Source organism: Streptomyces sp. NPDC021080, assembly GCF_044333225.1.
Lineage (GTDB): Bacteria > Actinomycetota > Actinomycetes > Streptomycetales > Streptomycetaceae > Streptomyces.
The window spans coordinates 397,042-509,257 of the sequence record NZ_JBIRQM010000001.1 but is presented as its reverse complement, the minus strand read 5'-3'; the positions used below and the strand labels follow the sequence as shown (position 1 = coordinate 509,257).

Genomic DNA, 112,216 nt, shown 5'->3' with positions numbered 1-112,216 from the left:
CCGGCCGTGGGATCAGCCGCTGCGCGGCGGCAGCCGGTGCAGGGTCACCTCCGTGAGACGGCCGTCGTTTGTCACCGTCGCGGTCATGTACGTGCAGGACGGCTCGCGGCGGCGGTCGGTCGGCGAGCCGGGGTTGAGCAGGCGCAGGCCGCCGGGCGCGGTGCTGTCCCAGGGGATGTGGCTGTGCCCGAAGACCAGGACGTCGAGGTCGGGGAAGCGCCGCGCGCAGCGCTGTTCACGGCCCTGGGCGCCGCCGGTCTCGTGGACGACGCCGAAGCGCAGGCCGCCGAGCTCGGCACGGGCGGTCTCGGGGAGGCGGGCCCGCAGGGCGGGGCCGTCGTTGTTGCCGTACACCGCGACGAGCCGCCGGGAACGGGCCTCCAGCAGGTCCAGGGTGGCGGTGTCCACCCAGTCCCCCGCGTGGATGACGACATCGGCCGAAGGGAGTTCGGCGAGCAGCGCGGCGGGGAGTTCCCGGGCCCGCTTCGGCAGGTGGGTGTCGGACATCAGCAGGAGTCGCACGGTCCCACCTTGCCGACGGGGCGCTCGCCGCGTGGGGCGAACGCTCGCCTCGCCGGGAACGCTCACCTCGTCAGTCGAGCGCGATCTCGCACCACACCTGCTTGCCGCCGCTCACCGGCACCGTGCCCCAGGTCGCCGACATCGCCTCGACGAGGAGGATGCCGCGGCCCCCGGTGGCCTCCCAGCCGATGCTGGTGGGCTTGATCGGCGTGCGGGGCGAGTTGTCGGCGACCGCGATGCGCAGGCGGTGGTTGATGAGGGTGAGGTCGAGCCTGACCTGGCCGTCGGTGTGCACCAGGGCGTTGGTGACGAGCTCCGAGACGATCAGCAGGGCGGCGTCCATGTGCGCGTCGACACCCCAGGTCCGCAGCGCGCGCCGGGTGTAGCGGCGGGCGTGGCGGACCGCCTCGGGGACCCGCCACACGGTCCAGCTCTCGCGCAGCGGCAGTACCTCCATGCCGTCGTAGCGCATGAGCAGGAGGGCCACGTCGTCGCTGCGGTTGGCGCCGGTGAGGAGTTCGTCGGCGACGAGACCGAGGTGGGCGGGGTCGGAACCGGACAGCCCCTCGGCGAGCCGTTTCAGGCCGTCCTCGACGTCGACCTCGACGGACTCGACCAGACCGTCGGTGGTCAGGGCGACGATCGTGCCGGGCTGGAGCCGCAGCGGGCTCATGGGGAAGTCGGTCTCCCGGATGACGCCGAGGGGCGGCCCGGTCTCGGACTCGGGGACCTCGGTACGGCCGTCAGGGTGGCGCAGGACGGGTGGGATGTGTCCGGCGCGCACATACCAGGCGGACCCCTCCTCCATGTCGATGTCGACATAGCAGCAGGTGGCGAAGAGGTCCGTCTCCAGATCGAGCAGGAGCCGGTTGGCGTGCGAGACCACCACGTCGGGCGGGTGGCCCTCGACGGCGTAGGCGCGCAGCGCGGTGCGCATCTGGCCCATGACGGTCGCGGCGGAGGCGTTGTGCCCCTGGACGTCGCCGATGACGAGGCCGACGTGGTTGTCGGGCAGCGGGATGACGTCGTACCAGTCGCCGCCGACGTCCAGGCCGGAGGTGGTGGGGAGGTAGCGGGCGACGGCGACGGCTCCGGGCAGCCGCGGCAGCCGGCGCGGGAGGAGGGTCCGCTGGAGCATGCCGATCAGTTCGTGCTCGGCGTCGAAGGCGTGGGCGCGCACCAGGGCCTGTCCGGCGAGGCCCGCGGAGGCGGTGAGCAGCGCTCGCTCCTCGGGGGCGAACTCGTGCGGGGTGTCCCAGCCGATCAGGCATGCGCCCGCCATGCGGCCGCCGGCGGGCAGCGGCAGGACGGCGAGGCCGCCGGGGCCGACCTCGGAGAGCGCGGGTTCCAGGTCGGCGCCGGCGGGCCAGATGGCGGGCCGCCCCTCGTTGAGGGCCGCCGCGAGCGTGGGCATGGCCCGGACGGGGGCGTCGGGCCACTCCGAGCGCCATTCGCTGCGCCACAGTTCCGGCCAGAAGTCCGGCTGGGGAGGGTCCAGGAGCGTGACGACGAGCCGGTCGCCCTCCAGCTCCGCGACGGCGATCCGGTCGGCCTGGAGGGGCTTGCGCAGGGCGGCGACGACGGCCTGGCCGACGTCGCGGACGGTGCCGGCGGTGGCGAGGGCGGCGGCGAGCCGCTGGACGCGGCCCACGTCGTTCAGGCCGGAGCGCAGTTTGGAGGCGTCGGAGACGGTGCCCACGAGCCGTGCGGGGCGGCCCTCGGTGGAGGGCAGCAGGCGGGCGCGCAGCCGGAGCCACTTGTGCCCCCCGGACGGCTGGCGGATGCGGAACTCCAGCTCGCGTTCGCCGATGGACATGTGGTCGGGTTCGACCGCGGACATCAGTGCCGGGAGGTCCTCCGGCACGGCCAGCGACAGCAGGGTCTCGACCTTGCCGTCGAAGGCGGTGGGGGACATCCCGAACAGGTCGAGCACCTCGTGGTCGATCTCGACGTGCCCGGTGTCCATGGCGAGGCTGAAGGAGTTGGCGGGCAGGTCCGCCGTGTCGTCGGGCGGCGGTGCCGGCGGGCAGACGACCGCGTCGGTGATCAGCCCGAGGCAGGCCCGGTCCTCGGGGCCGAAGCCGTCGGGGCGCTCGCTGACGGCGACGAGGCAGCCGTGGTCGGTCAGGGGCAGCACGGCCAGGGAGAAGTCCAGGGAGGACAGCCGCCGGGCGTCGGCGCAGTGGGCGAGCTCCTGTGGTCCGAGGAAGCACGCCAGTCCCGAGCGCAGGGCCTCGGCGGCCGGGGACGTGCCGGACAGGGGGTAGCTGTCGCGGAGCCCGTACAGCGTCCTGGGCACCCCCGCGGACTCGGCCAGATGCAGTTCACCGCCGCTCACACTCGGTGAGTACACGGCGGCCACGGTCGCACCGGTGAAGACGAGTGCCTGTTCGAGCAGGCGGTGCAACCGTTCGCGCGGGTCGAGATCCGCGGTGAGCGTCTTCAGGGCAAGTTCGGCACGCGACGTTCTCGTTCCGCGTTCCGCAGCACCCTCACTGACCACGCCGTCATTACAGCGCTTCCCGGGCTCCGGCGCAGCCCCTGTGACGGCTCCGAACGCGTCGTGCCCGGGGTGGAGCCCGTGCGGGACAGCCGATCGAACGAAATCGAATCCATCGTGATTCATGCGTTTCACACAGTGCTCTCAGGGCCGAGGTGACGGTTCGTGTTCCGGCGGGCGGGGACGCGGGTCGCCGGGCCGAGGGGGCGGACCGGCTCGCCGTGCGCGATGGGCTTCCAGGGAGGAGCCTTGATCCCTGGAGGTGCGGAGGCCGTGGACGGCCCCGCGAGGAGGTGGTCGCCGTGTCCGAGGGACTGGAGGCCGCGCAGGCACCGGCCGGCCGGCCGGCCCCGGTGGGACGTCCGCTGCTGTCGCTGGCGCTGGCCGCGATGCTGGACGACGTGCACGCGCACTCGGGAGCCGTCTATCTGCTGGCCTCCCAGGAACCGGTACTGGAGATGGCGGTCTCCGCCGGGCTGCCACGGGCCTTCGCCGCACCGTGGGAGCGCGTGGGGCTCAGCGCGCCGATCCCGGTCGCCGAGGCGGTACGGGAACGGCGGCTGGTCTGGGTGGGGGGCGAGCACGAGATGGCCCGCAGGTATCCCCGGATCGCGGTGGTGCTCCCTTATCCCTTCGCGCTCGCCGCGCTTCCGGTGGCCACGGCGGGCACCGTGTACGGCGCCGTCTACGTGACCTGGCCCGGTTCGCACCCGCCGGACCTGTCCGACCGGGAACGCGAGCGCCTCACCGCGGCCTGCGACCGGCTCGCGCTGCGCCTGGAACGGGCCGCCGCGGAGAACCGGCCGCTGCACCCCGAGCCCGACCTGCTCGGATCGTCCGCCACGGTGCCGGGCGGCATGCTCGGCTCGGTGGAGGCCACGCGGATGGTGGGGCGGCTGCCGTACGGGCTGTGCTCGCTGGATCTGCACGGACGGGTCGGTTTCGCCAACGCGGCGACGGCCGAGCTGCTCGGCGTGCCCGTCAGCGGTCTCCTGGGCACCCAGCTGTGGGCGGCCGTGCCCTGGCTGAACGACCCGGTCTACGAGGACCGTTACCGGGCGGCGCTGATCAGCCAGCACGTGACCTCGTTCGTGGCGCTGCGCCCGCCGGGCGACTGGCTCTCCTTCCGCCTGTATCCGAGTACGAACGGGCTGAGTGTGCGGATCTCGCGGGCCAGGCCGGTGTCGGAGATGACGCGGGCGGGACCGCAGCGGCGCGACGGCAGCCCGCGCCTGGTGACGATCTCCCACGTGCTGAGTCTGGCGAGCGCGCTGACGGAGGCGGCGGGCGTGCAGGACGTGGTGCAACTGGTCGCGGACGAGATCTCGCCCGCGGTCGGCAGCCAGTCCCTGGTCGTCCTCGCCAGCCGGGCCGGGCGCATGCACGTGCTCGGGCACCGCGGCTATCCGGACGCGCACGTCGTGGAGCGCTTCAACGGGCTGCCGCTGAGCGAGCCGACCCCGGGCACCCAGGCGCTGAACACGGGTGTGCCCGCGTTCTTCGACTCGCGCGAGCAGTTGGAGCGTCTCTATCCGTCGCAGAACGCCACACCGGACGGCATGGGCGCGTGGGCGTACCTGCCGCTGGTCGCCTCCGGACGGCCGGTGGGCACCTGTGTCCTCGGGTACACGCAGTCCCATCACTTCGCGACCGACGAACGGGCGGTGCTGACCAGTCTGAGCGGGCTGATCGCCCAGGCGCTGGAGCGTGCCCTGCTCTACGACGCCAAGCTGCAGCTGGCCCATGGCCTGCAGGCGGCGCTGTTGCCGGCCTCGCTCCCGCCGCTGGCCTCGATCGAGGCGGCGGCGCGCTATCTGCCGGCGACCCAGGGCATGGACATCGGCGGGGACTTCTACGACCTGGTGCCCTCCGACGGCCGGGCGGCGGCGGTGATCGGGGACGTGCAGGGGCACAACGTGACGGCGGCGGGGCTGATGGGGCAGATCCGTACCGCGGTCCGTGCGTACACGGCGGTCGGCCAGGCACCGGAGGAGGTGATGGGGAGCACCAACCGGCTGCTCATCGACCTGGGTGCCGATCTCTTCGCCAGTTGTCTGTATCTGCGCCTGGACCCGGCGCGCGAGGTCGCCGTGATGTCCCGGGCGGGGCATCCGCCGCCGCTGCTGCTGCGGCCGGACGGCAAGGTGAAGGTGCTCGACCTGGCCGGCGGGCCGCTGCTGGGGATCGACGCCTACGCCGTCTATCCGACGACCGAGGTGCCGCTCGTCCCCGGGTCCGTGCTCGCCCTCTACACCGACGGCCTGGTCGAAACACCCGGCGTCGACCTCGAGGACGCGCTCGCCGACCTCGCGCGGCGGCTCGCCGCGAGCGGGCACCAGCCGCTGGACGAGCTGGCCGACACACTGCTCCAGCAGGGCGAAGAAGCCGCGCAGGACCGGCCCGACGACGTCGCGCTGTTGCTGCTGCGGGTACGGCCGCGCGGCGGGACCGGCGCCGTATGAGGAGCGGTCCGACCCTCCCGCCGGAGGGCCGGACCTGTCCACTGTCGACCGGAATTCCCTGTTCCGTTGGCCGCTCAGTGGTTCTTGATCGCCGGGGTCACCGGCATCACGGCGTGGAAACGAGGCCCGAGCCGTCACCCGACGCCGCGGCCGACTGCTGGGCCGCCGCGCCGGACTTGTGGTGCTTCCTGTGGTGGCGCGTGCCGCTCTGGCCGGTGCCCGCGCCCGCCTGGTCGCCGGCGCCCGCCGCGTCACCGGCGCTCGCGCTCGGGTCCGCCACGTCACCGGTGCCCGGGTCGGCCGCGCTCGCGCTCGGGTCGACCGCGCCCGGATCGGCCGCGCCCGGGTCGGCCGCGCCCGGGTCGGCCGCGCTCGCGCTGGGGTCCGCCGCACCGCCTGCGCCCGCGGCGCCCGCGTCACCGGCGCCCAGCGTCGCGCCGACCGCCGCCAGCGCGGTGGTGACGGGCTGGAAGAAGGTCTCGCCGCCGGCCGTGCAGTCACCGCTGCCGCCGGAGGTCAGGCCGACCGCGCCGCCGTCCTGGGTGAACAGGGAGCCGCCGCTGTCGCCCGCCTCGGCGCACACGTCGGTCTGGATGAGGCCCGTGACGGTGCCCTCCGGGTAGTTCACGGTGGCGTTGAGACCGGTCACGTTGCCGTTGTGCAGACCCGTGGTGCTGCCCATCCGGAAGACCTGCTGGCCCACGGCGGCTTCCACGGCCTGGTTGATCTGGACGCTCTGCCCGTTGCCGACGTTGACGGCGCTGTTCGTCTGCGTCGCCGGGTCGTCGTACTTGACGAGGGAGAAGTCGCCGGCACCGGGGAAGGTGGCCTGGTCGACGGTGGCGATGGAGGCGCCGGTCTGCGAGTCCGACCACTTGGCGGCGGCGACACCGCAGTGGCCCGCGGTGAGGAAGGCGGGGGTTCCGTCGCCGGCGGTGACGTTGAAGCCGAGCGAACAGCGCACGTTGCCGCCGAAGATGGCGTCGCCGCCGTCGACGAAGGTCTTGAGGGTTCCCGCGGACTTCGAGAGGGTCGCGACGCCGGAGCCGAGGCCCTTGACGGTCGACTCCACCGTGTTCCACTTGTCGCCCGTGACGGTGGAGTCCGCGGTCACGCGGATCTCGTTGGTCTTCGGGTCGACGGACCACGCCGTGCCCGGGATCGACGCGTCGGCCTTGAGGGTCTTGGCGGCGGTCTGCAGCGCGGCGGTGCTGTTCTGCACCTGGTGGGCCACCGCGCCGGCCTTCTCGATCTGGTCGACGGCGTTGCTGTCGTTACCGACGACATTCACCACGAGCTGCTTCCGCTGCGCGTCGTAGTACGAGCCGGCGAACGTGTCACCCAGTTGGGTGGCCAGCATGGAGGCGACGTTCGAGACATCGTTCGCCTTGAAGGTTCTGGGAGTGGCGGCATCCCCGTTCGACTGCGACGCGTTGGCGTTGGGCAGCAGCAGAGCCGCCGCTCCGAGCGCCGCGACGCCGCCCACCGCGATAGCGGCCTTGCGCTTGGGTATCCGTTTGTGACTCAACTCTTGACCTCCTGGGGACGGGGTCGATGCCGCGTCCGGCAGCTGACTAGGGGGCGCCTGCTTGCCTGTTGATACGCATGTGCCGCACGGGGTGTTCAACTGCCATTGCAAATTGCGGAAGTTGCTTCGCCATAGCGGCCGATTGCGGAGACAACCGGGCCATTTCCTCCGTGGGCGGATCGCCGGGCACGGGCAGGACCCGGGCCGAGGCGGACCGCCGGACCCCAAAGAGACCGCCGCTCTCACGCGGCCGGCCCGACGGCCGGAAGGGGAACAATGCGCCGTATGACATTGACCCTCGCGGAAGCCGACAAGATCCTCGCCGACAACTTCGCCCCCTGGGTGCTCGACCTCGGCCTGTCCGTCGCGGAGCTGGACGAACACCGCGCGGTCCTGCGGCTGCCGTGGTCCGCACGACTGGCCCGCGAGGGCGGCTCCCTGTCGGGCCAGGCCCTGATGGCCGCCGCGGACACGGCGACGGTCATCGCGGTCTCCGCGGCCCGCGGCGCCTTCGTCCCCATGACGACCGTTCAGCAGTCCACGAGTTTCCAGCGGGCGGTGACGGGCTCGGACGTGCTGATCGAGGCGGTCCTGACCAAACTGGGCCGCCGCACGGCCTTCGCGGACATCACCATGACGGCCGAGGGGTCGGCGGAGATCGCCGCGCGGGCGAGCACGGTGTACGCGATCCTCGACTGAACGGCCCCGACGGCCGCCGTACCCGCCGCACCACTCCCCCGGCGGGTACGGAACGCCACCGTCCGGCGACGCTCCGTCGACGATCCGCGGCGGAATCCCGGATTCAGGGAATCTGCACAGCCCATGCCCGGCAAGGTCACCGCCGTGCGGGGATCTGCACACGCGCGCGCCCCCCTGTGCACCGATGGGCCGGGACTGTCCGATTCGGCGCGGGAGTGGCAAGAGTCCGGGTGAACCGATGCCGCGCAGCATGTGAAGAAGTGGCCGCGGCGGCGTGTGCGCCCCTGCACGCTTCCCCGCGTATGGAGCACAAACCCGCAGGTGAGAGCCCTGGTTGAGTGGAAGCGCGCCGCACGGCCGTGCTTTGATCCGTGGCACCGCGGGGGTCGCAGCTCAGCTCCCGGGAGCGGGCCGTGTCCCGCGGTGGCGGCCGTCGTCTGTCCCCCAGAGGGGGCCGCTTCTCCCCCCCTTGTGAATATCCATATGAAGGGAAGTTCCACCATGAACTCCACCCCCCGTGTCGAGACCGCCGAGATCTCCGACGCCGACCTCGACAACGTCTCCGGTGGCCTCTCGCTGAACGCCGTCGGCACCGCCACCGGTCTGGTGGACGGCGTTGCCCCGGTCTCCGGCGTCGTGGGCACGGCCATCGGCACCGTCGAGGGTGTGACCGGCCTGAACACCGCCCCGGTCACCGGCCTGGTCGCCGGTCTCTGATCGCGTTTCACGCCGCCGAGTCCCGGAACCGCCCCACAGGTTCCGGGACTCCCGGGTGCCGTGAGCCTCTCGAACAGGTGAGAAGGATCCCGTGCAGTTCCGCCGACAGGCCCTCGCCAAGCTGCGGTCGCCCGAAGAGCTCGACCTTCCGGTGCGCTTCGCCCGCCCGCAGGGCCGGCTCGCCCTCGCCGTGACGGTCCTCGCCATGGCCGCCGCCTCCGTCTGGGCCGTGACCGGCACCGTCGTCTCCACCGTCGGCGCGCCCGCCGTCCTCACCCACGCGCAGGGCAGTTACATCCTGCAGAGCCCGGTCGCCGGACAGGTCACCGCGGTCCTCGCACAGGAGGGCGAACGGCTCCCCGCGGACGCCCCCGTACTGAAGGTGCGTACGCGGCAGGGGCGGACGTCCGTCGTGCGCACGGTCGCCGCGGGCCGCGTCACCGCCCTGTCCACCGCCATCGGCGCGATCATCTCGACCGGCGCGAACGTGGCCGCCGTGGAGAAGGTCGCCCACTCCGGCGACCCCCTGTACGCGACGGTGTACGTCCCCGCCGGGAGCGCCGCCGCCATTCCCGAGGACGCCGCCGTCGACCTCACCGTCCAGTCGGTGCCCGCCCAGCGGTACGGAGTGCTGCGCGGCCATGTGAAGTCGGTGAGCCGCACCGCGCAGACCCGGCAGCAGATAGCCGCCTACCTGGGTGACGCCCAACTGGGCGAGCAGTTCAGCGAGAAGGGCAGGCCGGTGGCCGTGCTGGTCCGGCTCGACCGGTCGTCCGCCGGCCGCAGCGGCCTGAAGTGGTCGTCCGCGGACGGGCCGCCCTACGCGCCCGACTCCATGACCCTGGCCACGGCCTCGGTCCGCCTCGCCGGCCGGCGCCCCGTCGACTGGCTCCTGCCGTGAGCCCCGCGCAGAAGGCCCGCGGCGGACGCCGCGCCGCCGCACCGGCCCGGCGCGGCGTGCCGAGGTCCCGGATCAAAAGCGTCCGCACCCCCACCGTTCTCCAGATGGAGGCCGTGGAGTGCGGTGCCGCGTCCCTGGCCATGGTGCTCGGACATCACGGCCGGTACGTCCCGCTCGAAGAGCTGCGCATCGCGTGCGGTGTCTCGCGGGACGGTTCGCGCGCGAGCAACCTGCTGAAGGCGGCGCGCGGTTACGGGCTGACGGCCAAGGGCATGCAGATGGACACGGCCGCGCTCGCCGAGGTGCGGGGGCCGGCGATCCTGTTCTGGGAGTTCAACCACTACGTCGTGTACGACGGCATGGGACGCCGTCTCGGACGCCGGGGCGTGTACGTCAACGACCCGGGCAAGGGCCGTCGTTTCGTGCCGATGGAGGACTTCGACACCAGTTTCACCGGAGTCGTCCTGATCATGGAGCCGGGTCCCGCGTTCCGCCGGGGCGGTCGCAGGCCGGGGGTGCTGGGCGCCATGCCGGCCCGGCTGCGCGGCACTTCGGGCACGATGCCCGCCGCCGTGCTGGCGAGTCTGCTGCTGGTGGTGGTCGGCGCGGCCGTTCCGGCGCTCAGCCGGACGTTCATCGATCAGTACCTGATAGGCGGTCAGAGTTCGCTGCTGGGCGTGCTGTTCGCGTCGATGGGCACCTCGGTGCTGCTGACGGTGGTGCTGACCTGGCTCCAGCAGGCGAACCTGCTGCGCGGCCGCCTCATCTCCTCCACGCTCTCCAGCGCCCGGTTCCTGCGCCATCTGCTGCGGCTGCCGGTCACCTTCTTCTCCCAGCGCAGCCCGGCCGACCTCGTGCAGCGGCTCCAGTCGAACGACGCGGTGGCCGAGACCCTGGCACGCGACCTGGCCGCCGCGGGTGTGGACGCGGTCGTCGTCGTCCTGTACGCCGTGCTGCTCTACACGTACGACCCGCAGCTGACGGCCGTCGGCATCGGTGTCGCGCTGCTCAACGTGGTGGCGATGCGCGTGGTGATCCGGCTGCGCGCGACCCGCACCGCCAAGCTGCGCGCCGACACCGCCCGGCTGACCAACACCGCCTACACCGGCCTCCAGTTGATCGAGACGATGAAGGCCACCGGCGGGGAGGACGGCTACTTCCGCAAGTGGGCCGGACAGCACGCCACCACCCTGGACGAGCAGCAGCGCCTCGGGGTGCCGAGCGCGTGGCTCGGGGTCGTCGCGCCGACGCTCGCGACGCTCAACAGCGCGCTGATCCTGTGGATCGGCGGCCTGCGCGCGGTCGAGGGGCAGGTCTCCGTCGGTCTGCTGGTCGCCTTCCAGGCGCTGGTCACCCGTTTCACCGCGCCGGTCACCCGGCTGAGCGGTGTGGCCGGCCGCATCCAGGACTTCGCGGCCGACGTGGCCCGGCTCAAGGACGTGGAGAACTTCCGTGCCGACCCGCTCCACACCCGCCCGGGCACCGGCGGGTCCACCCGGCGCCTGCGGGGCCATGTGGAGCTGGAGAACGTGACGTTCGGCTACAGCCCGCTCGACGAGCCGCTGCTCACCGGGTTCTCGCTGACGGTCGGCCCGGGTCAGCAGGTCGCGCTGGTCGGCGGTTCGGGCAGCGGGAAGTCGACGGTGTCCCGGCTGATCTCGGGCCTGTACACGCCGTGGGAGGGCACGATCCGCATCGACGGCCGGCGTCTGGAGGACATCCCGCGCGGAGCGCTGGCCTCGTCCGTGTCGTTCGTGGACCAGGACGTGTTCCTCTTCGAGGGGACGGTCCGCGACAACGTGGCGCTGTGGGATCCGTCGATACCCGACGACGCGGTGGCCGCCGCACTGAGGGACGCGGCGCTGTACGACGTCGTCGCGCGCCGTCCCGGCGGGATCCACGGCCGGGTCGAGCAGGACGGACGGAACTTCTCCGGCGGTCAGCGCCAACGCCTGGAGATAGCGCGGGCGTTGGTGCGCAGTCCCAGCATCCTGGTGCTCGACGAGGTGACCAGCGCCCTGGACGCGGAGACGGAGGCGACCGTCATGGACAACCTGCGTCGGCGCGGCTGCGCCTGTGTGGTGATCGCCCACCGGCTCAGCACCGTGCGGGACAGCGACGAGATCGTCGTGCTCGAACACGGCACGGTCGTGGAACGCGGACGGCACGAGGCACTGGTGGCGGCGGGCGGCCCGTACGCCGTTCTGGTCGGGGAGCGTTGAGATGACCACGGTTCACGAAGGCGTCCACGAGCAGGACGTGGTGCTCGGCGCGCTCGGCGGCATGGGGACCCCCGTTGGCCGTGCGGGACTGAGTCGCCTCGATCTGGAGGGTCCACAGGTCCTGTGGCTGGTGGTCGCGGGCGCCATGGACCTGTTCGCGGTCGACGCCGCGCAGCAGGGTCACTGGCATCATCTCGGCCGGCTCGAAGCGGGTTCCCTGCTGCTCGGTCCGGTGACGGGTCCTCAGCACACGCTGGTGGGGCGGCCGTTGCGCGGCTGCGAGCTGCGCCGGATCGCTCTGCGCGAGCTGCACCGGCCGGCCGAGGAGGCGACCTGGTCGTACGACGCGTACGGCAACCCGCAGTTCGTTCCGCCGGTGTCGAGCCCGCTGGAGCACGCCCTCGCACTGGGCGTCGGACGCGGTCTCTCCGTCCTCCTCCAGGCGCCGACGGCCGCCGGGAGCGCTGCGGCGCCCGCCGACGACGACGTGTTCTGGATGAACGTCCCGCCGGGAAGCGTGCAGTTCGGCGCGCTCTACGGGGCCGAGGCCGCGGCCGATCTGCTGATGGATTCCGGTGTCTGGCAGGGCATGGTCGACCAGCAGTACCGGCTGCTGTCCACGCTCGACCGCTGGATCGAGGAGCTGGAGGCCGGTCACGAGGACCGCGCGGCGGCGGGCATCAAGGCCGGTGAGGCCGTCCGCGACCAGGCCGACCGGACGCTGCTCGCCTCGATCGGCAGAAGGCCCGGGAAGCGCCCGACCGCGGCCGAGACGGACGCCACGTACGCGGCCTGCGAACTGGTCGCCCGCGCGGCCGGGATCACCCTGGCGGAGCGGACCGGCGGCGGCACGGAGAGCGACCGGCTCGACCCCGTCGAACGGATCGCGCTCGCCTCACGGCTGCGCACCCGTGCCGTACGTCTGGACGGGCGCTGGTGGCGCGACGACATCGGCCCGCTGGTCGGCAGGCGGGCGGTGTCCGGCGCGCCGGTCGCGCTGCTGTGGCGGCGCGGCGGCTATGTCGCCGTGCAGCCGTCGTCCGGGCGTCGGACACCGGTCGAGAGGGCCAACACGCCGGAATTCGAGCCGCGGGCCGTGATGTTCTACCGGCCGCTGCCCGAGCGCGGGCTCGGCCCGCTGCGGCTGCTGCGGTTCTGCCTCGCGGGCACGGGCGGGGATCTGCGGAACCTCGCGGTCGGTTCGCTGGTGACCGTGGCGCTCGGCGCGCTGGTGCCGGTCGCGACCGGCCGCGTGCTCGGCAGTTACGTCCCCAGGGCCGAGCACGGTCTGATCGCGCAGGTCTGTCTCGCGCTCATGGTCACGAGCGTCGTGTCGGCGGCGTTCATGCTGCTGCAGAACCTCACCCTGCTGCGGATGGAGGGCCGGATCGAGGCGAGTCTCCAGCCGGCGGTGTGGGACCGGCTGTTGAGGCTGCCCACCTCGTTCTTCGCCACCCGCTCGACCGGCGAGCTCGCGAGCGCCGCGATGGGGGTGAGCGCGATCCGCCGTCTGCTCGCGGGCATCGGCCCCACGCTCGCACAGGCGGGCACGGTCGGCGCGATGAACCTGGGCCTGCTGCTCTGGTACAGCGTGCCCATGGCGCTGGCCGCGATCGGCATGCTCGTGGTCGTCGCGGGCGTGTTCCTGGGGCTCGGCCTGTGGCAGGTGCGCGGACAGCGCCGCCTGGTGGTACTGGGCAACAAGCTGAACAACCAGGCCTTCCAGACCCTGCGCGGTCTGCCCAAGCTGCGGGTCGCGGCGGCCGAGAACTACGCGTACGCGGCCTGGGCGGGCGACTTCGCCCGCAGTCGTGAGCTCCAGCGGCGGGTCGGCCACGTCAAGAACCTGACGACGGTGACCGGCGCGGTGTACCTGCCGTTGTGCTCCCTGCTGATGTTCATGCTGCTGGCGGGCCCGGCGCGCGGTTCTCTGTCGGCGGCGGACTTCCTCACCTTCAACACGTCGATGACGATGCTGCTGACGTCGGTCACCCAGATCACCGGCGCGCTCGTCTCCGCGGCGGCCGCGCTGCCGATGTTCGAGGAGATCAGGCCGGTGCTCGACGCGACGCCCGAGGTGCGCGGGGCGAGTACGCGTCCCGGTGTGCTGTCCGGCTCGATCGAGGCACGGCGGCTGTCGTTCCGGTACGCCGACGACGGTCCGCTCGTGCTCGACGACGTGTCGTTCGCCGTCCGGCCGGGCGAGTTCGTGGCGATCGTGGGCCCGAGCGGCTGCGGCAAGTCCACCCTGCTGCGGCTGCTGATCGGCTTCGAGAGGCCGGTGTCGGGCAGTGTGCTGTACGACGGCCAGGATCTGGCGGCCCTCGACCAGTCCGCCGTGCGGCGGCAGTGCGGTGTGGTGCTCCAGCACGCGCAGCCCTTCACGGGCTCGATCCTCGACTGCATCTGCGGCACCGAGGCGTACACGCCCGAGGAGGCGATGGAGGCGGCCGGGATGGCGGGCCTGGCCGAGGACATCGGGCGGATGCCGATGGGGCTGCACACGCTCGTCGCGGACAGCGGCGCGATCTCGGGCGGCCAGCGTCAACGCCTCATGATCGCCCAGGCGTTGATACGACGGCCGCGCATCCTCTACTTCGACGAGGCGACCAGCGCCCTGGACAACGCGACGCAGCGCACGGTGATCGAGAGCACCAGGGCGCTCGACGCGACCCGGGTGGTGATCGCGCACCGGCTGTCGACGGTGCTGGACGCGGACCGCGTCATCGTGATGGAGAACGGCCGGATCGCTCAGCAGGGCCCGCCCGCGCAGCTGCTGGCGGACACGGGCGGGCGGCTGCACGAGCTGGTGCGGCGACAGCTGACCTGAGCGGTCGGTCCGCTCCCGGGACCGGGGCGCCGACGGGGACGGACGTCACACCCGGCCGCCCGGTGCCGCGACAGACACTAGCGAAACGTTGCCGTTTCGCTCGACAGGGTCTAGGGTCGGATCGTCGATGTGTACGAAACCGTTTCGTTTACGTGCACGCACCGAGCGACTTCCCCGGAGTGCTTCTGCCATGTCCCAGACCCTGACCAAAGGCACCGGCGCGGGTGCCGCGGACACGGCGTCCGCCGCCGCGTCGAAGCGCCGGTGGTGGATCCTCTCGATCATCGGCATCGCCCAGCTGATGGTGGTCCTCGACGCGACCATCGTGAACATCGCCCTGCCCTCCGCCCAGGCGGACCTCGGCTTCTCCGACGGCAACCGGCAGTGGATCGTCACCGCGTACTCGCTCGCCTTCGCCTCCCTGCTGCTGCTCGGCGGGCGCATCGCCGACCTCTTCGGCCGCAAGCCCGCCTTCCTGGTCGGCGTCGCCGGATTCGCCGGTGCCTCCGTGCTGGGCGGCGCCTCGACCGGATTCGGGATGCTGGTCACCGCGCGCGCCCTGCAGGGCGTGTTCGGCGCCCTCCTCGCCCCGGCCGCCCTCTCGCTGCTGAACACGACGTTCACCGACGCCAAGGAGCGCGCCAAGGCGTTCAGCGTGTACGGCGCCATCGCCGGAGCGGGCGGCGCGGTGGGCCTGCTGCTCGGCGGTCTGCTGACCGACGCGCTCGACTGGCGCTGGACGCTGTTCGTCAACCTCGTCTTCGCGGTCGTCGCCTTCGCGGGCGGCTGGGTCCTGCTGAGCGGGCACCGCGACGCGGCGGGCTCGAAGCTCGACCTGCCCGGCACCCTCCTGGTCTCCTCCGGCCTCTTCTCCCTGGTCTACGGCTTCTCCAACGCGGAGACGCACCACTGGAGTTCGCCCGCCACCTGGGGCTTCCTCGCCGCGGGCGGCGTCCTGCTGGCCGCGTTCGCGTGGTGGCAGACCCGGGCCGCGCACCCGCTGCTGCCGATGCGCGTCCTGCTCGACCGCGACCGGGCCGCCTCGTTCCTCACGGTCCTGATCACCGGCGCGGGCATGTTCGGCGTCTTCCTCTTCCTCACCTACTACCTTCAGCTGAACCTCGGCTTCAGCCCCACCAAGACGGGTGTGGCCTTCCTGCCGATGATGGCGGCCCTGATGGTCATGGCGCAGATCTCCACCACCGTCCTGGTGCCCCGGATCGGCCCGAAGGCGGTCATCCCCGCGGGCTTCGCGGTCGCCGCGCTCGGCATGGCCTGGCTGACCGGCATCGGCGTCGGCTCGTCGTTCTCGACCGACGTCCTGCCGCAGCTGCTGCTGATCGGGGCCGGTCTCGGCATGGTGATGCCGCCCGCCATGTCGCTGGCCACCAGCGGCATCGCTCCCGAGGACGCGGGCGTCGCCTCCGCGACCGTCAACACCATGCAGCAGGTGGGCGGTTCGATCGGCACCGCGCTGCTGAACACGCTCGCCGCGAGCGCCGCGACCAGCTACCTCGCGGGCAAGGACGTGACGAACAAGCTGGTCCGGGCGCAGTCGACGATCGAGAGCTACACCACCGCCTTCTGGTGGTCGGCCGGCTTCTTCGCCGCGGGAGCGCTCATCGCGCTCGTGCTCTACCGCCGCGGCACGCAGACCCAGGACCCGGACGCCGCACCCGTCGTCCACATGTGACCGGGTCCTGAGCCGGTCGCCGGGTCCTGACCCGGCGACCCGTCGGGCCAGGGGCCGCCGTCCGCAGGGAGACGGCGGCCCCTGGCCCGTCACCGGTGACGGGCCACCCGGGAGACGGGGCCCACCTCCCGCACCGTTTCGCCCGGCGCCCGGACGGGCCGGTACACGACCAGCGCCCGGTACTCCTTCTCCAGCCTCAGCCCGGCCGCGCCGGTACGGGGTTCACCGTCGAACGCGGTGGCGTCCACGCCGAGGATCCCCTCCAGCTCCACCCAGGGAACCCGCTCCGCCTCGTAGACCCGTGAGTGCTCCAGGGTCCCGAGGGCCGCGGCGGCGACCGCACGGGTGCGGGCGAGACGGCGGCCGGCGTCGACCAGGCGCACATCGAGCAGGTCCTCGTCCAGCCGCGGCCGGAAGGCGGGGGCGAGTCCCTCCGGTACGTAGTGGCCGTTGCCCGCGAGCAGCAGCCACAGGCGACGGGGCCGGCCGTTGACGTTCAGCTCGACCGGGCGGGCGGCGCCGAGCACCCGGGCCAGGGCGACGGCCACCGTCGGAGCGCCGGCCCAGCGCCGCTCCAACCCCGCCCGCAGCCGCATGAGTTCGGGGTACGGCCCGATGCTGAACTCGTTGAGGAACCAGGTGTCCTCTCCCGTCCCCGAACGGGCGACGCCGATGTCCACCGACACCGCCTCGCCGCGGGCGACCGCGACGGAGGCGGCCTCGAAGTCCGGGACGCCCACGTCCAGCGCGAAGCGGTCGGCGGTGCCGTCGGGGAACACGGCCAGCGCCAGCCCCCGTTCGGCCGCCGCGCGGGCCGCGGCGCCGATCCTGGCGTCGCCGCCGCAGACACCGAGCGCGCCGCCGGTCTCCACGGCCCGGTCGGCCGCCGCGGCGAGCAGCTCCGCGAAGTCGTCTCCGGAGCCCCGCTCGATCACCTCGGCCTCGGGCAGCAGGGCGCGCAGCCGCCGGGCGTGCAGCGACGGCGCACCGGCCGGGCCGTCGACGAGGACGACCAGCCCCTTGCCGAGCGGCAGCGCGGGCGCCCGCGCGGCGGGCCGCTCCCGCTCCGGTACGACGGTGCGCGGGGGCCACCATCGGCAGGTGAGGGCGGCCGCGCCCGCGCCGATGGCCACGCCGGCGAGGACGTCTCCCGGGTAGTGGACCCCTACGTAGACACGCGAGAAGGCGACGGCGGCGGCCACGGGCGCGACCAGGGCGCCGTACCGCTTGGACTCGAGGGCGACGGCGGTGGCGAAGGCCGCGGCGGAGGCGGAGTGTCCCGACGGGAAGGAGGTGGTGTGCGGCTGCCGGGCCAGACGCCGGATCGTGGGGACGCCTTCGAGCAGCGGGCGGGGGCGGCGGGCGCTCCACTTCACCAGCGTGTTGACGGTGAACGAGGCGATCGCCAGCGAGCCGAGGCCGCGCAGCGCCGCCCGGCGGCCGGCCGGTCCGCCGGCCAGGCCGATCCCGGCGGCCACGCCGAACCAGAGGCGGCCCTGGTTGGCCGCGTGGCTGAGCCGCCGCAGCGCCGGATCAGCCCCTGGCACCCGAACGGTGGCCACCCGTGTGAACAGCCGCTGGTCCCAGTCGAGGAGTGCACCCATGCTCCACCGCTACTCCACCCCGGCCGCTCGCGCATCCCGGGTGACCCGGAACGGTGACCCGGGCGGGCCGCGCGGCGCACGGACCGCTCCGGCGTGGTACGGCACGGGTCCGGGGACGGGCCGGGCGTCCGCCGTGCCCGGGACAGGCCGGGGCGTCCGCCCCGTCGTCCTCCAGGGGCGACGCCCGTACCGCCGCCGGGCGGCGGCTACACGCGCACATGCCGAGGGCCGGTCGACGGCCCCACTCCGTCTGACCGGCCCTCGGTGCGAAATCACATGGCGCCTCGCGACGGGGTCCGCACTCCCCAGCTACGGATCCCGGTCCATGTCCACGACGGCCACGCGATCCCGGTCTCTCAGAACGCGAAGACCGTCATCCCGTAGGAGTTCTTCACGCACTCGTTGGAGAAGGTGTGCTCGTACGCGACGCGCTTGCCCTGCCAGACGCCTTCCACCGTGACGACCACGGGGTCGTACTGCCTGGTACAGAAGACATCGCTTCTGGGTGTCAGCGCATCGAAGTCACCCTTGGCCGCGCGGAGTTCGGCGCAGGCGTCGGCCGCGGCGGGATGGGTCCCGGAGGCCGTCGGGGCGCAGTTGAGGGTGACCGCACGTTCCGGAGTCGCGACGGCCGCGGTCTGGCCGTGGCCCGTGGTGAGCACCAGGGCGGAGGGGGCGTAAAGTCCCGACGGGGCCGCCTGGGCGGACCCGAGGAGGGGGCCGCAGACGGCGGTGGCCGTCAGGGTGAGAGTCGCTGCCCAACGCGCGGTGTTCGGCATTGTGTGCATCCTTCCGCTCGATCGAATGCGATACCGGCTCGGTCGGTGCCGGTTCGGCGAGCGCGAGTCTGCCGAGTCCGCACAGGAAACACACATCGACCCCACACGTTTCGGTAACTTTGAGTATTGAATCAGTGGCTCGAAGTCACAGAATTCGAACGCCTGAAGCCCGTAACAGAGCGCCCGGCGATGACCACGGGCAGCCACCTGGCCGGAAAGACACGGCTCAGCAATAGGCCTGAAACATTCCGCTTGAACCGGCATGCCGCCTCGACTTCCGCTGTCGGCGGACTTCTCCGGCACCCCTTGCACGGGGACCACAAGCGAGTAATCGTTATTACATGATTACATCGGAGCAACGCGAGAAGCTGCGCGGCTGGTTCGCCGGCCGCCTGCCCGACGATCTCTTCGAGAGCCTGGCGGAGGTGACGGCCGACCGTGAGGAGATCACCGTCATCGGCCGCATCCACGAGCCGAAGCTCTCCGAAGGCACCTCGGACGCCGAGAAGGAGGCGGCGCGCCGGGCCCGTGTCCAGGAGTTCCGCGAGCGCACCCGCGAGGACCGCGTGGAGGTCGCCCGCGAGGCGGAGCACCGCTTCGGCAAGAAGGTCTCCTGGGGCGTGGAGTGCGGCACCGAGCGCGCCCTGTTCACCCATGTCGCCGCGCCCGTCATGACCCGGCTGCGCCAGCCCGAACGCGAGGTCCTCGACACGCTCGTCGCGGCCGGGGTCGCCCGCAGCCGCAGCGACGCGCTGGCCTGGTGCGTCCGTCTCGTACAGCGGCACACCGACGACTGGCTGGGCGAGCTGCGCGACTCGCTGGAGCATGTGCAGCGGGTCCGCGCACAGGGCCCGGACACCGGGTCGGGGGACTCTCCCGGCGACGACGGGGAATGACCGGGCCGGCCACGCCGTGCGGGGGCACCGGGCCACGGAGGCGTCACATGCCGTCCGGGCCCGCCCGGAACCCCCGGTCGCGGATCGTCCGGGCGATGTCCAGGGTGAGCCGGTGCCAGGGGTCGCGGGGGTCGCGGCCGGTCAGCTCGTGGATCCGGCGCAGGCGGTAGCGCAGGGACTGCGGATGCAGGTGCAGGGCCCGCGCGGCGGCGTTCGCCGAGCCCGAGTCGAGGTACGCCGTGAGGGCGTCCAGCAGGTGCCGCCGGCCGGTCTCGGCGAGGGGTCCGAGCACCAGCCGCGCGATGTGGTCGGGTGCGGAGGCCGGGCGCCCGGCGAGCAGCGCGAGGACCTGCGCGTCGGCGTCGGTGAGGACGTGCCCGGGGCGATGGGCGTGGGCCGGGGCGGTGTCCAGCGCGTCGGCGGCGAGCCGGTGCGCGAGCGCGATCCGGTCCAGGCTCTCGCCGGTGACGACGCACCCGCGCCAGGACCGTTCGCCGAGGACCGCGCCCACGCGCGCCGCCGCCGCGAGCGGCAGCAGCAGGACGGCCCGGGAGCCCCGTACCGTCGCCAGGGACGTCACCTCGCCCCCGGGGCCGGCCAGCGCGTCGAGCAGGTCCGTGGCCGTCCCGTGCGCGGGATCGGGCCGGTCCGCGGCGGTGGGCTCCGCCACCAGCAGGCAGCAGGGATCCGGGAGCTGGACGCCCAGCCGGGCGGAGCGGTCGGTCAGCGCGCCGACCGAGGCGTGCCGCCCGGCGATCAGGTCGTCGAGCAGCAGCCGCAGCGCCCGGGTCCGGTCGCCGGCCAGGTCCTCACTGGTGGCGGCGTACGCGGTGGCCATCTCCTCCGAGAGGGTGTCGAGGCTGACGAGGAGCATGCGGGCGAGCGCGAAGGCGTCCTCGGCGCCGAGGCCGGGCGCGCGGGCGGCGACCTCGTCCGTGAGGACGGTGCCCGCGACCCGGTAGGCGCGCAGCACCGCCCGCACCGGGCGTCCGTCCGCCGCGCGGGCCGAGGCGATGCCCCGGAAACGCCGCAGATCGGCCGGCCCCAGCGTGCCGTCGGTGGCCCACAGGTGGAGCAGCCGCTCCAGGCCCCAGGCCGCGATGGCCCGTACCTCGGGCAGCCGGCTGTCGTCGAGCGCCGCGTACACGGGGACCTGCTCGTTCACCGCCGCGACGATCGCCTCCACGACACGCGGGTCGGCGACCATTTCCTGCCGGACGCGTTCCCGGATCCCGGACGGCTTGTTTGTCACACCGTGATGATTCCAGCCGCACGTTGTGCGCACCACGGTGGACGGGACTTGTCACTCTCGCAAGGATCGACCTCGTACAGCGCGGTCTTGGGGACGAGAGGCGGGACGTACGGATGGCGAAGCACTGGGCCGACTTCCAGTACGAGATCTATCTGAACGGGATGACGGGTGCCGTGCCACGGCTGCCCACCGATCTGACACGGCTGGAGAAGCTCACCGAACAGCGGTTGGGCCCCGGTCCGGTCGGCTATGTGGCGGGAAGCGCGGGCAACGGAAGTACGGCGCGCGCCAATCGTGACGCCCTGGACCGGCGCCGGATCGTGCCCCGCATGCTGCGGGACGTCCACGACCGCGACCTGTCCGTCGAGGTGCTGGGGCGGTCGCTGCCCGCGCCGCTGGCGCTCGCGCCGATCGGCGTGCTGTCGATCATGCATCCGGACGCGGAGTGCGCCGCGGCGCGGGCCGCCGCCGCGCAGGGCGTGCCGTACATCCTGTCCTCGGCCTCCAGCACCCCGATGGAGCAGGTCGCCGAGGCCATGGGCGACGGCGAGCGCTGGTTCCAGCTGTACTGGGCGAAGGACCGCGAGGTCACCCGCAGCTTCCTGGACCGGGCGAAGGCGGCCGGGTTCACCGCGCTGTTCGTCACGCTCGACACCCCGCTCCTTGCGTGGCGCCCGCGCGACCTCGACCAGGCGTACCTGCCGTTCCTGCACGGCGTGGGCACCGCCAACTACTTCTCCGACCCGGCGTTCCGGGCGGGTCTGGCGAAGCCGGTGCACGAGGACCCGAACGCGGCCGTGATGCACTTCGTCAGCATGTTCGCGGACCCCGGCAAGACCTGGCCGGATCTGGCCTTCCTGCGGGAGAACTGGGACGGGCCCATCGTCCTCAAGGGCATCCTGCACCCGGACGACGCCCGGCACGCCGCCGATGCCGGCATGGACGGCGTGGTGGTCTCCAACCACGGCGGCCGGCAGGTGGCCGGGTCCGTCGCGGCGGCCGACGCGCTGCCCCGCGTGGCGGCGGCGGTGGGCGAGAGGCTCACCGTGCTCTTCGACAGCGGCATCCGCACCGGCGACGACGTCTTCAAGGCACTCGCCCTCGGCGCGCGGGCCGTGCTCGTCGGACGTCCGTACGCCTACGGGCTCGGCCTCGACGGGCAGGCGGGCGTCGAACACGTCGTCCGCTGTCTGCTCGCCGAGTTCGATCTCACCCTGGCCCTGTCCGGGCACGCCCGCCCGGCCTCCCTCGGCCCCGACGACCTGATCGAGGACAACGCATGACCGTCACCAAGAACGTGCTCGCCGTCGTCTCCCCGCACGTGGGCGGCCGTACGGCGGGAGCGGCGCTCGCCACGCTCTTCCCCGGACAGACCCGCGTCACCGTCGTGGAGGCCACCGACGAGGACCCCGTCGCGCTGCGCGAGGCCCATGTCGTGGTCACCGGCCTCGGCCCGGTGAGCGCCGAACACATCGCGGCCGCACCGGACCTGGAGCTGATCCAGTGCGCGAGCCACGGCTTCGACTACGTCGATCTGGACGCGGCGCGCGAGCGGGGCGTGCCCGTGTGCAACATCGGTTCCAGCGGCGCCGAGAAGCAGAACGTGGCCGAGCAGACCTTCGCCCTCATGCTCGCCCTGGCCAAGCAACTGGTGCCCGCCCACACCGCATTGACCGAGGCGGACTGGGCACTGCCGCGGCTCCAGCAGTCCATCACCGAACTGTCCGGCAAGACCCTCGGCATCGTGGGACTCGGGCACATCGGCGAGGAGGTCGCCCGGCGCGCGGTCGCCTTCGACATGAGCATCGTGTACGCCGGTCCCACGCGCGCGTCCGCCGAGACGGAGACCCGGCTCGGCGCCCGCCACGTCGAACTGGAGGAACTGCTGCGCGTATCGGACTACGTCACCCTGCACGCGCCGCTCACCGGGGCGACCCGCCATCTGCTGGACGCCGAACGGCTCGCGCTGCTCAAGCCGACCGCGTTCGTCGTCAACACCTCGCGGGGCGCCCTGATCGACCAGGACGCCCTCGCGGACGCGCTGCACGCGGGCACCCTCGCCGGGGCGGGTCTCGACGTCTTCGACCCCGAACCGCCCACCCCGGCCCTGCGGTTGCTCAAGGCGCCGAACGTCGTGCTCTCCCCGCACGTCGCCGGTGTCACCCGCGAGACACTCGTACGGATAGCCCTGGCCGCGGTCCAGAACGCCGCGGACTTCATCGCGGGCAAGCCGCCCCAGGACGTCGTCTCCTAGCCGCGGCACAGCCGTAGATGAGCTGTAGCCGCACGGCGGACCGGGGCCCTGCCTAGGGGCGCTCGGTCCGCCAGCGCTGTATGTCGGAGTAGTCGCGGACCTTGACCACGATGTCGGCGGCGGGGTCCGTGGACGCGGGTGCGACGGCCAGTCCGCCGCGGCCGCGGGACAGGAGCTCGCCCTCCGCGGTGAGGCTGTAGCGCTGGTCCTCGCGCTGCTTCGCGCCCTCGCCGGCGCACCGGTCGAGGAGCAGGACACCGTCGTCCGAATGCGCGTCGAGGCACAGCCCCGCGTCGGCGGCGCTGCGCAGCAGTCCGTCCCGCTCGTGGACCCATTGCTGGGTCGGGGCGGACGAGCACGCGTCCAGCGTGGCCTCGGCTCCTTCCACGGCCCGGCCGCCCCTGACGTCGAGGCACAGGCCGGCGTCCACGTTGCGCAGCCGCCGGGCGTGCTCGTCCTTGACGGACATTCCGGTCGCGGTGGGCCGAGGGGACGTCCCGGGCCGGACCTGGGAGTCCTGGGTGGGTGACAGGCTCCGGCTGCTGCTCGCGCCGATGGAGGCGGCGGTGTCGGTGCCGCCCTCCTCGTTCGGCCACAGGCTGACCGCGAGGACGGTCGCCAGCAGGGCGGCCGACAGTCCGGCCCCGGTGACCAGCGCCTGCTGGGACCCCTCCGCGGACCTGGCGGCCCTGCGCCCCGTCGACGCGAACAAGGGCTGCTGACGACGCCGCGCGCCCGTTCCCGGGCGCCCGCCGCCCGCCGGGCCCGCACCGCCCTCGGAGTACCCCTGGCTTCCGAGAGGTCCGTCCGTGCCGGGCCGCCCGAGGTCTGCCGGGCTCTCGCCGGCCTCCGGGCGCACGTCCTCCCCGGAACGTCCGCCCCTTCCGGCTCGCTCGCCGCGCGCCGGACTTCCCTCGTCCGGGGAACGCCCGTTCTTCCCGGGGCGCTCACCGCCGCGCTGCCGTCGGCCGCCGAACACGGAGACGCTCCGGGACCGCAGCACCTGCCGGGCGCGAGGTCGGCGGGAGTCGAAATAGCGACGGGCGCCCCAGCCGAGCACGGACTCGGCGATCAGGACCCCCAACCCGCCCTCGAAATGGCCGAGTTGCGCCGCCGCATGGCGACAGTAGGAGCATTCCGACAGATGCTGCCGGACATCCGGCAGCAAGGCCCCGCCGCGCCGGATCTGTATGTCGAGGAGCCGGTTGTGGAAACGGCATTCCCTGGTCGGGGCGAATTCCAGATGGGCGCGCAGGCAGCCCTGACGGAATTGCTCACGGGCCTGTTCCCAGGCGGCGACCGCGACGGGCTCGTCCATGCCCAGAAGACCGGCCGGAACGGACAGCGACTCGTCCTCCACCTCCGTATGCCACAACAGGCAGCGGGCGGCGCCCGGAAGAGCGAGGAAAGCGTGTTCGGAGAGCGTGCGGTTCTCGGCCGTCATGGACTTCGCCGCGCGCATACCGCGGCCCCCCGCGGGTTTCCTCAGCGCCGGCAGCGCCTCGCACATCCGGTCGTCCGCCGCCCAGTTGCGGACCGTGTCGCGTACGGCCACCAGGAGCCGGGGCCGCAGCGCGAGAGCCTGCTCCCCCTCACCGAGACCGTCGAGGACGTGATGGAAGGAAGCCTCGGTGACCATGGAGGCGACCCGCGACGACGTGGCGAGACAGATCACCGCGTAGTCGTACGCCGGCCGCCAGTGCCGGGCCGTCAGCAGGGCGACGGCACGGGCGGCGTCGTCCTCCGCCCCGTCTCTCAGCACAGCGGCGAGGTCCTCGTCGGGCTCGCCGAAATATCCGCCGGGCGGACGGGCGGGCGGCGGGGGGTGGGGGCTGCGCACGGGAGCGGGTTCCTTCCGAGGTGCAAGGGGGCACACAGGACGTGCTTGCCCGTCGAAAAGGAGTCCCGATTGGTGTGGACCTTTTGACGGAGCGCCGGGAAAACGGCCGGGGACGAAGGCCGTGCGGCGACCGTCGCTCAGGGAGCCCCTTGAGCTCGTCGACAGCCGGGAATGGCGAACAGCGATTCAGACCCCGCCCTTGACCAAGCGCGGGAGGCTCACCCTCGCACAACACACTCGTCAGCAACAAGGCGCACGGGCAAGATCAGCCTTATTGAAAGACTGTCAAAAGCGACCGGCTGTCCGGCGGGCCCCACCGGCTTTCCCTTATCCTGTGCGCCCCGTGTGAACCGTACGCACTCACCGGGTTCTCGCGCACGCTCCCCGCGCACCGGGCCCCGTAGTCCACTGGGACCGGCCCTTCTCGAAGGCCCCGCGCGGGACGGCGGCTCTCCCACGCGAAACCGGCCGCCGACCCCGTTCCTCCCGCCCTCGGTCGGCGGCCCCGGGAAGGCCCGGCGCCCCTCACCGGTCCGCCCCTCACCGGGCCGGCCGGCGCCGGGCCCGAACCCGCTCGCACGAGCCCCCGCGGCCGAGAACGCCCGGTGCGACCGGCGGTCCCGTACGCATGGCCGTCCGGGCCCTCCGCGTTCGACGGTGCGCACGCCACCCAGCCACTAGTCTGGAACCCGGACGACGCGCTTGATCACCGTGAGTGTGCGTACAAGGGAAAGTGGCGACGATGAGCCCGGTCCACCCTCTCGACGAGGCCGCCACCGCACGGGCGGTCATCGACGGGAACGGCACCCTGATCCACTGGAGCGAGGGCGCCCGCCGGCTCCTCGGCTACACCTCCGAGGAGGTCGAGGGCCGCCCGGCGGCGGATCTCCTGGCCCCCGGGAGCACGGGCCCGCGCCCGGAGGCCGGCGGCGACCGCCGCAGCGGAGTGCTCGATCTGCGCCACCGCGACGGCCCCGTCCTGTCCGTATGGCTGCTCGCCCATCGCCTGGAGCGGAGCGGCGACTGGCTCGTGCTCACCCCGCTGGAGGGCCGGGAGCCGCGCACCCCGGAGGACCCGCTGGCCGTCGCGGCCCTGGCCCAGGCACCCTGTGCCCTGGCCGTCTACGACGAGCGGCTGCGGCTGTACGGCTTCAACGACGCGATGTCCGAGGTGATCGGCCTCCCGGAGGAGCGCATCCGGGGCCTCAGGGTCTCCGAGATCGGCTCCCGGCAGGTCGGCGAGCTGCTGGAGCGCGAGATGGCCGAGGTCATCGCCTCCGGCCGGGGACGCGACGTGGAGACGTACGCGCGTGCCGGCGGCGAGGACCGGGCGCACCACTGGCTCGCGCGGATCGCCCCGCTGACCGACACCCACGGACGGGTGATCGGCGTGTGCGTGGCGGCGCACGACTTCACCGAGAACTACCGGGCCCGCGAGCGGCTCCAGCTGGTCAACGAGGCGAGCGTGCGGATCGGCACCACCCTCGACGTCACCCGCACGGCGCAGGAGCTGACCGAGGTCTGTGTGCCCGCACTCGCCGACTTCGTCAGCGTCGATCTGCTGGACCCGCCGGAGGACGGAGAGGAGTACCGCATCGGGCCGCCCGCCGCCCCGGTCACGCTGCGCCGCGCCGCCCACCGGTCGGTGAACGCGGGCGATCCGGAGGCGGCCGTCGCACCCGGCGAGGTCGACGTCTACCCCGCGTCCTCGCCGCAGGCCGGCTCGCTGATCGCCGGCCGTCCCCTTCTCGTGCCCGACGCGGCCGGCGCCCCGGGGGAACGGCCGGGACGGGACGGACCGCGCGGCGAGCACATCCGGGAGTACGGCGTCCGCGCCACCATGGCGGTGCCCGTCCGGGCCCGCGGCCGGACCCTCGGGGTCGTCGTCCTCAGCCGGTTCCGGCGGCCCGACCCCTTCACCGCCGACGACGTGCTGCTCGCCGAGGAGGTCACGGCCAGGGCCGCCGTCTGCATCGACAACGCCCGCCGTTTCTCCCGCGAGCGGCAGACCGCGCTGGCGCTGCAGCGCAGCCTCCTCCCCCAGTCCCTCCCCCGGACGGCGGCCCTGGAGGCGGCGTCGCGCTATCTGCCCGCGGCGCGTGCCGGGGTCGGCGGCGACTGGTTCGACGTGATCCCGCTGTCCGGGATGCGCGTCGCCATGGTCGTCGGCGACGTCATCGGCAACGGCATCCAGGCCTCGGCGACGATGGGCCGGCTGCGCACCGCCGTGCGTACGCTCGCGGACATCGATCTGGCCCCGGACGAGCTGCTCACCCACCTCGACGACCTCGTCCTACGGCTGTCCGCCGAGGCCGGGGCCGAGTGGACCGCCGGAGAGGTGGGCGCCACCTGCCTCTACGCGGTGTACGACCCGGTCTCCCGGCGCTGCACGCTCGCCAGCGCGGGGCATCCGCCGCCCGTCGTCCTGCCGCCGGACGGACCGTCCCGGCAGATCGACGTGGCGCCCGGGCCGGCGCTCGGCCTGGGCGGGCTGCCCTTCGAGTCGGTCGAACTCGACCTGCCCGAGGGCACGGTGCTCGCGCTGTACACCGACGGCCTGCTGGAGAGCCGGGACCGGGACGTCGACGCCGGCCTGCGGCTGTTCTGCCGGGCGCTGGAGGAGTCGTCGCGGAATCTGGAGGGGGCGGCCCACGCGATCCTCCAGGCGCTGCTTCCCGCGGGCGGCGCGCCGGACGACGTGGCGCTGCTGCTCGCCCGTACCCAAGGGCTCGCCGCGTCCGACGTGGCGACCTGGGACATCCCCGCGGACCCGGCCCTCGTCGCGCCGATCCGCAAGCAGGTCTCCGGCCAGCTGGAGGTCTGGGGACTGACCGTGGCCACGTTCACGGCCGAGCTGGTGGTGAGCGAACTGGTCACCAACGCCATCCGCTACGGCGAACCGCCGATCCGGCTGCGGCTCATCCACGACTCCGAGACATTGATCTGCGAGGTCTCGGACAGCAGTCACACCGCGCCGCACCTGCGCCGGGCGAAGACCTTCGACGAGGGGGGACGCGGCCTGCTCCTCGTCGCCCAGCTCACCCAGCGCTGGGGCAGCCGGCACACCCCCGAGGGCAAGACCATCTGGGCGGAGCTGTCCCTCCTCGGCGAGGAATGAGCTCCGCTCGGGAACCAGCCGACGAACACTGAGCCCCGCTCGGGGGCCGGCCGTCGAGGAGTGACCTCCGCTCGGGGACCCGTTCGGCGGGGCGGCCGTCCGGGTAGGAGGACGGGCCGGACGGCGAGGCGAGGGGAGGGGGTTCGCGGGCGGGCGCCGCCCCGTCTGATGTGATGGAGGGCGCCGTTATCACCGCCCGGAGGAACACCATCCTGAACAGCCCGCTCGTCCAAGGCGTCCCCGGCGCGACCGGCACCCTCGCGAAGACGCTCTCCGTCGCTCTCGGCACCCCGCTCGCCGAGGCGCTGTCCGTCGTCCTGCTCGCGGCCGTCCTCGTCTGCGCGGTGGTACGGCCGTTCGGCTGGCCGGAGGCGGTCGTGGCCGTGCCCGCCGCGGGGCTGGTCCTGGCCACCGGGGCGATCTCCTGGGACCACGCCCGCGCGGAGGCGGCCCATCTGGGTCCGGTGATCGGCTTCCTGGCGGCCGTCCTCGTCCTGGCCAAGTTCTGTGACGACGAAGGGCTCTTCCAGGCGTGCGGCGCCTGGATGGCCCGCTGGGCCGCGGGGCAGCCGGGCCGACTGCTGACCTCGGTGTTCGTCCTCGCCTCGGCGATCACCGCGGTCCTCAGCCTGGACGCCACCATCGTGCTCCTCACGCCCGTCGTGTTCGCGACGGCCGCACGGATGGGAGCCCGCCCGAAGCCGCACGTGTACGCGTGCACCCACCTGTCGAACACCGCCTCGCTGCTCCTGCCGGTCTCCAACCTCACCAACCTGCTCGCGTTCACCGCCAGCGGCCTGAGCTTCACCCGGTTCGCCGCGCTGATGGTGTTGCCCTGGCTGGCCGCGATCGGCGCCGAGTACCTGGTCTTCCGGCGCTTCTTCGCCCGTGACCTCGCGGCGGGCGCGTCCTCCCCGCGTGCGGAGGAGGCGCCCGAGGTACCACTGTTCGCCCTGGTCACCGTGGGCTGCACCCTCGCCGGTTTCGTCCTCGCCTCGGCCGTCGGCATCGACCCGGCCTGGTCCGCCGCCGCGGGGGCGCTCGTCCTGGCCGGACGGGCGCTCGTCCGCCGCCGCACCACCCCGCTCACCGTGGTGCGCGCCGCCGCTCCGTCCTTCCTCGCCTTCGTCCTGGCGCTCGGCATCGTCGTCCGCGCGGTGGTCGACAACGGTCTGGCCGGCGCCCTCGACGACCTCCTTCCGACGGGCGGCTCGCTGCCGGCGCTCCTCGGTGTCGCCGCGATCGCCGCCGTCCTGGCCAACCTGATCAACAACCTGCCCGCGGTCCTCGTCCTGCTCCCGCTGGCCGCCGACTCGGGCGCGGGCGCCGTGCTGGCCGTCCTGCTCGGCGTCAACATCGGACCCAATCTGACGTACGCCGGTTCCCTCGCGACGCTGCTGTGGCGTCGTATCGTGCATCAGCACGAACACGGCGTCGACCTCAAGGAGTTCACCCGGCTGGGTCTGATCGCCGTACCCGCGGCGCTGGTCCCCGCCGTACTGGCGCTGTGGTTCTCGCTCCACGTCATCGGAGGCTGATGGGCATGCGGGTGGTCGTCTGGCTGGTCGAGGGAACCTGGCCCGCGTGCGTGGACGCCGTACGGACGCACGCTCCCGGTGCCACGGACGTGGTGCTGCTGCACGTCACGGACCCCGCCGTGCCCGGTCTCGCGCACGGCGCCTTCGCGGGGCTCCTCGGACGCGGACGCTCCGAACCCGATCCCGGCGACCTCCTGGAGACCCTCGGCACGGTCTCCGCGGCCGAGCTCCTCGACGCGGCGGCCCAGCGGCTCGGCGGCCCGGCGACCCGCCTGGAGCGCACCGGACGGGTGGAGCGGGAGGTGGTCGCCGCGGCCGAGGGCGCGGGTCTGCTGGTCCTGGCCCGCGACGGCGACCGCAGCCGGCTCGGCCCGCACAGTCTGGGACCCGCCGGTCGCTTCGTCGTCGACCACGCCCCCTGCCCGGTGCTGCTCGTCTGGCCCGAACCGGCACCGGACGTCACGACGCTGCCGCCCCCGCCCCCGCACGGGCCGCATCCGCCCCCGCCGCCCCGTCCCCCGCACCCTCCGCACCACCCGCGCCCCTGAGGTCGCACGTCCGGCGGACGCGGTCGCCGAAGAGCGCCTTCGGACGGGGCCGGCACTTGACGAAGTCGGGCATGCACGATTTGATCCTCTGCGTGCCGTGGTGCGACCCGGCACGCAGAGGTGCGCCCAGCCGGTAGCGGACCAGGTTCAAGTCCGGCCAAAGTCGCCAGGATCGCTCGAAGCGTCCGAGGCGGGGACGTACTCGCGATTTGATGGAGCGGACATGCCCCCCGTCAAACGTGTTCTCCGCACCGGAGTTCTGGGCGCGGTCACATCCCTGGCCACTCTCCTGACGCTCACCGGCTGCGATGCCGGCAACGACACGAGCTCCGCGCCGAAACCGTCGCCCGGCCCGCACCGGACGGCGACCTCGGTCGAACTCCCGCCGCCGCACGCGGGGTTCGACTACCAGATCGGCGGCGCCTATCCCCCGGCCGCCGATGTCCGCATCGTCAGCCGCGACCGTTCCTCCTCACCAGCCCGGGGCCTGTACAACATCTGCTACGTCAACGCCTTCCAGGCCCAGCCCGAGGAACGCGGGCAGTGGCCCGCCGACCTGCTGCTGCGGGACGGCGACGGCAAGGTCGTCGTCGACAAGGACTGGAACGAGGCGCTCCTCGACATCCGGACACCGGACAAGCGCCGGCGGGTGGCCGCGCGGGTCGACCGGTGGATCGACGAATGCGCCGACAAGGGATTCGACGCCGTCGAGCCCGACAACTACGACAGCTACACCCGCTCCCGAAAGCTGCTGACCGCGGACGACGCCACCGCGTTCATCACCCTGCTCTCACGGCACGCGCACACCCGGCATCTGGCGATCGGCCAGAAGAACACCGTCGAACTCGCGGGGCTGAGGGCACGGACCGGGCTCGACTTCGCGGTGGCGGAGGAGTGCGGCGAGTACGACGAGTGCGGCACGTACGCGAAGGCCTTCCACGACCGGGTGGTGGTGATCGAGTACACCGACAGCGGCCTGCGCAAGGCCCGTTCGGCCTTCGGCGACCGGCTGAGCATCGTGCGCCGGGACGTGATGGTCTCGACGCCCGGCAGCGCGGACTACGTCCGCAGGACGCGCTGAAGGGGGCCGGGATGACACACGTGATCGCGCGGCGCCGGCTGCTCCTGGGAGCGGCGGCCGCCGGGGCGCTGGCGGGCTGCGGCGGCCCCTCGGACGGCGTCGGCGCCGACGGCAGGGTGACCGTCGAGCTGTGGCACGGCCAGAACGACACGGCCAGGAAGGCCGTGGAGGCGCTGGTCGCCGAGTTCAACCGCACCCATCCCCACATACGGGTGGACAGTTCGGGCGGCGGGGTGGTGGCCGACGCCATGCTCCAGAAGGTGACGGCCGCGCTCGCCGCCGGCTCGTACCCCGACATCGCCTACATCTTCGGCTCGGACCTGGCGAGCGTCGCCCGCAGTCCCCGGGTCGTCGACCTCACGTCCGCGCTGCGCGGGGGCAGCCCGCCCTGGACCTCCTTCTGGGCACCGGTACGGGATGCGGTCACCGTCAACGGCAAGGTGCGCGCCGCCCCGGCGGTGCTCGACTCGCTGGCCGTCGTCTACAACAAGAAGCTGTTCCGGCAGGCCGGGGTCCCCTTCCCGAAGGCCGGCTGGAGCTGGGACGAGTTCACCGACACCGCGCGCAGGCTCACCGACTCCGGACGCGGGACATTCGGCACGGGCTGGCCGGGCACCGGCGACGAGGACACCGTCTGGCGGCTGTGGCCGATGATCTGGGACCTCGGCGGCGAGGTGATCGCCGCCGACGGCAAGCGGATCGGCTTCGCCGGGCAGGGCGCCCGGGCCCTTTCGACGCTGGCCCGGCTCGCTCACGACAAGAGCGTGTACGTCGACCCGAAGCCCGGCAGCGAGCAGATGTACCAGGTCTTCCTGAGCGGCCGGATGGCGATGGTGGCGACCGGTCCCTGGCAGCTCCCGGACGTCATCACCGCCAAGGTCGACTACGGCGTCGTCCCGCTGCCGACGTACAGCGGCAGGCCGATGACCATCTCCGGGCCGGACACCTGGACCGTGTTCGACAACGGCTCCGCCCGGTCCCGCGCGGCCGTCGAGTTCGTGCGCTGGATGATCCGGCCCGCGCAGGACGCCCGCTGGGACATCTCGGCGGGCAGCCTCCCGCTCAGCTCGGCCACCGCCCGCCGCCCGGAATGGCGTGAGCACTCCGCGACGACCACCGGGCTCGGGGTGTTCACCGGCACGCTGGGCTCCGCCCGGGTCCGGCCCGTGCACGCGGCCTACCCGCAGATCTCCCAGGCCCTCGGCGAGGCGATCGTCTCGGTCCTGCTCGGCAAGGACTCCCCCGCCCACGCCGTCCGCCGGTGCGCCGACACGGCCGACGCGGCCCTGCTCATCCCCCGGTGAACCCGGATCGTCCCCCGATGACCTCGGCTCCCCGCTGACCTCGACTTCAGACGTTCCCAGCTGACTTCCAGCTGAAGGAGGCCGTCATGTCCGTCCTTCCCCGAGCCCTCACCGTCGTACAGGGCCCCGCGGCGAACCCGGCCGCCGCACGGCGCGCCGCCCGCCGCCGCGGCCGCCGCGAGAGCGCCACCGCCTGGGCCTTCATCAGCCCGGCGGTCGTCGTGATCCTCGGTCTGAGCATCGTGCCCGTCGTCTGGTCGCTGCTGCTCTCCTTCCGGGCCGACGACCTGGTCACCCCGGGCCGCTGGGTCGGCCTCGACAACTACCGGGCGCTGGCCCAGGACCCCACCTTCCGCACGGCCGTCGGGAACACGCTGCTGTACACGGCCCTGTACGTGCCGCTCAGCCTGGCCGGCGGGCTGGTGCTCGCCCTGGCGCTGAACCGCCGTATCCGGTTCATCGGCCTCTACCGCACGCTCGTCTTCGTCCCGTTCGTGGTCTCGGCGACCGCGCAGGGCGTGCTGTTCTCGTTCATCCTCGACCCGGAGTTCGGTGTCGCGAACTCCCTGCTGCACAAGCTCGGACTGTCCCCGCAGGGCTTTCTCACCGACCCTGACCAGGCGATCTACCTGCTGGTGCTGATCTCGCTGTGGAGCGGCGTCGGTTTCTGCGTCGTCGTCTATCTGGCCGCGCTCCAGGACGTGCCGCCCGAACTCGTCGAGGCCGCGCGGATCGACGGGGCGGGCCGCGGGCGGGTGCTGCGCCACATCGTCCTGCCGACGCTCACCCCGGTCACCGTGTTCCTGCTGCTGTGGCAGCTGATCACGGCGCTCCAGGTCTTCGACCTGATCTATGTGACCACCAAGGGCGGCCCCCTCGGTTCGACCGGCGTGGTCGTCTACTTCGTCTGGCAGCAGGCGTTCCAGACGTTCACGGCGGGCTACGGGGCCGCGGCGGCGTACGTCCTCGCGGTCGCCCTGCTGGTGGCGGGCGGGGCGCTGCGGCTCGTACGGCGCCGGCAGGAACGTACCGAAGGAGCGGTCCGATGAGTGCACCCCTCACCTCCCGCAGGCCGAGCGGCTGGCATCTGCTGCTGGCGCCGATGGCCCTGTGCTTCGCGCTGCCGCTGGTGTGGCTGGCGCTCAGCTCGGTGATGTCCGACGCGGAGATCAACCGGTTCCCGCCCGCGCTGTGGCCGAAGGGGATCGATCTCGGCGGCTACCGGTACGTGCTCGGGAACGCGATGTTCCCCCGCTGGTTCGCCAATTCGCTGATCGTCGCGGTCGCGGCCGTCCTGTCGAACCTGCTGCTGGGGGCGCTCGGCGGCTACGCCTTCGCGCGGATGCGGTTCGCCGGATCTCGGGCGCTGCTCGCCCTGATGCTGGCGACGATGGTGATCCCTTTCCAGCTCACGATGATCCCGACCTTCCTGGTGATGAAGGAGCTGGGGCTCATCGACACGCTCGGCGCGCTGATCGTGCCGTCGCTCGTCACCCCGTTCGCGGTCTTCCTGTTCCGGCAGTTCTTCCTGGCGCTGCCCAGGGAGATGGAGGAGGCGGCCTGGATCGACGGGTGTTCACGGCTGCGGGTGCTGTTCTCGATCGTGCTGCCGCTGGCCCGGCCCGCGCTGGCCACGGTCGCCGTGCTGACGTTCCTGAGCACCTGGAACGACCTGTCCTGGCCGCTCATCGCGATCAACCACGACACGCAGTACACCTTGCAGCTCGGTCTGACGACGTTCCAGGGACAGCACCACACGCGGTGGTCGGCGGTGATGGCGGGCAACGTGATCACCGTGCTGCCCGTCCTGGTCGCGTTCCTGCTCGCGCAGAAGACCTTTGTCCAGTCGCTCACTTCGAGCGGCCTGAAGGGCTAGGACACGATGACATCCTTCGATCTCCTGGTCGTCGGCGACGCCAATCCGGACGTCGTCGTCGGCCCGCTGCGCGGCCCGCTGGAGTTCGGGCAGCGCGAACAACTCGTCGAGCACGCCGGGTTGGTGCTCGGCGGCTCCGCGGCGATCATGGCGTGCGGGGCCGCGCGGCTCGGGCTGCGGGTCGCCTTCGCAGGCCGGGTGGGTGACGACCCCGCCGGTTCCTTCGTGCGCGAGGCGCTCGCCGCGCGCGGTGTCGACGTGGACTGCCTGGTCACCGACCCGGTCAGGCCCACTCCGCTCACGACGGTCGTCATGGCGGAGGACGGGGACCGGGCCGTCCTGACGGCACAGGGCTGTCTGACGGCCACCGGTCCCGAGGACGTGCCCCGGGACCTGATACGGGCCTGTCGGCACGTGCACGCGGCCTCGTTCTTCCTGATGCCCCGTCTGGCACGCTGTCTGGCACCGGTGTTCGGGCTGGCGCGGGAGAGCGGTGCGACGACGTCGCTCGACACCAATGACGACCCGGCAGGGCGCTGGGACCCCGGACTCCTGGACCCGGTGCTGAAGTTCACCGATTTCCTGCTGCCCAACGCGGCCGAGGCGTCGGCGCTGTCCGGGGAGGGCGAACTCGTCACGGCCGCCGCCGTCCTGGCCGGCCGGGGACCGACGGCCGTGGTCAAGGACGGCGCGAACGGGGCCCTCGCCCACACCGGGAGCCGGCTGACACGCGTGCCGGCCGTGGCCGTCGACGCCGTGGACACGGTCGGCGCGGGCGACAGCTTCGACGCCGGGTTCGTCGCCGCCACCCTGCGCGGACTGGACCTGCGCTCCGCGCTCACGGTGGCCGCGGCCTGCGGTTCGCTCTCGGCCCGAGCCCACGGCGGCACGGCGGCCCAGCCCACCTGGGACGAGGCCCTCGCGGCGGCCCGCGCGGACCTCCCGGACGGCACGGGCGTCCCGCCGGGCGCGAACGCCCCGGACACCGCCGAGGACCCGGCCGTGCCACGAACACCCCGCAACCGCGAGACCAGGAGCCGTTCATGACCGACGTCACCGCCCCGAAGATCGCCTTCGTCGGAGCCGGGAGCGTGGTGTTCACCCAGGGCCTGCTGGCCGACCTGTTCACGTTCCCCGAACTCGCGCACGCGCGGATCGCGTTGCACGACATCGACCCGGAACGGCTCGACACGGCCGAGAGCGCCGCCCGGTACATCGCCGGCGTTCGCGGCGCGAAGCCCACGATCACCGCGCATCCCGACCGACGGGCGGCCCTGGAGAGCGCCGACTTCGTCATCAACATCGTCCAGGTCGGCATGGATGCCGCGACCCGCACCGACTTCGCCGTCCCCGCCCGCTACGGACTGCGCCAGACCATCGGCGACACCCTCGGCATCGGCGGGATCTTCCGTGCCCTGCGCACTTTCCCGGTGCTTCGCTCGCTCGCCTCCGACATGACCGAACTCTGCCCGGACGCCCTGCTGTTGAACTACACCAACCCCATGGCGATGAACGTCCTCTATCTGAGCCGCATCGCCCCGGAGCTGCGCGTCACCGGCCTGTGCCACTCGGTGCACTGGACCGTGCACGACCTCGCCCAGCTCGTCGGGGTCCCCTTCGAGGAGGTCACGCATCTGGCCGCCGGGGTCAACCACCAGGCGTGGGTGCTGCGTTTCGAGCGTGCGGGCCAGGACCTCCACCCGCTCCTGGACGAGGCCATCGCCAAGGACCCCGGGCTGCTGCGCCGGGTCCGCGTGGACATGTACCGGCGCCTCGGCCACTACCCCACCGAGACGAGCGAGCACTCCTCGGAGTACGTGCCGTGGTACCTCCACCACGACAGCGAGATCGAGCGGCTCAGGCTGCCGGTGGGCGCCTATCTGGAGATCATCGAGGAGAACGCCGCGAGCTACCGGCGCACCCGTGAAGCCCTCGCCTCCGGGGTGCCTCTCCCCGTCGAGGGCACCTTGGAGTACGCCCCGCAGATCATCCACAGCACCCTGACCGGCACTCCCCGCACGATCTACGGCAATGTGCCCAACCGCGGCCTGATCGACAACCTCCCGGCGGACTGTGTCGTCGAAGTCCCCTGCCTGGCGGACGCGTTGGGGGTGCAGCCGACCCGTGTCGGCGCGCTGCCCCCGCAGTGCGCCGCACTGAACAGCGCGTACGTCTCCGTCACCGACCTGGTGGTCCGCGCCGCCACCGATCACGAGCCGCGCCACATCCGGCACGCCGCGATGGCCGACCCCGCGACGGCCGCCGCGCTGCCGGTCGAGCGCATCTGGGACCTGTGCGACGACCTCGTACGGGCGCACGGAGATCTGCTCCAGCCCGAGCTGAGAATGCTGTTGGGTCACTGAGGCGGAGCCCTGGGGGCGGGGGCGAGGAAGCGGGTGGGGGCGTTCGGTTCTCCGGCGCGGGCGGCGGTGCGCGCCGGCCGCGCCGGCCCCTCCTCGCCCCCGCGCCCCTGCCCGGCCCGGTCCAGGTTCACCGGCGGATGTCCGTTCATCGTCACCCCTAGCGGGTGAGGCCGCGGGCGGCCTGCTGTCGCACGCTCGGTGGTGAGTGGCTGCGGTCGCAGCCCGTGCAACGGAGGTCTCGCCATGGCAACCACCCAGCATCACACCCACTCGAGGGCCACCATGACGGCGGCCGGCGGCTTGACGATCTTCGCCTCGGTGATGCTGTTCGTCTCCGGCGTCCTGGACATCCTGCGGGGCATCATGGCGGTCGCCCAGGACGACGTGTTCGTCACCAGCCCGAACTACGTCTTCAAGTTCGATCTGACGAGCTGGGGCTGGATCCACCTGGCGCTCGGAGCGGTCGCCGTGGTCGTGAGCCTCGGCCTGTTCACGGCGGCCACCTGGGCACGCGTGACCGGCGTGGGCATCGCGGCACTGCTGATCATCGCCAACTTCCTCTCCATCCCCTACTACCCCGTCTGGTCGCTGACCCTGATAGCGCTGTACGGATTCGTCATCTGGGCGCTGTGCGTGGTGAAGCCGGACGAGGACGGCATCTAGAGGGCTGCATCAGAGGACGGCATCCAGAGGTGGCGGACGACGGAGCCGGCCCGCACCGGCCGGCTCCCGTCCCGACGGGTCCGCGGGCTCACAGCAGATGCAGGTCGCGGGCCCGTCGTACGGCCTCGCCCCGGCGGGTGGCGGCGAGCTTGCGGTAGACGCTCTTGAGATGGGTCTTGACCGTGTTGACCGACAGATGCAGGTCGGCGGCGATCTCGTCCCTCGACATCATCTGCGCCAGACGTTCCAGCACCTCCTGCTCGCGCTCGCTGAGCGGTTCGACCACCGCGGCGATCTCCCGTTCCCGGTCCGGCCGCAGGGCCGACCCGGCGGGGCGGACCGTGGCCGCTTCCGGGAGCCACTCGTGCCCCTGGGCCAGCACGGGCCGGTGCCGCACGAAGGTGCGCAGCCAGGGGCCGGCCTCCAGGAACGGCCGTCGCAGGTGCTCGGGTCTGGCCGTCCGCAGGGCCCGCGCCACCAGCCGCTGGGCGGTGGAGTCGTCGCCCAGCGCGTCCGCGGTCTGCGCCCGCGCGAGCAGCACCCGCACGGCGATGCCCGGACCCTCGTCCGGCTCGGTGGAGAGCGCGTCGAGCAGGGCGCGTGCCGCCTGGCGGTCACCGGTGGCGAGCCGGGCACGGACGGCGGCCACCGTGGCCTCCGGTCCGGTCGCCCCCTCCTCCGCGAGGATCTCGACCGCGGCAAGCGGTTCGCCCAGGGCCAGATACGCGGTGGACATGGCCAGCGCGGCCCGGTCGCCGACCCACGGCGAGGGCTCGACCCCGTGCGGCGGGCGCTTCAGCTCCTGCAGGACGCGCAGGGCCTCCTTCGGATGTCCCTTGGCCAGCAGCAGGCGGGAGCGCAGCAGGACCAGACCCGCCGTCGCGACGGGATCGTGCGAGGCCGCGCTGGACACGGTCGCCTGGTCCAGGTGGGTCTGCGCGGCGGCCAGATCGTCCCGGTCGACGGCGACCGCCGCCAGGACGAGCTGGGCGACCCCCGTCCGGGCGGCGGGCGGCAGGCCCGAGCGCTCCGCCCCGGCGACCGCCGCCCGCGCGTGCGACTCCGCGCGGCCCGGCCGGCCGCACAGGAGGTCGATCAGGGCGAGCCGGCTGAGGGACTCGTGCCGGGGGTACGCGGTCGACGGTCCGTCGTCGACCTGTGCCGCGGCGGACAGCGAGGTCCGGGCGTCGTCGAACCGTCCCGCCCACAGCTGTGCCGACCCCAGGTCGGTGAGCATGAGGGCCGGCAGCTCCGGATGCCGTTCCAGCCGCTCGGCCGGGAGGGACAGTTCCGCCGCCGTCATGTCCTCGGCCGCCGCCCGCGCCCGGTCGGCCGAGCCGGTCAGCCGGGCGGCGAACACCCGCAGCAGCGCGTGGCTCAGCCGCAGGGCCGCCGTGCCGGCGGCTTCCTCGCCGGCCAGGTTCTCCCCGGCCCGGCGCAGGTACTCGAGGCCCCGGTCGACGTCGTGGCGTACGAGTTCGCGGGCGGCGCGCACCAGACAGGCGGCCGGTCCGGCCGCGTCCGGGGGCATGGCGGCGAAGAGTCCGTCGAGGCGCTCGGCGTCGAGTCCCGTCAGCAGTTCCCCGATGGCCAGCTCGTCGACGAACCGGTCCGCCGCGAGCTCCCATTCGCCCGCCCCCGCCGCGTGCGGCAGTGCCTCCGCCAGCAGTCCCGCCCCGCTCAGCCAGCGGGCGGCCCGCCGGTGCAGCTCCGGCTCGACACCGGGGAGCCTGACCCGCAGGTGGACCCTGAGGATCTCCGCGAACAAGGGGTGCAGCCGGTACCACGAATGGCCGATGGCCTCGACGAAGGCGTTGGCGTGCTGCAGCCCCGCCAGGATGGCGTCCGCGTCGTCCCGGCCCGTCAGGGCGTTGGCGAGGTCCGGGTGGATCTGGTCGAGGATGCTCGATCGCAGGAGCAGGTCCTGTGTCTCCTGCGACTGCGCTTCGAGGACCTCGGCGAGCAGGAAGTCCGCGAGCGTGCTCTGGCCCGCCTCGAAGTTCTCGATGAAGGTGTCCGGATCGTCGACGTGCTGGGCCGCGAGGATGCACAGGCGCAGTCCGGCCGCCCAGCCTCCGGTCCACTCCGTCAGCGACCGGGCGCCGTCGTCCGACAGCCGGATGTCGTGCCGGCTCAGCAGGGCGGCCGTCTCGCCCGGGACGAAGGCCAGGTCGGCACCCCGGACCTCGGCGACCATTCCGGCGGCGCGATAGCGGTGCAGGGGCAGTTGCGGTTCCGTACGGCTGACGATGACCAGGCGCAGTCCGCCGCCCGCGTGGCGCAGGACGAACTGGAGCTCGTCGGCGACCTCCGCCGAGGCTCCCACCCGGTCGAACTCGTCGAGCACCAGGATCACGGGTTCCGCGCGCTCGCTCAGCCAGGCGGCCAGCCGGGTGAGCAGCGAGTGGTCCACGTCGCCGGGGCTGGACGGGCTGCCTATGTCGTCCGGAACGGCCGCTCCGTGCCGCCGCAGGGCTTCCAGCACGTACGTCCAGAAGATGCCGGGACCGGTGTCCTCGTGCTCCACGGTCAGCCAGGCCACGTCGTCCGGACGGTCCCTGGTGGAGATCCAGTGGGCAACCAGGAGCGTCTTCCCCGCGCCCGCGGGCCCGTTGACCAGGGTCAGGGGGCCCTGGACGCCCTCGGTGAGGCGTCCGACCAGCCGTGGCCTGCGGACGAAGGTCTCCGTCAGGTCCGGGACGGTGAACCGGACGGCGAGCAACGGGTCGCCACCCGGTGTCAGCAGCCCTGCCATGGGGTCCTGCCTCCGCGGTCTCTCGGCAGCGGCGACGCGTCCGATCCGATGTGGTCCGGGTCCACAGCTCCCTCCCCGGTGTAACCCCCGCACCCTGATCGTCACCCGCTGTCCCGAATGTCGCAAGGCAGGCCGCGGTCCCCCGCCGCGGGCGAGGCGCGGGCTCGGGGCCTCGGGTGCCGTGGGGCGGCGGCGGGTGCCGTGCGAGCGGATCGCCCGGGTGGCGCGGGAGCCCGGCTCCGGGTGCCATGGATGTGCGGTGGAAGCGGAGACGGGCCGGACGACCTGTCCGGCACGGCGGCCTCGCGGGCGAATCGATGAGGTGGTCACCGGTGAAACACTGGCGCGCTCTGGCCGTGCTGGGGACGGCCCAGTTCCTGATGGTCCTGGACACCTCCGTGATGAACGTGTCCATCAGCCAGCTGGTGGAGGACTTCGACACCGAGGTGACCGCCATCCAGGCCGTCATCACGCTCTACGCGCTGGTCATGGCGGCGTTCATGTCCACCGGCGGACGGCTCGGCGACATCCTCGGCCGCCGTCGGCTGTTCCTCGTCGGACTCGTCGTCTACGGCGTCGGTTCGGCCCTGACCGCGGTGGCACCCACCCTGTGGGTGCTCGCGCTCGGCTGGTCGGTGGTCGAGGGACTCGGCGCCGCCCTGGTGCTGCCGGCCATGGCGGCCCTCGTCGCGGAGTCGTACACCGGACGGGACCGGGCCGTCGCCTACGGCGTCATCGGCGGGCTCGCCGGCGCGGGCATCGCGGTCGGACCGCTGCTGGGCGGCTGGGTGACGACGTATCTCACCTGGCGTCTGGTCTTCGCGGGCGAGGTCGTGGTCGTGGTCGCGATGCTGCTCTTCCGCCGGGCGATCCCCGAGTCGCCCCGGTCGGAGCACCGGCCCCGGCTCGACGGCGTGGGCGCCTTCCTGTCGGCCGCCGGGCTGGGTCTGGGCGTACTGGGTGTCCTGCAGAGCGGCACCTGGGGATGGGTGCAGCCCCAGAACCCTCCCTTCACGATCTTCGGCTTCGCCCCGACCCTGTTCGTCGTCTCCGCCGGGGTGCTCGTCCTGGCCGCCTTCGCCAAGTGGGAACGCCGCAGGGAGGAACACGGCACCGACCCGCTGATCCACCTGTCGCTGCTGCACCGGCCGCCCCTGCGCTCGGGCCTGCTGACGCTGGTGAGCCAGAACCTCATCCTGCTGGGGCTGTTCTTCGCCATCCCGCTGTATCTCCAGGTGGTGCAGGGATTCGACGCGTTCCAGACGGGACTGCGACTGCTCCCGGTGTCCGTCACCATGCTGGCGGCCTCCGTACTGGCCTCCAGGCTGGGGCGGGTGATGGGGCCGCGCCGTGTGGTCAGACTGGCCCTGCTGACACTGCTCGGAGCAATCACCTGGCTGCTGGCCACCATCAAGCCGGTCATCGACGACGCCCAGTTCGCCGGGGCCATGGCCCTGCTGGGCGTCGGCATGGGCCTGCTCGCCTCGCAGTTGGGCAACGTCGTGCAGTCCACCGCCGACGAGGAGGAGCGCAGCGAGGTCGGCGGGCTCCAGTTCACCGCACAGAACCTGGGCTCCGCCCTCGGCACCGCGCTGATCGGGTCGATCCTCGTCGGCGCCCTGGCCCACGCCTTCACCACCCAGGTGGCGGAGCACCCGGACGTGTCGCAGGAGGCGCTCCGGCAGACGAGCATCGCGCTCGAAGCCGGCATCAGCTTCGTCCCCGCCGACCAGGTGCGTTCCGCGGCCGAACAGGCCGGGCTGCCGCCGGCCGAGGTCGACGCCGTCACCGACTCCTACGCGACGGCGCAGCTGAACGGTCTGAAGGCGGCGATCCTCGCGGCCGGCGGCATCACGCTCGCCAGCTTCCTCGTCACGACGCGCCTGCCGACCGGGGCGGCGGACCGCACGAAGTCCCCCGGCGACGACGCCCCGGCCGCCTCCCTCGGACAGGCATGAGCGTGCGGGAGGGCGCTCCGGCCCCAGGTTCACCTTCTGCGGGTGAGGGCGGGCGGGACGGCCGGGCGGATGATCGTGGGGAAGGGTGCCGTCCGCCGCCCCGGGCCACCCGCCGGGGAGCCCCGCATGCAGTACGAGATCCGTGTCGAGGGAGATCTGTCGGAGACGCTTTCCGAAGCGTTCCCGGAGATGGACCACGTGCTGATCTCCGGCCAGACCATCCTGTTCGGCCCGGTCGTCGACGACGCTCATCTCTACGGGCTACTGGCCCGCTGCCGGTCGCTCGGCCTGCGTGTCGTGGAGATGCGCCAACTGCCCGGGTGACCGCGAGGATCCGCGCGACCACGAGGATCACCCGTCGGGGGTGAGCCGCCCGGCCCCGGAGCACGGGACCGTGGATGCCGGGAATCCACCCACCTTCCCGTCGGCGGTCCACGACCGGTCCGCTCGACCGCGTGAGGAGGAACCATGACGGAATCGCATGGTTCGGCACCGCACACCGGACCGGACCTCGGGCCCGGCGGCCCGGCTTCCGCGCCCCCCGGCGACCCCGTGGTACTGCTGGACCGCGTCGGCGCCTCCTGGACCTGGCTCCTCGGCTCGGCCGTCGCGACACTGATCCCCGGCATCCTGATCCTGGTGTGGCCGGAGGAGACCCTGCACGTCCTCGCGGTTCTCCTCGGTCTCTATCTGCTGGTGATCGGCGTCTTCCGGTTCGTGTCCGTCTTCGGCCACCGGGAGCAGGGCAACCGGTTCGCCACCCTGCTGATCTCGGTGCTCTACGTCCTGGCCGGCGTCCTGTGCCTGCGCCACCCGATGCAGACCATCGCCGCGCTCTCCCTGATCCTCGGCATCGTCTGGCTCGTGTCCGGCGTGCTGACCGCGTACACCGCCCTCGCCGCCAAAGACCTGCCGCACCGCGGCTTCGTCCTGTGCGGGGCGGCGATCGGCATCATCGCGGGCATCGTCGTACTGGCCCTGCCGACCGAGTCGGCCCGCGCCCTGACGCGGCTGCTCGGTCTGTGGATGGTGCTGATCGGCCTGGTCGAACTGGTCATCGCCTTCGCCTGGCGGGCAGCCCTGCGCCGGGCGGTCGCCCTGACGCCGCGTGACCCGGCCTCCCCCTACTGAGGCGAGGCCGAGACAGAGGAGGCCGAGCACTCCCCGCTCTCCGCACACCGCCGCCCACGATTCCTCGAGTTGTGCGGAAGGCCGGGGCATACTCGTGACTCCCCTGCCTGGGCGCCGGCCGGATCGTCCGGCCGGCGCCTCGACGCGTACCCGAATCCGTGGGCCGCCCGATGAGCAGGCTCGTACGGAGCGGACGTAACAAAGGGCATGCCGACATTCCTGGCCAGCAGGCACGACGAGCGCGTGCCGGTGAACAGCGCGGTGGCGCCGCGCACCCTCCTCGGGCGGCTGCGGCGGCACCGGCGCGCCGTGTTCGTCGTGGCCGTGGCGCTGCTGCTGGTCCAGATGGCCGTCGCCATGGTCACCACGGCCGTGGAACAGACCCCGACGATCGACGAGCCCGTCTACGTGGGCACGGCGACGGTCTACGTCCAGCAGCACGACCTGCGCTACAACCCCGAGCATCCGCCGCTGGGCAAGCTGATCATCGGGGCCGGTCTGCTGTTCGCCCACCCGCACCTCGACCCCGCGTTCCAGGGCGATCAGACGGAGCTCGGACGGCACGTCCTGTACGAGTCCGGCAACGATCCCTGGCGGGTGATGCTGTGGGCACGGTTGCCGGTGATCGTCCTGACGCTGCTGTCCGGTCTGGTCGTCCTCGCCTTCGCCCGTGAACTGGTGGGCCGCACCGGCGCGTCGGTGGCCCTCGCGCTCTACGCGTTCTCACCCGACGTCATCGCCCACGGCTCGCTGGCCACGCTCGACGTGCCCGCGTCGGGTTTCCTGCTGACGTCGGTGTGGCTGGTGTGGCGGGCCAGGCGACGGCCGTTCCTGTACCTGCCCCTCTCCGCGACGGCGCTCGGCGCCGCGGTGGCGACGAAGATGAGCATGCTGCCGGCGATTCCGGTGGTGCTCGCCCTCGCGGTGCTCTCCGTGTGCCACGCGAGCCGCGCGGGCCGCACCGGCAGTGGCGACGGTGGCGACGCACCGGAGAGCCGGACACGGACGGCGGCGAAGGCCCGGCTGCTCGAACTCGCCGCCAGGTCCGCCGCCTCCGCCGCCGGGATGGCCGTGGTGGTGGTCGCCGTGGTGTGGGCGACGTACCTGGCCGTCGATCCCCGACTGCGCTGGTCGGCGCCTGCGGACCTCCCGGCCGTGCACGGACTGCGCGCGTTCCTCATCGACCACCTGCCCGTACCGAGGCCCTACCGGGACGGGATGCGGGTCCAGTTCGGCTTCGAGAACACGACCTGGCAGGGCTTCCTCTTCGGCCACCTCTACCGGGGTTCTCTCTGGTACTACCTGCCGGTCGCGCTGCTCGTGAAGACCCCGCTCGGCATGACGGCCCTGTGGACGGCCGGTTCGCTCACCGTCCTGACCGTGCGCGGGCTGCGCCCCGCGGCCCCGTACCTCCTGGTTCCCCCGGCGCTGCTCCTCGCCTCCGCGATGACCGGCTCCCGCGACCTCGGCGTGCGCTACGCCCTGTTCGTGCCGGTGTTCCTCGCGGTGGCGGCGGGCTGCACGGTCGCGCTGCGCGGGCCTCGGCCGGAAGGGGCGGAGGGCTCGCGCCGGCCCTGGCCGGGTTGGGCCGCGACCGTACGGCGGCCCTGGCCGGGTTGGGCGGCGATCGCGCGGCGGCCTCGGCGGGGTTGGGCGGGGACCGTGACGGCGGGGCTGGTGCTGTTCGTCGCCGTCAGCTCGCTGCTGACGTACCCGTACTACCTGCCGTACTCCAACGAGGCGTTCGGCGGCCCGGAGAAGACCTATCTGCGCCTGCACGACTCGAACGTCGACTGGGGCCAGGACCTCGGCCGCATGGCCGACCGGCTGAAGGAGCACTATCCGCACGAGAAGGTGTGGCTCGTCTACAAGGGCGCCGGTGTGCCGTCCGCGTACGGCATCGACGCGGCGGACCCCCGCACGGTGCCCGTGGCCCGGGTGCACGGACTGCTGGTCGTGTCCGACACCGCGATCGACAAGGCCGACGCCCGATTGAAGTCGCTGCTCACGACGAGCAGGCGGATCGACGAGGTCGGCCACTCGATGACGGTGTTCCGAAGGCCCTGAGCCACGCCGTCGCCACCGGCAGACCTCCCCGGACCATGGGCCCGCTGAACCGAGTCGTCCGAACACGGAGTCGCCGGAACATTGTCGTCGAGACAGCGCCGGTCATCGCTGTACCGTGCGCCTGTCGCTCGCCTCGTGACAGGCGAGCCCCGCGGAGAGACGGAGACGTTCGTGCTGGTCGGGTCGGTGGACATCTACGCGAATCACCCGGTGGTCTTCATCGGGTCCACCGGTCATCTGGAGCTGGACTGGGACGACGGTCCGGCGTGCGGGGACGGCAAACACATCGTCGTCCGGACCCGTGGGCAGGCCGCGCTCACCCGGGTGTCGATCTGGAAGGGCGCCATGCCCGTCATCGGCGCTGTCGTCTTCGACGGAGTGCTCGATGTGGAGCAGTCCCAGGTGTGCGTCGCCGACGTGGAGAACCTCACCCGCTGGGTCACCCGCCTGGTGGCAGCAGGTCCGCAGCGTGTCGTCGTGTGCGTCGACGATCCCGGCCGCGCCTCCCGCGTCCATGTCGGCTTCGGCCTGGGCGATCAGGTACGTGAGCTGACCGCGGTCGCGCGTCACCCGCTGCCGCCCGTCATGGCCGCCCCGGGCGGCTCGCTCCACCGGGCGGATGAACTGGGCCTGATCCTGGACGGCCACGACTCGCCTCTCGCCCGACTGGCCGCGGCGGTCAAAGTCCTTGCGGCACCGATCGAGGACGGGCCCTGGCCACGCCCGTACTACGTCTGCCTGGTGACGGAGTGGCTCCGCGGACTGGCCGCACACGTCCGTTTCGCCCAGGCGGAAGCCCTCGGGCGGGAGATGGCCGACCGTGTGCGGGCCGACCGCGCAGCCGACGCACATGGAATCGATGACGAGTCCGCATGGGCGCTCGCCACCGATGTCATGGGGCGTCTGGGCACTCCCTGATCCTCCCGGACCGTCCCGGGGCCCGGTTCACGAACACATGGACCGATACTTCCGGCCACGATCTATCGGTGTGGCCGGTTTCTGGTGCATGGTGTCCCCGTGGGTTCCGGATCTCGCAGGTGAAGGCCCCCGCTCGGGCCCGCCGTGCTTGTGATCCGTGGAGCCCGCCGCACCTCCCGGCTCCCCACGGGAGGCTCGCGGCACGTCGTCTCGACACGTTGGTAGCCTGCGTCTTCATGATGCGCGCCTGGATTCTGCCGGTACTGCTCGCGGTCTGCGGGGCAGCCGCCGCGACGCGGCTGGTCCTCGACGGGAACCTCGGTACGGCCGCGGCGCTCCTGCTGGTGTTCGTGCCGCTCGCGGGCATGAACTCGCCTCTGGTCTTCCCGAAGTCGATCAGCGCGCTGGAGGCGGAGCGGCGCAGCGCGGCCGACGGCCGGCCGGTCGTCTTCTGGCGGCCGGGCTGCGCGTACTGTCTGCGTCTGCGCATCCGGCTGGGCCGTAAGGCGCGTCGGGCGCACTGGGTCGACATCTGGCGCGACCCGGCGGGAGCGGCGGCGGTCAGGGCGGTGAACGACGGCAACGAGACGGTGCCGACCGTCGTCGTGGCCAGCCGGCCACACACCAATCCCGACCCCGCATGGCTCCGCGAACAGCTCTCCTCCGCCCCATGACCGAGCGGAGAGCAGCGGCCGCCACGACGTGACGTCGGCCCGGCCCGAGGGCCGGCTCCCGGTCACGCTCACGGCTCATGGGTCATGGGTCATGGGTCATGGGTCAGTAGGTCCAGTACCCCTTCCCAGTGGAACTCCCGCCGCCCGGCGTCCTGTTGGTCCTCGCCTGCGTACGGGTCGCCGAAGCGGACGCCCATGTCGCGAAGGCGTTCGACACTGGCCCGGTAGGCGGGGTGAGCCGCCAACGCCTCGTTCACGCACGGGAGTACGGCGATCGGGACGCCGAGTCCGTACGCCTCGCACAGGGTTCCCAGGGCCAGGGTGTCGGATATTCCGGCCGCCCACTTGTTGACCGTGTTGAAGGTGGCCGGCGCGACGGCCACCGCGTCCGGTGCCGGGAAGGGGCGCGGGTCGCCCGGGGCCCGCCAGGCGGAGCGGATCGGGCGGCCGGTCCGCTCCTCGATCTCCGCCGCGTCGATGAAGCCGAGGCCCTGGGGCGTCGCGACGACACCGACCTCCCAGCCCCGCCGCTGCGCCGCCGCGATCAACCGACCGACGCCCTCGGCGATGCCCGCCGCGCACACGACGACGTAGAGGAAGGGTTTCTCGCTGGGTTCGCTCACGGGGGAACCCTATTGACTCCTCCCCAGCTGAAGCAGGGGGGATTCCTGGCTCAGGCTGCCTTTGGGAGCGGCGCTCCCAGAGGGCTTCTGCCATCAGCACCAGCCGGGTTGAGACCAGCCCGGACGAGCATCACGCGGGCGGAGTTCTTGTCCCTGGGGGACACGGCTCCGCACGCGGTGCACGCGTAGGTTCGTTCAGAGAGGGGAAGTGCGTGCTTGGTTCTCGCATCGCACTGTGCGCAGTCCATGGTGGTGTGGGCCGGGTGCACCAGGTGCACGATACGGCCGTGCTTGCGGGCCATCTCGGTCAGCGCGGTCTTTGTCGCGCCGATCGCGGCGTCGGCGGCCTTGCGGGCCATCGTGGACCTGGCGAGGAACTTGGGGCGGAAGTCCTCGACGGCGAACTGGTCGAAGTCGCGGACGATGGTCTTGGCCCACTTGCGGCCGGCGTCCTGGCGCTGCCGGGCGACCTTCTTGTGGACCTTGGCCGCCGCGCGGGACACTGCCCGGTAGCCCTTAGACGCGGCTCTCCCACGCGCGGGCTTCCGCCTGGCCATCTGCTTCTGGTATCGGGCCAGTCTCGCGGCGGCACTCTTCCCGTGCTGCCGGTGGGGGAGGTCGTGTGCGTCGCTGGTGGTGGTGGCTGTCTCCCTGACGCCCCAGTCGATACCGATCACCCGGCCGGTCTCCGGCAGCGGCTCGATGGCCGTCTCGACGACGAACGAGGCATACCAGTGGCCGAGGCTGTCCCGGTAAACGCGTACCGACGTGGGGTCGGCGGGCAGGTCGCGGGACCACACCACGGTCAGCGCGATGCCGCCCGCGAGGTGCAGGCGGCCGTCCTTGAGACGGAAGCCGCGCCGGGTGTAGTTCATCGAAGGCAGCGCGTCGCGCTTGCGCTTGATGCGGGGCATCCCGGCACGCTGCCGCATCGGCAGTTTCGCCTTGATGTCCTTCAGCGCCTTCGCGCGGGACTTGCCGAAGTCGCGGATGGTCTGCTGCTGCGGCACCGAGGAGCCCTCGCGCAGCCATCCCATGGCGGTACGGGCCTCGGTCAGCAGCTTGTCGAGCTGCGCCGGACCACACGTCGCTTTGTCGGCATCCTCGGGAAGTCCCTTGTTCAGGTCGTTGACCTTGCGGGACATGGCCACGCACTCGTTCCACACCCACCGGCACCGCGCCCACTCGACATCCAGGCCGGCACGGGCGGCCGCCGACACGCGAAGGCGGTAGGTGTACCGGGCGTGCCCGGACTCCTCACCCGTTCCCTGTCGTGTCGTCATGCCACCACGGTACCACTACGATTGGGGTATGAATCATGAAGAAACACGCATCACGCTGCGCCTGCCCACCGACCTCCACGCCTGGCTCACGGCTCAGGCCAAGGACAACCGGCGGTCCCTCAACTCGGAGATCCTGCACCGCATCGAGGGCGAGTACCGCGCCGCCGTGGCGGACGCCGAATCGCCCTGACGGCGTTTCGGCTTTCCCTGCCCTGCTCCGCAGGAGTCCGATTCCTCCCCGGCCTGAAGGCCGGGGCATCCTCGGAGGAACCCGGTGAAGATCCGGCCCGACGGGTCGAGGGGCAGAGGCAGAGGCGGAAGGCCAGGATCCCCTGCCTGATGGGTAAGGGAGCCTGCCCTCCTACCGGAGCGGGAACGTCCGTCCGCGTTCCGGCTCCGGGCGCGGGCCGAAGATCCGGCGCTCCGCCTCCTCGATCCGTACGTCGTCGATGGAGGCCTCGCGCCGGGCCATCAGACCGTGCTCGTCGAACTCCCACAGCTCATTTCCGTACGAGCGCCACCACTGGCCGTCGCCGTCCCGGGACTCGTACTGGAAACGCACCGCGATGCGGTTTCCCTCGAACGCCCACAGGTCCTTGCGCAGGGCGTACTCGTGCTCTCGGGCCCACTTGGCGGTGAGGAACTCCACGATCCCGGCGCGGCCCGTGACGAAGGTGTCCCGGTTGCGCCAGACGGAGTCCTCGGTATAGGCGAGCGAGACCTTGTGCGGGTCGCGGGTGTTCCAGGCGTCCTCCGCCGCCTGGACCTTCTGGAGCGCGGTCTCGCGGGTGAAGGGCGGCAGGGGCGGACGGTCGGCCACGGGAACTCCTCGGCGCACGGACGCGAACACGGGTACGGACGAAAACAGTAGGCGACGGCTTCAGCCGGCGTGCTCCGTCACCGTGATCGCCCCCACCGGACAGGCCCGCTCCGCCACCCGCAGCATCGGGTCGCCGCTGTTCTCCGCGTGGCCCGGCAGCAGCGTGCCGTATCCGTCGTCGTCCTGGGTGAAGACGCCCGGAGCGGCGAGGGCGCACTGACCCGCGCCGATACAGACGTCCTTGTCGATCGCGATGCCGATGTCCATGATCGAGCGGCCTCTCACCAGGTCACGGGGAGTTCGAGCATCCCCTGGATCGTGTCTCCGGGCTTGAACGGCACGGTGTCGGCGGGGACGGCGAGCCGCAGGCCGGGGAACCGGTCGAAGAGCGCGCTCAGCGCGATCTCCATCTCGGCCCGGGCCAGGTTCTGACCGAGGCACTGGTGGATGCCGAAGCCGAACGCGACGTGGTGGCGGGCCGAGGCGTGCAGGGCCGAACGCTGCCAGTCCAGGGTGTCGGGCTCGGGGAAGGCTCGTTCGTCACGGTTGATGACCGACGTGGAGAAGACGACACCCTCGCCTTCACGGATCGTGGTTCCGGCGATCTCGATGTCCTGGGCCGCGACCCGCAGCAGCCCGTCCGCGATGGACAGGAACCGCAGCAACTCCTCCACGGCGGCGGGCATCAGAGCCGGCTCGGCCCGCAGTTCCGCGAGCTGTTCCGGATGCCTGAGCAGGGTGAACGTACCCAGCGAGATCATGTTCGCCGTCGTCTCGTGCCCGGCGACGAGCAGAATCGTCGCCACCGAGACCAGTTCCTCGCGATCCACCTTTCCCTCGCGCAGTTGGTCGTGGATGAGTTCGTCGAGGAGCCCGTCCCCGGGTTCCTTCTGCTTGCGGTCGATCAACGCGCCGAAGTAGGCGTCCAGTTGGTCGCGTGCGTCCTCGATGTCGGCGGCGGCCGGGCCCCGCAGCAGCCGGCGGGACTGCGCCTCGAAGAAGTCGTGGTCACCGTACGGGACTCCGAGGAGCGCGCAGATCACCATGGAGGGCACGGGGAGCGCGAAGTCGTTCACCAGCTCGGCGGGCGGGCCTTGTCGGGCCATGCGGTCGAGCAGCCGGTCGACGGTCTCCTGAATGCCGGGGCGCAGTGCGGCGATCCGCTTGAGGGTGAAACTCGGTACCAGCATGCGGCGTTGGACGTGGTGCTCGGGGTCGTCGAGTCCCAGCAGCGCGATCCTGCGGTTGCGTGCCGCCGCGAACCGCTCGGTGACCGCCGGGAACGCGGGCAGCGTGCGGTCCGAGGACAGCCGCGGGTCGGCGAGGAGTTCACGGGCGACACCGTGACCGGTGACCACCCAGACGGCACGCCCGTCGAAGAGGGAGACGCGGGAGAGCGGACGGCCCTCGCGCAGCGGCGCGTAGGCGGCGGGCGGGTGGTAGGGACAAGTCCGGTCCTGCGGAAAGACGACCGGAGAGACGCCCGGAAGGACGACCGGAGAGGCGCCCGGAAGGACGACCGGAGAGGCGCCCTGAGAAGGGTCCGGAGAGACGTCCGCCGGCGGCTCGGGCGTGTCGGGTCCGGAAGTCGGACGCCGGGCCGAACGCTCGGACTCCGGAGTCCGGTGTGACGGGGATCGGGTCAGGGGGGTTTCTGTCATGAGTGACCTCGCAAGCGATGGTTCCCTCTTTCCGATCTTCATTAGATGCCCCAGGCACCTACACGACCACGCGAAGTTCGGCCAGATGAGCCGCTCGCGCGATCTGGCCGAAGCACGGTGGGCGCGGTTCCGTTTCCCCCGGACTTCCCGTCCCCGTCGGCGCCCCGCCTGCCCGGCCTTGGCTCGAAGTCCTCGGGACACCCCTTCCGAAAAGGGGTTGCGCGGGCGCGTCCGGCGGCCCGAACATCTGCCCATGTCCACGATCGAAGCCTTCCTGCCGCCGACCTCCGCCACCGTCCGTCCGGTGCGGAGCCGACAGCAGCCCGGCCGACCCCGGAGGCCCGAGCTTCCGCGGTCGTGACCGCCGCGCTCGTCGCGGGGCTTCTCGCGGGCTATGGCATCGCCATGCCCGTCGGAGCGGTCGCGACCTACCTCGTCTCCCTCACCGCTCGTACGTCCCTGCGGATCGGTGCCTCGGCCGCGCTGGGCGTCGCGACGGCCGACGGGCTGTACGCCCTGGTCGCCGCCCTCGGCGGTGCGGCGCTCGCCGCCGGGCTCCAGCCGGTGCTGCTCCCGCTGAGCCGGATCTCCGCGCTGGTCCTCGCCGTGCTGGCGGTCCGGGGTGCCGTCGGCGCGGTCCGCCGGTACCGCGAGCGCCGGCTCGCCGAGCGGGCCGGTCAGGATCCCCCGCACCCCGGCCGCGCCTACCTGGCGCTGCTGGGGATCACCCTCCTCAACCCCACCACCGTCGTCTACTTCGCCGCGCTGGTGCTCGGCAGCCGGACGGCCGAGGCGGTACGTCCGCTGGAGCAGGGGGTGTTCGTCCTCGCCGCGTTCGCCGCGTCCGCGAGCTGGCAGCTCCTGATCGCCGGGGGCGGCGCCCTGCTCGGCCGGACCCTGACGGGACACCGGGGACGGCTGGTGACGGGGCTCGCGTCGAGCGGCGTGATCATGCTGCTCGCCGTGCGCGTACTGGTGGCCCCGTCATGAGATCCCGGGGCCGTGGCCGGTGCGCGCCCGGGGCGCCCCCGGATACGCCCACCGGGGGATCGGCCCGGCGCGGGAGGCCACACGGGCCGCGGTGCGGAAGATTCGTGTCCGCGCTGGTGTTGAATCGTGCCGAGACACGACCAGTCCGACGCGACGATGGGACGGAAGTCATGCCGCTTGAGGGCGAGTACGAGCCCAGCCCCACCCAGTGGGTCCGGGACCAGGTGGAGTTGTACGAGAGTTCCGGTGGGACCAAGGGAAACACCCTGACGGACACCGGGATGCCCGTCATCATTCTCACGACACGCGGTGCCAAGAGCGGGAAGATCCGCAAGACCCCGCTGATGCGCGTCGAGCACGACGGGCGGTACGCCGTGGTCGCGTCGCTCGGCGGCGCTCCCAAGCACCCGGTCTGGTACCACAACGTCACCTCCGACCCCCACGTCGAGCTCCAGGACGGGCCCGAGCGCAAGGAGTTCACGGCCCGGGAGATCACCGGCGAGGAGAAGGACCAGTGGTGGGAGCGGGCGGTCGCCGCGTATCCCCCGTACGCCGACTACCAGAAGAAGACCGACCGGGTGATCCCCGTCTTCGTGCTGGAGCCGGCCGGCTGATCCAGGTCCGCCCGTACTCCCGGACGTCCCGCCGCACCGGTGTGCATGAACCGGAGGACGGTGGGCACCCGAGGACCAGGCCCCGCCGCGCTCCCCCGTCGCGGCGGGGCTTCCTGCCGCGGCCCGGCCTCACCCGGAGGAGGGGTCTCCCGCGGCAGCCGGAATTCCCGGTGCCCCGTCGCCACCACCGGCCCCGTCGCCCGCCCCTTCCTCGCCCCGGCGCGCGGCCGCTCGTGCCGCTCCCGCGTCGGTCACGTCGAGGAAGACCTGGTCGGCCTCGGGGAAGGTGTGGGCGACCGAGCGCCTGATGCGGACGGCGACCTCCTCGACCTCCTCGCTGTCGAGCCCGGGGACCAGGTCGATCCGGGCGGCGACCAGGGCCGAGTCGAGGCCGAGCTCCATGGTCAGCAGCGCCTCGACGCTGTCGATCTCGGGCTGTGCCTCGAGCAGTTCACGGATCCGGCTGCTCTGCTCCTCGTCGACCGCCCGTCCGATGAGCTGCTCGCGGGCGTCGCTGCCGAGCCAGAAGGCAATGCACACGAGCAGCAGCCCGATGGCGAAGGAGGCGGTGGCCTCCCACACGACCTGGCCCGTGACCATGTGGAGCACCATCCCGACGATCGCCAGACTCACCCCCAGTACGGCGGTGCCGTCCTCGGCGACGACCGTCCGCAGGGCCGGGTCGCGCATGCCGTCGCCGCCCTTGCCGCGTATCTGGAACAGGGCCCGCAGCAGCGAGGCGCCTTCCGCGAGCAGGGCCACGACGAGCACCGCGATCCCCGTCATATAGCCGCGGAAGGATTCCTCGGCGCCGTCGCGGAGCGCCTCGAACCCCTGGAAGAAGGAGAAGCAGCCGCCCATGACGAAGATGCCGACGGCCGCGAGCAGTGACCAGAAGAACCGTTCCTTGCCGTAGCCGAACGGATGCCGCCGGTCGGCGGGGCGGCGGCTGCGGCGCAACGCCGCCAACAGGAACACCTCGTTCATGCTGTCCGCCACGGAGTGCGCGGCCTCCGAGAGGAGTGCGGGCGATCCGGAGACCAGGCCGCCCACCGCTTTGGCCGCGGCGATCAGCAGGTTGGCGCCCAGTGCCACGATCACAGTGACCCTGGTCCTGCCGTCCGAGCCGCCCGAGCCGTCCTCCTTGCTTCTCCGGGGCCGCGTCGACGGAGCGTGATCCGTCCCTTCCACGGGTTCTGTCCTGTCTTCACCACTCACACCGGCCGGTTTCCCAGGTGGCTCCGCCTCACACCGGGCCGGCCGGAAGAACCGGACCGAGGGGTACCGGCGTGGCGCACAGGGCACCCGTACCCGATGGGAGGAGGCCGCCGCGGGTCCGCGGCCTCGGGAGCGGAGAAGGAGCCTCGGTGTCCAGGAAGCAGAAGAAGCGCACACTGTCTCTGGCCTACAAGCCGGTCGGCTTCGTACTGAGCTGGGCCGGAGGCTCGCTCGCCGGACTCGCCTTCCAAAAGACCTGGATGGCGATCCGTCATGAGGAGGACGCTCCCGACGCCCTGGACCGGGACCGCGGCTGGGGCGAGGTGCTGCTCGCCGCCGCACTCCAGGGCGCGATCTTCGCCGTCGTACGCAGCGCGGTGGACCGCTCGGGCGCGAAGGCCATCGAACGGTCCACGGGTGTGTGGCCCTCCCCCGACCGGTCGGGCCGCGACTGAGGGCGGCACGAACGCGGGACGGGCCCGGCCCGTGAGGGTTCTCCCGTGACAGGGCGGTGGCAGCCGACCGCCACCGCCCTGCCCGTACCGGGTCACCCCGTCCGGGGATTTCAGTCGGCCACCAGCCACTCGCCGTCCCGCATGAGGTCGCGTCCGGCGAGTTCGTCGGCCTCGCGCCAGGCCTGCACACGCACCGGGGTGACGCTGAAGTACTGGTAGTGGGTGCTCAGTGCGCGCGGGTCGAAGCCGGTCCGGGCGGCGAACGCGTCGCCGGTCCCCTCCGGCAGTTCGCCGGCTTCCAGCGTCCGGACGGTTCCGTCGATCATCACCACGTCCCGCGTCGGCCCGAAGCCGAGCCGTACCGTTCCGGTCGCCCGCAGGTTGCGGCCCGTGGGGCCGGCGGCGGGGGTGGCCAGCAGGACGGTCGTGCCGTCCCAGAGATAGGACAGGGGCACGAGGTAGGGCGCTCCCCCGGCGCTGTCGGCGGTGGACACCCAGACGTCGACGTCGGTCTCCAGCCGGTCGAGCGTGTCCTGCTTGCGCTGCTTGCGGGTGCGGACGGGCGGGTTCATCTGCGGACGGCCTCCTGGTCGATGGCGTTCGTACGGCGTTCGTACGGCACACGGGCGGCGCGCCCGCCGCGGCGGCGGGCAGGTCGCTCCGTACGTATGACGGTGGAGCGGCCCTCGGTGTGACGGCCGGGCGGACGCGTCACGGATCCTGCGGCGCGCTCACCCCCGTACCCGGGCCCTGCCGCGCGCTCACCCCGTACCCGGGCCCTGCGGCGCGCTCATCCCCGTGCCCGGCCCGGTCCTTGGAGCGGCTCACCCCCGCTACCGGGCCCCGCCGCGCACTCGCCCGCGGTGAGCTCCGCGAGCCGGGCCGCCGCCGCGCTCAGCAGCATGTCGAGCGCCGTCGGATAGGCGCTGTGCCGCATGTCGAGCACGAGTTGGCGGGCGGTCGCCGCGATGTTCGGGTGGCTGTCCGCGGGCAGCCGGGCGTACAGCGCCGGCCACACGCCTGCCTCGGCTTCGCGAGCAGCCGGGGGCAGGGCGACGCTCGCCGCGTCCAGGGCCGCGAACGCGAGGGCCTGGTCGACGAAGGCGTGATAGATCCGGACCGCCTCGGGGTCCGGGAATCCGGCGCCGCGGAGCACGCCGAGGATCGCCTCCACCGCCTCGATCTCGTGGACCCGGCCGGTCACCCGGTACGAGCTGAGCACGGCGGCCTGGGGATGGGCGTGGGCTCCCGAGTGCATGCGCATCCCCAGGTCCCTGAGGTCGGCGCGCCAGTCCCCCGTGGGGTGCCAGGTGCGCAGCGTGCGGCCGATCAGCTCGTCCGCGATGGCGAGCAGCAGATCGTCGGTGTCGCGGAAGTACCGGTAGAGGGCGCTGGGGTCGGCACCGAGGGCGAGGCCGAGGCGGCGGACGGTCAGGGCGTCGGCGCCGTGCTCCTTGAGCAGGCGCAGCGCGGTTTCGACGATCAGTTCCTCGGAGAGGACGACGCCGGTCTTGGTGGGGCGTCTGCGCCGCCGGGCGGCGGGCGGGACGACACGGTCGTTCGTGGACGTCATGGGGGCTCCCTCCGGTGCGGCCTGCCTCCGGACCGGTCTGTCTCCGGTGCGGGCACCTTATGTCAACGGCGTTGACCTGTTAAGGCCCCGGGCAGTTTCATTTCCGGTCATCGGGCCGGAACCAGGCCCCGGGTGCGATCGGAGCAGGCCATGACGCAGAAGTCGTACGGTGTGGATCCCCCGTCCCTGCGCAGGACGCTGGGCGTTCTGGACGGTGTCGCCATCGCCGCCTCCAGCACCGCGGCGACGACCAGCATCGGAATCGGTCTCGGAGTGACGGCGGGAGTGGTCGGGCTGCATCTGCCCGCGATCATGCTGCTGGCGTTCGTGCCGATCCTCGGGATCGCGGGCGCGTTCTCCCGGCTGAACAAGGTCGAGCCGAACGCGGGCAACGGCTATGTGTGGGTGGGACGTTCGCTCAGTCCCTGGCTGGGGTTCCTGGTCGGCTGGGTGAGCATCGTGGCCACGGTGGCGTTCCTCGCGTACACCACGGCGGTGACCGGCTCGGCGATGATCCAGCTCGCCGGCCAGGCCGGGCTGCACACGGTGGCGGGGCTGGTGCTCGACCCGGGTTCGACCGCCCAGACCACGGCCGTGGGCGTCGGGGTCCTCGTCGCCGTCACCTTCACGGCGGTGACCGGCGTCAAGACGGCGGCGCGGCTCCAGACCGGGCTGCTGGTCTTCGAGTACGTCGTCCTGCTGGGCTTCTGCGGATACGGCATCGTGAGCGGTCCGCACCCCTTCAGCATCGGCTGGTTCGACCCGTTCCAGATCCCGTCGGCGACGGCGCTGGCGCAGGGACTGCTGCTGTCGGTGTTCTGCTACTGGGGCTTCGAGGCGGCGTTCACCGTGAACGAGGAGGTGCGCGACCCGCGGGACGCCTCGCGGGCCGGGACCATCACGCTGGTGACCATGCTGGGACTGTTCCTGCTCGGCTCGGTGGCCTTCCAGCGGGTGCTGTCGCAGGACGAGCTGGCCGGGCACGGCGCCGAGGGACTGGCCTTCCTCGGGAACCGGCTCGCCGACCAGCCGCTGGCCGCGCTGCCCCTGGTGGCGCTGATGTTCTCGGCGGTCGCCTCGCTGCAGGCGGGGGTGATCCCGACAGCGCGCGGGATGTTCGCGATGAGCCGGGACCGTACGCTCGGACCCGTGTGGTCCAAGGTCAGCGCACGGTACGGGACTCCGGCGATCGGGACGCTGCTCATCGGCGCGATGGCCGTGGTCGTGGCCACGCTCTCGCTGGTGATCCCCCGGCTCGCCGACATGATCATGGCGACGGTCAACGCCGTCGGGATCGTCGTGGCGCTGTCGTACGCGCTGATCGCGCTCGCGGCGGCCGCCCGGTTCCGCGGGCTGCTGCGCGAGAACCGGTGGGACGGGATACGGGCGGTCGTCCTGCCCGCGCTGAGCGCCGTGGCGCTGCTCGGCCTCGGCGGTTATCTCGCCTGGTCCTTCTACGACTCGGCCGATCATTTCGAGGTCGCCGCGGACAACGGCTGGTTCCTGCTGCTCACCCCCACCCTCATGATCGTCTCGGGCTTCGTGGCCGGGGCGTGGGCCAAGTGGGGCCGCAGGTCCGCGTACTTCACCACCGGACGGGGTACCGACGCCGACGCTCCCCACCTCCTGGCCATCACCGACTGAGTTTTCGGCGACCCCGACAAGGAAACGGAACCATGCACGCTGACCTTCTCTTCACCGGCGGCCCGGTGTTCACCCCCGAGGGCCGCGCCGCGACCGCGGTGGCCGTCACCGGCGGGCGGATCACCGCCGTCGGGAACGCCGAGGTCCATGACCTGACCGGCCCGGACACCGAGGTCGTCGACCTGGCCGGGCGGCTGCTGCTGCCCGGGTTCCAGGACGCGCACGTCCACCCGGTCCCGGCGGGCCTGGAACTGGCCCGGTGCGATCTCACCGGCGCGAAGACGGCGAGGGACACGGTGGCCGCCGTCCGCGCGTACGCCGAGGCCCACCCCGAGCGGGAGTGGATCACGGGCGGCGGCTGGTCCATGGAGGCCTTCGCGGGCGGTACGCCGACCAAGGAGCTCCTGGACGCGGTCGTGCCGGACCGGCCGGTGTACCTGCCCAACCGCGACCATCACGGCGCCTGGGTCAACAGCCGCGCCCTCGAACTCGCCGGTGTCACCCGGGACACCCCCGACCCCGCCGACGGACGCTTCGAGCGGGACGCGTCGGGCGAGCCCACCGGCATGCTGCAGGAGGGGGCCATGCAGTCCGTGGGCCGCCTCACCCCCGCGGCCACCCCGGCCGACCGGCTCACCGCGCTGCTGCACGCCCAGCGGCATCTGCACGCGCTCGGCATCACCGCCTGGCAGGACGCGATCGTCGGCACCTTCCCGGGCATGGAGGATCCGTCCGAGGCGTACCTGACGGCGGCCCGCGAGGGTTCGCTGACCGCCCGGGTGGTCGGCGCCCTGTGGTGGGACCGGGCGCGCGGTGCCGAGCAGATCCCCGAACTGGTCGAGCGGCGGGCCGCGTCGGAGCACGGCAGGTTCCGTGCGACCAGCGTCAAGCTGATGCTGGACGGGGTCGCCGAGAACGGAACCGCCGCGCTGCTCGACCCCTACCTCGACAAGTGCGGCTGCGCCACGGCGAACCGGGGCAAGCGGTTCATCGACCCGGATCGTCTGCCCGCGTACGTGAGCGAGTTGGACGCGCTCGGGTTCCAGTGCCACTTCCACGCGCTCGGCGACGGCGCCGTACGCCACGCCCTGGACGCGGTGGAGGCGGCGCGGAAGGCGAACGGGCCGAGCGACACCCGTCCGCACCTGGCCCACCTCCAGGTCGTGCACCCCGACGACGTTCCCCGCTTCGCGGCGCTCGGCGCCACGGCGAACATCCAGCCGCTGTGGGCCGCCCACGAACCGCAGATGGACGAGCTGACCATCCCCTTCCTCGGGCCCGAACGCGCTTCCTGGCAGTACCCGTTCGGGTCACTGCTGCGCTCGGGCGCGCGGCTGGCGGCGGGCAGCGACTGGCCGGTCAGCAGCCCCGATCCGCTCCAGGGCATCCACGTCGCGGTCAACCGGGTGAGCCCGGACGAGCCGGGGCCGGTGTTCCTGCCGGCCGAACGCCTCGATCTGAGGGCCGCGTTGACGGCGTACACCGCGGGAACGGCGTACGTGAACCACCTCGACGACACCGGGAGCGTGCGGGTGGGCGCTCTCGCGGACCTCGTCGTCCTGGACCGCGACCCCTTCGCGGGCCCGCCGGAGGCGATCAAGGAGACCGGGGTCGCGCTCACCTATGTCGGAGGGGAGCGCGTGTACGCGGCACCGGACGCCTGACCGACCGACCCGGCCTCGTCACTTCTTGGACAGCAGTCCAGCTATAGTGGACACCTGTCCAAGAAGTGACGAGGCGTATCGGAGTCCGGTGACGATGGAGACAGCCGCGAACGTGCTGGTGGGCCTGGTGGCCGCGCTGCACGTGTACATCCTGGTGCTGGAGATGTTCCTGTGGCAGAGGAAGCCCGGGCGCGGGCTGCACGGACTCGACGCCGCGATGGCACGGGAGACCGCGCCGCTCGCCGCGAACCAGGGGCTCTACAACGGGTTCCTGGCCGCGGGCCTGGTGTGGGGGCTGATCGCCGCCGACCCGACCGGCCATGACGCGCAGGTCTTCTTCCTGTGCTGTGTCGTGGTCGCGGGCGCGTACGGATCCGTCACCGCGAACCGCCGCATCCTGTTCGCGCAGGCGCTGCCGGGGGCGCTCGCCCTCGCCGCCGTCCTGCTCGCCGGATGACGCCCGGCACTCCCCGGACGGCGCCCGAGGACCCGCGCGCCGCCCGGACCCGCGCGAAACTGCGGCAGGCGCTGCTGGAGGAGTGCGCCGAACACCCGCTGGAGGAGACCGGCGTCGCCGCGCTGGTGCGGCGGGCCGGGGTCGGCCGGGCCACCTTCTACGTGCACTACGCCGATCTGGAGGCGCTGGCGGTCGACGCGTGCGCCGATGTCGTACGGGAGGCCGTGGAGGCGCTGCACGCCTGGCGCGGCCGGCCCGACCCGGTGTCCGCTCCCCCCGCGCTGCGCGCCTTCTTCACCGGGCTCGCCCCGCACGCCGGTCTCTACCGCGCGCTGCTCACTCCGGGCGGCGGCGGCCCGCTCGGCCTGGTGCTCCACCGCGACCTGCGGGCCCGCAGCCTGGCCGAGCGCACGCTCGCGGGAGCGCCGGACGCCCCCCTCGTCGCCTCCGCGGTGGCCGCCACGTTCGCGGGCGTCCTCGCGGACTGGCTGCACGGTCTGCTGGAGGGCACCCCGGACACCGTCGCGGACGAGGTCTGGCAACTCCTCGTCGCCCTGCACAGGAGCAGGTGACACCCCGGGGCGGATGAAATGCCCAGGGGCGCCCGGAACATGAGCCGGCTCCAGGTCCGGGACCGGTCCGGGACCGGGCTCGGTCCCGGGCCTGGAGCCGGTCCGGGACCGGGCCCAGGGGCTGATCCGGGACCGGGCCCAGGGGCTGATCCGGGACCTCACTTGCAGCCGAAGCGCGTTGTCGCAGCCGGCCACGCCTCCACTCCGTCGGAGGTCTTCATGTACGCCGTGGCCCGGTCCGGCGTCAGCCAGAGCCGCCAGTCGCCGTAGCGGTAGCCGGTGTCCCGCGCGTCGGCGGGCATGGGGACGTGCGCGTCGTAATCGGCGACCGGGCCCTTCGCCGGGAGGATCCCGTGCGGATCGCGCACGTACCGGCGCCCGTACCGGCCCAGTTCGAGGAAGTGCGCGCTCTGCCAGTCGCAGTGCTCCGGACCGGCCGAGCTGGACACCTCAGTGGTGGGCACGCGCCGGCCGTCCCGGTCCGTCCAGATCTCGTAGCCCCGCGCCTTCGTCCAGCTCGCCGGGAACTCGGACGGGTCGCAGGACGCGCTGGTCTCCGGGCCCCAGCCCGGGCGCCGCGGCTGGTCCCTGGCGACGACGACGGCGACCTTGGTCCGTCCCCCGACGTCGTACGAGAACAGGACACGATCCCCTTCCCGGCGCTCCACCCGGTAGCCCTGCTCCGGCAGTTCGGGCTGGTAGATGTCGAAGTACGCCTTCAGGCCCTCCTCCGGAGTCGAACCGCCGTCGCCCTTGCTCCACGCGTCGCCCGCGTCGCCCGCCCGGATCGCGCCGTCGCACTCCAGCGCCCGGCCGGCCGCGCCCGAACTCTCCCGCGCGTCCCCGTCGCCCCCCGCCTCGTACGGAAGGTCCAGGCGCCCGGTGTACGGGGTGGCGGGCACGGTGCCGGTCACCACCAGAGCGCCGTGCCCACCACCGCCACATCCCACCGCCGCGCACCCCACCAGCACCACCGCCGCCACGATCCCGCCGCGCTTCCCCACCACTGCCCCTCCACCCGTCGTCCGTCCTCCTACGACGCACGGGTGCGGAGGTTCGTTCGTCCCTCAGCGCGCGGTCTGGAAGGTCCGGCGGTACCTCTGGGGCGAGACCCCGATCGTCGCCTGCAGGTGCTGGCGCAGTGAGGCGCCCGTCGCGAAGCCGACCTCGCCCGCGATCCGGTCCACCGGAAGATCGCTGGCCTCCAGCAGATGGCGCGCCCGGGCGATGCGCTGCTGGATGAGCCAGCGGCCGGGGCTCTGCCCCACCTCGTCGTTGAAGCGGCGGGCGAAGGTGCGCAGGCTCATTCCGGCGTGGGCGGCGAGATCGGTCAGGGTCAGCGGGTCGCCGAGGCGGGCCAGCGCCCAGTCGCGGGTGGCGGCGGTGCTCGCCGTCGAGGGCTCCGGGACGGGCTGCTCGATGAACTGGGCCTGGCCGCCCTCGCGCAGCGGCGGGACCACACAGCGCCGGGCCACCCTGTTGGCCAGTTCGCTGCCGTGGTCGCGGCGGAGGATGTGCAGGCAGATGTCGATGCCGGACGCGGCTCCGGCCGAGGTGAGGACGTCGCCGTCGTCGACGAACAGGACGTCCGGGTCCAGGTCGACCCGCGGGAACATGCGCCGGAACTCGTCGGCCACGCACCAGTGCGTGGTCGCCCGCCGCCCGTCCAGCAGACCGGCGGCGGCCAGCACGAACGCGCCCGTGCAGATCGAGACGACACGGGTGCCCGGGCGGACGAGCGCGAGGGCGGCGGCCACCTCGTCGGTGAGGGAGGCGGCGATCCGGGCCGGAGCGACGGCCGCGATCACCACCGTGTCCGCGGTGCGCAGGACCTCCGGACCGTGGTCGACGGTGACGGAGAAGTCGGCGTCGGTGCGGACCGGGCCTCCGTCGACGGTGCAGGTCACCACCTCGTAGCGGCCGTCCGCCGCGCCGAGGATCCGGCTGGGCATGCCCAGCTCGAAGGGATAGACGCCGTCGAGCGCCAGGACGACGACCCGCTCCACCTGCTCCTGCTTCATGGCACGATCTTATCGAAGGTTGGCAATCATGCCATTTTCTGCCGGGGCGCCTCCGGGCAGGCTGGTTCACCATGAGCACTGTGAACACGATGCGAGCCATCGGCCAGACCGTCCTCGGCGGCCCCGAGGTCCTTGAGGAAGTCACCCTGGAGCGGCCCTCGCCGCGACCGAACGAGATCCTGGTCCGGGTACGCGCCGCGGGCGTGAACCCGACCGACTGGAAGCACCGCGCGACCGGGGGGTTCCTGGGCGAACCCCCCTTCGTCCTCGGCTGGGACGTCTCCGGCGTGGTCGAGGCGACCGGGATCGGCGTCGCCGGCTTCCGGCCCGGCGACGAGGTCTTCGGCATGCTGCCCTACCCCTTCGGCCACGGCTCGCACGCCGAGTACGTGACCGGGCCCGCCCGCGCCTTCACCCACAAGCCGTCCACGATCGACCACACCCAGGCCGCAGCCCTCCCGCTGGTCTCCCTGACCGCGTGGCAGGCACTGACCGAACGGGCCGACGTGCGGCCGGGGCAGCGGGTACTGATCCACGCGGCGGCCGGCGGGGTCGGTCATGTGGCCGTGCAGATTGCGAAGTCCCTCGGGGCGTACGTGATCGGCACGGCGAGCGCCGGCAAGCACGACTTCCTGCGGTCCATCGGCGTGGACGAGCCCGTCGACTACACGTCCGTCGACTTCGCCGAGACCGTGCGGGACGTCGATGTCGTCCTGGACACGGTCGGCGGCGAGACGGGACTGCGCTCACTGCGCGTGCTGCGCCCGGGCGGCGTGGTCGTCTCGATCCTGCCGGTCGGGACGGACGCGTTCTACGAGGAGGCCGAGCGGCTCGGGGTCCGGGCGGTGCGGATGCTCGTCGACGCCGACCGGGCGGGCATGAGGGCGGTCGCGGACCTCGTCGAGAAGGGCGTGCTGCGCGCCACGGTCGCCGAGACCTTCCCGCTGGCCGACGCCGCCAAGGCGCACGCGCTGGGCGACACGGGCCGGACCACGGGGAAGCTCGTCCTGGTGGTCGACTGACGGCGGGAAAACCGCGCGGCCGTCAGCGCGGACGGCCGCACGGACAGCCGCGCGGACGCGCATAGTTGGCCAACTCGCCTCGCACAGCGAAGACATATGTCAATCGAACATGCTGGAATTCACCTCAACGAGGGTAACTTGCAGAGCAGGAAACGGTTTTGCTTCGCACCGGCGCCCGGGTCGTGTCCAGTGATCGCTTGACGTGCGGCCGCCCCGGCCTCCGGTGAGCGCGCCCGGCCATCGGGAGCGGACCGACGGCCGGCTGGAGGTGATGTCCGCGTGGCGAGCGACTTCGCGCCGTGCACCAAGCACGTACGGATCACCCATGACCACGGTCATGTGGTACTGGAGCTGCACGGGGAGATCGACCTGCTCGCCTCGACGGAGATCACCCCGCTCCTGGACGCGGTGACCTCGGACCCCGCACCGCAGGTCGTGATCGACCTGCGGTGCGTCGAGTTCTTCGACTGTTCGGGCCTGCGGCTGCTGTACCGCGCGCGGCGCCGCGTCCAGGACCGGGGCGGCCGGCTGCACCTGGTCTGCACCCATCCGCTGACCCTGCGCATGGTCCGGCTGACCGGGCTCTCGCGGATCCTGCCGCCCTCGGCCTCGCTGGAGGAGGCGCTGAGCCGCCCGGAGGCCACCTCGGACCTGTCCTGAGCGTGCGACGGACCCCGGTCCGAGAGCCCGGTGAACCACACCCTGAGAACCCCGCGAGTCCCTCCGACTGCTCCCGGATCTTCGTGACCTGGCGCGAGTGAATCCGCCGACCAGTACGACTGCTCCGGGCAATTCCCGTACACGCAGGACACGGATACACCCGCGCGGCACATGTCCAGGCGTCGCCCGGGTACGAGGAGCGGACCGGCTTCCGGCCGTCCGCCGGACCGGATCGAGGACTATGCTGCTGTGCGGACGTCCCAGACCCCGGCGGCTTGTCGTTGTCCGACACGGATGGCTGCGGGGAGCGGACTCTTCGTCTGTGACCCGGCGCATCCCTGGAGGGAACCGGGCGGGTCCGGTGCGCTGTCGGACCCGCCGTAGCTCCCCTCCGCCGAACGTACGCCCCGCCGACGGCGCGTCATGAGGGCCCGGATCCCCGGCGTCACCGCGCCCGCTGCCGGATGGTCCACCGAACCGAGGCATCATGCCCCTCCCGCAGCTCACCGTCTGCCGCCATGACCGAGGACAGCGCGTACTGATCACCCTGGCCGGTGAGATCGACCTGGAGTCGGCCCCGCTGGTACGCACGGCACTGGCGCGATGTCTGAGCGACGGCATCCGCACCATCGACATCGACCTCGCCCCTGTCACCTTCTGCGACTGCACCGGCCTCAACGTCTTCCTCCACGCCGCGCAGCAGACCACCGAGGCCGGCGGGACCCTGCGACTGCACCACCCGCCACCGACACTGGACCTGATCCTCCGCCTCACCGGCTCCGGGTTCCTGCTCCCCGACGTTCCGCTCGGGCATCCGTCACCTCCGCTCGGGGACGTCCCGGCCCCGACGGCCCAGCCCCCGCGGCACCGGACCGTTCCGCTGGTTTCTGTGCTCTCGGTGGATGTGCGGTGACGGCCCGGTCGGGGCGGGGGCAGCCGCGAAAGCCCCATGGCAGCGAACCGTCCACCATGGAAGCGGTCCGGTTACGTCGGGTGAACCGCGGGTTGGCACAGGACCTGAGCGGGAAGCTGACAGATCTGTACGTGGACTCCCACGAGACATCATCGCGTCCTGACGCGTACTGCCGTCCCAGCCGCCGGCACTTTCTGAACCGCCTCACCGCCGACATCCGCCGGCCGGGCTTCGCCATGGTGATCGCGGAAACGGACGGCCTGGTGGGATGCGCCTTCGGATTCCCGATACGCAGCGACGGCTTCGGGTGGATCGGGTTCCACGGGGCCCTCCCGCGCGGCATCGAGCAACTCGCAGCGTCCGGCGGCGTCTTCGCGATCACCGACATCCTGGTCCCCCCGCACCCGCAGGACGCGTACGTGGCCCGCAGGTTGCAGGAGCGGCTGCTGGCCGACCACCCGGCGTCACTCGGCGCCACCCTGGTGGACCGGGCCGATCGCCCCACCCTCGCCACGCTCCGCTCCTGGGGATGGCTGGACGCGGGAGAGTTCTGGCAGCCGACCAGCGCCACGCTGCTCCGACTGCTGGTCCTTCCCATCGGCAAACCAACCGCCTTGAGGCCGGAGGGACTTGCGCACAATGCCTGGACACGGTGGCCCGGGTGAGGCCCGACAGCCGGTCGACCCGCATCCAGGCGCTGCTCGCCGAGCAGGCGGCCCCGCGTGGTGCCTGGATCGGTGTGGTGTACGGGTGCACCGCGGCGAGCCGTCCGTTGTGCAGCACAGCGACCGTGCCGCTGCCTTCTCCCCCCGCCCGCCCGGGGTCAACGCCCTGGCGTGATCCCTCCCGTCCCCGACGGTTGTGAGGCGTCGGCGAGGTCGGCGCCGGTGGCGGCGTCCCGCTGAGAGTGGCCGGCGCCGTGCCAGTCCAGGCACATGACGGTCGCGTCGTCTTCCAGGTGGCCGTGGTCGGCGTCGACGATCGCCCCGATGAGGGCACGCGCGGCTTCGCGGGGATGCAGTGCGCGGCTGCGGACGATCAGGTCCGGCAGGTCCAGGCTCTTGGCGTTGCGCTCCAGCATGCCGTCGGTCAGTATCACCAGCCGGTCACCCGGCCGCAGGTCCAGCGACTGCACCTGGTAGGTGCGAGGGGCATGGAAGCCGAACGGCATATCGACCTGCGGAACGATCTCTCGTACCTGGCCGTCCCGCATCCGCAGCGGCCAGGGGTGGCCGGCGTTGACGAACTCGGTACTGCCGTCGAGCAGACTGATCCGCAGCAGCTGACCGGTGACATAGCCCTCACGGCCGTGTTCCCGCACAGCCAGGTCGGCTTCGTGGGCCTGCTCCTCAAGGCTCGCACCGGCCCGCCGTGCCCGGCGCAGGGCCCCCACCACAAGGGTGGCCAGGAGTGCGGCGTCGACGTCGTGACCCATGGCATCGGTCACGGAGAGTTGGACGGTGTCCCGGTCGATCACGTAGTCGAAGGTGTCACCCCCGACGTGGTCGGCAGGCTCCAGCGCGCCGGCGACCGCGAACTGCGCCGCCTCGCACGCCAGCGACGCCGGAAGCAGCCGGTGCTGGATCTCCGCGGCCAGGCTCAGCGGGGTGGTGCGCCGGCCCCACTGGTAGACGTCGGTGAACGACCGGTTCGCGATGACGATGTACGCCAGCGCGTGCGCGGTCTCGCCGATCTCCCGCATCGTCTCCGCGTCCGGAGCTGCGGGCAGGAACAGTTCGAGGAGCCCGATGGCGTCCCCGCGGTTGGTCACCGGGGCGACGATCCGCACCAGCGCGCCCTCGCCCTTGTTCTCCACGCTCGGCAGTTGGGTGCGGATCACGTCGTCGTACACGGTGCCCCGCAGCGTGATGCGCCGGGCGGGTTCGTCGGTGTCGACGCTGCCCGCCGCCCCCAGCCGTACGACGGAACTGCCGGTGAAGTCGATGATGAGGAACGACACCGACGCGGCCCCGAGATGTTCCTTGAGCAGGCGCGCGACCACGTCGAGCGATTCCACGGGCGCCGCGGCTTCCGCCGCCTCCAGCGTCCCCGCCAAAGACATCGCCCTGTCCCCGCGACTCCCGTCCCCGGAAGGGCGGGAGTCGCGCCCGCCGTCCCGCCCTCTCGAGGTCACAGCGACTCCTCACTGCTCATGGAGGGCACCCCCACGCACAACCGAACCCTCACGGATCCGAACCTCAGCTCTTCTTGTCGGACGAGAGTTCAATGGTGAGCGGGGTGTCCTTCTGTCCGGCCGCGGCGGCCGGCCGCTTCGGGCCGAGCAGACCGGGCACGCCCTGGACCGGAACCGATCCGGATTCTGTCGCCGTGGACCGGGGCGCACCGGACCTTACGGATCATCCGGAGAGCCTTGCCACTTGCGGCATATTACGCGAACAAGATCACCCATGAGCAGCAAATAAAAAAGCGAGGAGCGACCGCTCACCCCGATGGAGTAAAGCGCGATTGAGTAAATTCAATTCACGTTTACGATCATCCGACATTCCCCCTTGAAGCGGTCACGCGAAATCGCCGCCGGGTGGGGGTGTGATAATTCGCCATCAATTCACTCGGCTCTGTCGGTGAACGGCGACAGAGCCCTCACGGGCTCCTGCGACCGCACCGACCGGCCGACGGTGACGATTCAGCCCGAGGCGTCCGACGGCACGGCCGCAGGGCGACGGATGCGGGCGTGCAAGCCGACGTCACCCGTAGGCCCTGCCCTCGGTGCCGGATGGATCACGCAAGCCATGGAGAGCGTGATTGATGCGACGCCCGGGAAAGTACGAGCCGCGCCACCCGCAGTATCATGGACGGTGGGTTGGCTCACTCTCACGTGCAGCCGCCCGGAAGGGCGACTCCGGCGTGTTTGCGCCGGAGTCGTTGTCGCAGCCGCACTGGCGGTCCCGGCCAGGCCGCAGCCTTCCTGCGGTTCGAGAATCCCGACGGCCGACGCCGCATCCTCCGTCGAAGTGAAAGCCGTCGACAACCGCTGTTGTTCACAGGGCGAGACCACCCGGTGCACGGTGTGTTCCTCAGAACGCGGTCACCTTCTCCAGGAGCGGTCAGCGGCGCGCCAGTTGCCGTTCGCCGGCTGCACCGGGCTGGTAGGCGAGTCCGTAGTGCTTGAAGATCGCTTCCTCCTGCTCGGCGGGCAGCACGTCGTCGGTGCCGATCGAAGGAGCCTCCCTCACGAGTGCTTTGACATAGCCGACCCTGAGATAGTCCGGCCCGGCGATCGCGTCCGCCAGGGGGACGAAGACCAGCCGGTGCCGCGTGGGCAGCCCGATGCGAACCGTGGCCATGGCCGGCTCATCCGTGGTGGTGTCCACATACACCGCCTCCAGGACACCTATCTTGTGCGCATGCGTATCCACGACATCGCGGTCACGCCACTCTCGGACATCGGCTGCATGAATCATGACCTGCCCCTTCCGGACGGCTCATCCGCCGGTGCCGTGTCGTCGCACCCTCGGCCTTCCGCGTAGAGCCGCCGCAGCGCACGCCGCAGCTCCCGCTGCATCAGCCGCGAGAGCGGCTCGCCCTCCCAGGTGGCGACCAGAGCCGCGGCCACGTCCGCAAGTTCGGTGTCGCTGTGCCGCGAGATCTCCACCAGCAGGCTCCTGGCCGGACCACGGCGGCAGGACGCCAGGATCATCACCATGCCGCAGGCCTGGTCGACGACCGCACGCGCACCCAGCGCCCGTCGCAGCCGATCGATCTCGGCGCGCAGCGCCACGACATCCTGACCCGCCTGGCCCCTCTCCACCGAGGCTTCGGCTTCCATCCCCCACCAGCCCTTCGGAAGCGTGGCTGTGCGATGCACGGCATCCACCTCTCCTCGTTCTTCGCACGCCCGGTGCGGCCGAAGGCCGACGGAAACTTCTTGCTGCCAGGCCGGTTCACCGGTCACCCGGGGCCTTCGTGATCCCGACGGTCCTCGCGCCTCCAACGCGCCCGGTTCTGACGGCTGTAGCGGCGGTCCCAGCGGTCCTGACGGTCCCGGCGCTGCTCGTAGTCCCGGTAGCCCTCGAGATCGGAACCGTCACCCCGGATCCAGCCTCCTCCGCGATCGCGGCCGAAGCGGGTGGCGCCGAAGAGCAACACGGCCGCGGCCACCCACCAGAGGGGGTTGAGAAAGCCGAGGCCGAACAGGACCAGGACCAGGGCGATGAGCAGAACGAACACGGCGGGCCTCCCCGGACGGAACAAACCATCCACGCCGGGGGCCAGGGCCTGTCCAGAACAACATACTCTTCCCGAGAGGTCGCGGACAGCGCCCGCGTACGCGGCTTCCGACGGAATCGGCCGCAACCGGATGGCCACTTGACACCTGTCCGGGGAGTACGGCGAGGGCTAACGTGCGTGGTACGGCCCGAGCCCCCGGCAGCGTCGATCACCGCTCGCGCTCCTTCGGGGGCGCACCTCACGCATCAGTGCCGGACTCCGTCCCGTCACCGACGGGCCCCTCCGGCAACCGCCGTCGCCACTGGACCCTGGCACGGCATCGATGCACCCCAGACGGGCACCCCTGTGCTGTCCGCCGCGTCGCACGCACACCACCGCAGGCGGTACACATGTACGCGCTGATCCTTCCGGCTTCGACCCCCTTCGTCCTGCTCGCCGCCGTGATGGGCCTGTCCTGGTGGGAGGACCGCATCCTGCCGGCGCCATCGGCCGAGCCGGTGAACACTCCCGCCGAGGCTCCGTTCGCCCCAGCGGCCTCTGCCCGGCTCGCGGAACTCCCCCTTGTCGAAACTGCGTTGGCAAAGGAGACAGCCGGGCATTGACCGACGGCACGGCGCAGGACCGACGCCGCGGCCGTCGGCGTGATCGCGGCGGGCACGGCGCAGGCCGAGCACAACTCGCCGACCACTCCCACTGAGCGCGGAGGCGGGTGGGGCTCCTTCGGCGGTGCGGACGGTGCGCCTGCCCGGCTGATGGTGTTTCACCTGCCATCAGCGACCCGGCACGGCATGGGAGCCGCCCGAACACCGCCGTGCAAGCATCGTGGTGCCCGTCCCCCGGACAACCGAGACACCGGCCTCGGGACTATGCTGCGTACGGACGTCCCAGACCCCGGCGGCCACAACTACTTGGCCCACATGCCTGCGGAGGGCGGATCACCCGTCCGCCCACCCCGAGGGAACCGGCTGGGTCCTACGCTCCGGAACATCGGCTGCCGGATCGGTCATTCACCTGCCTGCACGACCGTACGACCGTGCCGGGTACCCGGCACGGTCTCGTGAACCGAGGCATCCCCCCATGGGTATTCCACCCGTCCTGAACGCCCACCGGCGGCACAGACGACCGGGCGCCGGTCACCGCTCCCCCTTCCTCGCCCTTCCTGATTTCTTCGCCGGAAGCCGACAGCACTCCACGGCTCCCTCCCGTGCGTCAGCCTGCGCACCGAGCTCGCCCCGGCGCCGACTGCTCTCCCGGGCGGTGTGCTGTGAAGGCCCCTGCCGGGCCGATCCGGTCGCGGGGCACGCAGACCACCAGTCGCTCACCCCGCGCACGACACCCCTGAGCCAGGTCCGGCTCGACTGCCGGCAGGTCATGGAACCGCGGGAGGACCTGGCGGCCCCGCACGCGCGGGGCCGGTACGAGGCCCGGAGGTTGCAGGAACGGCTGCTCGCCGAGCACCGGGCATCGCCCGGTGGCACCCTGGCGGACCGGCCTGACCGGCCGATCCTGGCCACTCTTCGCTCCTTGGACCGGACGGACGTCAAAAGCTTCCGCAAGGCGGCCGACAGCGCCTTGTTCCTGACGCTGATCGTCCCTTTGGAGGTGCAAACGGCAGCGAGGCCGAATGTGCTCGATCACCATGCCTGGACCGGGTGGTCGCCGTGATTCCCGGCAACCGGCCGGCTCGGATCCAGACTCTCGTGGCCGAACAGGCGGCTCTGCGCGGCGCCCGGGTCGGCGTCCTCGACGTGTGTACGGCGGCGGTGGCCGCACTGCCGGTCGGCGGGGCCGGGATGTCCGCGATGTCCCGCGACCGGGCGAGCCATCCGCTGTGCAGCACCGACTCCGTCAGTCAGCATCTGGAAGAGCTCCAGCTCACCCTGGGCGAAGGACCGTGCGTGGACGCCTACGTCCTCGGCTCGACGGTCCTCTGCCCCGACCTGTTGGCCGGTGAACTCCAGCGGCATTGGACGGTGTTCGCCGACGCGGCCCTGGAAGCCGGTGCCAGAGCGGTCTTCGCCTTCCCCCTGCGGATCGGGGCCGTCAGCCCCGGCGTACTCGACCTGTACTCCAGCAGCTCGGTCGAGCTGAACGCGGAGGAGGTGGCCGATGCGATGGCTTTCGCCGACGCTGCCACGTTGATTCTGCTCGATGCCCGGATCAGTGAGACGGGTGTCCCGTTCGACACCCACGAGCCCGGCACCGACGCGGCAGGCACCGACCGGCTCGGCGCCGCGCCCTTCGACGACCTGGGCGGAAACCGCGCCGAGATCGACCAGGCCACCGGCATCCTCATGGTTCAGCTCGACGTCGGCTTCGAGGAAGCCTTCATCCGGCTGCGCGCCCACGCGTACGCCCGAGGGACACGGATCTCGGCGGTCGCCGCCGACGTGGTCGCCCACCGGCTCCGTCTCCCCCCGGACCCGGCTCCGTCCGACATCCGACCGCCGGAGGCGCGCCCCCGCGACGAGGAGTCCTGATGCTCACCCCCCAGACACAGAGGTGTGCACGATGAAGGAACAGTTGATGGCCCGGACGTTCGTCGAGCTCGCCGACAATCTCGTCGCCGACTTCGACCTCATGGACTTCCTGCGCCTGCTCACCGACCGCTGCGTCGACCTGCTCGACGCGAGCGCGGCGGGCGTCCTGCTCGCCGACCATGACGGCGTACTGCGCGTCATGGCCGCCTCCGACGAACGGGTGCGCCTCCTGGAACTCTTCCAGCTCCAGAACCACGAAGGCCCATGCCTGGACTGCTTCCACACCGGAGTCGCGGTCTCCGTCCACAACCTGCGTGGCGAGGCAGCCCGCTGGCCCCTGTTCACCGCCCAGGCTCGGCGCAGCGGCTTCACCGCCGTCCAGGCGCTGCCCATGCGCCTGCGCGACGAGGTCGTGGGCGCCCTCAACCTCTTCCACACCACCCCGGCACCCATCAACCCCGCCGCCGCCCCCTTCGCCCAGGCCCTCGCCGACGTCGCCACCATCAGCCTGCTGCAACAACGCACCGCCAAGCGCAACACCTTGCTCAACGAGCAGTTGCAGACAGCCCTCAGCAGCCGCGTCCTGATCGAACAGGCCAAGGGAAAACTCGCCGAACGCCGCCACACGGACATGGAACAGGCCTTCACCACTCTGAGGGCCTACGCCCGCTCCCACAACCGCCGCCTCTCGGATGTCGCCCGCGCCTTCATCGACGAAACCGAATTCCTCCCCGGCCTCAGTCCCCGAAGTTTCTGAGCGACCTCTTCAAGAAGGGTCCGTCATGCCACTCGACCCCCCTCGCGAGACCTCCCTCGACACCCCTGCCGGCATCGACGACATCGCCGAGGAGGAACTGAGCTCGCTGGACGCCCACTGGCGAGCGGCGAACTACCTGGCCGTCGGTCAGATCTACCTCCTGTCCAACCCTCTGCTGACCGAGCCGCTGGCTCGTGAGCACGTCAAGCCGCGGCTGCTGGGGCACTGGGGCACCTCGCCGGGACTGAACCTGGTTCACACACACCTCAACAGGGTCGTGAAGGCAAGGGACTTGGACGCGATCTGTGTCTGGGGGCCAGGTCACGGCGGGCCCGCCGTGGTGGCGAACTCCTGGCTGGAGGGCAGCTACACCGAGACGTATCCGGACATCACGCGGGACGCCGCCGGCATGGCCCGCCTCTTCCGGCAGTTCTCCTTCCCGGGCGGCATCCCCAGCCATGTCGCGCCCGAGACCCCCGGATCGATCCACGAGGGTGGCGAGCTGGGCTACTCCCTCTCGCACGCGTACGGAGCCGCGTTCGACAACCCGGGGCTCCTGGCGGCGTGCGTGATCGGCGACGGTGAGGCCGAGACGGGCCCGCTGGCCGCGTCCTGGCACTCGAACAAGTTCCTCGACCCGGTACGGGACGGGGCCGTCCTGCCGATCCTGCACCTCAACGGCTACAAGATAGCCAACCCGACGGTCCTTGCCCGGATCCCGGAGCCCGAACTCGACTCCCTGCTGCGGGGATACGGCCACGAGCCCCTTCACGTCACCGGGAAGGACCCCCGCGCCGTCCACCAGGCGATGGCCCGCGCCATGGACGAGGCGCTGGACCGTATCGCCGCCTTCCAGCACGCCGCCCGCACGCAGGGCACCTGCGAACGCCCCCGGTGGCCGATGATCGTCCTGCGCACGCCCAAGGGCTGGACCGGACCGGCCGAGGTCGACGGCCTCCCTGTGGAGGGCACCTGGCGGGCGCACCAGGTGCCGCTGCCGGCCGTACGCGAAAACCCGGACCACCTGCGGCAGTTGGAACGATGGCTGCGCTCCTACCGGCCCGAGGAACTCTTCGACGAGCACGGACGCCCCCGAGCACAGGTCCTGGCCTGCGTCCCCGACGGCGCGCACCGCCTGGGCACCAACCCGCACACCAACGGCGGCCTGCTGCTGCACGACCTGCCCCTCCCGCCCCTGGAGCGGTTCGCCGTCCCGGTCGACAAGCCCGGCGCGACAGCGCATGAACCGACCCGTGTCCTCGGCGACCTGCTGGCACGGGTGATGGCCGACACGGCCGAGCGGCGGAACTTCCGGCTGGTCGGCCCGGACGAGACGGCCTCCAACCGCCTGCAGGCCGTCTACGAGGCGAGCGGCAAGGCGTGGGAGGCCCAGGTACTGCCGACGGACGAGCACCTGGAACGCGGCGGCCGGGTGATGGAGATCCTGTCCGAACACACCTGCCAGGGCTGGCTGGAGGGCTACACCCTCACCGGCCGCCACGGACTCTTCTCCTGCTACGAAGCCTTCGTCCACATCGTCGACTCCATGGCGAACCAGCACATCAAGTGGCTGCGCGTCGCCCGCCGGCTCCCCTGGCGCCGCCCGATCGCCTCCCTCAACTACCTGCTCACCTCGCACGTGTGGCGCCAGGACAACAACGGCTTCTCGCACCAGGACCCCGGTTTCGTCGACCACGTACTCAACAAGTCGCCCGAGGTCGTGCGGGTCTACTACCCCCCGGACACCAACACCCTGCTGTCCGTGGCGGATCACGTGCTGCGCAGCCGCGACTACGTCAACGTCGTCGTCGCCGGCAAGCAGCCCTGCTTCGACTGGCTCGACCTCGACGCCGCCCGCGCCCACTGCGCCCGCGGCGCCGGGATCTGGTCCTGGGCCGGCACCGAGTCCGAGCACGGCGAGCCGGACGTGGTGCTCGCCTGCGCGGGCGACGTACCCACCCTCGAAGTGCTGGCCGCCGCCTCGCTGCTCCGTCTCCATCTGCCCGAACTGGCGGTACGGGTGGTCAACGTCGTCGATGTGGCCCGGCTGCTGCCCGCGGAGGAACACCCGCACGGCATGTCCGAGAGCGAGTACGACGCACTGTTCACCCCCGGCAAACCGGTTGTTTTCGCCTACCATGGCTATCCCTGGCTGATCCACCGGCTCGCCTACCGCCGCGCCAACCACCCTCACCTGCACGTGCGCGGCTACAAGGAAGAGGGCACCACCACGACCCCGTTCGACATGGTCGTACGGAACGACCTCGACCGGTACCGGCTGGTCATGGACGTCATCGACCGGGTGCCCGGGCTCGCGGTCCGGGCGGCGGCGCTGCGGCAGCGGATGGTCGACGTCCGTTACCGCCATCACGGCTGGATCCGCGCCCATGGGACGGACCTGCCCGAGGTGGCCGAATGGACCTGGAGCCAGTGACCACACGGGTGACGGAGATGCGGGTGGGGGACGCCGCCGCCGAAGACGCGACGGCCGTACTGGCCGCGCTCGCGAGCCGTCCCGAGGGCCTGTCGGGGGGCGAGGCGGCCGTACGGCTCACGGCCGTCGGGCCGAACGCCGTACTCACGCACCACGTGCGGGTCCTTGCGCTCCTCGGGCGGCAGCTGCGCAGCGCCCTGCTGATCCTGCTGGCGGTGACGGCCGGGGTCTCGTACTTCTTCGGCGAGCGGACCGGCGCGATCATCATCGCGGGGATCCTGGTGCTGAGCGTGACACTGGGATTCGTCAACGAGTACCGGGCGGAGAAGGCGGCACAGGCCCTGCACTCGCGGGTGCGCCACACGGCCGTCGTGGTCCGGGACGGTACGGCCACCGAGGTCGATGTGACCGAACTGGTGCCGGGCGATGTCGTACGTCTCACGCTGGGGCAGGTGGTACCCGCGGACCTGCGCCTGCTGGAGTGCACCGCGTTCGCCTGCGACGAGAGCGTCCTCACCGGGGAGTCCGCCCCCGCCGACAAGACCCCGGAGCCGGTCGCCGCGGGGGCGGCGCTGGCCGAGCTGGCCTCCTGTGCGCTGATGGGGACGGTGGTGCACGGGGGCGGCGCGAACGGAGTGGTCGTCGCCACCGGGGGCCGTGCCGAGTTCGGGCGGATCGCGCTGGAGCTGGGAGAACGGCAGCCGGAGACCGACTTCCAGGCGGGGCTGCGCCGCTTCTCCATGCTGCTCCTCAAGGTCGCCGCCGCCCTCACCACGGGGATCTTCGTCATCAACCTCCTGTTGCACCGGCCGCTGCTCGACGCCCTGCTCTTCTCGCTGGCCATCGCGGTGGGCATCACCCCGCAGCTGCTGCCCGCCGTGGTGAGCACGAGTCTGGCCACCGGTTCACGACAGCTGGCCCGGCGCAAGGTCCTCGTCAAACGGCTGGTCTGCATCGAGGACCTGGGCGACATGGACGTCCTGGTCACCGACAAGACCGGCACGCTCACGGAGGGCCGTATCCGTTTCGAGACGGCCCTCGACCCCGCCGGCACGCCCTGCGACGCGGTGCTGACGCTGGGTCTGCTGGCCACCGAGGGCGATCTCGACCAGGTGGGCGGGAACGCGCTCGACATCGCGCTGTGGCAGGCCACGGACACTCCTCCGACCGGTCACGACCGGCTCGCGCTGCTGCCCTTCGACCACGACCGGCAGCTCGGCTCCGCGCTCGTCGAACGCGCGGACGGCAGCCGCCTGCTCGTGGCCAAGGGGGCGCCCGAGGCCGTCCTGGCCCGCTGCGCCGACGTGCCGGAGGAGGCCGCGGCGGTGCTCCAGGAGCACTTCGCGTCGGGCAGCCGGGTCGTCGCCGTGGCCACCAGGGACGCCGCCGGACAGACGTCCCTCAGCGCCACCGACGAGTACCGTCTGTGCCTGGCCGGCTTCCTGGTCTTCCTCGACCCGCCGAAGACCGGTGCCGCCGCCTCGCTGAAACGTCTGTCGGACCTCGGCATCACCGTCAAGATCTGTACGGGCGACAACGCGCTCGTCGCCCAGAAGGTCTGCGCCGACCTCGGCCTGCCGCCCGGCCGTGCGCTGACCGGCCGGGACATCGCGGAGCTTGACGACGACCAGCTGACCAGGGCTGCCGAGACCACCACCGTCTTCGCCCGCGTCTCGCCCCAGGACAAGGCCCGGGTCGTACGGGCGCTGCGGCGCCGGGGCCGGGACATCGGGTTCCTGGGCGACGGGGTGAACGACGCGCCGGCCCTGCACGCGGCCGACGTGGGGCTGTCCGTGGACACCGCGACCGACGTGGCCAAGGACGCGGCCGACGTCCTGCTCCTGGAGAAGGACCTCGGCGTGCTCGCCGACGGGGTCGCCGAGGGCCGCCGGATCTTCGCCAACACCATCAAGTACGTCCTGATGGGGACCTCCAGCAACTTCGGCAACATGTTCAGCGCGGCCGGAGCCTCCCTGGTGCTGTCCTTCCTGCCGATGCTGCCCTCGCAGATCCTGCTCAACAACCTCCTCTACGACGCCGGGCAGTTGACCATCCCCACCGACCACGTCGACCCGGAGCAACTGCGCGCGCCCTCGCACTGGGACATCGCCTTCATCCGCCGTTTCATGCTCTTCTTCGGGCCCGTCAGCTCCGTCTTCGACTTCCTCACCTTCGCGGTCATGATCGAGATCTTCCACACGGGCGCCGAGCTGTTCCGCTCCGGCTGGTTCGTGGAGTCCCTCGCCACGCAGGCGCTGGTCGTCTTCGCGATCCGCACCCGCCGAGTGCCGTTCTACCGCAGCCGGCCCAGCCGCCCACTGATGGTCAGCGCCATCGCTGTCTCCGCCGTCGGCGTGACGCTGCCGATGTCTCCGCTCGCGGGGCCGCTCGGTTTCCAGGCCCTGCCGCTCGGACTCCTTCTCACCCTGGCACTGATGGTCGTGCTCTATCTGGTACTCATCGAGGGCGCCAAGCACGTCTTCTACGCCCGTACCGACGCGCGAGCGGCGCATCCACCGGTGCGCCACCGCACGCGCCGCCACCGCGTCCAGCGCCGGGCGGCCCGCTTCAGCCACCCTGGATCGCTGTGACCCCGGTGACGTATCTGTCACCGGGGTCACAGCGGGATCACGCGACGCCGATCCGCGTCACCCCGGCGGCGGAGCGGTCAGCCCTTCAGTGACTCCTCCGCGTCCTTCCGTGTCGGCCAGTTGTCCCGTCGCTCCCGAGCCACCTCCGCACGGCTGCCGATCCGCGTGCCGTTGGAGCCGACCCGTTCTCCGCTCAGCGAGAGGGAGGGTGCGACGGCCGGTCCCGGGGTGGCGGGTTCGGGGATCACGACGCCCGCGGGCGCCGCGGGGCGCCGGGCGCTCCGGTGCGTGACCCATCCGTCGGACGCGCCGCCGGTTTCCCTGCTCTGGTGCTCGAAGAAGCGGAGCATCTCCACGGGGAACGGCATCACGAGGGTGCTGTTCTTCTCGGCGGAGACGTCCACCACGGTCTGCAGCAGGCGCAGTTGGAGGGCTCCGGGGGTGTCGGCCATGGTCGCGGCGGCGTCGGTCAGCCGCTGCGACGCCTCGAACTCTCCGTCGGCGGCGATGACCCGGGCACGGCGTTCCCGCTCAGCCTCGGCCTGCTTGGACATCGAGCGCATCATCGACTCCGGAAGGGCGATGTCCTTGATCTCGACGCGTTCGATGCGCAGTCCCCAGGGCTCCTCCGTGGGGGCGTCCATCACCTTCTTGAGTTCCGCGTTGATGTGGTCGCGGTCGGAGAGCAGCGTGTCCAGGTCCGCCCTGCCGATGACCGAGCGGAGCGATGTCTGGGCGATCTGGGAGACGGCCGCGGGATAGTTGCGCACGTTCACCAGGGCTTTGACGGGGTCGATGACCTTGAAGTAGACGACCGCGTCGACGGTGAGTGTCACGTTGTCGGCGGTGATGGACCCTTGCGGCGGGATACCGAGGACCTCGGTCTGTACGGACACCTTCCGCATCCGGTCCCCGATCGGCCGGATGACCCGCAGGCCCGGCCCGCGGATGTCCGGCAGCAGCCGCCCGAAGCGGAACACCACGCCCTTCTCGTACTGCTGGACGTTGCGCACGCTCAGGGCGAGCAGGACGAGCCCGGCCACGGCGAACACCGCCAGCACAGTGATCAGAACACCCATGGTTCCCACCTTCCTTACGTCGATGACGGCCCCGGACCCGAGCGGTCCTGGAGGCTCACGGCACGGGAGGACCCCGGCCTGTCGTCCGTGACGCGGCCGGGGTCTCGGGCTGCTGTCGAGGGGTTGCCGGTTCTCGGGGCCACGTGTCCGCGGCCGGCACCGGCTTTTGAGGTTGCGCGTCGGCCGACCCTCGAGGTCGCTCTCCGACGGTCACCGCACGCGGTCGCAGGTCCCGCGCTCGGCTGTCGTGTCCATCCGCGGGACCGCGGTCCTCGTCTCACGTCGCCGGAGCGGAAACGACCGGGATCTGCGGGCGTACTGCCTGCGCGTGGACCACTTGCTCCCCTTCGGAGTCCCAGGCCGCCTGAACGGCCGGGTCGGTCTTCGAGACCATGCGCAGGCTCGCCGCCTCCCCCATCAGCCGGCCCGCGTGCGAGGAGCGCAGGCAGTCCCTCCCGGCGGCCATCAGCCAAAGAGCCGAGGCGGGAGTCGGCTGTGCCCGCCCACGTACGGGCACCGAGCCCGGGACAGCCGGCCGGTAAGGGTGGTCCGCCCGGTCACCGGTGACCCGACCCCACAGCGGATCGAGCACGGCCGTCGGCGAGGAACCGAGGGAAGCGGAAGGCGTCCGGAAGGACGAAGAGGAGGGCGCGCTTTCGGGGATCGGTGTGGAAGAAGCGGTCGTATTCATGGCACGGACCCGGCTCCGGACCGACCGCAACCGGCCCGAGGTGATCAAATCGCCGAAAGCGACACGGACATGGGGGCCGGTGCGCGAAATACCCTCGGTAGCACCGAGCGTACTCCGCCGAGGGGCCGGACGGACTCCGCGTCCGGACAGCACGGCTGCCGCAGGACGGGAACGAGAACCCCGCCCGGCCGTGGTCATCGCAGCACCACCGGCCTCCACCGCTCCGGGCCGTGCCGCTCGGTGCGGAACCGAAGGCGCTGACGGCCCTCGACCGGTGCGGTGACAACACCCTGACCCGCGGCACCCCTGGGTGCCACGGGCCAACGGCCGGTCCGATCAGGGACGGTCAACGAACAGCGGTTCCCGGCCCCAGGCTGTCCATCACGTCGGTGTCCACGCCGTCCGTGAGCCACCCGGCCTCCGCCTCCGTGGCCGCGGGCGGTACGACCAGCAGGTCCCATCGGCCGCGGCCGGGCGCCAGCAGGCAGACGGTGGACGGGGCGTGCTGGCTGGTCGTCCGGCGCAGGCGTACCACCTGGTCGGCGACGAGCAACCGCCCGGGGAACGGGTCCCATACGGCCTCGTCCACCAGGACGCTGCTGACCTGCCCCCAGGCAGGCGGCAAGGCACCCAGCAACCGGGGCAGTTCGGACGTCAGATCGGTCGAGCGGGGCCACCAGGCGCCGTCGATGCGCCGCGGCATGTGGCCCTGTGCAGGTTGGGCCGCCAGGCGCAGGCGGACGCCGGACGTCGAGGAGAGCGGGGGCGGGGGAGCGAGTGTCATGAGAACTCCTGCGGGGGACACGGTCGATCGGGTTCACGCGCGGCGCGCGGCGATACGGTCCGGGGTGGGCCAGCGCACGTCGCTGACCCAGTCGAGGCGTTCGAAGAGGCGGATGACGGCGGCGGAGGGGTCGAGCTGGCCGCGGTCGACGCCGTGCCGGGCGCTGGTGGGGTCGGCGTGGTGGAGGTTGTGCCAGCTCTCACCGAACGAGAGCAGGGCCAGAGGCCACACGTTGGTGGCACGGTCATGGCGACGGGTGCGGAACGGACGCTCGCCGATCACATGGCAGAGGGAGTTCACGCTCCAGGTGACGTGGTGGAGCAGGGCGATGCGGACAAGTCCCGCCCACAGCAGGGCAGTCAGAGCGGACATCCAGGTACCGCCGATCAGGCCGCCCACGGCGAAGGGGAGGACGAGGGTGAGCACGCACAGAGCCGGGAAGGCCCGGGACACGACCCGGATGTCGCGGTCGGCGACGAGATCGGGAGCGTAACGCGTGGCGGACGTGGGGTCGTTGCGGAACAGCCAGCCCACGTGGGCGTCCGCCAGGCCCCGCAGCTGGCCGCGTACAGACGTGCCGTAGCGGTAGGGAGAGTGCGGATCGCCCGGCCGGTCGGTGAAGGCGTGGTGGCGGCGGTGGATGGCGACCCAGCCGATCACGTCGCCCTGGAAGCTCATCGACCCGGCCGTCGCGAGCGCGATGCGCAGTGGCCGTGCGGCCCGGTAACTGCCGTGGGTCAGGCCCCGGTGGAAGCCGACTGTGATGCCGAGGCCCGTGACCGTGTAGAGCACCACGGCGAGCAGGACGTCGGCAGGATGGATCAGGCGCCCCCACAACAACCAGCAGGCCAGGCCGAGTGCCAGGAACGGCAGGAAGACGATCAACGCCGTGACCGTCAGGGGCACCCGCTCACTGCCGGTGCGCTCGCGCGTCGTTCCACCGCGCGGGAAGGGTGTCCTCCCGTCGTACTCCACGAGCTGCGGGGCACTTTCCGGCTGAGCGGTGGACGGGGGACGGATGGACTGAAGAGACATGGGCGGTCCTTGACCTCGGTGACGACGGTGCGGCCGGGGTCTTGGGCTGCGCCTCTTCGACGGCGGTGGGTGGGTGCGGTCGGCGGGCGGTCCGCCGAAGTCGGGATTCAGAGTCCGCGGCGACCATGCGGACCTCCACCCGGCTCTGTCCGCTCGTGCGTGGTCTCGGAACGGGGTGGGTCGTGCGCGGCTTCGGATGTCATGGAGCGAACCTGCCCGGACCTGGGCGGCCCGCATCTCTGCTTGCGACGAGGACGAGGCCTGTGCGATCACCGGCGTACGACGTGCCCTCGACGCTTGCAGCGTACTCCTGCCGGTACGACAGCCGCGGCAGGACAAGGAGACGGAGTACGGTGGAGGCACCGAGGGCATTCCGCACACCGGCTTCCACGCCGGGTCGTTCCCGGCGATAGGTGAAAGCCGGGCCGCGACTTCGGTGGCGGCACCGGAGACAGGTCCTCATCATGACCGCGACCTTCGAAGCAACCCTGCCGCGGCTCGCGCCCGTCGCAGCTCCTCCCGCCCGTCTCGCCCTGAAGGCCGACGGCCCCTCCCGCGGGCTCCTGGACGGCGCCTGGTGGCCGCGGTCCCGCGATCTGCTGCGCGAACTGCCCGCACTGACCGATGCGTTGGACACCGTGTGGGGCCGCATCACCCGTATCGCCGTCAACCCCGAGCACTGGCCGGTCATCCCGGACGAGGTGCCCGTCAGCGGCCATGTCGTGAAGGTCGGCTGGTTCACTCCGGAGATCGACCCGCACAAGCTCCTGTTGTTGTCCTACGGCACCGGCCGCTGGGACCTGCTGGTGATCCCGCCCGAGACCGGCCCGGAAGCAGCCGCACGTCTGATGGCGGCGGCATCCGCATACGGCGGCCCGCCACTGACCGCGAGCGCGCTCATCACCGCCGACCGGGTGCCGCACGGCGTCTCCGTGCCCAAGCAGGTGCGGGAAGCGGAGACGGTATGGGAGTCCGAGGGCGGCGCCTCACAGGTCGGGACGGCTGTCTCGGAGCAGGCCAGCCGACTGATCATCGGTATGTGAGGTCGCACCGGCAAAACGTCCTCGGGGACCGCCACCCGGAATGCTGATCGACCGAAGCGGTCCACCCGACTTCGCCGGTGCCGGGGGCGGTCAGGGTGTCCGTGCGTCGAATGCGCGGATGACGTCCGTGTCCTGCGTGCCATCGGTGATGGCCCGGGCGAGCTCGGAGAGCTTGCGGCTGTGGGCACGGGCGTAGGCGCGGAAGATGCCGAAGGCCTCGTCGACGGTCATCTGCCAGCGCTCGGCGAGGACGCCTTTGACCTGTTCGATGACGATGCGGCTGTTGAGGGCGTACTGGAGCTGGTCGCGCTCGGCTTCGCTGTGCGCGAGCGTGCGCTGCTGGAGGATCGCGATGGTGGCCACGTCGGCGAGCGCCTGGGCCAGGTCGAGGTCCTGGGCGGCGAGGGGCGAGGGGTCGTTCTGAAAGAGGCTGAGCGTGCCGATGATCCGTCCGCGCAACCGGAGCGGCAGGGCATTGGTGGCGACGAACCCGATGTCCTGGGCGCTGCGGGTGAACTGGGGCCACCTCGCTGCCGCCTCGGGGTCGGTGAGGCTGATGCGGACGTGGGGCCGGCCGTCGCGGTAACACTCGACGCAGGGACCCTGGTCGTGCTGGAGCGCGAAGAGCTCCAGGAGCCGGGTGTGCTCGTCGGAAGCGGCCAGGAGGTGGAGCCGGTCGTTCTCGTCGGCGAGCAGGATGCCGACGGCTGCCACGTCCAGCAGTTCCACGCACCGCCTGGACAGGTTCTGCAGGAAGTCGATGACGTCGAAGTCCTCGATCAGGGAGTCCGCCACCTCGACGAAGACCTCGGTGAGCTGCTGGTTTCGGGGTGTCATGGAGATCAGTCCTCGTCTGCGTCGTCGATGACGTTCGTCGGGGGCAGCTCGGGGGCAAGCCGCAGACGTCTTGCCACGATGTCCTGGGCCGTATCGGTCAGGTTCAGATTGTTGCTGTAGGCGTGGGCGCGCAGCCTGAGCAGGGCTTCTGCCAACGGTACGGACAGTTGGACGCTGACCATGCCGGTCGCCTGGTGCAGGACCGCGTGGTGAAACGCCTGGTCCTCGTCGTCCGGTGATGACAGCAGCGGGAACCCGAGGTCCAGGACGCGTTTGGTCAAGGCAACCGCCAGTGCGTTGGCATCGTCACCCTGTACAAGTGTCAAGGGCCCGGGAACGTGCCTGACCAGAGTCAGTACCCCCAGTGTGATGGCCCCGATCCGCAGGGGGAAGCAGAAAACCGCCTGCACAGCCAGAATGGACGCCTCCGCCACGAGTCCGGGCCAGCGGTCCTCGCGCACGCGGGCCAGGTCGTGCACGCGCACCGCCGTTCCGGCGGCCAGACTGTCCGGTCCCGGCCCCTGACCAAGAGTGATCTGGAGGTCTTCGAAACTGTCCGAGACGGCGCCCGAGGACCAGAGGATCTCCGCCACGCCCGGTCCGCTGCCCGCACTGACCGAGATCCCGTCCACGCCGAGCAGCTCGGTCGCATCCACCACCGCGTCCGACCACGCATCGGTCTGGAGCAGGCGCAGGATCTTCGCCATACGGTCACTGATCATGCGGCGCCGCTGGATGGCAGGGAGAGTTCACCCGAATGCGGCTCAGCATGCGAATCCGCGGCAAGGAGGAATTCCGTACCGGTGATCCTCAGGAGCCGGCGCACGATCGGGGGCGGCTGATGCAGCCGCACGTGTGCCGCGGACCCCCCACGACGCTCGGCGGCGAGGAAAACGTTCAGGCTACTGGCGTCGCAGAATCGGACCGCGCTGAGATCGACGTCAATGCCAGTCATCTTGTAGGCGTGGCACACGGCAAGGGCCGCGCGTACGCCTGAGACGGTGGCCAAGTCGATCTCACCCCCCACGAAGACGGTCGCCCGGTCATCGCACCGGTTCAGAATCATCGTATGCACAACGGTGCCTCGGCTCCCCGACCCGCACCAGAACCAGAACAAGGTGCATGCGTGCGGGCAGGCTCGAAGGGAATGAGCAGCGAGCTCGCCGAGAGACAGGCGCTGCCACTGGCCGAGGAACACCTGGCACGCGCGGGAAGGGGGTCCGTGATCGGAGGCCTGCGCCGTCCATCGACAGGACGCGCCGGGGTCAGGGACGCACCCCCATCCTACTCACCGGTCCACGGTCGGCCGAGGTACCGGGCCGGCCGCTGCCGAGGTCCGGAAGCCTCTGCCAGGACTCCCCGGAGTCACCCTCGCGGCGGATCGAGGTGCGGGAAACGGTTTACGGGGTACACAGAGCACAGAACCAGCTATCTCGCACGCCGCAGAAGCCGCCTCCCCTGCGGAGACGACTGGGCCGTGACCCCGCCGACGGCAGCGTGGAGTGAACCCGGAGCGCGATGCCCCCGGGCTCCGTCCGCCGAAAGGGTCACGACCGTGATCGATGAAACCACTGTCCGTCCCGCGCCGAGTCCGGGAAGCGACTTCGCACGGCTGTCCAGGAAGATCGCCGACAGCGGTCTGATGTGCCGCCGCCCCGGCTACTACACCGTACGCCTCACCGCCGTGACCGCCCTGTACGCGGGCACCTGGACCGCCTTCGTCCTCGTCGGCGCCAGCTGGTGGACCCTGGTGGTCGCAGCGGTACTCGCCGTGGCCTTCGGCCAGGTCGCACTGGTGGCCCACGACATCGCCCACCGTCAGGTGTTCCGGCTGCGCAGGGCGAGCGAGACGTCCGGACGCATCGCCGGGAACGCCGGCATCGGCATGGGGTTCGGCTGGTGGCAGGACAAGCACACCCGGCACCACGCCAACCCCAATCACGAACAGCTCGACCCCGACATCATCCCGGACCTGATCGTCTGGACGCAGGACCAGGCCGACGTCGCCACGGGACTGCCCCGGCTGATCGGCCGCTCGCAGGCTTATCTGTTCTTCCCCCTCCTCACCCTGGAGGGCTTCAACCTGCACGTGGCGGGCGTCCGTTCGCTGGCGAACCACGCGCTCAAGAACCGGACGGCGGAAGGGGCCCTGCTGTTCGGACACTTCGCCGTCTACCTCACCGCGTTGTTCCTGGTGCTGCCGCCCGGCATGGCGTTCGCCTTCCTAGCCGTCCACCAGGGCCTCTTCGGGGTGTACCTGGGCTCGATCTTCGCCCCCAACCACAAAGGCATGCCGGTCCTCACCGGCAAGGACCGTCCGGACTTCCTGCGCCGCCAGGTCCTGACCTCCCGCAACGTGCATGGCGGTCGGTTCACCGACATCGCCCTGGGCAGCCTGAACTACCAGATCGAGCACCACCTCTTCCCGAGCATGCCGAGCCCGAACCTGCGCAAGGCTCAGGTCATCGTGCGTCGCTACTGCGAAGAGCTGGGCGTCGCCTACCTGGAGACCAGTCTGGTCGCTTCCTACCGGCAGGCCCTGCGCAGTCTCCACCAGGCCGGCGCTCCGCTGCGCCGTACCGGAGCTGCCGCATAGCGCCGACCGCCGCCACTCGCCGGGTGTGTACGCCGGTGGTCCGTCGCCGTCCTGCTGGACGCGGTGCGCTTCGTGGCGCGCGGCCCGCGGGCGTACCTCGGCGGCCCGGGAGGGGAGCCGGTGGAGCGACCGGCGGTGCGGAGCGGGCCGGTGCGCAGGGCTTCGAGCTACGGCGCCGGGTCCCCCTTGCGAGGCGGGAGCGAGCGCGACACAGGTGCCGGGGGGGGCCGGCAGACCGCGGTCGAGTACGGGGTGCGGCGTCATGGCGTGGCTCCGGCAGTCGAGGTCCTGGAAGCGCACAGAGCGAGCCCGTGGGCGGCCTGCGCCGGAGGTGAGTGGGGCTTCGGCTTCTCAAACCCGGCCGTCGGTTCCCGCGTCTCCGGCCATGGCCCGGCCCGTGGTACCCGATGCCGCCGAGGCAACACGCTCCACGGTTCGGGCGAGGCGGGGCAGCATGCTTCGGTGCCGCAACTGGATCAAGAAGTCGAGGGGCGCCGCGTGCAGAGCTCCTCCCGGTCCGCGCAGCGGGTGCTCGTCGACCAGGACCAACGCCTGTCCGCCCCAGGGGCGCACTTCGATGGCGATACGCGCCGTGCCCAAGCGGCCGCTGTCGGCCTCGAGCTCCAGCCAGCGGGGCGGTTCCGCCCGGCGGACCACCGTCCGCCCTTCGAGCGTCCATGGACCCAGGTCCACGCGATACGCCAGCTCCGCGTCGACCTGCGGCCACCGCGCGTCCAACGGCCACGAGGCAGAGGTCCCCACGACCCAGTCGGCGTAGAGCCGGGGATCCTCCAGAACCGCCCAGACGGCGTCAGGGGGCTGCTCGATCACTTGGTGTCGAATCGCCATGACAGAACCCTATAAATGGTAATGAATCGGTCAATACCGATGAGTACCCTTCCACGGCGGCATCATGTCGAGGCCGACTCTCGGACGTTGAGGCCGACTCGCATCGACGCGCCGTCCCGGCGGGACATGCCCCGTCAGGGGCCGCCCCCGGATCCGGATTCCCAGCGCGGACGCTCCTGCTTCTCGCTGCGTTTGCTGCCCGAGCTGTGGAGTTGGTACGGCGTGAGGCGTTCGCTCTCGTCCGCTGCCCGGGGTACCTCGTCCGGCTCGCGCATCTCCCTGGATTCATGCGCAGGACCGGACTTCGGCAGCGTGGGCTGCTCATGGGACCGGGGCGGACCCGGCTCACGCCGACGCGCCTTGATGCCCAACCGGACTGCCCACACCAGAGCTCCGACGATGAGCAGCCCGCCCACGAAGGCGCCGAGCATCCCGAATGCCGCGTCCGGCAGGGCGATTTCCCAGTATGTCGCTTTCATGGCTTGCGAGTACCCCCGTATACGAGGTCAAGACTCCGAGGCGGCGACGAGCCGGCCCGAGCCCGTCCGCACACCTGGTCCCGCGGTCCGCGACAGTGGGTGCACCCGGCCCGGTGGCCGAGTCCCGGGGAGCCGGACCCGTCCTCGATCACGGCCGACACGAGCTGGACTCGGCTCACTGGTCGGACGGTGGAGGTGTCGCGGCGTGGTGGGGGTGCTGGTGGGTGCGACGGGCCGTCTTGAGGCGGGCTTCCAAGAGGTGGTCCCGCCCGGCGGCCAGTTCGTCGACGATGTCGCCTTCCATCTCGGCGAAGGGCCGGTAGTAGGTCGAGTTGTAGGCCTCGACGATCTGGAACGTCCAGTGGCCGGGGATGACGTTGCGGCCGACGAGTTCGCGCTCGATCCGGGTCGCCTGCTCGTCGTGGCCCGCCTCGCGCAGCAGGCGGACCGCTTCGCCGAGCTCGAAGTCCGCCGTCCCGGTCAGCTGGTGGAACCCGTACAGGTGGCCGCGGGCCCGTTCCGTGGTCTCCAGAGCCTTCGAGAGCGCGCCCAGGGCGTTCACCGTCTCCTCGTCGACGTCCTCGGGCACCTGGTGCGCCGGATCCATCTCGCGGTTGCTGTCCATGATTGCTCCCTGCTCTGAAAACGCCTGGCGGAGCGGTCGATCGAGCCATGCGGCCCACGCGCGAAATGCCGGAGCCTCGCGGCATGGGCGCTCTGTCCGTCACGCGGTCCGCCCTCCTTCCCCGGCCTGTCCCGGGCAAGAGGTGTCGGGGGCTCCAGCGTTGGAGTTCACTGTCCACTGCGCGACGCGGGGACACGGAGGACGCCGCGTCCGTCCCGCCAGGCGGCGAGGAGCACGGCGCCGAGCCGGTCTTCCAGCAGTGTGGTGGCCTGGACGCCGAAGACGACGTCCGGCTCCAGTGCGGGCTCGCTCTCCAACAGGCCACCCACCACGTCGTGTCGTACCACCTGTTCGTGCACGGCGTCCGCCTCGACGTGCTCGTCGTAGAACCGGACGGCAGCGGGCCCGGCACCGGTGCGGCGCAGCGCCTTCGCCAGCCTGCGCGAGCCCGGTGAGGACGTCACCTCGACTGCGGCGAAGTGTCCGACGAGCGCGCCCCGCAATGCCCGGTGCAGCCCGAACAGGGACATCAGGTTCACCGTGGCGAGTGCCTCGGCCGGAGCGGCGTCGAGGTAGTGACCGTACGCCGTTTCCAGACCGAGGTCCTCCATGAGGTCGGCGAAGAGCCCGGCGTGGATCTCGGACGGGCGCCCCGCGCCGAATTCGTCGTACTCGACCGCCACCATCGCCGCCTTCGCGCGGCCGTGCAGCCGCGGGACGACCCAGGCGTGCGGGTCCGCCTCTTTGAGGTGATAGAGCGAGCGCAGCGCCACGTATTCCATCAACTGGCTTGGTTCTCCGTCGCGTTGGAGATAGTGCGAGACGCTGCCTCCGTCGTGGCCGACCGGCTCGATCTGCAGATCGTCGAGCGCCTTCTTCACCGGTACCGGACGGGGGACGTCGACGCGCAGAGCGGTGAGAAAACACTGTTCGAGTGCGCGACGCAGGGCCAGGAGTGCCGGGTCCCACTCGCGCTCTTCGTCCACGCCGTCGAACCCTTGGTAGTGCAGTTCGTACAGCACGTACAGAGCGAGCTGCAGATCGTCACCGTAGGGATCGGCGTCGGCCGCCCGTTCCGGCTTCGGTACGGGAAGTCCGCGAGCAAGAGCGGAGACGACGCCGGTGGACAGAGCGCCGCGCGGGGTGGGCAGGGGCGGGCTGCACAGTCGGGGCTCTTGCCGGTCGGACATCACGTGGCTCCCTCCGCCCCGGTCGCGCGACCGGTCGCGTCGTCGGGCTCGGATCGGCAGCCGGCGGACGGCCCGGCGGGCCCGGTCGTCTCACCGTCCGGCTTCACGCGGCGGCGGTGACTGGTGTCGCACCACGGGTAGGTGCGGCTGCGTCGACAGGTACAGACGGCGACGGTGAAACGGTGAGAGACGGTGACACTGCCGTCGTCTCCGATCACCTCGACCGGCCCCTCCACGAGCAGCGGCCCGTCGGGGTCGACCCGGACACGGCGCGGCCTTTCAGGCATGTTCGGCACGGATGACCACCAGCTCTTCCTCGGCCTCGTCGCCGAGCAGGCCCGTCCGGCGCAGCCACGGCAGACGAGAGCGCATGACCGGCCCGAACGGAACCATGGCCCTGTCCGTGACCGCCGCGGCCATGCCGGCGCCCGCCAGCCGGTCCAAGGTGGTGTCGACGCCGCAGAGCCCCGAATGGACCACGAGCAGGACGCCGGTGGGCCGCAGCACCGCGGGCGCGGCGTCACAGATGCGGTCCAGCAGGATGCGGCCGTCGTGTCCCGCGTCCCAGGCCCGAGCGGCGCCCTTACGAGGGAGGCGGCCATCGGGTGAGGGCACGTAGGGTGGATTGCTGATCACCAGGTCGTACGACTGACCCGCCACCGCGCCCGTGAGGTCGCCTCGGCGCACGGTGACGCGTCTCCGGGCGATCATCGCGTTGAAGCGCGCGGTCAGCACGGCTCGCCAGGAGATGTCGACGGCCGTGACCCGGGCTCCCCGTCCCGCCGCCTCCAGCGCCAGGGCGCCACTGCCTGTTCCCAGCTCCAGCACGCGGGTTCCGGAGCTCACGAACTCACGGTTCAGCGCCCGCGCCAGAAGACGCGTGTCGTGCTGGGGGCGATACACCCCGGGCGGCGCCAGCAGGGGATGAGGTACCGACGGGGTGAACGTCTGGGTGGTCACTGCCTGCCTCCGATGTACGGAAATCCCGTATCCCGTGGGACGACCTGGGCCCTCCCCTCGCGTATGCCGGGCCGCCGAGGAATCTGCCGGGTGTGCCGAGGACCGAGGAGGGGGACGCTTCCCGCGTCCGTGACAACGGCGTTCTGCGGTCGGCTCTCCGTCGGGGCGAGTCCTGTCCCTGTCGGCACTCGGGTCCCGCGGCCCTCATCGCCCTGAGTGCCCGCGAGACGGTGATCCACACGTCGCCGGCACGATCGCGCGTGATCCACGGCAGGCCGGGACTTTCGGCCGGGCCCAGGAGCGGTCTGCGAGGATGGCTGCATGGACGTGCGGAGCAGGAACCATATAAGGGTGACCGGCCGGACGGGCGGCCCTGTCGTGGTGCTCGCGCACGGATTCGGGTGCGACCAGAACATGTGGCGGCTGGTGGTGCCGCTGTTGGAACACGATTTCACGGTGGTACTTTTCGATCACGTGGGGGCAGGGCGCTCCGACCTGGCGTCGTGGAGCGAGCGGCGCTACTCCGCGATCGACGGCTACGCCGAGGATGTGCTGGAGATCTGTCACGAGCTCGAACTGGGTCCCGTGACGTTCGTCGGACACTCGGTGAGCGCCATGATGGGTGTGGTGGCCGCGACGCAGGAGCCCGACGCGTTCAGCGGTCTGCTGCTGCTCACCCCCTCTCCCCGTTTCGTCGACGACCCGGTCTCCGGTTATCGGGGCGGGTTCAGCGCCGAGGACATAGAGGAGCTTCTGGAGTCCCTGGACTCGAACTATCTGGGCTGGTCGCGCACCATGGCCCCGGTGATCATGGGCAATCCCGAGCGTCCTGCACTGGGCGAGGAGCTGACCAACAGCTTCTGCCGCACCGATCCCGACATCGCCCGGGTCTTCGCCCGGGTCACGTTCTTGTCCGACAATCGGGCGGCCCTTGCCCATGTGCGGGTCCCGACCCTCGTGGCGCAGTGCTCCAAGGACGCGATCGCCCCGCCGGAGGTGGGGGCCTTCGTGCAGGCGCAGATTCCCGGCAGCAGTCTGATCACGCTGAACGCCACCGGACACTGTCCGCAGCTCGCCGCCCCCGAAGAGACAGCTGCCGCGATCGCGGCCTTCGCCGGAGCGGGCCATTGATGTGCGGAACCGACCACGACGGGAAGAGCGAGGGTTCTCCCCCGGGCGCTGGGCCGGGTGACGACCAGGCCATGTTCTCCGCCTTGCTGGAGGACAGCGCGGAGGATTTGTACGAACATGCTCCGTGCGGGTACCTCTCCACGAGCCTCGACGGCCGCATCGCGAAGATCAACCAGACTCTGCTGAACTGGCTCGGCTACGAGAGCAGCGACCTGGTGGGCCGGAAGGACTTCGCCGACCTGCTCACCGTCGGAGGCCGGCTCTACCACGAAACCCATTTCGGTCCCCTGCTGCGTATGCAGGGTGAGGTCAGCGGCATCGCCCTGGAACTCAGGACCGCCGACGGCGGCCGGCTCCCGGTTCTGGCGACCTCCGTCATTCGCACAGGCAGTGACGGGCAGCCGCTGCTGATCCGCACCACTGTCTTCGACGCCCGGGACCGGCGCACGTACGAGTCCGAACTCCTGCGAGCCCGGCAGGAATCGGACCGGGAACGCGAACGCCTGAAGCGACTGAACGCCGCCCTGCAGAAGGCGCTGCTGCCTCCCACCCTGGTGGACGTGCCCGGCCTGGACGTCGCCGCGTACTACCACGTCGCCTCCGCGGACGAGGTCGGCGGCGACTTCTACGACCTGTTCCCCCTCGACTCCGGCACCTGGGGATTCTTCCTGGGCGACGTCTGCGGCAAGGGCGCGGCCGCTGCGGCCATCACCTCTCTGGCGCGCTACACACTGCGGGCCGCCGCCGTGTACGACCCCGACCCCGCAGCCGTGCTCGCCAATCTCAATACCGTCCTGAATCACGAGTACAACAGCGACGACCCACGCTTTTGCACCGTCGTCTTCGGCCTGCTCACCCCGGACGGGAACGAGGGCGGCTTCCAGGTCACCCTGGCCAGCGGCGGCCACCCGCCGGCCCTGCTGATGCGCTCCGACGGTCATGCCGACTGGCTGCCGACCCCGGGCGGCCAACTCATCGGCGTCCTGCCCGATGCCCACATCGCCACCACCACCATCAGCCTCGGCCCCGGCGACACGCTGTTCCTGCACACCGACGGTCTCACCGAAGCGCACTTCGCCGGTGCCGCCGACGGCCGCTACGGCGACGAAGCCCTGCTGGAGTTCGCCCAGGAGCTGGCACCCACCACCGCCCGTGACGCCGTGGCCGCGATCCGGGACCTGCTCGACACCTTCGGCACCGGCGTGGACGACGACACCGCGGTCCTGGCCTTCAACGTGCCCCGACACAGCAGTGAAGAGCAGATGTGACCCACGAACTGACCATCCGCACCCGCACCACACCGGCGGGCCCGGTGGTGGAGCTGGCCGGCGCCCTGGACCATCACAGCGCGCCGGACATCCGCAGACTGCTCCCCGGCCTCGGCCTCTCCGCCGGCCAGCAACTCGTCATCGACCTGAGCCGGCTCACCTTCTGCGATTCCACCGGCATCACGGTTCTCATCGCCGCCCGCAACCACGCGCTGGCAACCGACGCGTCCATCGTCCTGGCCGCGGTACCGGACGGAGTCAGCCGGACCTTCCGCGTGGTCGGTCTGGAACAGGTCTTCGCCATCCAGCCCACCGCGCAGGCGGCCGCGGCGGCGTGGACCCGGCCGCTGTCCGCTCCTGAATGAACCCGGGCGGCCCGCCGACTGTGCCGACCGCCCTGCAGCCCTCACAAGGCGCGCCGACTCCAGCCGCCTTCGCCACGCACTCGTCACGATGCGGGGGGGCGGCCTTCCGGGGCGGCATGCCCGAACAGCGAAGCATGTACGGGAGAGCAACATCTTCCACGTCACCGGGGGTACATATAAGGACAACAGGTAACGAAGGGAACAAAAAATGGAGTCGTCCGGTAAGGAATCGGAGCCGCCGAGCACTCACCCCATAACCACCGCTGTCCCTTTGAGCGGAGACAACTCCTGCATCGCCGCAGCACGCCATCTCGCGGCGGACTTCCTCACCCACGCCCAGGCGGATCAGAACGTTGCCGTATCCGCCCGCGTGATGGACCTGACCCAACTGGTGGTCAGCGAGCTGGTCACCAACGCCCGCAAATACGCCCCGGGGCCCATATTCATGGAACTGCGCATCGAGGAGACCACGGTCGAGGTGACCGTGCGCGACAGCCGCCGCGCCCAGCCGGTCGTCTGTGCCGTCGATCCCCTCCGAGTCGGTCGACACGGCCTGGAGATCGTCGCGGCCGTCACCCGGAAGTTCCAGGTCCAGGTGGAGCCGTCCGGCAAACGCGTCACGGCGCACATCGCCCTGGGCGACGACTCAGGACCTGGGCGAGGATGAAACCCTGGCAGAGGTGGTTGTTTGGCCACGACCGAGCACGGTCACCCAGAAGGTGGGTCCGGAGCCATCCGGACCGGAGCACTGATCGTTGAGACCACAGCGACCAGCGTCGACCCTGCGCCGTGGCCCGTCGCCGAGGTCGTCCATGGCGGGCATGAGCACGTGGCAGCCGCGCTCGTCCATCAGGAGCCGGCCGCCTCCAGCGGTCGCGAGTTCGTGCCCGAGGTCCGGCTCGACCGTGCACGGACGGTGCGCGTCGAGCGGTGGTCGTCGAGGACTTCCTGGGGCGCGGCCGACGCTCTTCCGCCATGAATTCATGTCCGGCCCGTCTCCGGTTCGACGCACCTCGAGTGGGCCGGTCGAGCGTTCCGTGCCCGGCCCCGCGAGCGTCTGCGCCGACGTCCTGCCCGGCAGGCACAGCCACTCACGCCGTGGCCCTGTGGAGAGATTTTTCAGCTCCCGCGCCACACCTGATCGCACCCTCGAATTCGGAACGCGGCCACAGAATTTCCGTCGCTCCGAGTTACGCAAAAATACCTGAGATCCGCGGGAGTGGAGATCGTCGGGCAGGGCACGGCTCTGTGGTGGATCGCCCTCGTCGTGCTGGTCGTACGGGTCCTCGGCTTTGCGATCCGGCCCGCGGCAAACTGGGCCACTGATGCCGCCGGTAGGCATGTGCGGCACAACTCGCCGATCCCGGGCGGGTCCCGGCGCCGAGGCGTCGGAGCCCACCCGCGTTCGTTGCCGGGAGCACGGTGGCGCATACGGATCGACCATTTCTTCGCCACGAATGTGTGGCATCCGAAATGCAGGGAACCCGACATTCCGAGAAGACGTCACCGAATATGGATGACGCTTGTACGATTCCGCAGTTCTTCTGCGGACCGGCGAATAATTTCGATGAGGGAGCCGTTTTATGAGTGACAGCATCTGGGGCTACCAGGCGACCACCGGCCACATTGCGGGCACCGATCTGACCGGGTACAAGGTCGAGGCGACCGACGGCAGTATCGGGAAGGTCGACAAGCACTCGGACGACGTCAGCTCCTCGTACCTCGTCGTCGACACCGGCGTGTGGATCTTCGGGAAGCATGTCCTGCTGCCGGCCGGAACCGTCAAGACGGTCGACGAGGCCGAGCGCAAGATCTATGTCGCCCTCACCAAGGACCAGATCAAGGACTCACCCGAGTTCGACAAGGACAAGCACGTCGGCGACGTCGGCTACCACGAGCAGGTAGGCGGCTACTACGAGAACCACCGCGTCTGACCTCACAGCGCCCCACGGGAAATGGGGCCGCCCGGAGACACTCCGGGCGGCCCCACTTCCCTGCGTGTCCGCTCGCTCCGTCTATTCGGTCCGGGGCGCGTCGAACAGGGCGCTGACGGACTCACCGTTGTGAATGCGCCGGACCGCTTCGGCGAGTGCCGGGGCGATGGACAGGACGCTCAGCTTCTCGGTGTACTCCTCGTCCGGGACCGGCACGGTGTTCGTGCACACGATCTCCAGTACGTCGGGCTGTTCGCTGAGCCGTTTGAGCGCGCCCGCCGCGAACAGTCCGTGGGTGCAGGCCACCCTGATCGATCTCGGGCCCAACTCTCTCAGCCGGTCCAGGAGTTCGAGGACCGTGCTGCCCTTGGCGATCTCGTCGTCCAGCACGATGACATCGCGGCCGGAGATCTCACCGATGACCGAACTGATGCTCACGCGGTCGTCGGCGAACCGCTGCTTGGCACCGGCGGCGACCTGGGCGCCTATCAGCCGCGCGAACGCGGCGGCCTCCTTGGCGTTGCCGAGGTCGGGCGAGACCACCGTCGTACGCGACAGGTCGTTGGTCCGGAAGTGCGCGGCCAGCTCCCGCAGGGCGTGCAGATGGTCGACGGGCACCGAGAAGAAGCCGTGCACCTGCGGGGAGTGCAGGGTCATCGCGAGGACACGGCTCGCCCCGGCCGCCACCAGCAGGTCCGCGACGAGCCGGCCGCCCAGCGAGATCCGCGGCATGTCCTTCTTGTCCGAACGCGCGTATGAATAGTGCGGCATGACCACGGTGATCCGCCCGGCGGAGGCACCACGCGCCGCGTCGCACATCATCAACAGCTCGACCAGGTGTTCCTGCACCGGAGTGACGAGGGGCTGCACGAGGAAGACGTCACGCTCGCGGCAATTGGCCTGGAGCTGGACCTCCAGGCAGTCGTTGGCGAACCGGCTGACCCGGGTCGGGCTGAGAGGCACACCGAGGTGCGCGCAGAGCTCGGCCGCGAGCTCTGGATGGGCACTACCGCTGAACACGGCGATGTCACGCACGTCCGCTCCTCGCATGATCGAACCGGATCCGCGTCCGCCGGGCACAAGATCGGCCCGCAGCGCGCACCTCATGCTACTGGGCACCTTTCAGGCCTTCGACCGGGGGATTTCCGGCCGCGGACCGGGTTGCGCAACCGCTCGCGAAGTGCCGGACCGGACCGGGACCCGCCCGGCGGCCTGCCAAGGGACTTGCCGGGTACACGGACGGTCGAAAGGAGGAACGTCGACATGACGACGTCCATCAAACGCATGCCCGGCTGGGCCAAGGCCGTCTCCGCCTTCGTGCTGGTGCTCGCGGTGCTGTTCGCCGGACTGCGGCTGGCCGTACTGCCGGGACTGCGCGATGTGTTCGGCACGGAGACCCACGACAACTCGGGCCCCGCACTGCTCAAGTCCATCCAGGACATGAGCCGTTACGACGCCGCGTCGGGCAACTTCCAGGTGGTCGTGGACCTGGAGAAGGACGCGAAGTACCTGCCCGACGCGATCCGCGGCACCCGCACGCTCTACGTGGGAGCCGGCACCGTAGACGCCTATGTCGATCTCGGGCGCATCGACGGGAAGGACGTGACGGTCGACGACGACCGTACGTCGGCCACGCTCCGTCTGCCGCACGCGGCACTGGGCAAGCCCGCCCTGGACCCCGACCACTCCTATGCCGTCTCGAAACAGCGTGGTCTCCTCGACCGGATCGGTGACCTGTTCTCGGACAACCCGAACGACGAACGCGCCGTGCAGCGGCTCGCGGCCCGGCACATCGGCACGGCCGCGCGGGACAGCCGCCTCACCGCGCGGGCCGAGGAGAACACCACCACCATGCTCGAGGGCCTGCTGCGCTCGCTCGGCTTCACGGAGGTGACGGTCACCTACGGTGCCTGAGCCCCCGGACGGTACCCCGGATGGCAGTCCCCACCTGGCGGGCAGCCGATGGAGGGAGGCAAGGGAAGGGAGCCGTCATGCCGGAGATGACGAAGGACGCCCAGGCACTCCGTGTCCGCGGCGCGTGCGACGCCCCGGCCGAGCGCCGGTCCGACCGGGGCCGGGGGCGGTGCGCGCCGCCGGCCCCGGCGGCCCGGCGAGGCGGTCGGCCCGGTCGGCCGTCGGCCCGCCGGCCCGGCCACCACCGGTCGCGAGGTTCTCCGCTCCCCTGTCTCAAAGGCCCCCTTCGCCGGGCCACGGGCATCGCCGACGCTTTCGGGGGTAAGCGGGCTGCACCAGAGGGCAGTTGAAAAGGGGAGGGTCTCATGGTCCGCACCACGTTGCGCGCTCGTGCCGCGAAGTCCGGCCGGAAACCGGCACCGAAGCCCGGAGCGGACGGGGGGAAGCCCGCGCGGAACAAGCCGGTGCCGAAGGCGGATCGGAACAAGCCGGGGAAGCCTCGGTCGTTCTTCGGCCTCAGGACGCCGAAAGCATCGCCGAAACGGACGCCCGAACGGACGCCGAAGCGGACACCGGCGAAGGACCGGGAGACCGGAACCGCCCTGGCGCTCCCCTTGCGGCTGCTGGCCATGCTGGTCGCGTTCGCGGCCATGGTGGCGTTCGCCGTCGCACTGGCCCGGCTGACCCTGGAGCCCTCACCGGCTTCGACCGCGCTGATCCACAACAACCTTCACCCGGGCGCCTCGCTGCGGGCCTATCTCGACCAGCCGGAACTGCGTGACGCCGTCAAGCAGATCGGCGGGAACCTCGTGCTCGGGGTGCCCTTCGGCGTGCTGCTGCCCGTGGTGTTCCCGAAGACCCGCGGGATCCTGCGCGTCCTCGCGCTCACCGCGGCGGTCATGCTCCTGGTCGAGCTCGTCCAGGGGGCCCTCATCACCGGACGCTCGTTCGACATCGACGACGTCATCCTCAACACGACCGGGGCGCTGGTGGGTTACCTCCTTCTGGGCCGACGGCTCGGCCGGGCCGTGCACCCCAGGAAGCGCCTTCGCGCCTGATCCCGCACCTCGACCGCTGGTCCGTACCAAAGTATTGACAGCCCGTTACCTCACTCCTTAAATCAAGAGGCGAAGCATGGATCCCCCACCGTGAACCCCCCACCTCAGTCGGCTCACCCGTCCCGGGGCAGCCGTACGGAAACGAGAGTCATGGACTCCCCACGCCTGCTGCGCAGATGCCTGTTCGCCGCGCTGTCCGCCGCACTCGTCGCCTCGGCCTCGACGGCCGTCGCTCCCGCCCACGCGAGTCCGGCCGCGGCCACCGCGACCGTGACCTTCCAGGACACGTTCGACGGTCCCGCCGGTTCGGCCGTCGACTCCTCCAAGTGGCAGCTGGAGACCGGCGACAACGTCAACAACCACGAACGGCAGTACTACACGTCGGGCAACAAGAACGCCGCGCTCGACGGCCAGGGTCATCTGGTGATCACGGCCCGCAAGGAGAATCCGGCCAACTACCAGTGCTGGTACGGCACATGCCAGTACACCTCGGCCCGGATGAACACCTCCGGCAAGTTCACCACGGCCTACGGTCATGTCGAGGCCCGGATGAAGATCCCGCGCGGGCAGGGCATGTGGCCGGCGTTCTGGATGCTCGGCAGTGACATCGGGCAGGTCGGCTGGCCGAACTCCGGCGAGATCGACGTCATGGAGAACGTCGGCTTCGAGCCCTCCACCGTGCACGGCACGATCCACGGTCCCGGGTACTCCGGCTCCGCCGGTATCGGCGCCGGCTACTCCCTCCCGAACGGCCAGGCCTTCGCGGACGCCTTCCACACCTTCGCGGTCGACTGGGCGCCCGACTCGATCACCTGGTCGGTGGACGGCACGGTGTACCAGCGGCGCACACCCGCCGATCTGGGCGGCAACACCTGGGTGTTCAACAAGCCGTTCTTCCTGATCCTGAACCTCGCGGTCGGCGGATACTGGCCGGGCGCCCCCGACGGCTCCACCTCCTTCCCGCAGCAACTCGTCGTCGACGAGGTGAAGGTGACGACGAGCGACGGCTCGGGCGGCACCGGCGGTCCGGTCAAGGGCCTCGCGGGCAAGTGCGTGGACGTGGCCGCCGCCAATTCCGCCAACGGAACGCCTGTACAGCTCTACGACTGCAACGGGACCAACGCCCAGCAGTGGACGGTGTCCTCGGACGGCACGATCCGCGCGCTGGGCAAGTGCCTGGACGTCACGGGCAACGGCACGGCGGACGGCACGACGGTCCAGCTCTGGGACTGCAACGGCGGCCCCAACCAGAAATGGACGGTCACCGCGGCGCACGACATCGTGAACCCGCAGGCGAACAAATGCCTGGACGTCACGGGCAACAACGCGGCCAACGGCACCCGTCTGCAGATCTGGACCTGCACCGGCGGCGCCAACCAGAAGTGGACGGTGGGCTGACGGACCACGCGGACCCGCGGGTTCGGGCTTCGGCTCGGACCCGCGGGTTCAGGCCTCGGCCGCCTTCTTGGTGAAACAGCCGCGCCAGACTTCGAGGGAGCCGTCGGCGAGCGCGGTGGTGTAGTTGATGACGCGGGTGTAGCCGTCGTCCAGGAGCATCGGCAGGGCGGGGCCCGCGGGCGGGCCGTCCGCGAAGGTCTCGGCGATCCATTCCCGGACCCAGGCCGACTCGTTCTCCCACTCGGTGGCCGTGAAGCCCGCGTCCTCGATGCGGGCGAGGAGTGTTTCGGCGGACACGACGAAGCTGTCGGTGCCGTCGAGCGACCAGGGCATGGGCCAGGACAGGTCGGCCTCGTACGGTTGGCAGACCTCCCAGACGGCCAGGCGCGCACCGGGGGCGAGGCGTTCGGCGATGTGCCGGAACCAGGCCGTCTTGTCCCGCACGTTCATCTGGACGTGCAGGGTGAGCGCGGCCCCGAAGGAGGGACGGGGCCGCAGGCTCGTGATGTCCCCCGTGTGGAACCGGACCGCGTCGCTCAGTCCGGCGCGTGCGGTGAGGTCGCGGGCGGCGTCGACGTAGGCCGGGGTGATGTCGACGCCGACGACGTGGTTGCCGGTCCGGCGGGCGATCTGACGTGCGGGCCCGCCGAATCCGGAACCGACGTCCAGGACGACGTCCCCGGGCGCGAGGGCGAGGGTGGGGATGAGCCGTTCGACGGCGTCGGCGCCGCCGATGTGGAACTGGTCGAGGTCGTCCAGGGCTCCGTCGGCCGAGGCGTCGAGATCGCGCCGGCCGCTCAGGAGTCGGTCGATGGTCCGGTCGAGGGCGGTTTCCGCGTAGGTCATCGCACGAGGTCCTCTCGATCGCCGGCGCCGCCCGCCGGCTCGGCCGGACGGTGTTCCCGTCCGGGTGTACGAGGCACGGCTCCAGCCTACGAGCACATGGTAGAAATTCTCAACCAGAAGGTTAGAAAGATAAACCATCCCTGGTCTACGCTGGACGCATGCGGACCTATGGCCAGTACTGCTCGATCGCCCGGGCCCTCGACGTCGTGGGAGACCGCTGGACGCTGCTGATGGTCCGCGAGCTGCTGCTGCAAGGACCGTGCCGGTTCACGGACTTGAAGAAGGGACTCCCCGGCATCGCGGCGAACCTGCTGTCGGCCCGTCTCAGAGAACTCGAGGCCGCCGGACTGATCACGCGCGAGGACGCGCCTCCCCCGGTCGCCACGGCCCTGTACGCCCTGAGCGAGGACGGTCTGGCCCTGGAGCCGGTACTGAAGGCGCTCGGGCTGTGGGGCCTGCGGCTCATGACCACCGAACGGCCGGACGACACGTTCCGGGCGCAATGGCTGGCCTACGCCCCCGCCTGGTTCGCCACCGACGCCGATCCCGGCGCCGGACCGGCGGTCATCCAGGTCGTCGCGTCCGACGAGCCGGCCGTCATCGAGCTGCGGGACGGCGGGATCCACACCCGGCTCGGCCGCGCCACCGACCCGGACCTCGTGCTGGACGGCCCGCCCCGTGCCGTCCTCGGGCTGCTCACCGGTGTCGTCGGCCTCGAAGCCGCCGTCGGACTCGGCCTGTCCGCCCATGGCCGGCACGACCTGCTCACCCGTCTCCGCCCGGTCGCGCAGGACGGAACGCGCGCGCGAGGCGGGTGACACGGACGAGCGGTGCCGCCGGCCCGAAGGCCCTGACGCGCCCCTCGGAACACCCCCGCCGCTCCCGCGGGAGCCGGGAGCGCCTCGACGCCGGGCGTGTCAGCCCGGATGCCAGGTGAGCTTGTCACCGCCCACCCAGCGGACCACGTCGGGGTCGTCCAGATCGTCGACCGTGATGCCGTACGCGGCCGCGTACTCCAGAACGTCCGTGATCGCCTTCGCCTCGCCGACCATCTCGCCGTCGATCTCCATGATCCGGAACGGCGGCGTGCCCGGCTGCACCCCGAGCACCATGATCCGTGGGTGGGAGATGTGAGGGCTCGCGCTTTCGGTCATGACTAGAGCGTAAGGGCGTTACCGCGCTTTCCGCTGGTCAGCGGCGGAGTGCCGGGAGGCCGCCGCCCGTACGGCCGGGCGCGGGTGCGACGGCGGGTGCCGGCCGTTCACCCGGCCGGGTGAGGTTCCGAGCTCCGGGCGCCGGAGCCCGGCAGCGCCCCCGCGCCGGACGTCCACCGTGCGGTCCGGCGGCGGCTCGGCAACGCTGGGGGGAGCGTGCGACGGCCGACGCGACCGCGGGGAGGAGCAGAGAGGACCAGGGAGGAGCAGGGAGGAGCAGGAAGGAGCAGGAAGGAATGCCGATGGACCCCGTCGAGGCCCTGGACCGGATCGCGTTCCTGCTGGAGCGGAGTCTGGCGCCCACCTATCGCGTACGGGCCTTCCGCACGGCGCGGACCCTGCTCGCCGGGCTGTCCCCCGACGAGGTCCGTGAGCGCGCGGAGCACGGGACGCTGGAGTCGCTCAAGGGCATCGGTCCGAAGACCGCACAGGTGGTGCGGGAGGCACTGGCCGGCGAGGTGCCGGCCTACCTGGAGAAGGTGGAGAAGCAGGCCGCGGGACCTCTCGCCGAGGGCGGTGAGGGTCTGCGGGAGCTGCTGCGAGGGGACTGTCATCTGCACTCCGACTGGTCGGACGGCGGCAGCCCGATCGAGGAGATGGGGCGCACGGCGGCTCTGCTCGGCCACGAGTGGGCGGTGCTCACCGACCACTCGCCCCGGCTGACCGTGGCGAACGGCCTGTCGCCGGAGCGGCTGCGGGAGCAACTGAAGGTCGTCGCCGCCCTGAACGAGCACTGGGCCCCCTTCCGGCTGCTCACCGGGATCGAGTGCGACATCCTCGACGACGGGTCGCTCGACCAGGAGCCGGAGTTGCTGGAGCGGCTGGACGTGGTGGTCGTGTCCGTGCACTCCAAGCTCCGCATGGACGCGCGGCCGATGACCCGCCGCATGGTCGACGCCGTACGCGATCCGCACGCGGACATCCTCGGCCACTGCACCGGCCGGCTGATCGGGGGCCGCGGCCGGCCCGAGTCCGCGTTCGACGCGGAGGCGGTCTTCGCCGCCTGTGCGGAGACCGGCACGGCCGTCGAGATCAACAGCCGTCCGGAACGCCTCGACCCGCCGCGCCGGCTGCTGCGCCAGGCGGTCGACGCGGGTGTCCTGTTCTCCCTGGACACGGACGCGCACGCCCCCGGACAGCTGGACTGGCAGATCCACGGGTGCGCGCGGGCCGAGGAGTGCGGGGTGCCGCCGGAGCGTGTCGTCACCACCTGGCCCCTGGAGCACCTGCTCACCTGGACCCGGACCCGCGAGACGCCGTGACGCACGTCACCGCCGGGGGCACCGTTCCGGGGAACACCCATAGGTAGTTACCCGTTGAACAAACCGTGGGTGTGGATGGGACAGTGTCCCCGGGCCTCACCTCTGCCCGCAGGGACGATCGTCCGGCTGAAGCCCTGTGGAGCGTCTCGCCGCGAGGCGACCGCCATCGGCGCCCACCGCAGACGGCCCCGACCGAGATTCCCCCGTCCGGTCGGGGCCTTTCCTCTGCCCGGGGCCGGGCCGTCGCCGCCGCCGCGGACGTGTCGGCGTTCTCATACTCCGGCCATGAACTCCCGCAGATCCGCGGTGAGTTGGTCGCGGTGTGTGGCGAACAGGCCGTGCCCGGCGTTCTCGTAGACCTTGAGCGTGCCGTCGGGCAGCAGCTCCGCGGCCCGGCGGGCGGTCAGGTCCAGCGGCGCCGACTCGTCGTGCGTTCCGTGCACGACGAGCGCCGGCACATCGATCTTCGCCAGCTCGGGCGCGACGTCCAGGGTGACGACGAGGTCGCCGAGGGCGGCCCCGGCACGTGCGGTGGCACCGTGGCAGCGGTCGATCATGGACCGTACGTAGGCCTCGGAGAGGTCGTTGCCGGGCAGGCCGAGGGCGAAGAACGCGTCGGCGCCGCCCTCGAAGAACGCGGCCCGGTCGTGGCGGAACGCCTTGTTGCCCTCCTCGACGAGGGCCGGGTCGATCCCGCCGGGATGATTCACGGACCGCACCGGGCCCGGCGTCATCCCGGCGACCAGCGCCACGCGCGCCACCCGCTCCGCCCCGTGCCGGGTCAGACAGCGGACGACCTCGGCGGCCCCGACGGAGTGCCCGACCAGGGTGACCTCCCGCAGATCGAGGTGCCGGAGCAGTCCGTCGACGTCGTCGGCGAGGCTGTCGAGGTCGAATCCTCCCCAGACGTCGTCGGACCGGCCGTGTCCGCGCCGGTCGAACCCGACGCAGCGGTACCCGGCCTCGGCGAGCGGCAGCATCTGGTACTCCCACATCTCCGTACCGAAGTAGGAGCTGTTGACGAAGACGACGACCTGGCCGGTGGCCGGGCCGTAGTCGACGAAGTGCAGCCGGGCGGCGTCGACGGGGCTCGCGAAGTACGGCATGGGTCCTCCCGGGATCCGTTGGTACGAGGGCGGGGCGCTGTGCCCTCCATGCTTCCGGGAGGCGGCGACGGCGTCGATTACCCCGGAGGTCATGCACCTCGGAGGTCATGCGCGGCGGAAGTCACGCACCGGAGGTCACGCACCTTGGGGGGCCGGGCGGACGCCGGAGCGGTTCAGTGCGGCGCCCGCTCCTCCAGGGCCGTGCGCCAGGCGGGGGACGGCCCCGCCGGCGCGGGCTCGGCGCGCCGGCCGCCGCGGGCGAAGAAGTCGGCCAGCGGCAGGATCGCGGCGCCGACCGTGACGGCGTCGGGGCCGAGGCGGCCGAGGTCCACGGTGACGTGCTGGGCGGGATAGTTCAGGGCGTACGAGGAGGCGTACCGGCGGACGGCGGGCAGGAAGCGGGAGCCGAGCTGGAGGCCGGCCCAGCCGCCGATGAGGATGCGTTCGGGCTGGAAGAGGTTGATCAGGTCGGAGAGGCCCGCGCCCAGGTATTCCGCGGTCTCCTCCAGGACGGCGAGCGCGACGGGGTCGGGCTCGGTGCCCTCGGGCGGGTAGGCGGCGGCGAGCATCGCGGTGAGCGCGGTCTCCTCGTCCGTGTCCTCCGGCGGCCGCCCGCCCTCCTCGCGCCAGCGGTCGAGGAGCGCCTCCGCGCCCGCGTACGCCTCCAGGCAGCCGAGGGCGCCGCAGCGGCAGCGACGGCCCCTGACGCGGACGGTCAGGTGCCCCCACTCGACGGACCGGCCGTTCTCGACGTCCTCGGTGACGAGGGAGGCGCCGACGCCGGAGCCGAAGAGCACGACGACCGCGTTGCGGGCGCCGCGTCCGGCGCCGAACCACATCTCGGCCTGGCCGAGAGTGCGGGCGCCGTTGTCCGCGAAGTACGGAACGGTGTCGGGGAGTTCGCAGGCGGAGCGGAGCAGGGATTCCAGCGGGACGGCGTCCCAGCCGATGGTCTGGCCGTGCACGACCGCGCCGAGCTCGGGGGTGCGGGCGACGATGCCGGGGACTCCTATGCCGACGCCGAGGAGCTGTCCGGGGGCGATGTCCGCCTCGGCCAGGACCTCGGCGATGCCGTCGCGGATGTGGCCGACGATGACGTCGACGTCGTACTCCTGACGCCGGAGCGGCCGGTCGGCCTCGTATCCCTGGCGCTCCAACGGCCTTTCGGCGCGGGCGAGTTCGGTGAGGGTCAGGTCGAACAGCTCGATGCGGACGCGGGTCTCGCCGACATCGACGCCGATCATGTGGCCGCTGCCGGGCACGACACGCAGCAGGGTGCGGGGGCGGCCGCCGTCGGAGTCGACGCTTCCGGCCTCCTCGACGAGGCCGTCGGTGACGAGTTCGGCGACCACGTTGCTGATGGATCCGGAACTCAGACCGGTCGCCGGACCGAGTTCGTAGCGGCTCAGCGGCCCGTCGAAATACAACCGTTGTAGTACGGCGGTCCGGTTGCCCCGCCGCAGGTCACGCACTGTCCGCCCGTTCCGACCCGCCATGTGATGTCCCTTCCGGCCTGCCCGACCTGCAAGATACCCCTGCGCGATCCCTTGACGCGACTTTCTTCCGGGTCTTAACTCACGTCCTAAATTAAGCCATGAGGGTCGTTCGGGAAGTGAACACGGACGCCGTCATCGCTCCCTCCGGGAAAGGGACAGAACCAGCCATGCGCAGAATCCGAGCCGCGGCCGCCGGTGCGGTCACCATCACCCTGCTGACCGCCGCGACCGCCTGTGGCGGCGGCTCGTCGAGCGGCGGGTCCAACGCCTCGCCGAAGACGCTCACGTACTGGGCGTCCAACCAGGGCGCCAGCATCGAGATCGACAAGAAGGTGCTCGCGCCCGAACTGGCCAAGTTCGAGAAGGACACCGGCATCAAGGTGAAGCTGGAGGTCGTGCCCTGGTCCGACCTGCTGAACCGCATCCTCACCGCCACCACCTCCGGTCAGGGCCCCGACGTCCTGAACATAGGCAACACCTGGAGCGCCTCGCTGCAGGCCACCGGCGCGCTGCTGCCGTGGGACGCGAAGAACTTCGCCAAGATCGGCGGCAAGGACAGGTTCGTCGACTCCGCGCTCGGCTCGACGGGCGCCGAGGGCAAGGACCCCGCCGCGGTGCCGCTGTACTCGATGGCGTACGCGCTCTACTACAACAAGAAGATGTTCGCCGACGCCGGGATCGCGAACCCGCCGGCCACCTGGGACGAGCTGGTCGCCGACGGCAAGAAGCTCTCCAAGGGCGGTCACTGGGGCCTCGGCGCGGAGGGGTCGAACGCCTCGGAGAACATCCACCACACCTTCGTCTTCGCCAAGCAGCACGGCGCGGACTTCTTCACCGCCGACGGCAAGGCCGACTTCACCAACGACGGGGTCGTCGCCGCGGTCAAGCAGTACGTCGACCTGATGGCCAAGGACAAGATCATCGCCCCGGGCAACGCCGAGTACGCCCAGAACCAGTCGGTGAGCGACTTCGCCAAGGGCAAGAACGCGATGCTGCTGTGGCAGTCCGCGGCCGCCAACCTCAAGTCGCAGGGCATGGCCGACGACGCGTACGGGATCGCCCCGGTGCCCGTGCAGTCCGGCACCCCGGGCACGGGCACGAACGTCAACTCGATGGTCGCGGGCATCAACCTCGCGGTGTTCAAGAACACCAAGAACCTCGACGGCGCCACGAAGTTCGTGAAGTTCCTGACCAGTGACGCCGAGCAGAAGATCCTCAACGGCGCGTACACCTCGATCCCGCCGGTCAAGACCGCCCAGACGGACACCGCGTTCAACTCCCCCTCGAACGCGGTTCTGAAGGACACCCTGGCCAAGAGCGCGGCGGCGCTGCCGCAGGTCGCCGACGAGTCGCAGTTCGAGACCGCGGTCGGTACGGCCGTCAAGGGCCTGTTCGCCGACGCGGCCGGCGGACGCGCGGTGACCACCGCGTCGGTGAAGGCGGCGCTCGAGAAGGCCCAGCAGCAGATGCCGAAGAAGTGAGTGCGGACACCCTCATGACCACCACGACCGCCGCTTCCGCCGAACCCGGCGAGCGGACGGTGCGCAAGAGCTCCCCCGGTGCGGCGCGCGGCCCGCGCCGCACCGGGCGGATCAAGCGCATCGGACTCCCCTACCTGCTGCTTCTGCCCGCGCTGGTGCTCGAACTCCTGGTGCACCTGGTGCCGATGGTGATCGGCATCGTGATGAGCTTCAAGGAGCTCACGCAGTTCTACATCCGTGACTGGAGCACGGCGCCCTGGGCCGGCTTCGACAACTACTCGGTGTCGGTGCACTTCGACGAGCCCGTCGGCGAGGCGCTGCTGCACTCCTTCTTCGTCACCATCGCCTTCACCCTGCTCTCGGTCGGCCTGTGCTGGCTGATCGGTACGGCGGCCGCCGTCTACATGCAGGACAACTTCGTCGGACGCGGTGTGCTGCGGGCGCTGTTCCTGGTGCCGTACGCGCTGCCCGTCTACGCGGCCGTGATCACCTGGGTGTTCATGTTCCAGCACGACAACGGCCTGGTGAACCACGTCCTGCACGACCAGCTGCACCTCACCGACAAGCCGTCCTTCTGGCTGATCGGCGACAACAGCTTCTACGCGCTGCTCACCGTGTCGGTGTGGAAGGGCTGGCCGTTCGCCTTCCTGATCGTCATGGCGGGCCTGCAGAACATCCCGGGCGAGCTGTACGAGGCCGCCGCCCTGGACGGCGCCGGTCTGTGGCAGCAGCTGCGCCGCATCACCCTGCCGTCGCTGCGGCCGGTCAACCAGGTCCTGGTGCTGGTGCTGTTCCTGTGGACGTTCAACGACTTCAACACACCGTTCGTCCTGTTCGGCAAGACCGCCCCGGACTCGGCGGACCTCATCTCGGTCCACATCTACCAGGCGTCCTTCGTCACCTGGAACTTCGGCACCGGCTCGGCGATGTCCGTACTGCTGCTGCTCTTCCTGCTCGTGGTGACCGGCGCCTACCTGCTGCTGACCTCCCGGGGAAGGAAGACGGCCGATGTCTAGCACCTCCACCACGCCCCGCTCCCCGATGGCCCCGCCGCGGTCCTTCCTGTGGTCCCGGCGGATCTTCCTCACCCTGCTCACGAGCTTCGTCCTGGTGCCCGTCTACGTGATGGTCTCCAGCTCGCTCAAGCCGCTCGCGGACGTCTCGGGGAAGTTCCGCTGGATCCCGAGCGGACTGACGATTCGGCCGTACATCGACATCTGGTCGACGGTGCCGCTGGCGAAGTACTTCGTGAACTCGCTGATCGTGGCGGGGGCGGCCACGGCCTGCTCGGTCGTGATCGCCGTGTTCTCCGCCTACGCCGTCAGCCGCTACGAGTTCCGCGGCAAGCGCGTCTTCACGGTCACCGTGCTGTCCACGCAGATGTTCCCCGGCATCCTCTTCCTGCTGCCGCTGTTCCTCATCTACGTCAACATCGGCAACGCCACCGGGATCGCGCTGTTCGGCTCGCGCGGCGGTCTGATCCTCACGTATCTGACCTTCTCGCTGCCGTTCTCGATCTGGATGCTGATCGGGTACTTCGACTCGGTGCCCCGCGATCTCGACGAGGCGGCCCTCGTGGACGGCTGCGGACCGCTCGGAGCGCTGTTCCGCGTCGTCGTCCCGGCGGCCATCCCCGGCATCGTCGCGGTGGCCGTCTACGCCTTCATGACCGCCTGGGGCGAAGTGCTGTTCGCGTCGGTCATGACCAACGACGCCACCCGCACCCTCGCCGTCGGCCTGCAGGGCTACTCCACGCTCAACGACGTGTACTGGAACCAGATCATGGCCGCCTCGCTGGTCGTCAGCGTCCCCGTGGTGGCCGGCTTCCTGCTGCTCCAGCGCTATCTCGTCGCCGGTCTGACGGCGGGAGCCGTCAAGTGACCGGCCCCGCCGAGGACATCGGCCCCATTGATGACGAAGGGACTTCAGTGACCATCGACCTTGCCGCCTTCCCCGAGGACTTCCTGTGGGGCACGGCCACGTCGGCCTACCAGATCGAGGGCGCCGTCACCGAGGACGGCCGCTCCCCCTCCATCTGGGACACGTTCTCGCACACGCCCGGCAAGATCGACAACGGTGACGACGGGGACGTCGCCTGCGATCACTACCACCGCTGGCGCGAGGACATCGCCCTCATGCGCCGGCTCGGCACCAACGCCTACCGGCTGTCGGTCGCCTGGCCCCGGGTGATGCCGGGAGGCGACGGCCCGGTCAACACCAAGGGGCTCGACTACTACGACGCGTTGATCGACGGCCTGCTGGAGGCGGGCATCACGCCCTCGGTCACGCTCTACCACTGGGACCTGCCCCAGGTGCTCCAGGACCGCGGCGGCTGGCCCGCCCGCGACACCGCGCACCACCTCGCCGCCTACGCGTCGGCGGTCGCGGAGCGGCTCGGCGACCGCGTCCGGCACTGGACCACCCTCAACGAGCCGCTGTGCTCGGCCTGGATCGGCCACCTGGAGGGGCGGATGGCCCCCGGCCTGACCGACCTCACGGCCGCGGTCCGGGCCTCGTACCACCTGCTGCTCGGCCACGGACTCGCCACGCAGGCGATCCGCGCGGCCGTGCCGGGCGCGCAGATCGGCATCGTCAACAACCTGGGCAGCATCGAGGCGGCCACCGACCGCCCGGAGGACGTCGCGGCGGCGAAGCGGCAGGACGGGCACACCAACCGCTGGTGGCTCGACCCGGTGCACGGCCGCGGCTTCCCCGCCGACATGGTCGAGGTCTACGGGGTCGAACTCCCGGAGGTCGCGGGCGACCTGGAGACGATGGCCGCGCCGCTGGACTGGCTGGGCCTGAACTACTACTTCCCGTCCCACGTGGTCGACGACCCGACCGGTCCGGCCCCGTACGCACGGCAGATCAGCCGGCCCGGCGTGCCCGTCACGGGCATGGACTGGGAGGTGGAGGCCGCCGGCATCGAGCGTCTGCTGCTGCGTCTGACGAACGAGTACGGCGCCCGCAAGCTGTACGTCACGGAGAACGGCTCGGCCTATCCCGACGTCGTACGCCCCGACGGCACCGTCCACGACCCCGAGCGGGTCGCCTATCTCGAACAGCACCTGGCGGCCTGCGCCTCGGCGGCCCGCAAGGGCGTTCCGCTGGCCGGCTACTTCGCCTGGTCGCTGCTGGACAACTTCGAGTGGGCGTACGGCTACGACAAGCGGTTCGGTCTCGTGCACGTCGACTACAAGACGCAGGTACGCACGATCAAGGGCAGCGGCCACCGCTACGCGGAGATCGTCGGCGAGCACCGCGGGAGGGCGAGCAAGGCGGCCTGAGGCCTCGCCGGGGCCCACGGGGCCCGGCGCTGCGACAGGCACTAAAAACCTTTGTCGGCCGGGGTGTTCGCACCCCGGCCGACCTCGTCGAGGGCGGCCGTCAGCTGCGGGGCCACCACCTCGCGCACCCAGGCGACCCGTTCGCCGTCGACCGCGCGGGGGACGGTCTCGACGAGCATGATCAGATAGAGGTAACTGCGGTACAGGGCCAGCCGCCTGCTCACCGCGGCGCCGAACTCGGCTACCCCTCCCGCTTCCCGGTATCCCGTCAGGAAGTCGATGTCCTTCCGGATGTCCCCGAGCAGGGCCAGGGAGACGAAGTCGGCGAGCGGGTCTCCCCAGAACATGCGCTCGCCGTCGATCAGGCCGCCGATGCGCGGCCCCGTCTCCGCCCGCTCGACCAGGATGTTGCCCCTCCACAGGTCGAAGTGGACGAGCCGGGGGACGGTGACCTCGTCCAGGGCACCGAAGGCGGTCCGTGCCGTCCGCGCCACCTCGTCCACGGGGCGCGGCAGCCAGGCACCGTAGTCGCGGGCGTCGTCCAGGACGGCCTCGTACATCCCGGTGAAGGCGGCCCGCCAGTCGGGGGCGAGCGGGCCGAGTGCGCCGGAGGGATAGCCGAAGCCCGGGCCGGTCACCCTGTGCAGCCGGGCCACGAGGTGACCCAACTCCCTCCGGAGCGGCCCGCGTTCGCCCTCGGGGAGGTCCGCCCAGGGCTCTCCGGGACAGTGCGTCATCAGCAGGTGGCCGTCGCGGCGGTCTCCCACCGGCGAGGGCGCCGGTACACCGACGACGGCGGCCCGGCGGTAGAACTCCGCCTCGGAGAGCAGGAGTCGCCGCTCGTACGCCAGGGCGGGAACGGTGGGCGGCGGCGGGACCTTCAACACGTAACGGCTGCCGTCGGTGAGCGTCAGTTCCTCGACGGCGTTGTACGTGCCCCCGGACAGGACCCGGCGGCCGGCCAGACTCCCGGGCGGCAGCCCGGCCTCCAGGAGGGCCCGCCCGGCCCGCTGCCACCCGTCCGTGCCGACTCCCGCGTCCCCCTCGCCCATGAGGCCACTGTGCCAGGTGACCCCACGCGTCCGCAGCCCTCGCGCAACGGCGTCCACAGGTCCCGAAATCCGCTGGCTCCCGCTCCTGGGACTATGTACCTTCGATAAAAACCTAGGACCCCTAGGTTTTTATCGTCGACACCTGGAGGCCCCATGAGACCGCTCACCGAGCAGGACATCCGCACCTCGTTCATCAACTGTTCCAGGGGCGAGGCGAAGCGGCTCGCGACACCGCGCGATCTGGACGAGCGCCCCTGGGGCGACCTGGACTTCCTGGGCTGGCGAGATCCCGGCGCGCCCGACCGGAGCTGTCTCGTGTCCGAACGGGACGGGAGCCTCGTGGGCGTCACCCTGCGCCTCCCCTCGTCCCGGCGCGGGTTCCCGCACCGCAGCATGTGCTCGCTGTGCCTGACGACGCACCCGGGCGGCGGAGTGTCGCTGATGACGGCGCGCAAGGCGGGCGCGGCGGGCCGCGAGGGCAACTCGGTCGGCATCTACGTCTGCGAGGACCTCGCCTGCTCCCTCTACGTCCGGGGGAAGAAGGCCCTCCGGTCGGGAAGCCGCTTCGAGGAGACCCTCACGACGGAACAGCAGATCGCCCGGACGGTCGGCAATCTGTCCGCCTTCCTGGCGAAGCTGCGCGACTGAAACCGTCCCGCGGGCCCGTCGCCCGCCCCCGCGGACTTCCCGGGAACGGGCGGGGCCGTCGCCTCGGGCTTCTCAGGATCCGGCGGGAGCCCAGTGCGGGTCGCGGCCCAGGAAGGCGAGCAGCGCCTCGGCCCGGCCGGCGCCCTCCGGAACCTCGCGGGCGGCGGCAAACACGCCGAAGGAGTCGCGCAGGTGGTCGGCCAGCCGGTCCGCCGCGAGCCGGGCGCCACCGGCCAGGGCGTCGTCGAGGGGGGACGCCTGGCCGGTCGCCACGGCGATGTCCCAGGCGTGCACGGCCGCGTCCATGGCGGCCGCGGCGGCGGCCACCGGGAACGGCAGCGGCCCGAGCGGTGTCGCCACCTCCTCGGCGTCGGCGGGCAGCCCGGCGTAGACGCCGGCGACTTCGGCGAGGACCTTGTCGAGCTCCGCCGCCACGTCGCCCTCCAGAGCGCCGACCGGGTGGAAGGGGTCCGCCTCGGGCCACCCGGTGCCGGTGACCGCCGCGCCGTACGCCTGCTGGTCGAGCCGGGCGTGGTCGAGCACCTGGGCCGCCGTCCACTCGCTGCACGGCGTCGGCGCCGACCACGCGCCCTCCGGCACGCCCGCGGCCACGGCGCGCAGCCGGTCGTGCGACAGGGTCAGCAGTTCGATGCCCTCGACGTTGCTCGTTGCGCTCATTCCGTGCCTCCTGATGCGGTCGGACCCAGCTGATGCCTTCAATCTAGGACCCCTTGCGGACAGCTTCGGTCCGCAATCGGCACGTTCGGTACCCGTGTTAAACGGGAAGGCCCCAAGGATGCACGAGGCACGTGGTGAGTGGACGGCATCCGTCGCGAAGATCGTGGAGCGGCGCCGGGAGCCGGTGGTCGTCCAGACACTCCGTTCGACGGCCGCCGCGACGATCGCGTACGTGGTGGCCATCCACCTCAGTCCCGAGCCCGCGCCGCTGACCGCTCCCCTGACCGCGCTGCTGGTCGTGCAGGTCACCCTGTACTCGACGATCACCACGGCGATCCGGCGGGTGAACTCCGTGGTGGTGGGCGTCGTCATCGCCATCGGCTTCAGCAGCCTGGTGGGCCTGACCTGGTGGAGTCTGGGTCTGATCATCCTCGCCTCGTTGGTGGTGGGACATCTCGTCCGGGTCGACGAGTTCGTGCCGGAGGTGGCGATCAGCGCCATGCTGGTCCTCGGTGTCACCCGCGTGGGCAGCACCGCGTGGGCCCGTGTGCTGGAGACACTGATCGGGGCGGTCGTC

105 protein-coding genes (1 of these 105 cut by a window edge) are annotated in these 112,216 nt (G+C 71.5%); 62 read left to right on the top strand and 43 right to left on the bottom strand.

All coding sequences use genetic code 11. The annotated features are described in order from the left end of the window. Positions 1-12: 12 nt before the first annotated feature. Entirely contained in the window at positions 13-522 is a 510-nt protein-coding gene (locus ACH4S8_RS02240; protein ID WP_398390049.1) for a metallophosphoesterase family protein, read from the bottom strand. 70 nt (positions 523-592) lie between these two features. Next, entirely contained in the window at positions 593-3,025 is a 2,433-nt protein-coding gene (locus ACH4S8_RS02235) for a SpoIIE family protein phosphatase (RefSeq protein WP_398390048.1), read from the bottom strand. 290 nt (positions 3,026-3,315) lie between these two features. Here ACH4S8_RS02235 and ACH4S8_RS02230 point away from each other — a divergent pair, with 290 nt between their 5' ends. Continuing rightward, complete coding sequence (locus tag ACH4S8_RS02230; RefSeq protein ID WP_398390046.1) at positions 3,316-5,484, top strand: SpoIIE family protein phosphatase; 2,169 nt, start codon at positions 3,316-3,318, stop codon at positions 5,482-5,484. 106 nt (positions 5,485-5,590) lie between these two features. Here the strand turns inward: ACH4S8_RS02230 and ACH4S8_RS02225 are convergent, their stop codons facing one another. Further along, a complete protein-coding gene (locus tag ACH4S8_RS02225) occupies positions 5,591-7,012 on the bottom strand; it encodes a S1 family peptidase (RefSeq protein WP_398390045.1) in 1,422 nt (473 codons plus the stop codon). Positions 7,013-7,297: 285 nt separating this feature from the next. Here ACH4S8_RS02225 and ACH4S8_RS02220 point away from each other — a divergent pair, with 285 nt between their 5' ends. The 6 genes from ACH4S8_RS02220 (at position 7,298) to ACH4S8_RS02195 (ending at position 16,074) form a co-directional block, all read left to right on the top strand. Continuing rightward, a complete protein-coding gene (locus ACH4S8_RS02220; RefSeq protein ID WP_398390044.1) occupies positions 7,298-7,711 on the top strand; it encodes a PaaI family thioesterase in 414 nt (137 codons plus the stop codon). Between the two features lie 501 nt (positions 7,712-8,212). Then, positions 8,213-8,428, top strand: coding sequence for a type A2 lantipeptide (locus ACH4S8_RS02215; RefSeq protein ID WP_398390042.1), 216 nt, complete (start codon positions 8,213-8,215; stop codon positions 8,426-8,428). A gap of 91 nt (positions 8,429-8,519) precedes the next feature. Continuing rightward, positions 8,520-9,329, top strand: a complete 810-nt coding sequence (locus ACH4S8_RS02210; RefSeq protein WP_398390040.1) for an HlyD family efflux transporter periplasmic adaptor subunit — start codon at positions 8,520-8,522, stop codon at positions 9,327-9,329. Next, a complete protein-coding gene (locus tag ACH4S8_RS02205) occupies positions 9,326-11,551 on the top strand; it encodes an NHLP family bacteriocin export ABC transporter peptidase/permease/ATPase subunit (RefSeq protein ID WP_398390038.1) in 2,226 nt (741 codons plus the stop codon). Before ACH4S8_RS02210 ends, ACH4S8_RS02205 begins: the two co-directional genes overlap by 4 nt. Before the next feature lies 1 nt (position 11,552). Next, the gene (locus ACH4S8_RS02200) at positions 11,553-14,381 is read left to right on the top strand and encodes an NHLP bacteriocin export ABC transporter permease/ATPase subunit (protein ID WP_398390036.1); all 2,829 of its coding nucleotides are present in this window, start codon (positions 11,553-11,555) and stop codon (positions 14,379-14,381) included. A gap of 190 nt (positions 14,382-14,571) precedes the next feature. After that, a complete protein-coding gene (locus ACH4S8_RS02195; RefSeq protein ID WP_398390034.1) occupies positions 14,572-16,074 on the top strand; it encodes an MFS transporter in 1,503 nt (500 codons plus the stop codon). An 89-nt stretch (positions 16,075-16,163) separates the two neighbouring features. Here ACH4S8_RS02195 and ACH4S8_RS02190 read toward each other — a convergent pair whose 3' ends face one another. Both ACH4S8_RS02190 and ACH4S8_RS02185 read right to left on the bottom strand, forming a co-directional pair. Next, positions 16,164-17,678, bottom strand: coding sequence for a phosphatase PAP2 family protein (locus ACH4S8_RS02190; protein ID WP_398390032.1), 1,515 nt, complete (start codon positions 17,676-17,678; stop codon positions 16,164-16,166). Positions 17,679-18,034: 356 nt separating this feature from the next. Further along, positions 18,035-18,457, bottom strand: coding sequence for a protease inhibitor (locus ACH4S8_RS02185; RefSeq protein ID WP_398390031.1), 423 nt, complete (start codon positions 18,455-18,457; stop codon positions 18,035-18,037). Between the two features lie 341 nt (positions 18,458-18,798). On the opposite strand from ACH4S8_RS02185, the gene ACH4S8_RS02180 reads away from it, so the two are divergent. Continuing rightward, complete coding sequence (locus tag ACH4S8_RS02180) at positions 18,799-19,353, top strand: hypothetical protein (RefSeq protein ID WP_398390030.1); 555 nt, start codon at positions 18,799-18,801, stop codon at positions 19,351-19,353. 43 nt (positions 19,354-19,396) lie between these two features. Here the strand turns inward: ACH4S8_RS02180 and ACH4S8_RS02175 are convergent, their stop codons facing one another. Further along, on the bottom strand, positions 19,397-20,605 hold the full coding sequence (locus ACH4S8_RS02175) for a PucR family transcriptional regulator (protein WP_398390029.1): 1,209 nt from the start codon (positions 20,603-20,605) through the stop codon (positions 19,397-19,399). 113 nt (positions 20,606-20,718) lie between these two features. Between ACH4S8_RS02175 and ACH4S8_RS02170 the strand changes: the two genes are divergently transcribed. Beyond that, positions 20,719-21,888, top strand: coding sequence for a lactate 2-monooxygenase (locus tag ACH4S8_RS02170; protein ID WP_398390027.1), 1,170 nt, complete (start codon positions 20,719-20,721; stop codon positions 21,886-21,888). Next, positions 21,885-22,859 (top strand): 2-hydroxyacid dehydrogenase, encoded by a 975-nt coding sequence (locus tag ACH4S8_RS02165; RefSeq protein ID WP_398390025.1) that lies wholly within the window; start codon positions 21,885-21,887, stop codon positions 22,857-22,859. Before ACH4S8_RS02170 ends, ACH4S8_RS02165 begins: the two co-directional genes overlap by 4 nt. A gap of 52 nt (positions 22,860-22,911) precedes the next feature. Here ACH4S8_RS02165 and ACH4S8_RS02160 read toward each other — a convergent pair whose 3' ends face one another. Then, positions 22,912-24,699, bottom strand: coding sequence for a ricin-type beta-trefoil lectin domain protein (locus tag ACH4S8_RS02160; protein WP_398390023.1), 1,788 nt, complete (start codon positions 24,697-24,699; stop codon positions 22,912-22,914). A 742-nt stretch (positions 24,700-25,441) separates the two neighbouring features. Here ACH4S8_RS02160 and ACH4S8_RS02155 point away from each other — a divergent pair. The 10 genes from ACH4S8_RS02155 (at position 25,442) to ACH4S8_RS02110 (ending at position 37,190) form a co-directional block, all read left to right on the top strand. Continuing rightward, a complete protein-coding gene (locus ACH4S8_RS02155) occupies positions 25,442-27,817 on the top strand; it encodes a SpoIIE family protein phosphatase (RefSeq protein WP_398390021.1) in 2,376 nt (791 codons plus the stop codon). Positions 27,818-27,990: 173 nt separating this feature from the next. Beyond that, positions 27,991-29,355 carry an arsenic transporter gene (locus ACH4S8_RS02150; RefSeq protein WP_398390019.1) on the top strand — a complete coding sequence of 455 codons (1,365 nt, stop codon included), beginning with the start codon at positions 27,991-27,993 and terminating at the stop codon, positions 29,353-29,355. Positions 29,356-29,360: 5 nt separating this feature from the next. Then, positions 29,361-29,903: a universal stress protein gene (locus ACH4S8_RS02145; protein ID WP_398390018.1), complete on the top strand. Its 543-nt coding sequence runs from the start codon at positions 29,361-29,363 to the stop codon at positions 29,901-29,903. Positions 29,904-30,126: 223 nt separating this feature from the next. Next, on the top strand, positions 30,127-30,984 hold the full coding sequence (locus tag ACH4S8_RS02140) for an endo alpha-1,4 polygalactosaminidase (protein ID WP_398390016.1): 858 nt from the start codon (positions 30,127-30,129) through the stop codon (positions 30,982-30,984). Positions 30,985-30,995: 11 nt separating this feature from the next. Beyond that, a complete protein-coding gene (locus tag ACH4S8_RS02135) occupies positions 30,996-32,288 on the top strand; it encodes an ABC transporter substrate-binding protein (protein WP_398390015.1) in 1,293 nt (430 codons plus the stop codon). A gap of 86 nt (positions 32,289-32,374) precedes the next feature. Then, entirely contained in the window at positions 32,375-33,337 is a 963-nt protein-coding gene (locus ACH4S8_RS02130; protein ID WP_398390013.1) for a carbohydrate ABC transporter permease, read from the top strand. Beyond that, positions 33,334-34,164, top strand: coding sequence for a carbohydrate ABC transporter permease (locus ACH4S8_RS02125; RefSeq protein WP_398390012.1), 831 nt, complete (start codon positions 33,334-33,336; stop codon positions 34,162-34,164). The genes ACH4S8_RS02130 and ACH4S8_RS02125 overlap by 4 nt, the downstream gene beginning before the upstream one ends. A gap of 6 nt (positions 34,165-34,170) precedes the next feature. Further along, complete coding sequence (locus ACH4S8_RS02120) at positions 34,171-35,211, top strand: carbohydrate kinase family protein (protein WP_398390010.1); 1,041 nt, start codon at positions 34,171-34,173, stop codon at positions 35,209-35,211. Further along, positions 35,208-36,527: an alpha-glucosidase/alpha-galactosidase gene (locus ACH4S8_RS02115; protein WP_398390008.1), complete on the top strand. Its 1,320-nt coding sequence runs from the start codon at positions 35,208-35,210 to the stop codon at positions 36,525-36,527. The genes ACH4S8_RS02120 and ACH4S8_RS02115 overlap by 4 nt, the downstream gene beginning before the upstream one ends. A gap of 243 nt (positions 36,528-36,770) precedes the next feature. Next, positions 36,771-37,190, top strand: a complete 420-nt coding sequence (locus ACH4S8_RS02110) for a hypothetical protein (RefSeq protein ID WP_398390006.1) — start codon at positions 36,771-36,773, stop codon at positions 37,188-37,190. Positions 37,191-37,278: 88 nt separating this feature from the next. Here ACH4S8_RS02110 and ACH4S8_RS02105 read toward each other — a convergent pair whose 3' ends face one another. Then, positions 37,279-39,945: a LuxR C-terminal-related transcriptional regulator gene (locus tag ACH4S8_RS02105; protein WP_398390004.1), complete on the bottom strand. Its 2,667-nt coding sequence runs from the start codon at positions 39,943-39,945 to the stop codon at positions 37,279-37,281. A gap of 332 nt (positions 39,946-40,277) precedes the next feature. On the opposite strand from ACH4S8_RS02105, the gene ACH4S8_RS02100 reads away from it, so the two are divergent. The 6 genes from ACH4S8_RS02100 to ACH4S8_RS02075 all read left to right on the top strand — a co-directional run bounded on the left by ACH4S8_RS02100 (position 40,278) and on the right by ACH4S8_RS02075 (position 46,693). Then, complete coding sequence (locus ACH4S8_RS02100) at positions 40,278-41,903, top strand: MFS transporter (RefSeq protein WP_398390002.1); 1,626 nt, start codon at positions 40,278-40,280, stop codon at positions 41,901-41,903. Positions 41,904-42,029: 126 nt separating this feature from the next. Further along, positions 42,030-42,227, top strand: a complete 198-nt coding sequence (locus tag ACH4S8_RS02095) for a hypothetical protein (protein ID WP_398390001.1) — start codon at positions 42,030-42,032, stop codon at positions 42,225-42,227. Between the two features lie 144 nt (positions 42,228-42,371). Further along, positions 42,372-43,034 carry an HdeD family acid-resistance protein gene (locus ACH4S8_RS02090; protein ID WP_398389999.1) on the top strand — a complete coding sequence of 221 codons (663 nt, stop codon included), beginning with the start codon at positions 42,372-42,374 and terminating at the stop codon, positions 43,032-43,034. 207 nt (positions 43,035-43,241) lie between these two features. Continuing rightward, positions 43,242-45,101 carry an ArnT family glycosyltransferase gene (locus ACH4S8_RS02085; protein ID WP_398389997.1) on the top strand — a complete coding sequence of 620 codons (1,860 nt, stop codon included), beginning with the start codon at positions 43,242-43,244 and terminating at the stop codon, positions 45,099-45,101. Positions 45,102-45,236: 135 nt separating this feature from the next. Further along, a complete protein-coding gene (locus ACH4S8_RS02080) occupies positions 45,237-46,019 on the top strand; it encodes a hypothetical protein (RefSeq protein ID WP_398389995.1) in 783 nt (260 codons plus the stop codon). 236 nt (positions 46,020-46,255) lie between these two features. Further along, positions 46,256-46,693: a glutaredoxin domain-containing protein gene (locus tag ACH4S8_RS02075; protein ID WP_398389994.1), complete on the top strand. Its 438-nt coding sequence runs from the start codon at positions 46,256-46,258 to the stop codon at positions 46,691-46,693. Between the two features lie 89 nt (positions 46,694-46,782). On the opposite strand, the gene ACH4S8_RS02070 is transcribed toward ACH4S8_RS02075, so the two are convergent. Next, entirely contained in the window at positions 46,783-47,316 is a 534-nt protein-coding gene (locus ACH4S8_RS02070; protein ID WP_398389992.1) for a flavoprotein, read from the bottom strand. 50 nt (positions 47,317-47,366) lie between these two features. Beyond that, positions 47,367-48,599: an RNA-guided endonuclease InsQ/TnpB family protein gene (locus tag ACH4S8_RS02065; protein ID WP_398389990.1), complete on the bottom strand. Its 1,233-nt coding sequence runs from the start codon at positions 48,597-48,599 to the stop codon at positions 47,367-47,369. Between the two features lie 28 nt (positions 48,600-48,627). On the opposite strand from ACH4S8_RS02065, the gene ACH4S8_RS02060 reads away from it, so the two are divergent. Further along, the gene (locus ACH4S8_RS02060; protein WP_398389989.1) at positions 48,628-48,789 is read left to right on the top strand and encodes an Arc family DNA-binding protein; all 162 of its coding nucleotides are present in this window, start codon (positions 48,628-48,630) and stop codon (positions 48,787-48,789) included. Positions 48,790-48,960: 171 nt separating this feature from the next. Here ACH4S8_RS02060 and ACH4S8_RS02055 read toward each other — a convergent pair whose 3' ends face one another. The 3 genes from ACH4S8_RS02055 to ACH4S8_RS02045 are packed head-to-tail and all read right to left on the bottom strand — an operon-like array spanning position 48,961 to position 51,080. Continuing rightward, the gene (locus tag ACH4S8_RS02055) at positions 48,961-49,419 is read right to left on the bottom strand and encodes a nuclear transport factor 2 family protein (RefSeq protein ID WP_398389987.1); all 459 of its coding nucleotides are present in this window, start codon (positions 49,417-49,419) and stop codon (positions 48,961-48,963) included. Positions 49,420-49,479: 60 nt separating this feature from the next. Then, positions 49,480-49,680 (bottom strand): ferredoxin, encoded by a 201-nt coding sequence (locus ACH4S8_RS02050; protein WP_398390696.1) that lies wholly within the window; start codon positions 49,678-49,680, stop codon positions 49,480-49,482. Positions 49,681-49,700: 20 nt separating this feature from the next. Further along, positions 49,701-51,080 (bottom strand): cytochrome P450, encoded by a 1,380-nt coding sequence (locus ACH4S8_RS02045; RefSeq protein ID WP_398389985.1) that lies wholly within the window; start codon positions 51,078-51,080, stop codon positions 49,701-49,703. Between the two features lie 357 nt (positions 51,081-51,437). Between ACH4S8_RS02045 and ACH4S8_RS02040 the strand changes: the two genes are divergently transcribed. Together ACH4S8_RS02040 and ACH4S8_RS02035 are read left to right on the top strand one after the other, a co-directional pair. Beyond that, entirely contained in the window at positions 51,438-52,070 is a 633-nt protein-coding gene (locus ACH4S8_RS02040; RefSeq protein ID WP_398389983.1) for a LysE family transporter, read from the top strand. Between the two features lie 170 nt (positions 52,071-52,240). Continuing rightward, positions 52,241-52,684 (top strand): nitroreductase family deazaflavin-dependent oxidoreductase, encoded by a 444-nt coding sequence (locus ACH4S8_RS02035; RefSeq protein WP_398389982.1) that lies wholly within the window; start codon positions 52,241-52,243, stop codon positions 52,682-52,684. A gap of 129 nt (positions 52,685-52,813) precedes the next feature. Here the strand turns inward: ACH4S8_RS02035 and ACH4S8_RS02030 are convergent, their stop codons facing one another. Next, the gene (locus ACH4S8_RS02030; RefSeq protein ID WP_398389980.1) at positions 52,814-53,875 is read right to left on the bottom strand and encodes a cation diffusion facilitator family transporter; all 1,062 of its coding nucleotides are present in this window, start codon (positions 53,873-53,875) and stop codon (positions 52,814-52,816) included. A gap of 176 nt (positions 53,876-54,051) precedes the next feature. Here ACH4S8_RS02030 and ACH4S8_RS02025 point away from each other — a divergent pair, with 176 nt between their 5' ends. Next, positions 54,052-54,357, top strand: coding sequence for a DUF4235 domain-containing protein (locus ACH4S8_RS02025; RefSeq protein ID WP_398389978.1), 306 nt, complete (start codon positions 54,052-54,054; stop codon positions 54,355-54,357). A 110-nt stretch (positions 54,358-54,467) separates the two neighbouring features. On the opposite strand, the gene ACH4S8_RS02020 is transcribed toward ACH4S8_RS02025, so the two are convergent. The 3 genes from ACH4S8_RS02020 to ACH4S8_RS02010 form a co-directional block, all read right to left on the bottom strand. Further along, the gene (locus ACH4S8_RS02020) at positions 54,468-54,929 is read right to left on the bottom strand and encodes a pyridoxamine 5'-phosphate oxidase family protein (RefSeq protein WP_398389976.1); all 462 of its coding nucleotides are present in this window, start codon (positions 54,927-54,929) and stop codon (positions 54,468-54,470) included. Beyond that, positions 54,926-55,072: a hypothetical protein gene (locus tag ACH4S8_RS02015; protein WP_398389974.1), complete on the bottom strand. Its 147-nt coding sequence runs from the start codon at positions 55,070-55,072 to the stop codon at positions 54,926-54,928. Before ACH4S8_RS02015 ends, ACH4S8_RS02020 begins: the two co-directional genes overlap by 4 nt. A gap of 75 nt (positions 55,073-55,147) precedes the next feature. Beyond that, positions 55,148-55,930, bottom strand: a complete 783-nt coding sequence (locus ACH4S8_RS02010) for a TetR/AcrR family transcriptional regulator (protein ID WP_398389972.1) — start codon at positions 55,928-55,930, stop codon at positions 55,148-55,150. Between the two features lie 150 nt (positions 55,931-56,080). On the opposite strand from ACH4S8_RS02010, the gene ACH4S8_RS02005 reads away from it, so the two are divergent. The 4 genes from ACH4S8_RS02005 to ACH4S8_RS01990 all read left to right on the top strand — a co-directional run bounded on the left by ACH4S8_RS02005 (position 56,081) and on the right by ACH4S8_RS01990 (position 60,267). Continuing rightward, complete coding sequence (locus ACH4S8_RS02005) at positions 56,081-57,574, top strand: APC family permease (RefSeq protein WP_398389970.1); 1,494 nt, start codon at positions 56,081-56,083, stop codon at positions 57,572-57,574. Positions 57,575-57,606: 32 nt separating this feature from the next. Further along, positions 57,607-59,238 (top strand): amidohydrolase, encoded by a 1,632-nt coding sequence (locus ACH4S8_RS02000; RefSeq protein WP_398389968.1) that lies wholly within the window; start codon positions 57,607-57,609, stop codon positions 59,236-59,238. Between the two features lie 94 nt (positions 59,239-59,332). Then, a complete protein-coding gene (locus ACH4S8_RS01995; RefSeq protein WP_398390695.1) occupies positions 59,333-59,695 on the top strand; it encodes a DUF1304 domain-containing protein in 363 nt (120 codons plus the stop codon). Beyond that, positions 59,692-60,267, top strand: a complete 576-nt coding sequence (locus ACH4S8_RS01990; RefSeq protein WP_398389966.1) for a TetR/AcrR family transcriptional regulator — start codon at positions 59,692-59,694, stop codon at positions 60,265-60,267. Before ACH4S8_RS01995 ends, ACH4S8_RS01990 begins: the two co-directional genes overlap by 4 nt. A 158-nt stretch (positions 60,268-60,425) precedes the next feature. On the opposite strand, the gene ACH4S8_RS01985 is transcribed toward ACH4S8_RS01990, so the two are convergent. Together ACH4S8_RS01985 and ACH4S8_RS01980 are read right to left on the bottom strand one after the other, a co-directional pair. Next, on the bottom strand, positions 60,426-61,271 hold the full coding sequence (locus tag ACH4S8_RS01985; protein ID WP_398389964.1) for a hypothetical protein: 846 nt from the start codon (positions 61,269-61,271) through the stop codon (positions 60,426-60,428). A gap of 63 nt (positions 61,272-61,334) precedes the next feature. Then, a complete protein-coding gene (locus ACH4S8_RS01980; RefSeq protein WP_398389962.1) occupies positions 61,335-62,288 on the bottom strand; it encodes a GlxA family transcriptional regulator in 954 nt (317 codons plus the stop codon). Between the two features lie 71 nt (positions 62,289-62,359). On the opposite strand from ACH4S8_RS01980, the gene ACH4S8_RS01975 reads away from it, so the two are divergent. The 4 genes from ACH4S8_RS01975 to ACH4S8_RS01960 all read left to right on the top strand — a co-directional run bounded on the left by ACH4S8_RS01975 (position 62,360) and on the right by ACH4S8_RS01960 (position 65,548). Then, complete coding sequence (locus tag ACH4S8_RS01975; RefSeq protein WP_398389960.1) at positions 62,360-63,310, top strand: NADP-dependent oxidoreductase; 951 nt, start codon at positions 62,360-62,362, stop codon at positions 63,308-63,310. 279 nt (positions 63,311-63,589) lie between these two features. Then, positions 63,590-63,970 (top strand): anti-sigma factor antagonist, encoded by a 381-nt coding sequence (locus tag ACH4S8_RS01970; protein WP_398389958.1) that lies wholly within the window; start codon positions 63,590-63,592, stop codon positions 63,968-63,970. 487 nt (positions 63,971-64,457) lie between these two features. Continuing rightward, positions 64,458-64,883 carry an STAS domain-containing protein gene (locus tag ACH4S8_RS01965; RefSeq protein ID WP_398389956.1) on the top strand — a complete coding sequence of 142 codons (426 nt, stop codon included), beginning with the start codon at positions 64,458-64,460 and terminating at the stop codon, positions 64,881-64,883. Positions 64,884-64,975: 92 nt separating this feature from the next. After that, complete coding sequence (locus ACH4S8_RS01960) at positions 64,976-65,548, top strand: hypothetical protein (protein WP_398389955.1); 573 nt, start codon at positions 64,976-64,978, stop codon at positions 65,546-65,548. 158 nt (positions 65,549-65,706) lie between these two features. On the opposite strand, the gene ACH4S8_RS01955 is transcribed toward ACH4S8_RS01960, so the two are convergent. The 4 genes from ACH4S8_RS01955 to ACH4S8_RS01940 form a co-directional block, all read right to left on the bottom strand. Further along, positions 65,707-66,945 (bottom strand): PP2C family protein-serine/threonine phosphatase, encoded by a 1,239-nt coding sequence (locus ACH4S8_RS01955; RefSeq protein WP_398389953.1) that lies wholly within the window; start codon positions 66,943-66,945, stop codon positions 65,707-65,709. Between the two features lie 1,003 nt (positions 66,946-67,948). Continuing rightward, entirely contained in the window at positions 67,949-68,305 is a 357-nt protein-coding gene (locus ACH4S8_RS01950; protein WP_398389951.1) for a PRC-barrel domain-containing protein, read from the bottom strand. Next, positions 68,302-68,709 carry an ANTAR domain-containing protein gene (locus ACH4S8_RS01945; RefSeq protein WP_398389949.1) on the bottom strand — a complete coding sequence of 136 codons (408 nt, stop codon included), beginning with the start codon at positions 68,707-68,709 and terminating at the stop codon, positions 68,302-68,304. Before ACH4S8_RS01945 ends, ACH4S8_RS01950 begins: the two co-directional genes overlap by 4 nt. Before the next feature lie 83 nt (positions 68,710-68,792). Next, on the bottom strand, positions 68,793-69,071 hold the full coding sequence (locus tag ACH4S8_RS01940) for a hypothetical protein (RefSeq protein ID WP_398389947.1): 279 nt from the start codon (positions 69,069-69,071) through the stop codon (positions 68,793-68,795). Between the two features lie 389 nt (positions 69,072-69,460). On the opposite strand from ACH4S8_RS01940, the gene ACH4S8_RS01935 reads away from it, so the two are divergent. The 6 genes from ACH4S8_RS01935 (at position 69,461) to mgtA (ending at position 77,333) form a co-directional block, all read left to right on the top strand. Next, positions 69,461-69,673 carry a hypothetical protein gene (locus ACH4S8_RS01935; RefSeq protein WP_398389946.1) on the top strand — a complete coding sequence of 71 codons (213 nt, stop codon included), beginning with the start codon at positions 69,461-69,463 and terminating at the stop codon, positions 69,671-69,673. 829 nt (positions 69,674-70,502) lie between these two features. Next, on the top strand, positions 70,503-70,736 hold the full coding sequence (locus ACH4S8_RS01930) for a hypothetical protein (RefSeq protein WP_398389944.1): 234 nt from the start codon (positions 70,503-70,505) through the stop codon (positions 70,734-70,736). Between the two features lie 35 nt (positions 70,737-70,771). After that, positions 70,772-71,551, top strand: a complete 780-nt coding sequence (locus ACH4S8_RS01925; RefSeq protein WP_398389942.1) for a GAF and ANTAR domain-containing protein — start codon at positions 70,772-70,774, stop codon at positions 71,549-71,551. Positions 71,552-71,582: 31 nt separating this feature from the next. Then, complete coding sequence (locus ACH4S8_RS01920) at positions 71,583-72,308, top strand: GAF and ANTAR domain-containing protein (protein WP_398389940.1); 726 nt, start codon at positions 71,583-71,585, stop codon at positions 72,306-72,308. Positions 72,309-72,333: 25 nt separating this feature from the next. Then, positions 72,334-74,742 carry a phosphoketolase gene (locus tag ACH4S8_RS01915; RefSeq protein ID WP_398389938.1) on the top strand — a complete coding sequence of 803 codons (2,409 nt, stop codon included), beginning with the start codon at positions 72,334-72,336 and terminating at the stop codon, positions 74,740-74,742. Beyond that, the gene (gene mgtA, locus ACH4S8_RS01910; RefSeq protein WP_398389936.1) at positions 74,724-77,333 is read left to right on the top strand and encodes a magnesium-translocating P-type ATPase; all 2,610 of its coding nucleotides are present in this window, start codon (positions 74,724-74,726) and stop codon (positions 77,331-77,333) included. Before ACH4S8_RS01915 ends, mgtA begins: the two co-directional genes overlap by 19 nt. 77 nt (positions 77,334-77,410) lie before the next feature. Here mgtA and ACH4S8_RS01905 read toward each other — a convergent pair whose 3' ends face one another. From ACH4S8_RS01905 to ACH4S8_RS01890, 4 genes are all read right to left on the bottom strand, one after another. Next, a complete protein-coding gene (locus ACH4S8_RS01905; RefSeq protein ID WP_398389934.1) occupies positions 77,411-78,412 on the bottom strand; it encodes a slipin family protein in 1,002 nt (333 codons plus the stop codon). A gap of 277 nt (positions 78,413-78,689) precedes the next feature. Further along, positions 78,690-78,878 (bottom strand): hypothetical protein, encoded by a 189-nt coding sequence (locus ACH4S8_RS01900; RefSeq protein WP_398389932.1) that lies wholly within the window; start codon positions 78,876-78,878, stop codon positions 78,690-78,692. A gap of 571 nt (positions 78,879-79,449) precedes the next feature. Further along, complete coding sequence (locus ACH4S8_RS01895; RefSeq protein WP_398389930.1) at positions 79,450-79,887, bottom strand: DUF5994 family protein; 438 nt, start codon at positions 79,885-79,887, stop codon at positions 79,450-79,452. Between the two features lie 33 nt (positions 79,888-79,920). Next, on the bottom strand, positions 79,921-80,922 hold the full coding sequence (locus ACH4S8_RS01890; RefSeq protein ID WP_398389929.1) for an acyl-CoA desaturase: 1,002 nt from the start codon (positions 80,920-80,922) through the stop codon (positions 79,921-79,923). Between the two features lie 464 nt (positions 80,923-81,386). Here ACH4S8_RS01890 and ACH4S8_RS01885 point away from each other — a divergent pair, with 464 nt between their 5' ends. Then, on the top strand, positions 81,387-81,965 hold the full coding sequence (locus ACH4S8_RS01885) for a DUF5994 family protein (protein WP_398389927.1): 579 nt from the start codon (positions 81,387-81,389) through the stop codon (positions 81,963-81,965). A gap of 90 nt (positions 81,966-82,055) precedes the next feature. Here the strand turns inward: ACH4S8_RS01885 and ACH4S8_RS01880 are convergent, their stop codons facing one another. Genes ACH4S8_RS01880 through ACH4S8_RS01870 form a run of 3 tightly spaced genes read right to left on the bottom strand, consistent with a single transcriptional unit; the run spans position 82,056 to position 83,868 of the window. Then, positions 82,056-82,802 carry an ANTAR domain-containing protein gene (locus ACH4S8_RS01880; protein WP_398389925.1) on the bottom strand — a complete coding sequence of 249 codons (747 nt, stop codon included), beginning with the start codon at positions 82,800-82,802 and terminating at the stop codon, positions 82,056-82,058. 5 nt (positions 82,803-82,807) lie between these two features. After that, positions 82,808-83,509 (bottom strand): ANTAR domain-containing protein, encoded by a 702-nt coding sequence (locus tag ACH4S8_RS01875; protein ID WP_398389923.1) that lies wholly within the window; start codon positions 83,507-83,509, stop codon positions 82,808-82,810. 11 nt (positions 83,510-83,520) lie between these two features. Further along, positions 83,521-83,868 carry an STAS domain-containing protein gene (locus ACH4S8_RS01870; protein WP_398389921.1) on the bottom strand — a complete coding sequence of 116 codons (348 nt, stop codon included), beginning with the start codon at positions 83,866-83,868 and terminating at the stop codon, positions 83,521-83,523. 489 nt (positions 83,869-84,357) lie between these two features. Between ACH4S8_RS01870 and ACH4S8_RS01865 the strand changes: the two genes are divergently transcribed. Continuing rightward, positions 84,358-85,398: a fatty acid desaturase family protein gene (locus ACH4S8_RS01865; RefSeq protein ID WP_398389919.1), complete on the top strand. Its 1,041-nt coding sequence runs from the start codon at positions 84,358-84,360 to the stop codon at positions 85,396-85,398. A gap of 351 nt (positions 85,399-85,749) precedes the next feature. Here the strand turns inward: ACH4S8_RS01865 and ACH4S8_RS01860 are convergent, their stop codons facing one another. From ACH4S8_RS01860 to ACH4S8_RS01835, 6 genes are all read right to left on the bottom strand, one after another. After that, entirely contained in the window at positions 85,750-86,247 is a 498-nt protein-coding gene (locus ACH4S8_RS01860; protein WP_398389917.1) for an SRPBCC family protein, read from the bottom strand. Positions 86,248-86,381: 134 nt separating this feature from the next. Then, complete coding sequence (locus ACH4S8_RS01855; protein ID WP_398390693.1) at positions 86,382-86,678, bottom strand: DUF6479 family protein; 297 nt, start codon at positions 86,676-86,678, stop codon at positions 86,382-86,384. A gap of 223 nt (positions 86,679-86,901) precedes the next feature. Continuing rightward, the gene (locus tag ACH4S8_RS01850) at positions 86,902-87,351 is read right to left on the bottom strand and encodes a hypothetical protein (protein WP_398389915.1); all 450 of its coding nucleotides are present in this window, start codon (positions 87,349-87,351) and stop codon (positions 86,902-86,904) included. A 167-nt stretch (positions 87,352-87,518) separates the two neighbouring features. Beyond that, positions 87,519-88,541: an iron-containing redox enzyme family protein gene (locus tag ACH4S8_RS01845; protein WP_398389914.1), complete on the bottom strand. Its 1,023-nt coding sequence runs from the start codon at positions 88,539-88,541 to the stop codon at positions 87,519-87,521. Further along, complete coding sequence (locus ACH4S8_RS01840; RefSeq protein ID WP_398389912.1) at positions 88,541-88,828, bottom strand: CDGSH iron-sulfur domain-containing protein; 288 nt, start codon at positions 88,826-88,828, stop codon at positions 88,541-88,543. Before ACH4S8_RS01840 ends, ACH4S8_RS01845 begins: the two co-directional genes overlap by 1 nt. Next, a complete protein-coding gene (locus ACH4S8_RS01835; protein ID WP_398389910.1) occupies positions 88,821-89,501 on the bottom strand; it encodes a HemK2/MTQ2 family protein methyltransferase in 681 nt (226 codons plus the stop codon). The genes ACH4S8_RS01840 and ACH4S8_RS01835 overlap by 8 nt, the downstream gene beginning before the upstream one ends. Positions 89,502-89,822: 321 nt before the next feature. Here ACH4S8_RS01835 and ACH4S8_RS01830 point away from each other — a divergent pair, with 321 nt between their 5' ends. The 5 genes from ACH4S8_RS01830 to ACH4S8_RS01810 all read left to right on the top strand — a co-directional run bounded on the left by ACH4S8_RS01830 (position 89,823) and on the right by ACH4S8_RS01810 (position 94,199). After that, complete coding sequence (locus ACH4S8_RS01830; protein WP_398389908.1) at positions 89,823-90,632, top strand: alpha/beta fold hydrolase; 810 nt, start codon at positions 89,823-89,825, stop codon at positions 90,630-90,632. Then, entirely contained in the window at positions 90,632-91,900 is a 1,269-nt protein-coding gene (locus ACH4S8_RS01825; protein ID WP_398389906.1) for a PP2C family protein-serine/threonine phosphatase, read from the top strand. The genes ACH4S8_RS01830 and ACH4S8_RS01825 overlap by 1 nt, the downstream gene beginning before the upstream one ends. Then, positions 91,897-92,265, top strand: a complete 369-nt coding sequence (locus tag ACH4S8_RS01820; RefSeq protein WP_398389904.1) for an STAS domain-containing protein — start codon at positions 91,897-91,899, stop codon at positions 92,263-92,265. Before ACH4S8_RS01825 ends, ACH4S8_RS01820 begins: the two co-directional genes overlap by 4 nt. A gap of 271 nt (positions 92,266-92,536) precedes the next feature. Continuing rightward, entirely contained in the window at positions 92,537-92,932 is a 396-nt protein-coding gene (locus ACH4S8_RS01815) for an ATP-binding protein (protein ID WP_398389902.1), read from the top strand. A 916-nt stretch (positions 92,933-93,848) separates the two neighbouring features. Further along, on the top strand, positions 93,849-94,199 hold the full coding sequence (locus ACH4S8_RS01810; RefSeq protein ID WP_398389901.1) for a PRC-barrel domain-containing protein: 351 nt from the start codon (positions 93,849-93,851) through the stop codon (positions 94,197-94,199). Positions 94,200-94,280: 81 nt separating this feature from the next. On the opposite strand, the gene ACH4S8_RS01805 is transcribed toward ACH4S8_RS01810, so the two are convergent. After that, positions 94,281-95,234, bottom strand: coding sequence for a ribose-phosphate diphosphokinase (locus tag ACH4S8_RS01805; protein ID WP_398389900.1), 954 nt, complete (start codon positions 95,232-95,234; stop codon positions 94,281-94,283). A gap of 228 nt (positions 95,235-95,462) precedes the next feature. Here ACH4S8_RS01805 and ACH4S8_RS01800 point away from each other — a divergent pair, with 228 nt between their 5' ends. The 3 genes from ACH4S8_RS01800 (at position 95,463) to ACH4S8_RS01790 (ending at position 98,569) form a co-directional block, all read left to right on the top strand. Next, positions 95,463-96,113 (top strand): DUF4230 domain-containing protein, encoded by a 651-nt coding sequence (locus tag ACH4S8_RS01800; RefSeq protein WP_398389898.1) that lies wholly within the window; start codon positions 95,463-95,465, stop codon positions 96,111-96,113. Between the two features lie 464 nt (positions 96,114-96,577). Beyond that, positions 96,578-97,171, top strand: a complete 594-nt coding sequence (locus tag ACH4S8_RS01795) for a VanZ family protein (RefSeq protein ID WP_398389897.1) — start codon at positions 96,578-96,580, stop codon at positions 97,169-97,171. 150 nt (positions 97,172-97,321) lie between these two features. After that, complete coding sequence (locus ACH4S8_RS01790) at positions 97,322-98,569, top strand: RICIN domain-containing protein (RefSeq protein WP_398389895.1); 1,248 nt, start codon at positions 97,322-97,324, stop codon at positions 98,567-98,569. A gap of 48 nt (positions 98,570-98,617) precedes the next feature. On the opposite strand, the gene ACH4S8_RS01785 is transcribed toward ACH4S8_RS01790, so the two are convergent. Beyond that, positions 98,618-99,415, bottom strand: a complete 798-nt coding sequence (locus tag ACH4S8_RS01785; protein WP_398389894.1) for an SAM-dependent methyltransferase — start codon at positions 99,413-99,415, stop codon at positions 98,618-98,620. A gap of 158 nt (positions 99,416-99,573) precedes the next feature. Between ACH4S8_RS01785 and ACH4S8_RS01780 the strand changes: the two genes are divergently transcribed. Next, entirely contained in the window at positions 99,574-100,233 is a 660-nt protein-coding gene (locus tag ACH4S8_RS01780) for a winged helix-turn-helix transcriptional regulator (RefSeq protein ID WP_398389892.1), read from the top strand. 99 nt (positions 100,234-100,332) lie between these two features. Here the strand turns inward: ACH4S8_RS01780 and ACH4S8_RS01775 are convergent, their stop codons facing one another. Beyond that, the gene (locus tag ACH4S8_RS01775) at positions 100,333-100,569 is read right to left on the bottom strand and encodes a hypothetical protein (protein ID WP_398389890.1); all 237 of its coding nucleotides are present in this window, start codon (positions 100,567-100,569) and stop codon (positions 100,333-100,335) included. Positions 100,570-100,871: 302 nt separating this feature from the next. Between ACH4S8_RS01775 and ACH4S8_RS01770 the strand changes: the two genes are divergently transcribed. After that, positions 100,872-101,891 carry a PHP domain-containing protein gene (locus ACH4S8_RS01770; RefSeq protein ID WP_398389889.1) on the top strand — a complete coding sequence of 340 codons (1,020 nt, stop codon included), beginning with the start codon at positions 100,872-100,874 and terminating at the stop codon, positions 101,889-101,891. 272 nt (positions 101,892-102,163) lie between these two features. On the opposite strand, the gene ACH4S8_RS01765 is transcribed toward ACH4S8_RS01770, so the two are convergent. Beyond that, entirely contained in the window at positions 102,164-102,997 is an 834-nt protein-coding gene (locus ACH4S8_RS01765; protein ID WP_398389887.1) for an alpha/beta fold hydrolase, read from the bottom strand. Positions 102,998-103,170: 173 nt separating this feature from the next. Then, complete coding sequence (locus ACH4S8_RS01760) at positions 103,171-104,493, bottom strand: ROK family protein (RefSeq protein ID WP_398389885.1); 1,323 nt, start codon at positions 104,491-104,493, stop codon at positions 103,171-103,173. A 167-nt stretch (positions 104,494-104,660) separates the two neighbouring features. On the opposite strand from ACH4S8_RS01760, the gene ACH4S8_RS01755 reads away from it, so the two are divergent. From ACH4S8_RS01755 to ACH4S8_RS01740, 4 genes are read left to right on the top strand one after another with little or no spacing between them, the layout of a single operon-like run. Further along, positions 104,661-105,974: an ABC transporter substrate-binding protein gene (locus ACH4S8_RS01755; RefSeq protein WP_398389884.1), complete on the top strand. Its 1,314-nt coding sequence runs from the start codon at positions 104,661-104,663 to the stop codon at positions 105,972-105,974. Positions 105,975-105,988: 14 nt separating this feature from the next. Further along, the gene (locus ACH4S8_RS01750; protein WP_398389882.1) at positions 105,989-106,990 is read left to right on the top strand and encodes a carbohydrate ABC transporter permease; all 1,002 of its coding nucleotides are present in this window, start codon (positions 105,989-105,991) and stop codon (positions 106,988-106,990) included. Further along, positions 106,983-107,855 carry a carbohydrate ABC transporter permease gene (locus ACH4S8_RS01745; RefSeq protein WP_398389880.1) on the top strand — a complete coding sequence of 291 codons (873 nt, stop codon included), beginning with the start codon at positions 106,983-106,985 and terminating at the stop codon, positions 107,853-107,855. Before ACH4S8_RS01750 ends, ACH4S8_RS01745 begins: the two co-directional genes overlap by 8 nt. A 47-nt stretch (positions 107,856-107,902) precedes the next feature. Then, positions 107,903-109,261, top strand: a complete 1,359-nt coding sequence (locus tag ACH4S8_RS01740; protein ID WP_398389878.1) for a GH1 family beta-glucosidase — start codon at positions 107,903-107,905, stop codon at positions 109,259-109,261. A 41-nt stretch (positions 109,262-109,302) separates the two neighbouring features. On the opposite strand, the gene ACH4S8_RS01735 is transcribed toward ACH4S8_RS01740, so the two are convergent. Next, positions 109,303-110,313: a phosphotransferase family protein gene (locus ACH4S8_RS01735; RefSeq protein WP_398389876.1), complete on the bottom strand. Its 1,011-nt coding sequence runs from the start codon at positions 110,311-110,313 to the stop codon at positions 109,303-109,305. A gap of 153 nt (positions 110,314-110,466) precedes the next feature. Here ACH4S8_RS01735 and ACH4S8_RS01730 point away from each other — a divergent pair, with 153 nt between their 5' ends. Continuing rightward, positions 110,467-110,961: an FBP domain-containing protein gene (locus tag ACH4S8_RS01730; protein ID WP_398389874.1), complete on the top strand. Its 495-nt coding sequence runs from the start codon at positions 110,467-110,469 to the stop codon at positions 110,959-110,961. Positions 110,962-111,033: 72 nt separating this feature from the next. Here the strand turns inward: ACH4S8_RS01730 and ACH4S8_RS01725 are convergent, their stop codons facing one another. Next, positions 111,034-111,639 carry a TIGR03086 family metal-binding protein gene (locus ACH4S8_RS01725; RefSeq protein ID WP_398389872.1) on the bottom strand — a complete coding sequence of 202 codons (606 nt, stop codon included), beginning with the start codon at positions 111,637-111,639 and terminating at the stop codon, positions 111,034-111,036. Between the two features lie 118 nt (positions 111,640-111,757). Between ACH4S8_RS01725 and ACH4S8_RS01720 the strand changes: the two genes are divergently transcribed. After that, positions 111,758-112,216, top strand: partial view of an aromatic acid exporter family protein gene (locus ACH4S8_RS01720; protein ID WP_398389871.1) — the 5' end (the start) only. The gene runs 795 nt beyond the window's last position; only the first 459 of its 1,254 coding nucleotides appear in the window; it begins with the start codon at positions 111,758-111,760; its stop codon lies off the right edge, out of view.

What these genes read in the sequence shown, in the direction of transcription:
- ACH4S8_RS02120 (WP_398390010.1), top strand. Translation starts at nt 34,171, where the DNA reads ATGACATCCTTCGATCTCCTGGTCGTCGGCGACGCCAATCCGGACGTC.
- ACH4S8_RS01860 (WP_398389917.1), bottom strand. Translation starts at nt 86,247, where the DNA reads ATGGCGATTCGACACCAAGTGATCGAGCAGCCCCCTGACGCCGTCTGG.
- ACH4S8_RS02170 (WP_398390027.1), top strand. Translation starts at nt 20,719, where the DNA reads ATGGCGAAGCACTGGGCCGACTTCCAGTACGAGATCTATCTGAACGGG.
- ACH4S8_RS02060 (WP_398389989.1), top strand. Translation starts at nt 48,628, where the DNA reads ATGAATCATGAAGAAACACGCATCACGCTGCGCCTGCCCACCGACCTC.
- ACH4S8_RS01725 (WP_398389872.1), bottom strand. Translation starts at nt 111,639, where the DNA reads ATGAGCGCAACGAGCAACGTCGAGGGCATCGAACTGCTGACCCTGTCG.
- ACH4S8_RS02045 (WP_398389985.1), bottom strand. Translation starts at nt 51,080, where the DNA reads ATGACAGAAACCCCCCTGACCCGATCCCCGTCACACCGGACTCCGGAG.
- ACH4S8_RS02020 (WP_398389976.1), bottom strand. Translation starts at nt 54,929, where the DNA reads ATGAACCCGCCCGTCCGCACCCGCAAGCAGCGCAAGCAGGACACGCTC.
- ACH4S8_RS02115 (WP_398390008.1), top strand. Translation starts at nt 35,208, where the DNA reads ATGACCGACGTCACCGCCCCGAAGATCGCCTTCGTCGGAGCCGGGAGC.
- ACH4S8_RS02000 (WP_398389968.1), top strand. Translation starts at nt 57,607, where the DNA reads ATGCACGCTGACCTTCTCTTCACCGGCGGCCCGGTGTTCACCCCCGAG.
- ACH4S8_RS01750 (WP_398389882.1), top strand. Translation starts at nt 105,989, where the DNA reads ATGACCACCACGACCGCCGCTTCCGCCGAACCCGGCGAGCGGACGGTG.
- ACH4S8_RS02180 (WP_398390030.1), top strand. Translation starts at nt 18,799, where the DNA reads ATGATTACATCGGAGCAACGCGAGAAGCTGCGCGGCTGGTTCGCCGGC.
- ACH4S8_RS01995 (WP_398390695.1), top strand. Translation starts at nt 59,333, where the DNA reads ATGGAGACAGCCGCGAACGTGCTGGTGGGCCTGGTGGCCGCGCTGCAC.
- ACH4S8_RS01935 (WP_398389946.1), top strand. Translation starts at nt 69,461, where the DNA reads ATGTACGCGCTGATCCTTCCGGCTTCGACCCCCTTCGTCCTGCTCGCC.
- ACH4S8_RS02005 (WP_398389970.1), top strand. Translation starts at nt 56,081, where the DNA reads ATGACGCAGAAGTCGTACGGTGTGGATCCCCCGTCCCTGCGCAGGACG.
- ACH4S8_RS02125 (WP_398390012.1), top strand. Translation starts at nt 33,334, where the DNA reads ATGAGTGCACCCCTCACCTCCCGCAGGCCGAGCGGCTGGCATCTGCTG.
- ACH4S8_RS02090 (WP_398389999.1), top strand. Translation starts at nt 42,372, where the DNA reads ATGACGGAATCGCATGGTTCGGCACCGCACACCGGACCGGACCTCGGG.
- ACH4S8_RS01825 (WP_398389906.1), top strand. Translation starts at nt 90,632, where the DNA reads ATGTGCGGAACCGACCACGACGGGAAGAGCGAGGGTTCTCCCCCGGGC.
- ACH4S8_RS01890 (WP_398389929.1), bottom strand. Translation starts at nt 80,922, where the DNA reads ATGTCTCTTCAGTCCATCCGTCCCCCGTCCACCGCTCAGCCGGAAAGT.
- ACH4S8_RS01880 (WP_398389925.1), bottom strand. Translation starts at nt 82,802, where the DNA reads ATGACACCCCGAAACCAGCAGCTCACCGAGGTCTTCGTCGAGGTGGCG.
- ACH4S8_RS02035 (WP_398389982.1), top strand. Translation starts at nt 52,241, where the DNA reads ATGCCGCTTGAGGGCGAGTACGAGCCCAGCCCCACCCAGTGGGTCCGG.
- ACH4S8_RS02220 (WP_398390044.1), top strand. Translation starts at nt 7,298, where the DNA reads ATGACATTGACCCTCGCGGAAGCCGACAAGATCCTCGCCGACAACTTC.
- ACH4S8_RS01800 (WP_398389898.1), top strand. Translation starts at nt 95,463, where the DNA reads ATGACGACGTCCATCAAACGCATGCCCGGCTGGGCCAAGGCCGTCTCC.
- ACH4S8_RS01845 (WP_398389914.1), bottom strand. Translation starts at nt 88,541, where the DNA reads ATGTCCGACCGGCAAGAGCCCCGACTGTGCAGCCCGCCCCTGCCCACC.
- ACH4S8_RS01760 (WP_398389885.1), bottom strand. Translation starts at nt 104,493, where the DNA reads ATGGCGGGTCGGAACGGGCGGACAGTGCGTGACCTGCGGCGGGGCAAC.
- ACH4S8_RS01770 (WP_398389889.1), top strand. Translation starts at nt 100,872, where the DNA reads ATGGACCCCGTCGAGGCCCTGGACCGGATCGCGTTCCTGCTGGAGCGG.
- ACH4S8_RS01850 (WP_398389915.1), bottom strand. Translation starts at nt 87,351, where the DNA reads ATGGACAGCAACCGCGAGATGGATCCGGCGCACCAGGTGCCCGAGGAC.
- ACH4S8_RS02150 (WP_398390019.1), top strand. Translation starts at nt 27,991, where the DNA reads ATGGAGGGCGCCGTTATCACCGCCCGGAGGAACACCATCCTGAACAGC.
- ACH4S8_RS01905 (WP_398389934.1), bottom strand. Translation starts at nt 78,412, where the DNA reads ATGGGTGTTCTGATCACTGTGCTGGCGGTGTTCGCCGTGGCCGGGCTC.
- ACH4S8_RS02165 (WP_398390025.1), top strand. Translation starts at nt 21,885, where the DNA reads ATGACCGTCACCAAGAACGTGCTCGCCGTCGTCTCCCCGCACGTGGGC.
- ACH4S8_RS01810 (WP_398389901.1), top strand. Translation starts at nt 93,849, where the DNA reads ATGAGTGACAGCATCTGGGGCTACCAGGCGACCACCGGCCACATTGCG.
- ACH4S8_RS01920 (WP_398389940.1), top strand. Translation starts at nt 71,583, where the DNA reads ATGAAGGAACAGTTGATGGCCCGGACGTTCGTCGAGCTCGCCGACAAT.
- ACH4S8_RS02130 (WP_398390013.1), top strand. Translation starts at nt 32,375, where the DNA reads ATGTCCGTCCTTCCCCGAGCCCTCACCGTCGTACAGGGCCCCGCGGCG.
- ACH4S8_RS01780 (WP_398389892.1), top strand. Translation starts at nt 99,574, where the DNA reads ATGCGGACCTATGGCCAGTACTGCTCGATCGCCCGGGCCCTCGACGTC.
- ACH4S8_RS02200 (WP_398390036.1), top strand. Translation starts at nt 11,553, where the DNA reads ATGACCACGGTTCACGAAGGCGTCCACGAGCAGGACGTGGTGCTCGGC.
- ACH4S8_RS02010 (WP_398389972.1), bottom strand. Translation starts at nt 55,930, where the DNA reads ATGACGTCCACGAACGACCGTGTCGTCCCGCCCGCCGCCCGGCGGCGC.
- ACH4S8_RS01870 (WP_398389921.1), bottom strand. Translation starts at nt 83,868, where the DNA reads ATGATTCTGAACCGGTGCGATGACCGGGCGACCGTCTTCGTGGGGGGT.
- ACH4S8_RS01775 (WP_398389890.1), bottom strand. Translation starts at nt 100,569, where the DNA reads ATGACCGAAAGCGCGAGCCCTCACATCTCCCACCCACGGATCATGGTG.
- ACH4S8_RS01855 (WP_398390693.1), bottom strand. Translation starts at nt 86,678, where the DNA reads ATGCTCGGCGCCTTCGTGGGCGGGCTGCTCATCGTCGGAGCTCTGGTG.
- ACH4S8_RS01875 (WP_398389923.1), bottom strand. Translation starts at nt 83,509, where the DNA reads ATGGCGAAGATCCTGCGCCTGCTCCAGACCGATGCGTGGTCGGACGCG.
- ACH4S8_RS02085 (WP_398389997.1), top strand. Translation starts at nt 43,242, where the DNA reads ATGCCGACATTCCTGGCCAGCAGGCACGACGAGCGCGTGCCGGTGAAC.
- ACH4S8_RS01975 (WP_398389960.1), top strand. Translation starts at nt 62,360, where the DNA reads ATGAGCACTGTGAACACGATGCGAGCCATCGGCCAGACCGTCCTCGGC.
- ACH4S8_RS02140 (WP_398390016.1), top strand. Translation starts at nt 30,127, where the DNA reads ATGCCCCCCGTCAAACGTGTTCTCCGCACCGGAGTTCTGGGCGCGGTC.
- ACH4S8_RS01900 (WP_398389932.1), bottom strand. Translation starts at nt 78,878, where the DNA reads ATGGCCGCCGGGAGGGACTGCCTGCGCTCCTCGCACGCGGGCCGGCTG.
- ACH4S8_RS01830 (WP_398389908.1), top strand. Translation starts at nt 89,823, where the DNA reads ATGGACGTGCGGAGCAGGAACCATATAAGGGTGACCGGCCGGACGGGC.
- ACH4S8_RS02190 (WP_398390032.1), bottom strand. Translation starts at nt 17,678, where the DNA reads ATGGGTGCACTCCTCGACTGGGACCAGCGGCTGTTCACACGGGTGGCC.
- ACH4S8_RS02155 (WP_398390021.1), top strand. Translation starts at nt 25,442, where the DNA reads ATGAGCCCGGTCCACCCTCTCGACGAGGCCGCCACCGCACGGGCGGTC.
- ACH4S8_RS01990 (WP_398389966.1), top strand. Translation starts at nt 59,692, where the DNA reads ATGACGCCCGGCACTCCCCGGACGGCGCCCGAGGACCCGCGCGCCGCC.
- ACH4S8_RS01950 (WP_398389951.1), bottom strand. Translation starts at nt 68,305, where the DNA reads ATGATTCATGCAGCCGATGTCCGAGAGTGGCGTGACCGCGATGTCGTG.
- ACH4S8_RS01765 (WP_398389887.1), bottom strand. Translation starts at nt 102,997, where the DNA reads ATGCCGTACTTCGCGAGCCCCGTCGACGCCGCCCGGCTGCACTTCGTC.
- ACH4S8_RS01790 (WP_398389895.1), top strand. Translation starts at nt 97,322, where the DNA reads ATGGACTCCCCACGCCTGCTGCGCAGATGCCTGTTCGCCGCGCTGTCC.
- ACH4S8_RS02185 (WP_398390031.1), bottom strand. Translation starts at nt 18,457, where the DNA reads ATGCCGAACACCGCGCGTTGGGCAGCGACTCTCACCCTGACGGCCACC.
- ACH4S8_RS01980 (WP_398389962.1), bottom strand. Translation starts at nt 62,288, where the DNA reads ATGAAGCAGGAGCAGGTGGAGCGGGTCGTCGTCCTGGCGCTCGACGGC.
- ACH4S8_RS02095 (WP_398390001.1), top strand. Translation starts at nt 42,030, where the DNA reads ATGCAGTACGAGATCCGTGTCGAGGGAGATCTGTCGGAGACGCTTTCC.
- ACH4S8_RS02105 (WP_398390004.1), bottom strand. Translation starts at nt 39,945, where the DNA reads ATGGCAGGGCTGCTGACACCGGGTGGCGACCCGTTGCTCGCCGTCCGG.
- ACH4S8_RS01965 (WP_398389956.1), top strand. Translation starts at nt 64,458, where the DNA reads ATGCCCCTCCCGCAGCTCACCGTCTGCCGCCATGACCGAGGACAGCGC.
- ACH4S8_RS01895 (WP_398389930.1), bottom strand. Translation starts at nt 79,887, where the DNA reads ATGACACTCGCTCCCCCGCCCCCGCTCTCCTCGACGTCCGGCGTCCGC.
- mgtA (WP_398389936.1), top strand. Translation starts at nt 74,724, where the DNA reads ATGGACCTGGAGCCAGTGACCACACGGGTGACGGAGATGCGGGTGGGG.
- ACH4S8_RS02145 (WP_398390018.1), top strand. Translation starts at nt 29,361, where the DNA reads ATGCGGGTGGTCGTCTGGCTGGTCGAGGGAACCTGGCCCGCGTGCGTG.
- ACH4S8_RS01785 (WP_398389894.1), bottom strand. Translation starts at nt 99,415, where the DNA reads ATGACCTACGCGGAAACCGCCCTCGACCGGACCATCGACCGACTCCTG.
- ACH4S8_RS01915 (WP_398389938.1), top strand. Translation starts at nt 72,334, where the DNA reads ATGCCACTCGACCCCCCTCGCGAGACCTCCCTCGACACCCCTGCCGGC.
- ACH4S8_RS01735 (WP_398389876.1), bottom strand. Translation starts at nt 110,313, where the DNA reads ATGGGCGAGGGGGACGCGGGAGTCGGCACGGACGGGTGGCAGCGGGCC.
- ACH4S8_RS01755 (WP_398389884.1), top strand. Translation starts at nt 104,661, where the DNA reads ATGCGCAGAATCCGAGCCGCGGCCGCCGGTGCGGTCACCATCACCCTG.
- ACH4S8_RS01955 (WP_398389953.1), bottom strand. Translation starts at nt 66,945, where the DNA reads ATGTCTTTGGCGGGGACGCTGGAGGCGGCGGAAGCCGCGGCGCCCGTG.
- ACH4S8_RS01885 (WP_398389927.1), top strand. Translation starts at nt 81,387, where the DNA reads ATGACCGCGACCTTCGAAGCAACCCTGCCGCGGCTCGCGCCCGTCGCA.
- ACH4S8_RS02065 (WP_398389990.1), bottom strand. Translation starts at nt 48,599, where the DNA reads ATGACGACACGACAGGGAACGGGTGAGGAGTCCGGGCACGCCCGGTAC.
- ACH4S8_RS02135 (WP_398390015.1), top strand. Translation starts at nt 30,996, where the DNA reads ATGACACACGTGATCGCGCGGCGCCGGCTGCTCCTGGGAGCGGCGGCC.
- ACH4S8_RS01840 (WP_398389912.1), bottom strand. Translation starts at nt 88,828, where the DNA reads ATGCCTGAAAGGCCGCGCCGTGTCCGGGTCGACCCCGACGGGCCGCTG.
- ACH4S8_RS02215 (WP_398390042.1), top strand. Translation starts at nt 8,213, where the DNA reads ATGAACTCCACCCCCCGTGTCGAGACCGCCGAGATCTCCGACGCCGAC.
- ACH4S8_RS02195 (WP_398390034.1), top strand. Translation starts at nt 14,572, where the DNA reads ATGTCCCAGACCCTGACCAAAGGCACCGGCGCGGGTGCCGCGGACACG.
- ACH4S8_RS01745 (WP_398389880.1), top strand. Translation starts at nt 106,983, where the DNA reads ATGTCTAGCACCTCCACCACGCCCCGCTCCCCGATGGCCCCGCCGCGG.
- ACH4S8_RS02075 (WP_398389994.1), top strand. Translation starts at nt 46,256, where the DNA reads ATGATGCGCGCCTGGATTCTGCCGGTACTGCTCGCGGTCTGCGGGGCA.
- ACH4S8_RS01730 (WP_398389874.1), top strand. Translation starts at nt 110,467, where the DNA reads ATGAGACCGCTCACCGAGCAGGACATCCGCACCTCGTTCATCAACTGT.
- ACH4S8_RS02110 (WP_398390006.1), top strand. Translation starts at nt 36,771, where the DNA reads ATGGCAACCACCCAGCATCACACCCACTCGAGGGCCACCATGACGGCG.